Genomic DNA, 100,881 nt, shown 5'->3' with positions numbered 1-100,881 from the left:
CATTGGTGCCGCTGAAGCCGAAACTGCTGATGCCGGCGATACGCGGCCGTTCGCCGCGCGGCCAGGCTTGCGGCTCGTGCAGGACACGCAACGGCTTGTCGGCCCAGGCAAAGCGCGCGGTCGGATTGTCGCAATGCAGATGGCGCGGCAGGCTGTCATGCCGGAGCGCCAACACCAGCTTGATGATTCCGGCCACCCCGGCGGCGGCTTCCAAATGCCCGACATTGGTCTTGACCGAGCCCAAATACAACGGATTCGCCGCCGAATGCGAAGCGCTAAAGACGGCGTCCAAAGCGCCCAATTCAATCGGATCGCCCAGCGCCGTGCCGGTGCCGTGGGCCTCAACATAACTGACCGCATCCGGCGTAATGCCCGCATTGACCAACGCCTGCCGAACCACCTGTTCCTGCGAAGGGCCGCTGGGCACGGTCAAACCGCCGCTCGGGCCGTCCTGGTTAACCGCCGAACCGCGCACCACGGCCAGCACCTGATCGCCCGCGGCCAGCGCATCGGATAAGCGTTTCAGCACCAGCATGCCGCAGCCTTCGCCGCGCACATAGCCGTCCGCAGCGCTGTCGAAAGACTTGCAGCGGCCATCGGGCGCCATCATCCGCGCTTTCGAGAAATTAACATTGAGCCCCGGCTCCAGGATCAGGTTCACCCCGCCGGACAAGGCCAGATCGCATTCCTTACGGCGCAGACTCTCGCAGGCCAAATGCAAGGTCACCAACGACGAAGAGCAGGCCGTATCGACACTGAAACTCGGCCCGGTCAGGCCCAGCGCATAGGACAGACGCCCCGCCGCCACGCCCTGCGACGCGCCGGTCCCGACATAAGCGTCGATCTTGTCAAGATAGCCGGGTGCGAACAGCCGCTGCGCATAATCCTGGCCGATAATGCCGACAAACACCCCGGTGGCGCTGCCGTAGACACTGTCGGGCGGGATATTGGCATATTCCAGCGCTTCCCAGGCGACCTCAAGCAGCAGGCGTTGTTGCGGGTCCATCGACACCGCCTCGCGCGGCGAAATGGCGAAAAAGCGCGCATCGAATTGATCGACGCGCTCGATAAAGCCGCCAAAGCGGGTATTCATCTTGCCCGGCGCATCGGGGTCGGCATCGTAATAGGCATCGATGTCCCAGCGCTCCGGCGGCACCTCGGTGATCGCATCGCGACCGTCGTTCAGCAACTGCCAAAAAGCCTCGGGACTGTCCACCCCGCCCGGAAACCGGCAGCCCATGCCGACAATGGCAATGGCTTCGTTTTTTTCCGCATTGCAGGCCTTGAGCCTGGCTTGCAACTCATCGATTTTCAGCAGGGCGCTTTTAATCAAGTTCCGTTGCGCTGGGCCGGTTTCGCTGTTAGTTGTCATAGTGAGCTATTGTTATTCTGCAATGAGACTGAGTTTTTCGGCCAGCAAGTCTTCCAGCTCTTGTTGCGACATTTGATCCAACGCAGCGGCTTTGTCATCGCTGGTCGATGTTGTTGCGGGCGCATTGACCTCTACCGCTTCGAATGAGATAGATACGATCATAGATAAGTGATTGGTCAGTGCTTCGAGGGTGGGGTAATCGAACAACAGGGTTGTGATCAGCGGACAGGTCAGGGCGGCAGACAGGCGGTTCTTCAATTCTACGGCCGTTAATGAGTCCAATCCTAAATCGAACAGGCGTTGGCGCGGAGCGATTGAGCGGTCGCTTGCTGCACCGAGTACCCGGTTGATTTCACCGCAAATCAAGGAGGACAGCAGGGTTCGCCGACGCGCCACTGGAGTTTGCTCAAGTTGCGTGATCCATTGGGCTTGCGATGTTGCTTCCGGTTCAGTAGACGCGCCGGTATCGGACCGTTGCCGTAATAACTCAAACAGCGGCAAGTCGGTTGCGCCGGGGAAGTGGCGCAGGAACTCCGGCCAATGAATATCCATGATGCCTATTTGGGCAGGCGGATTCGGCCACAGCCGATCGAGGGTACGAAAAGCGTCTTCGGCTGACATGGCGTTGATGCCCTGGGACGACAGGCGTAAGCGCTGCCGGTCATCCAGGCGGGCCGCCATGCCCACTTCGGCCCAAGGCCCCCAGTTGATGCTCAGTCCTGCCAGGCCCTCGGCCCGGCGTTGATGCATCAACGCATCAACGAAGCTGTTGGCGGCCACATAAGCGCCTTGAGCCGGAGAACCGGTCAATGACGCCATTGAAGAAAAGCCGATAAAAAAGTCCAGCGGCAGATGCCGACTCAGTTCATGCAGATATTGGAGCCCGACGGTTTTAGACGCCAGCACCCGGCTGAATCGCGGCCAATCGAACTGGGCGAGTACGCCATCGTCCAGCATTCCTGCTGCGTGGACGATGCCGGTCAGAGGCTGTTCTGCCGATGCCGTCGCAATAAGGGCTTGTAGCTGTTCGGCATCGGTAATATCCGTCAGACGGACGCGGATGCTCGCCCCCGATTGTTCCAGCCCGGCAATAACTGCCGCCGCTTCGGGATTAGCGGCGTTACGTCCGCACAGCGTGAGATGCCGTGCGCCGCGTGCCACAAGCTGATTTGCCAACAATAGGCCCAAACCGCCCAAGCCGCCACAGATCAGGTAATGCCCCTCTTGCCGTACCGGGAGATTTTGGGTGTGTTCCGGACGATAACGGATCAGTCTGGCAACAAGACGATTGGAACCTTGCCGGACTATTTGGTTTTCCTGTGTTGGGTTGAGCAGCTCCTGAACCAAGAAGTCGGCATTACTTTCGTCGGTGTCGTCAGGGTCCAGGTCGATGCATTTACAACGCAGTTCGGGATGTTCGAGTGCGATGGTTTTGCCCATTCCCAATAATGGCGCTTGGTCAACGCACACCGACCTCGCTGAGGTTTCAGGCAAATCGATAGGCTGGCCGCCTTGGGTCACCAGGACTAGCGCGGGCACAACGGCCGGTTCTATCCGGCCAAGGGCTTGAACAAGATGAAGAGCGGGTGCGCAGCTTTGGGTAATTGTAAACTCCAGCGCAGCCGGATTATCTTTGTGATTGTTTAGGCTCCATAGATAGACGATGCCCACATAGGTTGTTTGTTTAAAGACCGTTGTTAAAAGCGACAGCATATCCGCTGCCTGCATCGGGTCAATCCGATAGCCCTGCGTTTCCAAACGCTCGAAGCAGGTGCCCGGATAAACGGCCGCAACAGAATGCCCTTGGGCTTTCAGGCGCTTGGCGATTTCTGATCCATGCCCTGCATCATCCATAAAAATCAGCCAGTTTTGCGCTGATCCGGGTAATGCTGTTTGACGGTCGCGGTTAATCCAGTCGAGCCGGTAAAACAGCTGGCCAGGGTCTTTCGCCAGCGTGCGCAATAAGGTATCCGGCGTTGCGGCGCGACCTTCCAAGCCAAGACATTCGGCAATCAATTCGCCCTGTTCGTCCAGCAGTTGAATATCGCCGATTAATTTGTCGGGGAATTCCTCCAGTACGCGGCGGCGAATATGCACCCAGAACTGTTGGCCCTGGGCTGGTCGGACTAAGTTGAAACGCTCTATGGCGAACGGAACCAAAGTCTCATCGTCCTCTAACGCGACAACCGATCCCAACAGACCGTAACAGGAGTCGATCAGGCCCGGATGTAGCAGGTAGCCGTCAACGGCGAGGGTCTGCCCATCGCTACTCGGCAGGCGGAGGCGGCCGATGGCTTCTGACCGGCCGAGTCGGACCGATTCTAGCCATTGATTGCTATCGCCCAATTCAATGTGACGGCGCCGGTGGGCTTCATACACGGATTGGCCCGGTATTTCGGTGTCGAAGCGATGCCACAATTCCGGTGGGGAGGACAGCGGGTGAGTTGATTGATGGGCTGAATGCGGCAGAACCCGAAGATTGCCGCCGGCATGCAAGGTCCCTTCTGTCGTTGTGCTATCGGCCTCTAAGCTGACCAGTCGGAACGATGCTGTGCCATCGCCTAGCGGTTTGAGGGCTAAATGGACGGATCGCGTGGCTCCGTCGGCTATCGCCAGCGCTTGATGAAACATCAGCTCCGCAAGCTGAATCGTGCCTTCGCCGAACGCCTGCTTGGCTGCGCCTAGAATCATGGAGGTCAGACAGGCTCCCGATACCACGGTTTTGCCGAAGATATGGTGGTCTCTTAGTACCGGCAATTCCGCTTCGCCAAAACGCGTTTCGAACAGGATCGATTCCAGCAGCGGAGAACGGATCATACGATCCAGCAGCGGATGAGCCAAGCTGGAGGACGACGGCTTGTGAATAATTTTTTGCTGTGCCGGCGCTTCAACCCAGAAGCGCTTGCGTTGGAACGGATAAGTCGGCACGCTGGCCCAGCGGCAGGCTTGATTGGCATACACGGCGCTCCAGTTCACCGCCGCACCTTGCACATACAGCCCTGCCATGGTGCGGGATAGTTGTTGTTGCTCGGGAACATTCTGCCGCAGGCTGGGCAGCCATGTGCCGCCCCCGGGTAGGCAACGGCGACCTAAGCCCAGCAGGGTAGCGTGGGGGCCGATTTCTACAAATAGCCGGATTCCCGCGTTTTTGAGTGTTGCCATGCCCGCCGAAAAGTCGACGGGGCGTTGTATATGTTCCAGCCAGTATTCGGCGCAGGCAATGTTTTCGCCGATGGTCATGCCGGTAATGTTGGAGATCAGTTTAATGCGCGGCGGGGAGAAAACCACGCGTCGGGCGACGCGCTCGAAGTCGGCCAGCATGCCTTCCATTCGCTGGGAATGGAAGGCATGGGAAACCGCCAGAACCGAGGTTTGGATGCCTTCGCCATCCAGTGTGGCGCAAACGGCACGCACGGCATCCTCATCGCCTGAGATGACCAGCTGTTCGGGACCGTTGTATGCAGCAATACTAATCCGTCCTTGGTAGGGGGCTATTGCGCTGTTGATAAGGCTTTCCGAAGCGAAAACAGCCGCCATGCCGCCCCCTGCCGGCAGCGCCTGCATCAGACGGCCGCGCTCGGCTATCAGCGTTAAGCCGTCTTCCAGGCTGAATACGCCGGCCGCATAGGCCGCGACATATTCGCCGACGCTGTGCCCCATTAACACCGACGGCGATATTCCCCATGAGCTCCACAGTTCGTACAAGGCGTATTCCAGCGCAAACAGCGCGGGCTGGGCATAGGCTGTCCGGTTTAGGACCTCGGCTTCGGTGTTAAACAGCAGGTCGGGCAAAGAGCGGTTCAACAGGGGTTGCAGCACAGCATCGCAACGGTCGATGGCTTGTTTGAAAACCGTTTGACTTTGATACAGCGCGTGGCCCATGCCTGGGTATTGCGAGCCTTGGCCGGTAAACAAAAAGGCTATGTCCGGGGCGCCTTCTTCGTTGTGTCCTGTGACGAGATCACTGTTTTCTTGGCCTTGTTGTATAAAGTCCGCCAGTTTGCGTCGCATCTCGGCCGGGCTGCGGCCAGCCACGGACAGGCGCCAGGGCCAGTGATGACGACCGACGGCCGCCGAATAACACAAGTCGGCCAAGTCTGCCGATGCGTTTTCCGTTTCGTCTTGGGGCAAGACTTTCAGATAGTCGGCAATCAGTGTCTGTAATGCGGCTTCGTCTCGCGCCGATAAGTTCAGCAGATGTACATCCTGCTGTTGTTCGCCGGTTTGCGGTTCCGCTTGGGGGGCTTCCGCGACGATGACATGGGCGTTGGTGCCGCTGAAGCCGAAAGAGCTGAGGCCCGCAATGCGAGGTCGGGCTGAGCGTCGCCAGGCCGATTTTTCGGTGAGTACCCGCAACGGCAGGTTATTCCAGTCGATATGCGGATTGGGGCGATGAAAATGGATATTCTGCGGCAGCTCTTCATGGGCTAAGGACAGCAGGATTTTTATCAGGCCTGCCATTCCCGCCGCCGGTTCCAGATGGCCGATATTGGTTTTTACCGCCCCTAGCCGCAAGGGGTCCTGTCGACCCGATCCCAGCACTGCACCCAGGGCTTCGACTTCGATAGGGTCGCCGAGAATCGTGCCGGTGCCGTGCGCTTCAACGTAATCCACTGCTGCGGGCTGGAGCCCTGCATCTGCCAAGGCTTCGCGGATAACGGCCTGTTGCGCATTACCGTTGGGCGCGGCCAAGCCATTGGTTTTGCCGTCCTGGTTAATCGCCGAGCCTTTTACCAGCGCAAGAATGCGGTTGCCGTCGCGGACCGCGTCTTTAAGACGTTTGAGCACGACCATGCCGCAGCCTTCGCCGCGCGCATAACCGTTGGCGGAGGCGTCGAAAGTTTTGCATTTGCCGTCGGGCGAGATGGCCTGAAGTTTGGAAAAACAAATATGCAGTTCGGGGGACAGCATAAGATTGACCCCGCCCGCCAGCGCCAAGTCCGATTCCCCGCTCTGGAGGCTTCGGCAGGCTAAGTGCAGAGCGACCAGCGATGAAGAACAGGCGGTATCCAAAGCCATGCAAGGGCCTTGCAGTCCCAGAATATAGGACAGCCGACCCACGGCGGTGCTGAAAGTAGAGCCGGTAATCGCATAAGCATCGATGTTCTCCGGCTGTCCCGAATGGCGGTGGCTGCGGGCATAATCGTCGCTGGACATGCCGACATAGACCCCGGTTCTGCTGTTTTTCAGCGTGCTTGGAACCAGACAGGCGTGTTCCAAGGCCTCCCAGCCGATTTCCAGCAGCAGTCGATGTTGCGGGTCCATGGCGCGCGCTTCTTTGGGCGATATGCCGAAGAAATCTGCGTCGAAACCATCGACAGGAGTGCTCAGGAAGCCGCCTCGAGTGGTGTACATTTTGCCCGGCGCTTGCAGATCTGCGGCGTAGTAGTCCTCAGCCGTCCAGCGATTCGACGGGACTTCGGTGACGGCGTCAATGCCGCCCTGCAACAGTTGCCAAAACTGTTCCGGGTTGTTGGCCCCGCCGGGAAAGCGGCAGGCCATACCGATGATGGCAACGGGCTCTTTGTTTTTAAGCGAGGCGTTTTCTTCCAGCAGTTGCCGAATGGTCATCGAAGCTTTTTGTAAAGCTTGTCTAAAGGCCTCTTCGCGGCCTTGCGGTTCTCCTTGCGCCATTTTTTCCTGATCAGACATGCCGACTGCCCCGGTTTATAGGATATGTAAAAAAATTCTCTAATGCTGGCAACGGTAATTCTTCACATTGCCAATGCGTCAGTCCCGGCCCTACGGCTAAGGCCGCCGGTACATTCAATATGGGGAGAGGATAGACGCGATAAGTGCTATAGGCCTGCAATTTTGCCGGCCACCGTAAAACCGTTCCATCTCGTGCAATTTCCAGTTCCTGCAAGTCCATTTGTAATCCTTTGCCGCTGGCTTTTAATAGGGCTTCTTTGTACGTCCAGATTCGGTAGAACTCCGTCCGTTGTTCTTCTTGGGTCATGGCTAAGCAGGCGTTGCGCTCTTGTTCCGAGAAACATAAATTAATCAGCGCGGCAAGGTCGGTCAACGGACGGTCGATTTCAACATCGACGCCGATTTCGACGTAGCGGGATACGGCAAGCAGCGCAATATGATTGCTGTGCGCCATATTAAACTTCCAGTCTGTCTCCGCCCCAGCCAAGTACGGCTTGCCGTAAGGGCCATAGATAAACTCCAGGCTTTCCGGCGCCTTATCGCAACAAGCGCCTAAAACCAGACGCAATACTCCGCGTCCGCCAATGAACCGCTGTTGCAACAGCGGGGTGGCAAAAGCGTAGGCGCGTTTGCGCTCATCAGCGGACAGAATGGCTTCCAGATGTCGGGTAAAGCCGGTTAGCTCATCCAAATTGATCTGCCAAACACGAATTTTATCCGTTTCCGGTGCGGGCAACAAATCTCCGGCTTCAGTATAAGTCGGTAAGCCCGAACGTTTCGGAAAAAGCGGTGTTTCCTTTTGCAATGCTGTTACCCGGTAATGATTTCAAGATGCCCTTGTCCACTCAGCGTTGCCAGATCAATGTCGGCTATACAGCGGACTTTTGTGTAATTGAGGGTTAAGCCTCCAATCAGGCGAACTTTACCGGTTTGGCTTTCAAAATCGGCCTGGCTAAGATCGCTCTCGTTCTGATCGAGTTTGATTCCAAGCTCGGTTCCGCCCTGAGTTTGAGGGAAGTGAAGATGCACGAATCCCCGGTCAAGACACACCTGAAGGGCGGCAACGGTCTTCTCGGGACGAAGGCCCAGCTCTATAGGGTGGGAGCCGTTAGCCAGCCGCTCGACCAAGTCGTCCTCGCTGCCTGCTTCGGTTAATAAAGCTTCAGTCGGCGGTTGCGGATTTTGCGCGGCATCCTCCATTTGGCGACGCAGGCTGAGCGGCCGCATGTCCTGCCATATTGTCTCAATATGCGCCAGACATTCGGCTTTAAGGCCGCTGTATCCGACATCTTTCCAACCTAACGGGTTTTCGCGATCGGCAGGCCAGATGGAATATTGCTCTTCATGATTCACTACAACTTTGTAGAGGGTTTTGTCTTCCTGTTCATCGTGCTGCATGTGTGTCTCTTTAATGGTTGAGATGTTAGGGCGTGAGTATCATGGGTGTCTTTGCCGGTTACGCAAAACCTGTAAAACGCACTTAAAGCGGTCCAATCTGCGCCGATGCTTTGGCGATTGCTTGCATCAGTGCGTCGGCATCTGAACGTAGAAAGAAATGTCCGCCCGGAAAAACATGCAGGTTGGCGGCCTGGGTGGTATGCTCATTCCAGGCTTCAATTTCTTCAGGCGAAACTTCTGTGTCTTGGCGACCGGCATACAATTGTAACGGACAATTCAGCGATGCATCGGGCACATAGCGGTAAGAGTCGCACAATGTCAGGTCTGCCCGCAGTGTCGGCAGTAAGAAATCGAGCAGTTCCTGATGTTCGAGGATCTCGTCCGGGAAGCCGCCGAAACGGCGGAGTTTTTCGATGAATTCTTCGTCAGGTAGTGCGTGCATCGGAGTTCGACGTGGCGGCAGATGCGCGGCACGGTGAGCGGAAAGAAACAGCATAAGCGGCAAAGGCGCGTTTTGCCGTTGCAGAATTTTGGTCAGCTCGAACGCCAGCAAGGCGCCCATGCTGTGACCGAACAAAGCGAACGGTTTATCGGCATACAATTGGATCTGGTTGGCGAGAATCTCGGCCAGCGGCAGGACATCGGTATGCGCCGGTTCACGGAAGCGATTTTCTCGCCCCGGCAACTGTATCGGGCAAACCTCAATAGCGGGAGACAGCGCTCTTCCCCACGCTCTGAAGATCGAAGCGCCGCCTCCGGCAAACGGTAAACAAAACAGTCGTAAAGGTGCCGCTGGATTAGGTGTTGGGCAGGTTATCCAGTCGTTAAACTTTATAGCCCCGTGAACTTTCGCTGCGTCGGCGGATGGTTGTTGGGGGGTAAAAGGTGAATCTAAGTTTTCTGATCTCATGCGTTCAGGTCCTGTTCGTCAAGGAGCTTGTCCAGGTCTGCCAGCAGCGCGTGGGCGGAAGAGCTGGCGGAATCATCATGCTGCGCAGGTTGCGCGGCAGCCGCAGACGGTTCAATTGAGCCGAGCGCTTTATCCATCAGTACCTCTATGTAGTCCATAATGTCGTTTACGGTAGGGTAGTTAAATGCCAGACTCACCGGCAAAGCTTGCCGCAAGTTGTTGCCGAGCACATTACGCATCTGCACGGCCATCAGGGAGTCCAAGCCCTGGTCGGCCAAAGGCTTGGCTGGATCCAAGAGCACCGATTCGTGAATGCCCAGTGTCCGTCGTACTGTGTCGTGTACCAGAGCGCCGAGCAGCTGCTTGCGTTTTTCCGGCGATGCTTGTTGGAGTTCATGCAATATTTCCGGCGTAGCGCCGCCGTCCATCGTTGCCGATGGAGCGGTCTTGCTCAGTTCCCCGAAGAAATTGCGCGGCGTACTCAGTTGGGCGAGATATTTCTGCCAGTCCCAGTCAATAACGCTGATTTGTGCGATGTTAGCGGCCAGGATTTTTTCCAGCGCCGCTATCCCGACCTCAGGTTTGATGCCGGTGAAGCCCAATCGGCCCATGTGATCGGCAATGGCGGTGTCGGATACGGCGATACCTACGCTGTCCCACGGTCCCCAGTTAATGCTGACGGCAGGTAAACCTTGCTGTCTCCGGTAATGGGCTAAACCGTCCAGGAAAGCATTGGCGGCGGCATAATTGCCTTGTCCCTGATTGCCCAATACTGACGCGGCAGATGAGAACAAGACGAAGAAATCCAAGGGCAGCGCTTGGCTGAGTTGGTGAAGATGCCAAGCGCCGTGGATTTTTGCGGGTAATGCGCGCTTAAAGTGCTCCCAGGTTTGCTCTGCGAGCATCCCATCGTCAATGATGCCGGCGCAGTGCATTATGCCGCGCAGCTCGGGTAGAGTGGCGTTGATTGTGTGGAATACCTGGGCCAGCGCTTCGCGGTCGGCGACGTCTGCTTGCATCAACAGCACCTGGGCTCCGGCCAGTTCCATACGATTTACCGCTTCCAAGGCTTCTTTCGAAGCTTTACTACGGCTGGTCAAAACCAGGTGTCTGGCACCCTGCGCCACCATCCATGCGGCGGTGCTAAGTCCTAAGCCGCCGGTGCCGCCGGTAATCAGGTAGCTGGCATCGGCCCGTATTGATGGTTGTTGGTCGGTTGTGGGGACTTGTTGCCGGGTTAAACGGGCAACGTGCCGCGTACCTTGCCGCCAAGCGATTCTGGATTCGTCATCGGCCGTTTGCAGGCTTGCCAGTAAGTCATCGGCATCGGCTGTCGCTGGATCCAGGTCTACCAGGGTACAAGCCAGTTCCGGGTGTTCCAGCGCCACGGCCAAACCCAGGCCCCATAACGGCGCTTGCTGTATTTGTGGACTGAAGGTTTCGTTGCCTACGGTTTGTCCGCCGCGGCTGACCAACCATAAGCGGGTTCCGCCTAACCCGTTGGCATGAACCAGCGCCTGAACCAGGTGCAGCACGCTGGCGCAAGCGAGGCTTTGGGTGTGTGCCAGCCATTGGCTATCCTCAACCGTGGTTTCGTCCCGGCTCCATAAATGCACGATGCCTTGGAACCGGCCTGTCGTTCCCACGCTATCTTGTAACAGCCGCGCAAAACCATCAGCTTGATCAGGATCGACGCAATAATGATCTTGCTCGACGATGCCATAGGCCGAACCCGGCGTGACCAGCACGCAACGCGCGCCCTGAGCTCTTAACTGTTGCGCCAATTGCCCGGCTGTTCCCTGACTGTCCGCAAAAATCAACCACTGTCCCTGAATATGGGCTGACGGACTGTGCGATGTTGCCGCGAGCGGCAGCCAATCGTAGCCGAACAGCAGGGTATCGGCCCGGTTCGGCAGATAGCGCTGGATTGCCTTGAGACTGGCGGCTCGCGCTTCCAGTCCGATGAATTCGATCAGCACCTGTCCCGCTGAGTCGCACAGCGTCGCATCGGCTATCACCCGTTTGGCGGCATCAGCGGGACGCAATACCAAATGTCCCCACATCGGGGTATTGTCCAAGGCTTGGAATACGCGTATTTCCTCAATGCCGAACGGCAGCCAAGTTTCGTCTTCCGCCAGGATGCCGGTGGCTAACAGCAAGCCGAAGCAAGCGTCCAACAGCCCCGGATGCAATTGCTTGGCGTCCAGGCCTCCCAGAGATTCCGGGGTACGCAGGCGGCAGATAGTTTCCCTGTCACCGCGTTTTATGGATTCGATCCAGCGATAGCTAGGCCCCAGGTGGATATGACGATCGGCTTGGGCTTGGAAAAACGCCTCGGTAGAGAGGGTTTCGCCGCAACGCTCCCAAAGGGTTTGGAAAGATTTGTCGGCCGAGCGGACAACGGCTTGCTCAAACGATCCTTCGGCGTGGGTGGCGACGCCGGGTTGCTCAGGCGTAGCGGTGGCGGCAAAGCTGATCAGTTGGACAGTAGCGTTGCTGTCTGCTGTCGGCGTCAGTACCACCTGCACGGTACGGGTTTGTCCGTCGGGAATAATAAGCGGCTCGGGAAAATAGACATCTTTCAGCACATAAGCGCTTTTGCCGAAGGTTTCCGCAGCGGCGCTCAGCAGCATGGCAACGTGGCAGGCACCGGACACGACGATTTCATCGTAAACCCGGTGATCCTGCAAAAAGGGCAGGGCCTCTGCGCTAAAGCGATTTTCATAGATCGTCGCTTGCAAGGTCGGCAGTTGCAGCTTGTTGCCGAGTAAAGGCCGGGCGTTGCCGTTGCCGCGAACCGCAGTTGTTACCGTGGCGGGCCGATCCAGCCAGTGCCGTTGGCGCTGGAATGGGTAGGTCGGCAGCGGCAAGCGGCGGCGTTGATAGGGCTGATCGAAGCCTTTCCAGTCTACCGGACCGCAAACCGACAATTGGCCCAGACTGTTAAGCAGCGTCTGCCAATCGGCTTCTCCCTGTCTTAAGCTCGGCAGCCAGATACCTTGGTCTGTTGCAACGCAGCGCGCGCCCATACCCAGCAAGGTCGGTTTCGGGCCGATCTCGATAAAGATTTCGCAGCCGTGTTGGACCAGTGCCTGCATACCCGCCATGAATTTTACCGGCTGGCGGATATGGCGACGCCAATAGGCGGGCGTGGTGATTTCGTCGGATGCCAGTGTGCCGGTGAGGTTGGAAACCAGCGGAATTTGCGGCGGTGTATAGGTAATGCGTCCTGCGACGCGGGCGAAATCGGCCAGCATGGGTTCCATCAATGGAGAATGGAAGGCATGCGAGGTGTTAAGCGCCTGAGTTTTATACCCGCCTTCGTGCAAGCGGGCGAGAATGTCGGCTAGTGCTTGTTTTCGGCCTGAAATGACAATGCTTTCGGGGCCGTTTTCGGCGGCGATAGCTACGTCGTTTGCATAGGCGGTCAGCAGCGGGCGTACCTGTGCTTCAGTGGCAAAGACCACCCACATTTCGCCGTCTGTCGGCAACGCCTGCATCAAGCGGGCGCGCTCCACGACCAGTTTTAGGCCGTCTTCCAGGCTGAATACGCCGGCAATACAAGCTGCGACATATTCGCCCAAGCTGTGGCCGATGACGATGGAGGGCTCAATGCCCCAGGATTTCCACAGTTCTGCCAGGGCGTATTCCAATGCGAACAATGCCGGTTGGGCATAGGCGGTTTCATCCAGCTTTGCCGAACTGCCGTCTGCCGGATAGAGCACCTCCAGTAATGGCAGATCCAGCAGGGGTTGTAAAATTTCGGCGCAACGGTCGAGTTGTTGACGAAATACCGGCTGGCTGTCGTACAACTGGCGGCCCATACCCGGATATTGGGAGCCTTGGCCGGTAAACAGGAAGGCGATCTTTGGACGCCCTTGGGGGCTCATTTGTCCGCGTATGACGCTGTCGGGATGTTGTCCGGCAGCGACGCTTTGCAAGTCTTCGCGCAACTGTGCGGCCGATTCGACCGGTACAGCCAAGCGATGCTCGAACGGCCTGCGCCCTGTGTTGGCGGTAAAACAGACATCCGCCAAGGACGCTTGGGGGTTGTTAGTGAAAAACTTTGCATAGCGACCGGCCAGTTCGAGCAAGGCCGGTTCGGTGCGCGCGGTCAGCGTCAGCAGGTGTTGCGGGCGCTCCAGGTCGTTGGTGATGGACGCCGAGAGTGGCGCTTCTTCTAAAATGATATGGGCGTTAGTGCCGCCGATACCCAGCGAATTCACCCCGGCGCGTAGCGGCGTGCCGCTGGTTTTCCAGGGGGTCAGGCGGGTGTTGACATAGAATGGACTGTTCTCGAAATCAATCGCCGGGTTGGGTTTGTTAAAGTGCAGGGTCGGCGGGATCAGCTTGTGCTGTAACGCCAGCACGGTCTTGATGAAACCTACCGTTCCCGACGTGATTTGCAAATGGCCGACGTTGGTTTTAACCGAACCGAGGGCGCAAAAGCCCTTAGCTTCGGTTTGGGCGCGGAAAGCCTGGGTCAACGCGTTTACTTCAATGGGATCGCCCATTTCCGTACCGGTGCCATGCGCTTCGACGAAACCGATGGTGTCCGGCGCTATGCCGGACATCGCGAGAGCTTCCGCCGCAACCGCAGCTTGCCCTTCGCTGCTGGGCGCCATATAGCCTACTTTCACGCCGCCGTCATTGTTGACGGCGGAACCTTTGACCACGGCGTAGATATGGTCGCCATCGCGGATCGCATCGTCCAGCCTTTTCAGCAACACAGCGCCGACGCCGCTGCCGAAGACCGTGCCTTTGGCTTCGGCATCGAACGAACGGCAATGCCCGTCGGGTGAAACGATCATGCCGGTTTGGAACAGGTGGCCGGACTGCTGCGGTACTTGCACCGCCGCGCCGCCGGAGAGAAACAGGTCGGCTTCGCCATTGAGCAGCGACTGGCAGGCCATGTGGATCGTCACCAAGCCGGTGGAGCAGGCAGTCTGCACGTTTACGCTGGGGCCGGTGAGATTGAGTTTGTACGAAACCCGCGTCGTCAAATAGTCCTTGTCGTTAGCGACCATCAGCAGAAATCCGCCCATGGAATCCAGCGTGGCGACGTCCAAATCGTCCTGGATATCCAGGGTGTCGCGGTTGGGGTAGACATTGTTGAGCAAGTAAGTGTTCATGCTCGCCCCGGCATAAACGCCCGCTACGCCTTCGTAGGCGATGGGATCGTAACCGGCGTTTTCGAAAGCCTCCCAGGCACATTCCAGGAACAAGCGGTGTTGCGGGTCCATTAACTCGGCATCGCGGGCGGTGTAGCCGAAGAAGCCCGCATCGAAGCCTTCCACATCGGACAGCAGCGGGCTGGCTTTGACATAGTCGGGATGGCGCACTACCGAGGGCTTGATGCCGGTGGCGGTAATGTCCTGCTCGTCGAAGAAGGTGACCGATTCGACGCCCTCGGCCAGATTGCGCCAGAAGGTTTCCAAATCGTCAGCCCCTGGAAAACGGCAGGACATGCCGATGACGGCAATGTCAGTGCTGCTCTGGGTGGATTTGTAGTTGCTGCGGGCTTCTGCTCGCTCCCGGCCTTTTTGCGACGGCGTTTCCCTGAGGCCTTCGTCGGCCAGCAGTTCCACGAGTGCGCTGATCGTCGGGTATTTGAACAGGTCGACCAAGGTGATCTGCGGGCCGAAAATCTCCACTAAGCGATCATGAGCCTGCACCAGCAACAGCGAGTGTCCGCCCAATTCAAAGAAATTGTCGTGGATGCCGACTTGCGGGATTTCCAGCACATCCTGCCAGATTTTCGCGATTTGGACTTCGATTTCAGATCCGGGGGACTGCTGTTGCGCCGTTTCTTGCGTGTTGCCCAAGGTCAGTTTAGACAGCCGGTTGCGGTCAATTTCACCACCCACGGTCAGCGGCATTTCCGGCAGGTACTGCAAAAGGTTGCCGGGGCGGCAGCCGGGATGGCGACCCAGCGGATCTTCAGCAAACAGCGCTTCATAGAAAGGATGCTGCTTGTACTGCTGCTTGTAATGGTAAGACGTGCAGGTGAAAGGAATGCTCTCGCCGTTGCAACGCAGGAATTGACCGCTGACCACGAAGTCGGGATTAAGCCCGTTTTCGCACAGACTGCGGCTAACCGTTGCGATAATGCGGTCGCCGGGCTTGGCTTCGATGCCGGGGTGGAATACCGGCAGGTAGACGGGCAACCAACTGTACTCGTGCTCAATAATGTCGATGACTTCGCCTTCGATGGTATGAAGGTTCAGCCAGACCAGGAAGCCGTCGAGGCGTGATTCCTGATCGATGATCAACTCGATTTGGTGCTGTTCCTCCAGCGGCGTGATGCGGTTGAAGTCCAGGTCTTCGAAAATATCGGCGTTGGACAGCAGGTTGTTGCGCGGGAAATTCTTGATGCACAGCCGCAGGTCGAAGGGATAACCCACCTCGGCAAAAATTTTGCCGGTATAGGAGCTGGGCACTTGATAAAAACCCGGATGTGGCAGCAAGCCGTCGGGAAAGCGCGCCGCAGCGATTTTGGTAATGCTGCGGCCGGGGATCATGATGCCGCCGGGGCGGAGGAAACGATGGGCGTTGTTGATCAGCGCCGTAGCGCCCTCGCAGCCGCCTATCGGACCGACGATTTCCGAAACGCAGACATCGGCCAGTTCGGGGATTTCGACCTTGGTCGCATCGCCGTGGATGATGGTGATTTTATCGTCCAGCCCCAGGTGTTGAATGTATGCCACCGCTTGCGCGAAAGCCTCGTCGCCCATTTCGATAGCGTAGACCTTGCGCGCACCCGCTTCCAGCGCCAGCCTGGCCAGGATGGCTTCTTTGCCTGTGCCGATGTCGAGGACGATTTTGCCGGGAACCGTGCGTTGCAGCGCGATGCGGTAGCTGTCGTTACGGCGTTCATCGTTGGCCAGAGCGTAATAAATGAGGTCGTCGTAGACGAAATACTCGGCCACCGAAGGCCAGAGCTCAAGCTGCTCGGCGCCTGCGCTTTCCGGTTCGCGTAGCTGTATGTAGTCGCACGGAACTATCGATCCGTAGCGGTCGGTCAGCGGTTCCGGGTTTAACCGGGCCGGAGTCATCAATTGACGTGCTGTGAAATAAACGGCAGTTTTGCCGAGTTGCGGCGGGCCGATGTGGGTCTGTGCGCGGACAGCCGGGCTGTCGCCGTCCAGACCGATCAGTACCTGCTCTTCGTCAAGTTGCAGAGCGACGAGGATAGCATTGATGCTTCGGCGCACCGAGCTGCCGACGGGTGTTTGCGCGTCCAGCGCCGATGCTGTGTCTAGGCTGTCCCAGTCGGACAAGCCGATGCTGTAGAAACGCGGGCCGCCAAGAGATGAGGTAGCCAAGGCTTCCCGAGAGGCGATGCCGGTTTCAGGAGAACACTGGCCGGGAGCGCTGAGGAAGCCGCTTGTCGATGACAGGGAAATAAAGAATTTTCCTTGGAATTGCTCAAGGATTCGGTAGAGAGCGTTCGCGCCGATTAATTCAGGAACCGACTTGGGGGCCTGCGTTTCTTCCAGAAGCGGATGTTCGGGCAAAGCGGCGGCAAGGTGAATGACTCCGTCCAGCTTATTATCCCACTGAGCCAGCGCAGCAATCAGGGCTTGCTGTAATTCTTCCTGATTCAGGGCGGCAACGGCAAGATAAACGCATTCGCCGGACAATTGCCGCAGCCGCTGGTAGTGGGCAGGGCGGGCGTCTTTGTCGTCCGCCGCCGCTTGCGATTGCAGCGGGGTTTCGCCAAGCAGTATCAGGCGGGAATTGAAGCGGCTGAGCAGGTATTCCGCCAATTGCGGCCCGATTCCCTCGAGTCCGCCGTTGATGACGTAGACTTCTTGATGCTGGAAAGGCAGCACGGAAGGGGATTCCTTCGTGACGGTAGCGACATCAATCTGCTGCAAGCCTGCGACCCAGCGTTGTTGTCCGCGATAGGCGATTTCTCTATCGACGGATATCCCCAGCAGCTCACTGACGATAGCCGGAGCATAGGCGGACGGGGTATATGCGGGGCAATCCAGGTGCAGGCAGCGCAGCAGGGGCTGGTCTTGTTCGATGGCGTGCAAAAGTCCTGGAAGAGCGGCTTTCGCGGAGGCAATGCCCTTATGCTTGTGGCTGGAAACCGCCAGTAGCCGGAGCGGGGCGTCGAGGTCGAGCGCTGATAGCGCCTGGGCCAGAAGCAATACGCTGTCGGCTTCTTTCTGCTCTGTGTCATAGCTGAACAGGTGCAGGACGGAACCGAGCCGGATATCCGATGCCTTAAGCCATTCCACCAGCTGATGATAGTGCTGCGGTTCATTCGGACGGATGGATAACTCCATCGCGCCGAGTTGAGCGAAAGATTCGCCGGGTTTGACGAGTATGCATTGGATGCCGGCCGTATCTAATTCGGAGGCAACCTGCAAGCCGAGGCCAAGCCGGTCGAGGAAAATAACGCAGACATCGTCGTCAACGCGGGGAATATGCACTAGCTCCTTGCGACGCCAGATCTTTTTGTGGAACCGATCCGGCAGGGTTTGTTCGTTCGCCGTCAACAAATCCAGATGCTCAAGGATTTCCTGGAATGCGCCTTGCTGGAATTGCTCAATGAGCTTTTTATGCTGGATCTTGCCGATGCCGGTTTTAGGTATCGCATCGCGATCGAGCGGAATCAGGTAATCGGCTTTAATGCCCAGACGCTTGGTTAGCTGCGACTGGATGGTTTTTAACAGTTTAAGCAGGACGGCATCGTTGTTTTCGTAAGCCGCGTGGAAGAAAACCGCCAGTTTCAGTCCTTCGCTGCTTTCCTGCCGCACCGCGCAAGCTGCGGTAAACGACGCGGCGATTCCGGCGATTTGTTCAACCACTGCCTCGATTTCATTATTGTAGAAATTCGCCCCATTGATGATGATGCCTGCACCGGCTCGCCCGGTGAGCACCAGTTCTCCGCCGGAGATAAAGCCGGCATCGCCGGTATCGAACCAGCCGTCGGCAAGGAACACCTTGTTTGCTTCAGGATTATGGTAATAGCCGGGCGTCAGTACATCGCCTTTGAGTTGAAGGCGACCGATGGTTTCTTCCGGTAGTACGCGCTGTTCGTCATCGGCGATGCGCATCGAAACACCGGGGATGACCGGGCCGAGACTGGCGAAAGAGACGCACAGTTCGTCATCCGGATCGACCCGGCGGATTGCGCCGCTCAGGGAATTCCGGTCGATATGATGGAAACCAAGGGACTGGCCTGTTGCCGGTTGATGGTAGGTTACGCCCGAGCAGACTTCCGCCATGCCGAAAGCGGCCAGTAGTGTTGACGGTTGTAGGCCATAGCATGCCAGGCTTTCCAGGAACTCTCGGGTGGTCGTGCGTGTGATGGCTTCACCGGCGATCAACAGCGTTTTAACGCAGGACAAATCCCAGTCCTGTTGCGGCTCGCTGTTGAGGGCGTTTGTCACCAGCGCGTAAGCGAAATTAGGCGACCAGCTGTGGCAGGCGCGATGCCGGTGCATGAGTTCCAGCCAACGTAGCGGGCGCGCCAGGATATATTCTTTAGGGGCGTAGACCAGTTTACAGCCCAGATCGAGGTAGCGTAGATGCCACTCGGAAATACTGCCGATATGGTCGAAAGGCAGCCAGTTAAAGATCACATCGTCGGCCGTATGTTGACACAGTATATTGGTGCCGCGGGCGCGTGCCAGAAGGTTGCGGTGGGTTAGCGCAACCGCTTTGGGTATCCCGGTGCTGCCGGATGACAGCGTGTAAAAGGCGATGTCATCGGGCGCTGCGCTGTGGATATGCATATCCGCAGGATTGTCGCGTAGCGCTTCGATGGCAACCCAGCGGGCGTCGGCGAAACACGGCGCCTGTGATGAGGTTCGTATGGATGTGCTGCGGCTGTTGTTAGTGAAGATAAGAGGCTGGTCGAACAGGTTCCAGATCTGCTGGAGTTGTTCCACCGCCCGGCTTTCTATGTCATAACTCAGCGGGACGGGAACGATGACCGGCTCGAAGCCGCCGAGTAGGCAGCCCCAGAAAGCGGGCAGAATATCGTCGTTGCGTTCAAGCTGGAAAACGACCTTGTCGCCGGGCTTGAGGCCTTCGTATCGCAAGCCGCCGAGTATCCGGCGCGCTTCCGTCAGCAGGGAGCCGTAGCTTTCAGCGCGCTCGTTGCCGTCGCTGTCGACATAGATGATGGGCGTGCCGGGTTCGGCTGAACACAGAACTTGCTGGAGAACCTGGGCGGCACCGTCGCGTTGCGGCAAAGGCTGTCCGTGGCAAATGGCGTCGGGTGCCGGTTCGTTGCCGCGAGCCGATGGGAGCGGGGTTTCTGCATGAGGCAGTGCTGCGTTTGGAATTTGATTGCGTAGCAGCTTGCCGACATGTATATATTTTGGCGAGTCCGGCCAGTACCCTGAAATGCAGGCAACCCGCTCAATATTGGGCAAAGTTGCGATACGACCGGCGCATTCCGCCGCAGATTCTTCTGCGAGAACCGGCACATCTGCGAGTGCGGACTCGTCGACCGTACCGTCATCGTTGAGGGGCAGATAGGCAACGGCTACGAACCAAGCGATTTGTCCTTCGGACAAGGCTTGCAGCCTGAGTTGGGCCTGTTCGAATCTATGCGGTTCCGTTGTCACGATGTAGGCGACTTGCTCTACCTCGCCATGCTGTGTTTTCCGCTCAAGGACAAAGTATTCCTCGACCGCTGGATCGTTCACTAGTGCCGTTACCATGGTGTCCATGTCTATATCTATATTGGTTTTTGTATAGAAGGGCCAGTCATTGGCCCATCCTTTTCCTTAGTTCAATGCGGGTAGTACCCATTCTGCATTGGTTACGAAAAACTTTTCCGCATGATTCTGACCAAGCCGGTCGATATGATCGACAAACTCCTGGATAGGCCGGGTGCCGCCTTCCGGGTGGGGGAAGTCGCTGTTATAGCAGTAGCATTCTTCGAATCCGTAACGTTCGATGTAATCTGCAACCGGCTCAAAGCGGTATGGCGTAACGCGTACGTTGCGTTGGATATATTCGGAAGGTTTCATAGACAATGCGCCCGACAGGCGTCCTCTGTAAATGGAGGCAACTTGATCCAGGTGAGTGGCCATCGGCGCCAGCCAAAACGCGCCTAATTCAATCACGGCAAAGCGAAGCCTTGGGAAACGTTCAAAGACGCCGCCGAGAACGAGTGTGGAAAGAAAATTCTGTGGAGAGTAATACATGGAAGAAAACATATAGGTATTAACCTGCTCGCCTTCCGATGACATATCCATGGGTTGAAAACAGAGGTGGTCGACGCCCTTGCTCCAGGAATCGCTCGCCATAAAGCCGTGTTCGCCGCCTGCATGAAGAATGGCGGTCGCGTCGGCTTCCTGGATCAGATGCCATAGTTTATCCATTTTTGCATCGGCGGGCGAAGCGTCGCCGGGCGGAACCGAACTGGCCAAAACAAAAGCGCGTCCGCCTGCTTTAAGAACCCGCTTTGCTTCCGCTATGGCAACGTCGATGTTATGCGTATTCAATATGGCGACTGAGCGGAGTCGGTTGGGGTTTTGCTTGCCGAAATCGATGATAAAGTCATTCCAGTGACGCATGGTGGCAATACCCAGCTCGTTATTGGCAAATGCCGCGCCTTGAATGCCGGGGTCTGAGAAGATGAAAGACCGGTTAACGCCCATATAATCCAGGGTTTTCAAACGGCCGCCGGAACTGAAAGCACCGGGTGCCGCCGAGCCTTTTGTACGCCATACGGTTTCTTCGGTATATTCTTGAGATTCTTCGCCCACCAACTTGGCTATTTTGGCCGCTTCTTCCTTGGGAGCTTTGTCCAGCATTTGGTTGTACATGTCGGCGAAGTATTTACCTACTTCTCCGGCGGCCATCTCATAGTTATTTGGAGACGGTTGGATGTGCGTATCAAGGTCGTTCAGGCGCCCGTGGAATTGGCTCATGTCCAGCATCGGTCTGTCCTCTCGTTATTATTGTGGTAATGGAAATGTCATTAAAAAATCTCTGCCCATCTTGCTCGACTCAGGCCATGGGCGCCTCAGCAGCGTACGTAGACTAACAGAGATGCGGATGTTTGAATAGGTGTTTTTACGTAGTTTAATCACCTCGCGCCAAAGACAGCGCAAGGTGTAAACGCTGTGCAAGCCGGCGAACATGGGGCTGGGTAACCATGGTCAGGTGGTCGCCCGGAATATACTCCATTACCGGCACTCCTTTACTGCATTGTCGCCAGCCCCAGGTTTCATCGTTTTTCAGGTATTCCGGCATCCCATCCAGGAAATCGGCCAGCGGCTCGCGGGCGCGGAATAACGCTATGTTGACAGGACAATCGGGGTCTGGACGATAATGAATTCGCGCCTGGGTTTTGTATACTTCGATGAAGCCGCGGATTTCAGTGGAAGCGGTGCCTTGCTCGGTAACGCCCCGAGTACTCAGTCGGCTGGCTAACAGATCGATTTGTTCGCTCCATGGAAGATCGACGAGTTCCTCGTAGCTTAACGACAGGGGTTTTTCGTACAAATGCCCTAACGTATCGGCAACAGCGACTAACCAGCGGCTGTCGTCCCAGCCGCCGATAGCCGAGAGGTCTCTTTCCGAGGGCGCGCCGGTATCCAGAATGGTCACCAGCGCAACTTCGTGCCCGGCTTTCTGTAATTGTTGCGCCATTTCCAACGCGACCCAACTGCCGAAAGAATGCCCACCCAGATAATAAGGTCCTTGAGCCTGAACTTTTTGCAGCGCGCCGATATTCAGGGCGGCAATGTCCTCTATCCGTGTCAGCGGCGGGGTGAATCCATCCAGTCCCAGCGCTTGCAGTCCGTAGAAGGGGCGGTCGTATTCTGCCAAACACCGCGCTAATTCATTAAAATACAGCACGCTGCCGCCGGTGCCGGGAACGCAGAAAAAAGGCGGGAGCGAACCTTTGGATTGAATGACGACCAGCGGCGAGAAGGTAAGTGTTTCTTCCGGCCGATCCAACGCCTCGGCTATCTGGTGAATGGTCGGCTTATCCAAAAGCGAGGTCAGGGGCAGTTGCCTGCCGAATTTTTCTTTTATTCCGCTGATTAAGCGGATAGCAAGCATCGAATCGCCGCCTAATTCGAAAAAGTCATCGTAAATGCCGACATCGGCAAATCCCAACAGATCCTGCCAAAGCTCCGCCAGTTGGTTTTCGCTGTTGCTGGTTGGCGCAGCATAGGCGCTGGACAGTTCAGGGCGCGTGTATAGGCTATCCGACGCCGGTTTTTCCAGCCGCTTTTCAAGGCCAACCCATTGTTTGAATCGCGTTTGCAAATCGCCGGTGGCGATGATGATTCTGCCGGAAAAAACTTGGGAGATAACCCGTCGAAAGGCTTCCACGGACTCTTTTGGTTGCATGGACAACGCTTCCGATGCAGGCGTGTCGGCAAACAGCCAGGCATCCCAATTGGTCGATAGCCAGGGCGTGCCGCCGGCACGGTTTTGCCTGACGGCGAAAGCGTCAACGAAAAGGTTGGCGGCACTATAGGCGGCAAATCCCACCCCGCCCAATACGGCTGCGGTCGAGGAAATCAGCAGGCAGAAATCCAGGTGTTGTTCGCGTAATAGTTTTTCCAAGACATACAAACCGTGAATTTTAGGGCCGAATTGAACTTGCGATTCGCGTCTGCCGATGTCGGTGAATGCGCTGACGAAAGAGGCATCGTTCAGCCTGCCCGCCGCATGGATAACGCCGTGCAATGCGCCGAACTGGTCATGGGCCTGGGCTAGCGCAGCCTGCATAGACTTTTCGTCGGCGACATCGGCTTGAATCAGCAGCACTTTCGCGCCCAAGGTTTCCAAGTGTTGAATGGCGCGAATTTTAACACTGAGTTCGTCGTCGGCGGGGTGGCTTTGCAGCCAGTCATCCCATTGGGAACGGGCCGGAAAGAATGAACGGCCAAGCAGTATCAGCCGCGCCTGAGCGGTTTCGGCCAGGAATTTGGCGAGTAACAGGCCGACATTGCCGAGGCCCCCGGTGATCAGGTAGACCCCATGTCGGCGAAGCTGCCGGACGCTGTCGGCTGCGGCGCTAAGCGGTACACGCTCAAAGCCGGGAACCAGCCGTCGGCTGCCTCGGTAAGCGACCCATGGATCGCTAGCCCCATTCTCCAATTCCGCCAGCAGCAGGTTAACCAAATCGGCTGTACCGTTAGCGTTTGCCACAGGAAGCACAACATCAAGGCAACGGCAAGTTATGCGCGGCATTTCCTGGGGCATGACCAAACATGGGCCGAGTAGCGTCGTTTTTTCCGGGATGCTTTCTCCGAGTCCGTTCACATCGTGCAGATGATTGGAAATGACGGTGATGCTGGTTTTGCCGCTTTGCGATTGTTTAGCCAGGGCGCGTCCCAAAAATAACAGGCTGTAATAGCCGTTTTGCTGCGCCTGTTCAAAAACTTCCGGCCCCGATGTATCGGTGGCGCTAAGGCTCCAGAAATGCAGGATTTTATGAACAGGCCGGTCGCCGATCGACTGGATCACGGTTGCATAGTCGTCGGGCGAAACGGGATTGATACGATAGTCGGCCCCGTTTTGTTCATAAGCTTCACCTTGGCAAACCGTAATGACATCCTGTCCCGCTTGTTGCAGCTTGGCGATGAATTGCCGACTGAGGGCGGACTCATCGCTAAACACCAGCCAAAGCGACTGCTCGGTGAAATCGTCGTTGTGCAATGCACGGGGCGTCAGTGTCGGTTTCCAACCGGGCAGATAAAACCACTCATCCAGCGGGCGCTTTTTCTGCAGATTTTGCATAAGGGGTAGAGCATCCCCGGCGGGCGCGTCGATCCAATAGCGCTGCCTTTCAAAAGGATAAACGGGCAGCGGGATACGGCCGAGTTGTTCGTGGGCGTAATAAGCGGGCCAATCGATACTAACTCCGGCACACCATAATCGTCCCAGGCTATCCAGCATGTTCTGCGTTTCTGCTGTATTGGGCTGTTGCAGCGACGTGAACACGCAACGGGTATTCCCGGCCAATGGATGGCGTCGAGCCAGGTTGCTTAAAATGGTGCCGGGGCCGACTTCCAATAGCACCCGATCCGGTTCGGATAACAGCGTACCGATGCCTGCTTCGAAATTGACCGCCAAGCGTAAATGCCGTGCCCAATAGCCCGGATCGGTCGCTTGTTCGGAGCTTATCCAAGTGCCGGTCAGGTTGGAAATAAAGGGCAGTCGCGGCGGTTTCAGCACCAATGAGTCTAAAGCTTCGGCGAAAGCGGCTACTGCCGGTTCCATCATGCTTGAGTGGAAAGCGTGCGAGGTGTGCAATCGGCGGCAAGCGATGCCGCTGTTTGACAGCCGGATCTCCAGCGCCTCGATCGCCGGGAACGGCCCGGAGACTACGCAGGCTTCGGCCGCGTTAATCGCCGCCAAGGACAGATCGTCCCCCAGTAAAGCCGGTATTTTATCGACCGGCAGGGAAACGGCCAGCATGGCGCCCTGCGGCTGTTCCCAGATCGCACGGCCTCTGCGGGCGACCAAGATCAGGGCGGTGTCCAGGTCGAATACATCGGCTAAACAGGCGGCCACGTATTCTCCCAGGCTGTGTCCGATCATTGCGCCGGGCTTTACGCCCCATGACATCCAAAGTCTGGCTAACGCATATTCGGTAACGAACAAGGCCGGTTGGGTCAGCCAGGTTTGTTCCAATTGGATCGCGGCTTGCTCCGCGTTATCCGCTGCGGGATAGAGGATGTGCCGCAGATCCAGCCCCAACTCGTCGATTAGCCGTTCGGCGCAGTAATCGATGTGTTCGCGAAACACCGGTTCGGTGCGGTAAAGATCGGCACCCATAGCGACATATTGGCTGCCTTGGCCCGGAAACAGGAAGGCGACGCTGCGGTCTTCCGTTTGGGTCTTGGGGATATGCCCCAACCTGTAGCGCTCAGGGGTCTGGAGCGCAGTGACCGCATCTTGCCGGTCGCGGCAAACCACGGCAATGCGGTGGGCGAACTGCCGACGCCCCAGGCCTAGCGTATAAGCCGCATCGGCCAGGTTAAGGTCAGCGTGTTCTTGCAAATGAGCGACCAGACTGGTCCGCAGGTTGTCTACGGCGTTATGGCTGCGGGCCGAAAGAACCAGCACCTGCCAGGGTCGGGCCGATAATGAGGCCGAAGGTTCGGGCGCTTCTTCGACGATCAAATGGGCATTGGTGCCGCCGATGCCGAACGAACTGACGCCTGCGCGCCGGGGTGCGCCATTGCTGGGCCAGTCGCGCAGCCGGTCATTGACGTAAAACGGGCTGTTTTCGAAATCGATTTCCGGGTTGGGCCGTTCAAAATGAAGCGTCGGCGGAATTTGCCGGTGTTGGAGGGCGAGCACGGTTTTGCAAAGACCGGCGACTCCCGCTGCGGCATCCAAATGGCCGATGTTGGTTTTTACCGCACCCAGCGCACAAAACCGGTTTTTGTCGGTTCCCGCACGAAACGCTTGGGTGAGCGCGGCGATTTCGATCAGGTCGCCCAAATGCGTACCGGTGCCGTGGGTTTCGATATAGGAAATGCTGTCCGGGGCCACTTTGGCCCGCGCTTGGGCATTGGCGACGACTTCCGCCTGGCCTTCGACGCCGGGAGCGGTATAACCGATTTTAAGCGCGCCATCGTTATTGATGGCCGACGCTTTAATGACCGCATGAATCGTGTCGCGGTCGGCCAAGGCCGCATGCAGCGGCTTCAACAGCACAATCCCTAGGCCGCTGCCCCAGGTGGTGCCGTTGGCGCCCGCGTCGAAAGCGCGGCAGCGGCCGTCGGGCGAGTTAATCATGCCCTCCTGATGCACATAGCCGGATTTTTGCGGAATCTTTAAACCCACGCCGCCCGCCAAGGCCATGTCGCACTCGCCGTCCAGCAGGCTGCGGCAAGCCATGTGGATGGCAACCAGCGAGGTGGAACAGGCGGTCTGGACGCTGACGCTCGGGCCTGTTAAATCCAGCGCATAAGAGACGCGAGTGGATAAAAAGTCCTTGTCGCTCCCGAGCATGACTTGATAAATGGAGTGGGCGTCGCTGGTGTATAAATGGGGCATCAAATTGCGGAGCAAATAGCCGTTATGGCTGCAACCGGCAAAAACGCCGATGGCGGTATCGCGGGTGTACGCACCGTAACCGGCATGTTCCAGCGTATGCCACGCATTTTCCAAAAACAGCCGGTGTTGGGGATCGATGATTTCGGCTTCGGTCGGCGTATAGCCGAAGAAAGCCGCATCGAAACCGGCGACATCGGACAGCATGCCGTTGGCGCGCACGTAATTGGGCAGGGCGATTAATTCGGCTTCGATGCCGGAATCGAGCAGTTCCTCGTCGGTGAAAAAGCGGATCGATTCGCGCCCTTCACGCAGGTTGTCCCAGAAAGTCTCTAAATCGTCCGCGCCCGGAAAGCGGCCGGTCAAGCCGATGATGGCGATTTCGTCGCTGGAATCGGCGTTGCGTGACGTATTGGCCCTGATGCGGATCGGAGTCGGTATTTCGTCTTGAGCGAGCCGGGCTGCGAGGCTGCGGATGGTCGGGTGCTGAAACAAGGTAATCAGCGCAAACGGTTCGCTGACCTGCTTGCGTAAAGACTCATAGACGCGGGTGAGCAGTAGCGAGTGGCCGCCCAGATCGAAAAAATTATCGTCGATGCCGACGTGTTCCAGCCGTAACGCCTGCCGCCAAATTTCGGCAATGCTGTTTTCCAGTTCGTTGCGCGGTGCGGCAAAGCCCGCGTTCAATTCCGGCCGGGCCAAGTCCGGGGCAGGCAGCGCGTTGCGGTTGACCTTGCCGTTGGGCGTTAGCGGCATCGCGTCCAGAAAGACAAACGCAGCGGGCAGCATATAGTCTGGAAGGCCTGTTTTCAGGCGGGTGCGCAGTTCATCGGTGCTGGGAGCCGGTTCTATCGTGGCCAGCAAATAGGCGACCAGACGTTTGTCGCCGGGTAGGTCTTCGCGCGCCAGGACGATGGCTTGTTTGATGCCCGGTTGTTGGCGTAGCGCTGCTTCGATGTCGCCCAGCTCAATGCGATAGCCGCGGATTTTGACCTGATGGTCGATGCGGCCCAAAAAGTCGATGGTCCCGTCGGCCAAGCGACGGGCGAGGTCGCCGGTGCGGTACAGGCGCGCTCCGGCCCGGTCTGAAAACGCGTCGGGCCGATAGCTGTCGGCGGTCAGGTCGGGCCGGTAGAGGTAGCCGCGCGCCAGGCCGTCGCCGCCGATGTGCAGTTCGCCGGCAACGCCTATCGGCAGCGGGTGATTGTATTTGTCCAGAATGTAGATCTGGGTGTTTTGTATCGGGCGGCCAATCGCTTCGACGCCCTCTTTGCTTGGATCGGCTGATACCACTTCGCGAGCCGACGACCAAATTGTGGTTTCGGTGGGGCCGTAAAGATTCCACAGGCGTACGCCTTTTTGCAGCAGTTGCCTGGCCAGATCCACCGGCAGGGCTTCGCCGCCGCACAGCACACAGAACGGTGTGCGCGGCTGCCAATCCGATTCGAGCAATACCCGCCAAGTGGCCGGGGTGGCCTGCATATGGGTAATGCGATGGCTTTGCAGGGTCGCTTGCAATTGCCTGCCGTCCAGCGCGGTTTCGCGGTCGGCCAATACCAAATGCGCGCCGCTAATCAGCGGCAGATAGATTTCCAGTGCGGCAATATCGAACGATATGGTGGTTACCGCCAGCAGTGCGTTCTGCTCGCTTAGGCCGGGTTCGCGCTGCATCGAGACGAGGAAGTTCAGCAGCGCCCGATGCTGGATTTGAACGCCTTTGGGCCTGCCGGTAGAACCGGAGGTAAAAATCACGTAGGCGGCGTTTGATCCGGCGGGCGGCACCGGGCCGTGCGGGTTTTGCTGCGCCAAGTCCGCCAACATTTCCCGGTCGCGGTCCAGACAAATCACTCGTGCGCCGCTTGCCGGTAGAGCGGCTTCCAGCCGTTCCTGCGTAAGCAACAGCAAGGGACGCGCATCGTCGAGAACACAGGCTAGTCGTTCCGGCGGATAGCCGGGATCCAGCGGAATATAAGCGCCGCCCGCCCGCATGATGCCCAACAGGCCGACGACCATGTCCACGGAGCGTTCCACGCACAGGGCGACCAGCACTTCGGGGCCGACTCCCAGCATCTGTAACGCGGAGGCCAGCTGCCGGACGCGTCGATACAATTGCCGGTAGCTGAGCGACTGATCGGCAAAACTCAGTGCAATACGGTCCGGCGTTGCCTGCGCTTGCGCCTCGAACAAGTCGAGAAAACTGTGCGCAGCAGGGTAACTTTGTGCGGTGGCGTTGGCGGCATACAAGATTTGTTGGCGTTCCCGCTCATCCAATAATGGCAATTCGCCTAGGCAAGCAGCCTGTTCGGCAACCATGCCCTCCAGCAGCATGCGGTAATGGTTCATCATGCGCACGATGGTGGCCTCATCGAACAGGTCGGGATTGTAATTCCACACCGTCAACAGTTCTGTAGCGGTTTCCTCCACGGATAGGCTCAGGTCGAATTTGGCCGCCACCGCTTCCTGTTCCACCGGACAGAGACTCAGGCCGGGCATGACGATCGCATCCATCGAGGTATTTTGCAGATCGAACGACACTTGGAACAGCGGCGCGTAGCTGAGACTGCGCGGCGGTTTTAACTCCTCGACCAGTTGTTCGAAGGGCACGTCCTGGTGTTCATAAGCCTCCAAGCAGGTGTTTCGTACTTTTGCCAGCAGTTCCTGCGCGGACGGATTGCCCGACAGGTCCAGGCGCAGCGCGAGGGTATTGATGAATAAGCCGATCAGCGGCTCAATATCGGTATGGTTGCGATTGGCGACCGGGGTACCGATAACGATGTCTTCCTGGCCGCTGTAGCGGGACAGCAGCAGCGCGAAACCGGACAACAGGGTCATAAACAAGGTGCCGCCCGTCGTTTGGCTCAGGGTTTGCAGACGTTTGCTTAAATCGGCGTCCAGCTTAGCGTTCAGGCTGCGGCCATGATAGGTTTGGATCGGCGGCCTGGGCCGGTCGGTCGGCAACGCCAGCAGTTCCGGCGCACCGGACAACTGCTGGCGCCAATAATCGAGCAGTTGGTCAAGGACCTTGCCTTGCAAGCGTTGGCGTTGCCAGTGGGCATAATCGGCGTACTGGATAGACAGCTCCGGCAGCGGCGACGGTAAGCCGTTGCTGAATGCCTCGTAGAGGGCGGCCAATTCACGGAGGAAAATACCTAAGGACCAGCCGTCGGAAACGATGTGGTGCATGGTCAGTAGAAACAGCTGCGAGCTATCGGTCCATTGCACCAGGGTGGCATGCACCAGCGGATCGTTGGCGAGATCGAAACAGCGCCGGGCTTCCTGCTGAATCCAGCGTTGTTCTTCTCCAGTCCCTGACTCTTTTGCCGCGACGACAGTCAGCGGGCATTCCGCCGTTTCGCGAATGCGGATGACGGCTTGTTCGTCCTCTATCTTGAAGTTGGCTCGCAGCGCCTCATGCCGCCGGATGATTTCGCTCAGGGCCTTTTCCAGCGCCGCCACGCCCAGCGTCCCTTCCAGGCGCATGGCGAGGGGCATGTTATAGGTCGCCGAAGGGCCTTCTAGTTGCTCCAGAAACCACAAGCGTTGTTGGCCGAAGGACAGCGGCAAAAGCTGATTGCGCGGGGCGGCGGGGATGCTGTTTTGTTGGGATGCGGTTGACGCTTCCGCTTGATGCAGATAGCGCAGGATGTCGGCTTTGTGCGCGGATAATTCTGCGGCCAGTTCTGCGTTCATAACCCCTTTGGGCGCACGGCAACCTAATTGGTCGCCGTCCAGCCAGAGTTTGATATTTAATTCGCGCAGCCGGGACATCAGTGCATCAATGGATTTCACAGTCTAAATTCCTCTTCGTCATCCTGTAACGTGGTTTCAGGGGCCGCGCCTTGCTGTGCCGCCCATAAGGTGGTGTCGATATAGTCGGCCAATTGCTCTATGGTTGGTTTTTGAAACAGCACCGGCAGCGGCACGCTGAGTTGAAACGCCTGCGCGATGCGGGTAACCAGCTTTGCCGCCAGCAGCGAATGCCCGCCCAGATCGAAGAAATCGTCGTCGGCGCTGACCCGTTCCACGGACAAAACCTCGGCCATCAGTTCGGCCAGCTTTGCACCGGTCGGCGTGCTGGGCGCTGTGTACGCGGCTCGTTGTTGACGGTTGGGCGCGGGCAGGGCGGCGCGATCCAGCTTGCCGTTCGGCGTGAGCGGGAAGCTGTCCGGGAACAGCCAGTCGGAAGGCACCATGTAGGCCGGCAACTGCTCCCGTAACGCGGTGCGCAAGGTGTCCGCGTCCAAGGTAGCGCCGGGTTCCGCCAGTACGTAGGCGATCAGCCGCTTATCGTCGGCTCCCGCTTCCCAGACGCTCACCACCGCCTGTTTTACCTCGGCATGCTGGTTGAGCAACGCTTCGATTTCGCCCAGTTCAATGCGGAAGCCCCGAATTTTTATCTGATGGTCGATACGGCCCAGACAGCTCAGGTTGCCGTCCTCGCGGTAACGGACCTGGTCGCCGGTGCGGTACACGCGGCTGCCCGGCTGGTTACCGAAAGGATCGGGGATGAACTTTTCCGCGGTCAAGCCGGGACGGCCGAAATAACCTTGCGCCAGTCCGTCGCCGCCGATCAGCAGTTCGCCGGGTACGCCTATCGGCGTCAGCCGGTAACCGCGATCCACTATGTACAGGCGGGTGTTGTCGATCGGGCGGCCGATCGACTCGTGCGCTTCGCCGTGGTTTTGTCCTGAGACCGGATGGGCCGACGACCAGATGGTGGTTTCGGTCGGACCGTACAGATTCCACACTTCGACGCCGGTCTGGCGCATGCGGCTAGCCAAATCCTGCGGGAAGCCTTCGCCGCCGCACAATGCCCGCTGTAAGGGCGCGCCTTGCCAACCGGCTTCCAGTAATAAACGCCAAGTGATGGGCGTGGCCTGCATCAGCGTAGCGCCAACCCGCTGCATCTCCGTCAATAGGCTGTAGCCGTCTGTGGCGGTTTCGCGGCTGACCAAGGCCAACTTGGCGCCGACCAGCAGCGGCAAATACAACTCCAGGCCCGCAATATCGAAGGATATGGTGGTCACGCCCAGCAGAATATCGCTCTCGGTCAAGCCCGGCTTTTCCGCCATCGCCATCAGGAAATTGACTAACGCCCCTTGGCTAATCTGCACGCCCTTGGGCTTGCCGGTGGAGCCGGAGGTATAGATCACATAGGCTAAGTGTTCCGGCCCGGACAGGCGAACCGGGTTGGCTTCGCTGAAACCTGCCGCATCCCCGCCGTTTTCGTCCAGGCAGACCCGTTGCGCGCCGGTCTCAGGCAAAGTCGCCAGCAAATTCTGTTGGGTGAGGATGACAGGCACCTGGCCGTCTTCCAGCATAAAGGCCAGCCGTTGCGCCGGATAACCGGGGTCCAGCGGCACATAAGCGCCGCCGGCTTTTTGGATGCCCAACAGCCCGACCAGCATGTTCAGCGAGCGTTCCATGCACAGCGCGACCAATACGCCGGGCCCAACGCCTAGCGCACGGAGCCGGTGCGCGACTTGGTTGGCCCGCCGGTTCAGCCGGTCATAGCTGAGCTGTTGGTCGGCAAACATCGCCGCTATGCTGAACGGTGTGCGCCGGACTTGAGCCTCAAACAGTTCGGCTAAAGTCATGTCGTGTTCGGGGCGTTTTATCCGGGTTTGGTTTAAGTCGAGCAACAGCTTTCTGCGCTCTTCTACACCGATCAAGCAGTCCGACCACTGTGCAATGGTTTGCTGCGGCGCGGCAACCAAGCCGGTCAACAGGTTGCCGAGATGCTCCAATATGCGCGCGACGCTGCCCTCGTCGAAACGAGCGTTGTCGTAAGCTATTTTGAGTGGGATATGCGTGGCATTAGCCGCGGTTAAGGTGAGCGGGAAATTGGTTTGTTCCTGAATCTGCAAATCAGCAATGGCGAGCAGTTCGGCCTGCTCTTCCAAAGACGCGTCCATCGGATAGTTTTCAAACACGACGATGCTTTCAAACAACGGCTGGCGCGCCGGTATTTCGCTGCACGCATGGATATTCACCAACGGCGTATAGGCGTAACCGTCGCGGGTCAGTTGCGCATCGCGCAGCTCCGTGAAATAGGCGAGCAACGATTGCGCGGGGTCCAGCTGGATGCGCACCGGCAAGGTGTTGATGAACAAGCCGACCATCGCGTCGACATCGGCAATTTGCGGCGGACGGCCCGAGACGGTCGCGCCGAACAACACATCGCTGATGCCGCTGTAAGCGCTTAATAAAACGCCCCAAGCGCCCTGGATCAATACGCCCAGCGTCAGGCTGTGGCTTTGCGCGAGCTGTTGCAGCGCCCGGCTGGTGTCGGCATCCAATTCCAATGCGCATTCCCGGTAGACGGCGGTTTCCGCTATGGCGACCGGGCTGGGGGTATGATCCACGCCAAAGCCGGTCGGAGCGCTGAAACCTTGCAAGGTTTCACGCCAGAAGGCTTCCGCCTGCGCCAAATCCTGCTGTTGCAACCAGGCGATATAATCCCGGTACGGACGAGGGACGGCAAGGTCAGCGTCGCGGCCATTAACGAACGCGCTGTAAAAATGCAGCACTTCCCGCATCAGGATCGGCAGGCACCAGCCGTCGGTCAGCAGGTGGTGATGGCTCCAGAGGAATTGCCAGCTGTTTTCTTCCAGCCGAGCCAAAGTGCAGCGCATCAGCGGCGCTTCGTCCATACGGAAACCTTGGGCGCGGTCCGCCCGTAGCAATTCCTCCCAGTTTGCCTGTTGCCGGGCGGCGGACTGGCCGCGCCAATCCAGCTCTTGCCAGGGCAGATCGACCCGGCCGATCACCACTTGCAGCGGGTCCGCGCTGCCTTCGGCCAGTATTGCTGTGCGCAAACTCGGATGGCGATCCAGCACCCGTTGCCAAGCCTGACGAAATGCGGCGGGTTGAAACACACCGGTCATGTTGCCGGTCATCTGGATGATGTAAGCCCCGGAACCATCGTCGTACAGGCTGTGGAACAGCATGCCCTGTTGCATCGGCGACAGCGGATAGGCATCCTCGACGTTGGTGCGCCACTGCCCGAACAACCGGTTTAACAGCGGATCGTCCACGGCGGCCAGCGGAAAGTCGGATGCGGTGTAGCCGCCCGCTTCCTCACTGCGGCAGTGCCGGATGATGGCTTCCAGCTCGGCAAAGTAGCTCTCGGCCAAGCGCTCAACGGTGTGCCGGTTATGCAAGCGCTTGCTGTAAGTCCAGGTCAATTGCAAGCGGCCTTCGTTCAAGATGCCGTTGATTTCCAGCACAAAACGCCGTTGGCCGATTTGGCTTTGGTCAGAACCGGTGGGTTCCGATGCCTCGCCTAACAAGACCGAGCTGCCGGCATTTTGATCGAAGCGGCCTAGATAGTTAAAGCTGACTTCCGCATCGCTATCCGCAGCCAGCGCGGCGCGAATGTCGGCGTCCTGGTTCAGATAACGCAGTATGCCGAAGCCTATGCCGTGCTTGGGGATGCTGCGCAAGGTTTCTTTGACCCGTTTTAGCGAAGCGCCTATCCCTTCGCCCGCTTGATAACGCAACACCAGCGGGAAGCCGCTGGTAAACCAGCCGACGGTGCGGGACAAGTCCACATCGTCGAACAATTCCTCGCGGCCGTGGCCTTCCATCACAATACGCAGGCCGGTGTCGCCGGTCCAGGCGCTAAAGGTGCGTAGCAGTGCGGTCAGCAGCGCATCGTTGATTTGGCTGCGGTAGGCTTGCGGCGTTTCCAGCAGCAGCGCCTGGGTTAATTCAGCCGATAAGGCCAGCGTGACATGCTCGACGGTATCCAGGGTGTTGCAGCTTGGGTCGGCGTTGGTGTCCAGCGGTAGCCGCCGGGTCGGCGTGGTGGATTGTTCCCGCCAATAAGCCAGTTCGGCGATAGCCTGTTCGGAATCGGCATAGGCCTTGAGTCGTTCGCTCCAATAGGGGAAAGCGGTGGTTTTGGCGGGCAGCGCAACCGGTTCGGCGCGGCCCAATTGGTTCAGGGCGGTGTCGAGATCGCTGAGTAGAATGCGCCAGGAAACTCCGTCCACGACCAGATGGTGAATAATCAGCAGCAAGCGGTCCGCTTGGCCGTCGCCCATGCGGTAAAAAATCACCCGTAACAGCGGCCCCTCGGATAGATCCAGGCTGGTTTGCTGTTGCAACGCATCCGCCGAGAGCGCGGCGGCGCGTTGTTCGGCCGGGAGAGCGGAATAATCATGGATGCTGAAAGGCAAAAAAGCGCCGTTGTCGGCAATTTCGGCTCGAACTTGCCCTTCTTGCCAATGGAAGCGGGCGCGCAGCATGTCGTGATGCATGACCAGTGCGTGTACGGCGCGCTCCAGGTGCTCCGGGTTAAGTCCTGCGACCAGCTTGAGCAGGACGGATTGATTGAAATACTGCGGTTCCGGCGACGCACCTTCGAAGAACCAGGTCTGAATCGGCGTCAGCGTCACCGGTCCGCTCAGCGTTCCCTGCTCGGCATGAACCGCTTGCCGTTCCGGGGCCACCCGCGCCAGTTCGGCAACGGTTTGGTGCTGGAACAGTTGTTTGACGGTCAGGCCGATACCGGCCCGATTCGCGCGGCTGACGATCTGGATGCTCAGGATCGAATCGCCGCCCAAGCTAAAGAAATTGTCCTGAACGCCCACCTGCGCCAAGCCCAATACGTCCTGCCAGATGGTGGCGAGCAGCGTTTCGGTCGGCGTGCGCGGGGCCAGGTAGGACGACTCGCGGCTGTCGCGTTCCGGAGCGGGTAAGGCCCGTTGATCGAGCTTGCCGTTTGCGGTGAGCGGCAGGCTGTCGAGAAACACGAAGGCCGAAGGTATCATGTAATCGGACAGTTTGGTTTGCAGATAAGCGCGCAAGGTTTCGCTGTCGCCGACGCTGCCCGGCTGGGCAACCAAGTAAGCCACCAAGCGTTTGCTGCTGCCTTGGGCGTTTACCACGACCGCCGCTTCGTTGATGCTGCTATGGTCTTTAAGCGCCGCCTCGATTTCGCCGAGCTCGATCCTGAAACCGCGGATTTTCACTTGCTGGTCGATGCGGCCCTGGAATTCGATATTGCCGTCGCTACGATAACGGGCGACATCGCCGGTGCGGTACAACCGAGCGCCCGGCGCCGCTGCAAAAGGATCGGGCATGAATTTTTCGCCGGTCAAGGCCGGATGGCGAAGGTAGCCGCGACTGACCTGTTCGCCGCCGATGTACAACTCGCCGGGGACGCCAACCGGCACCGGATTGAGCTGTTCGTCGAGCAGGTAAAGACGGCTGTGGGCGGTGGGTTTGCCGATCGGAATAATATTGTGTTGCGCGTCGTTTTCCACATGGAAAGCGCTGCTCCAGATGGTCGTTTCGGTCGGTCCGTATTCGTTGAACAAAGCCGCTTGAGGCGCCATTGCGCTGTGGCGCGAGGCCAGTTCAACGGGCATTTGCTCGCCGCCGACAATCACTACGCGAAGGTTTGGCAGTTGCGCCGTTGTCGCCAAGTCCAGCAAGGGCGCGTACAGCAGCGGCAGCAGGATCAGGTGGGAAACCTGGGTTTGGGCGATACGATCCAGCAATTGCCGGGGGTCTTGGGCCAGGCTGCGCGGTTCAAGGAACAGGCAGCCGCCTTGGCACAGGCTCCAGAAAATGCCGCCGCCGGCAATATCGAAAGCAAACGGTTGCAGCAGCAGCAAGCCGGTGAAAGGCGCATTGTAGTGTTTCAGCCGAGCCTGTATCGAATGGGCCAGATTGCCGTGGCTCACCTGTACGCCCTTGGGCTGACCGGTAGAGCCGGAGGTATAGATGATATAGGCCAGGTTGTCGGGATGCGTTTCCCCATTGGGATTCGTTTCCGGCGCGGCGTTACCCAGCAGTTCGTCGATGCTCAATACCCGCGTTCCGCAATCGGCTATGGCGTCGGTCAGTTCAGCGCGGGTCAAAATCAGAGGAGCTTGGCTTTCTTCCAGGATAAAGGCCAAGCGCTCCGACGGCGTCTCCGGCAGCAGCGGCAGATAGGCGCCGCCCGCTTTGAGGATGCCCAGCAAGCCGATGATCATCTCGAACGACGGTTCCAGGCACAGACCGACCGGTACATCCGGGCCTATGCCCAGGGTACGCAGTTGGTGAGCCAGCCGGTTGGCCAGCCGGTTTAATGTAGCGTAACTGAGGGTCGCCCCGGCATGGGCCAAGGCGATTTTATCGGGCGTTTGCGCCGCCTGCGCTTCGAAGACTTGCTGAATGGTAAGTGGCGTCGTCAGGCCGAAAGACGCATTCCAGTCGAACACAATTTGCCGCTGTTCGGCGTCATCCAACAGCGGCAAGGCCATGACCGGACTGTCCGGCGCTGCGGCCATACCGGCCAGCAAACGGCGGTAATGGGCGATGAAGCGCAAGATGGTTGTTTCGTCGAACAGGTCGGTGTTGTATTCGATAACGCCGCGCAGTTCCCCGGCCACTTCTTCAATCGAGAGCGTCAGGTCGAATTTGGCCGCAGGCGAGGCGGAATCGAGCATTTCCAAACGCAGGTCTTCCACGGCCATATCCGGCGCCGGGGCGTTTTGCAGCACGAACATCACCTGGAACAGCGGCGCGTGGCTCAGGTTGCGTTCCGGTTGGAGTTCTTCGACGATGTATTCGAAAGGCACATCCTGATGCGCGTAAGCGGCCAACGCGGTTTGCCTGATCCGGCTCAATAGCTCGCGGGTGCTGGGATTGCCCGATAAATCCAGCCGCAACGGCAGGGTGTTGACGAAGAAACCGATCAGCCGTTCCAGTTCGGTACGGTTGCGATTGGCGATCGGCGAGCCGATGACCAAGTCGGTGGTGCGGGCGTAGCGGGCCAGCAACACGCCGTAGCCGCCCAGCAGTGTCATGAACAGCGTGGCCTCGGCGGATCGTCCCAGTTGCTTGAGTTGATTCGCGAGCCCGGCTTCAATGCTAAACGACTGACTGCGGCCACGGTAGCGTTGCACCGGCGGACGGGGCCGGTCGGTCGGTAAATCCAGCAGGGCGGGCGCTTCGGCCAAGTGTTTGGCCCAGTAGCTTAACTGGGTTAAGAGCAGTGTCCCGGACAGCCATTGCCGTTGCCAGTGAGCGTAATCGGCGTATTGGATCGGCAATTCGGGCAAGGGCGAAGGCTGATTTAAACCGAAGGCGCGGTACAAATCCGCCACTTCTTGCAGCAGCAGGCCCATCGACCATTCATCGGAAATGATATGGTGCAGGGTCATCAGCAGCAGGTGGCTGGTTTCGTCCAGGCGCAGCAGCGTGACGCGCAGCAGCGGCTCGTGAGCAAGGGCGAAAGGCCGTTCGTTTTCGCTGGCCAGCCAATGTTGTATTTCCTGTTCGCGCAGGGATTCGGACAACTGCTCCAGCGACACTTGGCGGAACAGGAAGGGTTCCGGCGGCACGATAATCTGCATCGGGTGGCCGTCGCATTCGTCAAAGCGGGTGCGCAATACTTCGTGACGGCGCACGATTTCGCTGAAGGTGCGCTCCAGCACGGTAACGTTCAGCTTGCCGGTCATGCGCGCCGCGCCGGAAATATGATAAGTAACGCTGGCGCCTTCGAGTTTATCGAGAAACCATAGCCGTTGCTGGGCAAAGGATAATGGCGCGGCGGCCCGTTCTTCCGCAGACAGTGCTTGAATCGGTGCAGACACGGGTTGCGCATTGGCTGCGTCGGCAAGCAGGCGTTCGCTTAACAGCGCTACGGTGGGCGCATCGAACAGGGCCTGGATAGGCAGCTCGACCGAAAAAGCATCGCGGATTTTGGAGATAACCTGCACCGCCAACAGGGAATGCCCGCCCAAGTTGAAAAAATTGTCGTTGGCGCCGATGCGCTCGACTTCCAAGACTTCGGACCAGATAGCGGCCACGCGCTGTTCGTCGCTATTGCGCGGCGCCACGTAGTCTTCTTTGAGTCCGGTCATGTCGGGAGCGGGGAGGGCGCGGCGGTCGATTTTACCGTTCGGAGTCAAGGGCAGCTTATCCAAACAAACGATGGCCGAGGGTACCATGTAGGCGGGCAAGCGGTCTTCTAGGACGCGACGCAGTTCTGCCGCCAGCAGTCGTGTACGAGAGTTCCTGCCCGGATCGTTAATGTATTGTTCCAGCCGATCTGCCGGGACGTTGCCCGGAAAGGCGATGCCGCGACCGGCGTTACGGTTGTTATGGCGGTAAAAAACCGCGTCAAAGCGCCGTTGCGGTTCATCTTCGGCCCAACCGAGAGCGACCGTATAGTCAAGCGATTCGCCGAGCTTGCATAGTGCATCAGGATCGACGCCCAGCGGCGGCTCATGCTGCAACTGCGCGCGCATTTCGCCGACTGTGCCGGGACTGGAACCGCTACGCAGCCATTCCAGTATCCGCGCATCCTCTGAAAGACGCCGGTTCGGCAGGTTTTTGACGAGCAGGGTTTCGGGCTGTGCGGATAATTTTTCCCGCAAGTCTTCCAAGTTTAAGGCGTCTTTTCCTGCATCCAGGCTTTGCGTATCGAGGCTAGGCGCAGGCGTTACAGCACCAATACGCAGCACCGCATCGTAGCGGAACTTAATCATTTCATTGGCAGCTGTTCCGGGTTTCAGGAAAAACTCAACGGCGCTGATGCGCGGCAGCCGGGTTTGCAGCGCGGAAAAGAAACGCGGGTCCAGCAGCAGTTCTTCTTCGCGTTCGGTTTGGCCCGCCACGCGGCGGCTCAATTCCTCGCAGGTGCAGGCGGCATCGGCTTGATGGAATTGCACCGAGGCGTGCTGAAGCTCCAGTAACGGCAGGGTGCGTAAATCGCCGAGAAACAGGCGGCCGCCGTCGCTGATCGAGTTGACCGCTCCTTCCAGCACCGTCAGCAGATAATCCAGGCCGGGAAAATACTGGATAACCGAATTGATGATGATCGTATCGAAGCTTTGCGCTTCATCCGGGGAAAACCGGTCCGCTTCCCGCCGAAGCAGTTGTATCCCGCTTAAGCCCCAGATTTGGTTTTTTTGGTGCAGGCGTTCCAGCACTGCCGCGGAAAAATCCACGCCAACATAAGCTTGCACCTTGGGTGCAATACGCGACAGCAATAAGCCGGTGCCGCAGCCGATTTCCATGACACGGGAAGGTTGCAAGGCCAGAATGCGCGCGACCGTGCCGTCCACCCAGGCCTGCATTTCCGAGTCGGGGATCGGTTTGCCGGTGTAACTGCTTAGCCAGCCGCTGGTGTCGAAATCATCCACGACAGCGGGTTGCGCGGTGCGATAGGTTTGATCCCAAACCGTTTGCCATTTTTCAATCAGGACATCGCCTAAGGTTGTATCGGGGGCTTCTTCTTGCCAGTCGGGATCGGCCTCCACGTAAGCCAGCAACTGTTGCTGATCGGCGCGGTCTTCCCGGCATACCGCTACCGCATTGCGCACCGCCGGATGGCGGCTGAGTACCGCTTCGATTTCGCCCAGCTCAATGCGGAAACCGCGAATCTTGACTTGGTGATCGACCCGGCCCAAAAAGGCGATTTGGCCGCTGTTGAGAAAACGTACCAAGTCCCCGGTTTTGTAAACCCGAGCGCCGGGCGTGGCGGCGAAAGGATCGGGCAGAAAACGTTCGGCGGTCATCGCCGCTTGGCCCAGATAACCGCGGCTTAGCCCGTCTCCGCCGATGTGCAGTTCGCCGGGAATGCCAACCGGGACAGGATGGAAAAAGCTATCCACTATGTAAGTCTGGGTGTTGGCAATCGGTCGACCGATCGAGGCGCTGGCGCTCTTGCCGATTTCGCCGCCGTCTTGTTGCGGCAGCACCCGGCTGGCTGTCGACCAGACGGTGGTTTCGGTCGGCCCGTACAGGTTCCATACCTCTGCGCCGGTGTTCAAAAGCTGGTCGGCGAGCTCCCCGGTCAGGGCTTCGCCACCGCAGAAAATCCGGCGTAGCGGTAGCGCGCCGCGCCCGTCGGTGGCGAACAACAGCCGCCAAGTCGCCGGAGTGGCCTGCATGACCGTCGCTTGCGAGCTGTTGATTGCCTCCAGCAGCGCAAAGCCATCCGCTGCCGTTTCCCGTGATACCAGAGCGATGCGCGCTCCGATGATCAGCGGCAAATACAGCTCCAACGTGGCAATGTCGAAAGAAATAGTCGTGACCGCCAGCAGGGTTTCATCAGCGCTGAGGCCGGGTTGTTTGCTCATGCTCAGCAAGAAATTGAGCAAGGCCCGGTGGGAAATCTGCACGCCTTTGGGCTGGCCGGTGGAGCCGGAGGTGTAGATCACATAGGCCAAGCTGTCAGTGCATGCCGGGCCGGTGGTAATGGGGTGGCGCGTTGCGGCAATGGCGGGCCAATCGCTGTCCAGGAAAACCAGGCGGGCAGCGCAAGCGGGCAGGGCCGATGCAGCGGTTTGCTGCGTCAATAACAGCGAAAGGCCGGAACTGGCGATCATCGCGTTCAGGCGGTCTTTCGGATAGGCCGGGTCTAGCGGTACATAAGCTGCCCCGGTCTTCATAATGCCCAGCAAACCCACCACCATATCCATGGAGCGCTCAACACACAGACCGATCAGGGTTTCCGTCGTTGCGCCCAGCTTGCACAGGTAGCCGGCCAGCAGATCGGCCCGTGCATTCAATTGGCCGTAGCTCAGTTGTTCGCCTTCCCACAGCAACGCGATGCGATCGGGGTGTTGCCGGGCCTGTTGCTCGAACAAACGGTAGACTGTTTGTTCGAGCGGATAGTCGTGTCGGGTGACGTTCCAGTCTAGCAGCAGTTGTTGGCGTCCGGTTTGATCCAGCAGCGGAAGTTGCGCCACCGGACAATCGGGATGAGTGGCGATGCCGGTCAGCAGCGTGCGGAAGTGGGCGACGAAGCGCTCGATAGTGGCCGCATCGAACAGGTCGGTGTTGTATTCGAATTCTCCCAGCAATGCTCCGTTCTGCTCCTCCAGTTTGAGGGTCATGTCGAACATCGACGAGGCCGCCGCTTGGGGGATGGTGGACATGCGCAAGTCGCCGATATGCAGGTCGGCTGTTTGTTCGTTCTGGTTTTGCAGAATGAACATGACCTGGAATAACGTGGAGAAGCTCAAGTTGCGCTCAGGTTTAATGGCTTCGACCAAACGCTCGAACGGTACATCCTGATGGCGGTAGGCTTCCAGACAGGTGTGACGCACTTGAGCCAGTAACTCATGCCCGGTGAGGCTGTCTGTAAATTCAGTACGCAGCACCAGCGTATTGACGAAAAAGCCCATCAGGGGTTCCAGCTCTTTACGATTACGGTTGGCGATCGGCGAACCGACTACCACAGTTTCTTGGCGGCTGTAACGGGCCAGCAGCGCGGCGAAACCGGCTTGCAGGGTCATGAACAAGGTGGCGCCGGCGGCTTGGCTCAGGGCTTTAAGCTGCGTCAGTAACTCGGTCTCAAGGGTAAAATAGCGGGTGCTGCCGGTAAAAGTTTGTATCGGCGGGCGCGGCCGATCCGTAGGCAGTTCCAGCAGAGCCGGAATGCCGGACAGTTGTTTTTGCCAGTAGGCGATTTGGTTGTCCAATCGTGGGCCGCTTAACCATTCGCGCTGCCAGCAGGCGAAGTCGGCGTATTGGATGGGCAGCGGAGTCAGCGGCGAGGGCTTATCCTCAGAGAACGCCTCGTATAAGGCCAAGACTTCGCGCAGCAGTACATTGCCGTTCGACCAGCCGTCGGAAACGATGTGGTGGATGTTGATCAGCAGGATGTGTCGATCAGCCGCCAGACGGACCAGGCTCAGGCGTAGCAGCCGGTCCTGGGCCAGATCGAAAGGGCGTCTCGCTTCCTGCTCCGCCAACCGGTCGAATGCGCTTTCCCGCTGCGCCTCAGGCAGGTTTTGCAAGTCAACGACTGGAATGCGGCAATCAATCTCGGCATGGATAAGCTGTACCGGGCGGCTATTTTGTTGGATGAAATTAGTTCGCAACACTTCATGGCGGCGGACGATTTCCTGGAAGACAGCTTCGAAAGCGGACAGATCAAGGCGGCCATCCAAACGGACGGCGTTAGGCATGTTGTAAGTGGCGCTAGGTCCTTCCAGCTGGTCTAAGAACCACAAGCGCTGTTGAGCAAAAGACAGCGGGGGATGCGCTTCGCCGGCAGACCGGGGGGGGATCGGTTCTTCCTTCAGGCCGATGGAGCCGGTAGCTTTTTGTGCCTTTTGTAAAAGAGCCTGCTTTGCGGGCGATAGGGATGCAAAGCGGGCAACAACTTCCTTCATGTGTGTTTTCCAGATAACTCAAAATCCAATAAATCCAACAGCAGATCGGCGCAGCCCTATAGAGCAAGCTCAGGGGCATGTAGCGTAACGCGAATTTTATGGGGAAACAATACATTTTGGAGTTTAGAGATCATCGCCTAACAGCGTTTTTAACTTACATTATGCGAGAGGGGGCCAGCTCAATCCTCTACGTTATGAAGAATGCCGCGCACATTTGGGTGCCAAGCTACGAAAGGGGATAGGGTTTAACTCTGTGACGAGAGTTGAGGCGATACTCACACGGACGAGTGTGTTGCACGGCCGTGGACGGCTCTGTCTACCCACTGGTCGCCACTGAATTGAGCCGACCGGACGATTTGCGGATGATGCGCAAGTGATTCGGAATTTGTGTGTGTGGCGATTGGCAGTCGTTGCGACTTTTTTTAGAAAGGGGACAGAATTAGGATAATTTTTATTTCAGGCATAAAAAAAGCACTTGGTTTTAACCTAAGCGCTTGATTTGTATGGTGGCGATAGGTGGACTTGAACCACCGACCCCGGGGTTATGAATCCCGTGCTCTAACCAGCTGAGCTACATCGCCATTTAAACAGGTCTTTTAAAGAGCGGGAATTATAAGTACCCGCTCTTACTTTGTCAAACGTTGAATCTGAAATGCACTACGTCGCCGTCTTTAACGATGTAGTCTTTGCCTTCAAGCCGCCATTTACCGGCGTCTTTGGCGCCCTGTTCGCCTTTATAGTCGATGAAATCCTGGTAGGCAATGACTTCGGCGCGAATAAAGCCTTTTTCAAAGTCGCTGTGAATGACACCGGCTGCCTGGGGCGCGGTCGCTCCGACCGGAATAGTCCAGGCCCTGACTTCTTTTACTCCGGCAGTAAAATAAGTCGCGAGGTTCAGCAGTTTATATCCGGCTCTAACAACACGATTTAAGCCGGGTTCTTCCAAGCCGAGATCGTCCAGGAATTCTTTCTTTTCTTCCTCGTCCAGCTGAGCTATTTCCGCTTCTATGGCTGCGCAGATCGGTACGACCATGGCGCCTTCTTTTTCGGCCAGCGCTTGCACTTTATCCAGCAATGGATTGTTTTCGAAACCGTCATCCTGCACATTGGCAATGTACATGGCCGGTTTGAGCGTCATCAGGCACAGGTCCCTGATCAGGGCTTTTTCATCCTCGGTTAACGGCAGGGTTCGCGCAGGTTCGCCCGAATCCAGTTGCTTGAAAACCTTTTCCAGCACATCTTTTTTGGCCTGTTCGTCTTTGTTGCCGGTTCTGGCCGCCTTGCTCGCACGCAGCAAGGCTTTTTCAACGGAAGCCATATCGGCCAAGGCCAATTCCGTGTTAATGACTTCGATGTCGGAGAGTGGATCGATTTTTCCGGCGACATGGATGACGTTATCATCCTGAAAGCAGCGCACCACATGGGCAATGGCATCCGTCTCGCGAATATTGGCTAAAAACTGGTTGCCCAAGCCCTCGCCTTTCGATGCGCCTGCAACGAGTCCTGCGATGTCTACAAATTCAATCGTGGTAGGCAACATGCGCTCGGGTTTTACGATTTCCGCCAGCTTGTCCATTCGGCTGTCAGGCACGGGAACTACGCCTACATTGGGGTCGATAGTGCAGAAGGGGTAATTTTCGGCCGCGATTTTCGCACGGGTTAATGCATTAAATAAGGTCGATTTTCCAACATTGGGTAAGCCAACGATTCCACAATACAGCGCCATAGAGTTCTCTGAGATTTTAAATAAGAAGTGAGTGCAGCAAGATAACTAGCCGAAACAAAGCGGAGATTATACAAGCTATGGCTTTAATCTAAAAAACTAAAACAAGTAAGCGACGGAGAGTTTGGATGGAATCTCGTGCAATCCATGTTAGCCGTGCGCTCTTGCCGTTATATTTTTTCTTCATGATCTTCACGCTGTTCGTGGTAAATAATCGAACAAATGGCTAAACTACAGCCTTGCTCACACGCGAAGACAAATATTCCATGTTAAAACAAACGCCGCTTTACAATCTGCATCTTGAGCTGGGCGCCAGGATGGTGCCGTTTGCCGGCTACCTTATGCCGGTGCAATACGGTAATGGTACGCTGCATGAACATCTGCACTGCCGCAGCCACGCAGGTTTCTTCGACATTTCGCACATGGGGCAGTGCCTGATTCTCGGCGATGACGCGGTTCCTGAACTTGGGCAACTGATACCCAGCGACATTTCAGGGCTTAAATCCGGCGATCAGAAATACACGGTATTAACCAACAGCGATGGCGGGATTATGGACGACATCATCATTACCCGTATCGATACGGGTTTGATGATTGTTGTGAATGCTGCCTGCAAAGACAAAGACTTTAAGCATCTGTATAGCCATTTAGGGGGGCGGTGTTGTTTTAATGAACTGACCAGTCAGGCTTTATTTGCTTTGCAAGGTCCTGCCGCCGCATCGATCATGGAAAAGTTTTCGGCACAAGCCGCCGAACTTTCCTTTATGCAAGCCTGTGGAACAAACATCAAGGGCATAAAATGCAACGTCAGCCGTAGCGGCTATACCGGCGAAGACGGTTTTGAAATCTCGGTAGGCCATCATTATGCGGAACAACTCGCCCGTCTGTTGCTGGCCGAAGACGATGTAGAACCCATAGGTTTGGCGGCCAGGGATACCTTGCGCCTGGAAGCGGGCCTATGCCTGTACGGCCATGAACTTAATGAGTCGATTACGCCGGTAGAGGCAGGTCTCCAGTGGCTGATTAAAAAAGCCGATAATAACTTCCCCGGAGCCGAAAAAATTCTGGCTCAGTTGCAACACGGATCGGAAAAAATCCGCGTCGGGTTGCTGATCGATAGCAAAATACCGGTGCGGGAAGGCAGTGTAATTTGTAACAGTGAAGGTATCGCCGTAGGCTATGTGACCAGCGGCAGTTTTTCTCCCTGCCTGGACCAGCCGATTGCTATGGCGATGCTTGATCCGTATACCGTTGACTTGGGTAGTCCGCTATACACCATGGTTCGCGACCACCGGATTACAGTCACCCTGACTCCATTGCCTTTTATCCCTCATCGCTACTATAGATAGATAGGCGAAGGGCGAAGGGCGCAAGGCGAAAAAACCAGACTCCGGCAGAGTGGCGGGCCGGTCTTGACCTTTGGACGTATATTTTTTTCCGCGTTTTTCGTGGACAATAGCTTTTCCCTGAATTCTATTTTTCTAACGCTGAGTGGTTACCCATCATGACTACATCTCGCCCTGGTTTAGCTCAACTGGAAATGCGCGGTAATTTCATCAACCGCCACATCGGCCCCAATCCGCAGCAGACCCAAGACATGCTGACAGAGCTGGGCATCAGCGAACTGGAAGATATTATCGAGCTGGCCATTCCGGCCAATATCCTGAATCATGAACCGTTAAAACTGACCGAAACGGTCAGCGAACGCGCCGTGATCAAGCATCTGCGCAAAATGCGCGAACGCAATAAAGTGTTCACCTCAATGATCGGCATGGGTTATTACGACACCATCATGCCTGCGGTGATCAAGCGCAATGTGCTGGAAAATCCCGCCTGGTATACGGCTTACACGCCTTATCAGGCCGAAGTCAGCCAGGGGCGGCTGGAAGCGCTGCTCACTTTTCAGCAGGTCATTATCGATTTGACCGGCATGGCGCTTGCCAACGCCTCGTTGCTGGATGAGGCCACCGCGGCGGCGGAAGCGATGACTATGTCGCGGCGTTTGTCCAAAAGCACAGCCAACAGCATAGTCGTGGATCAGGACTGTCACCCGCAGACCATCGCGGTGATCAAGACCCGCGCCCGTTCGTTGGGTTACGAGGTTATCGTCGCCGATCCTTTCCACGATCTGGAGCAATACGATTTTTTTGCGCTGCTGGTGCAATATCCGGGCGGTAAAGGCGAAATAAAAGACCTGACCGCAGTCACCGCCATCGCCCAGGCCAAATCGGCGCTGGTCACGGTCGCGGCGGATTTGCTGGCGCTGGTGCTGCTGAAACCGCCTGCCGAATTCGGCGTCGATATCGTGGTCGGCAACTCCCAGCGTTTTGGCGTGCCGATGGGTTACGGCGGCCCGCATGCCGCGTATTTTGCGACCAAAGACGACTACAAACGCTCGGTTCCCGGTCGCATTATCGGCGTCTCCAAAGACAGTCACGGCCAGCTTGCGTTGCGCATGGCGCTGCAAACCCGAGAGCAACATATCCGCCGGGACAAGGCCACCAGCAATATCTGTACATCCCAAGTGCTGCTTGCGGTGATCGCCGGATTTTACGCGGTCTATCATGGAGCGGAAGGCTTGCGCCTGATCGCAGGTCGGGTGCATCGTTACACGCAAATCCTGGCCGCAGGCATTACCCAACTGGGCCATCAAGTGTTGAGCGATTGTTATTTCGACACCTTGGTGGTCAGCACCCCGAACCGGGCGAAACGCATCGCCGCCCAGGCCACGGAAGCCAATATCAATTTGCGTGTGATTGATGCGGATCATATCGGCATATCATTGGACGAAACCACGACGCGGGAAAACTTAAGGGATGTCTGGCAGGTTTTTGCCTCCGCCACCGCCGATCTCCCCGACATCAACGGCTTGGATGCGACAGTGGGCGAATGCATCCCGGAAGCCTTGTTGCGCAATGATCGAATCCTGCAACATCCGGTGTTCGACCGCTACCATTCCGAAACCGAAATGATGCGCTATATGCGCCGCTTGGCCCGGCGCGACATAGCGCTGGACCGATCGATGATACCGCTGGGTTCCTGCACCATGAAGCTGAACGCCGCGACGGAAATGCAGACTATTTCCTATTATGAATTTAACGCGCTGCACCCGTTCGCGCCGCTGTACCAGACTCACGGTTACCAACAGATGTTTGCCGAGCTGGAAGACATGTTATGCGACCTGACCGGCTTCGATGCTTTCTCCCTGCAACCCAATGCCGGTTCCCAAGGCGAGTACACCGGTCTGTTGGTGATCCGCAAATACCATGAAGTCAGGGGCCAGGCGCAGCGCAACATCTGCCTGATACCCGCTTCCGCGCACGGCACCAATCCGGCCAGTGCTACGATGGCCGGGCTTAAAGTCGTGGTGGTCGCCTGCGATGACAACGGTAACGTCAGCCTGGATGATTTGCGCGCCAAAGTGGTTGAATATCAACACACCTTGGCCGCATTGATGATCACCTATCCGTCCACGCATGGCGTGTTCGAACAGGCGTTTCGGGAAATCTGCGACCTGATCCACCAGCACGGCGGACAGGTTTACCTGGACGGCGCCAACTTTAATGCGCTGGTAGGCTTGAGCCGTCCCGGCAAAATCGGCGCCGATGTCGCCCATCTTAATCTGCATAAAACCTTCTGCATTCCGCATGGCGGCGGAGGTCCCGGCGTCGGCCCGATAGGCGTGGGCGCGCATTTGGCACCGTTCCTGCCCGACCATCCGGTTGTTGAAGGGGTCAACCCGGCCAAAGGCGAGCACGGCACTATCGGCGCGGTGTCCGCCGCACCGTGGGGATCGGCCAGCATCTACACTATTTCCTGGGCGTATATCGCGATGATGGGCGCAGCCGGTTTAAAACGCGCGACATTGACCGCGATCCTGAACGCCAATTACATCGCCAAACGTTTAGCGCCGTATTACCCGATTTTATATACCGGCAAAAACGGCTGGGTCGCGCATGAATGCATTATCGATTGCCATACCTTTAAAAAGACCTGCAATGTCACCGTCGAAGACATTGCCAAACGCCTGATCGACTATGGTTTTCATGCGCCCACCGTGTCATTCCCGGTCGCCGACACCTTGATGATAGAGCCTACCGAAAGCGAAGACAAAGCCGAGATTGACCGTTTTTGTGCAGCGTTAATCGCTATCCGTGAGGAAATCAAGGCCATAGAAACCGGCGCTGCCGATGCTGAAAACAACTTGCTGCATAATGCGCCGCATACTCATCGCTTATTGTTGGAGGAATGGAATCTTCCCTATTCAAAACAACAGGCGTTTTTTCCTAATAACGACCAGCATGATGATAAATACTGGCCGCCGGTCGGCCGTATCGACAATGTTTATGGCGACCGGCATGTGTTTTGCAGCTGTCCGCCGGTGATGGAGGACTGATTTAAACGCGGTCCACGAAAAGCACGAAAGGCACGAAAAATGGATCAAGATAAGCTTCGTGTATTACTGGAGTACAAGGCTGGCCTTGTACTTGTAAATCATTCAAAGCCAGCTTTGCCTACATGGACAGATATTTGCTCCTGCAATATCTGCATTCACCACATCCCTGTGGATTATGTAGGTAAGGGGCGTGAGCACGACTGCATGGATGCAGGAGGTAGAGCAACGCAGGAGCAGTTGCCGAGGAGCGGGAGCTTTGAACTCCGAAATTTTTAAGACTTTTTCGTGCTTTTCGTGGACAAAGGCTTTTTTAGTTATTACACCCGCAATGGCGTAACTTTTCCAGTCATCCGGTAATTTTTATAATCTTCCACAACCTGGGCATGGTCGAATGCCAGCACGGCGGGAAGATTATCAAAGGTAAAAAGGCCGAAATTTTTTGCATCATCCGCGGCCCGCGGCATGCCGGTGGCCTCGGCAATATAGACGGCGGTGACGGTATGATTGCGGGAGTCGCGTTCGGGATTGGAGTAGATGCCCAGCAAAGCGGTCAGGGTAATATCCAGGCAGGTTTCTTCCTTGGCTTCGCGAATCGCCGCATGTTCAACGGTTTCGCCAACATCGACAAAACCGCCCGGCACTGCCCAGCCGTAAGGCGGATAGGCGCGTTCGATCAGCACAAACGGCCGGTCGGGTTGGTCGATCAGTTCGATTAAAATATCGGCTGCCAACAAAGGGGTGACGGGTTTCGGCATGTTATCTCCTGAAAACGGGTGTAAGGGGTTAAAATCTTAAGCTGAACGAATCGCCGATAAAATATACCACAGGAACTCTTAAGGGCGTTTTTTCGCCACGAACGATTACACCGGAATGATCTGTTTAATCTTAACGTATCAAAGAATCCATGAACTGTCCTAAATGCCTGAATGAGCTGCATGTACAAAGTGAAATTTGTCCTCATTGCGGCATCGTATTCGAGAAGTATCTGAAATATCATCCTGAACAGTCGGCTCGACAGGATGTTCAGCCGCCCATTGTGACGCTTTATGAAGACGATGAAGCCCAGCCGCTGACGCAATTTCTGTTTCACGAGACGCAACAAACCACGTTGGCTGATTTTATAGGCAGGGCGATTATTTTGGCGGGTCTCGTTATTTGGAGCTGGCAGCTTATAAGCCCATCTATCGAAAGCAATGCGGTTGGAAACTCTTTTTTGCATCTGGTCAATCTGCCTTTTCATGAGGCGGGACATATTATTTTCAGGCCGTTCGGCACATTTATTACTTCATTAGGCGGAACGCTGGGACAGCTGTTAATGCCGTCGATTTGCACGGGCGTGTTATTGGTCAAAACTCGCGATCCGTTCGGCGCATCGGTCGCGTTATGGTGGGTCGGCGAAAATTTTCTGGATATTGCGCCGTATATGAACGATGCGCGAGCAGGGCAGTTACCGCTATTGGGCGGTAATTTCGGTCATTCGGCACCCTATGGTTTTCACGATTGGCAGTATCTTTTGACCGAGTCCGGTCTTTTGCAATACGACCATTCCCTGGCTAAGGCGGTCTTTGCGATCGGTTCCGTAATTATGGTGCTGTCGTTGCTATGGGGTGGACTTTTGCTGGTTAAACGATATAAGGACATAAATCGTCCATGCTGAGCCCCTTCGACAAGCTCATGACAGGTTCTCCTGAGCTTGTCGAATGGGGGCTTAGCGCGAATTAGTCCGGATACCTGATCGATAACCGTGGGAAATATAAAATTTCCGGCAGGGGTATAAGATCATTAATGAAACCTTTCTTCCAGTGAACTGCTGTTCGGCGCTTCACAATACATGACCATCGTTATCAGTTCGGCGACATTTTCAGCCTGCATTTTTTCCATGATGCTTGCCCTGTGTACGTCTACGGTGCGATTGCTGATATTGAGTATTTTTGCGGATTCCTTATTGGAGTGACTTTTGACGATCAGTCCCAGCACTTCTTTTTCCCTTGTTGTTAAATGATCGATGCGGTCCTGTATGCGGCGTTTTTTGACAAATTCTTCCCTGAACGTAATATCTTTTTTAATGGCTTCATTGATTCGTTCCAGCAACACCTCGTTATTAAACGGTTTTTCCAGAAAATCGACAGCCCCGGATCGGAATGCTTTTGCCGAGTCGGCAATATCGGCATGACCGCTGATAAATATGATGGGAATATTTATCCCTCTGTTCAATAATTCGCTCTGAAGTTCGTGGCCGGTCATTAACGGCATTCTAACGTCCAAGAGCAGGCATCCCGGCTGATCAGGCGTATAGTTATTCAAAAATGCCTCAGCGGATTCAAAACTCTTGACCGCCTGTCCCGTCGATTCAATCAAGAGAGTCAGTGAGTCACGTATTGCGAATTCATCGTCAACTAAATAAACGAGCGGTGTTGAGTTGTTAATGCTCATCAGATTTTCTCCGTATGGGTAGAATAAAATAAAAAGTGGTGCCTTTTCCAGATTGGCTATTGAAATGCAACGTACCCTCATGGGCTTCGATAAGTGAGCGACTGATGGATAGTCCCATGCCCATGCCGTCCGCTTTGGTGGTGTAAAAAGGGGTCAATATCCTTTGTTGTTGGTCTGTGTCGAGTCCCGGTCCGTTGTCCTTCACCCGGACCTGTATGCTGTTATTGAGTGTCAATCGGCTATGAATAGCTAATTGGCGTTGTTGTTTTGCGGGTAATGTTTTTAATGCGTCAATACTGTTTCGGAGCAGGTTGATGATGACCTGCTCAATTTGTACATGGTCGACATAGATGGGCGGCAAATTGCTTTCCAGCTCAAATGTCAGCTTTATGCAGTTTTGTTTAAGGTCGGCGATACACAGGCTGACAGCCTCATGAATCAAGCTATTAATTTCGGCGGTTGATCGATGTTTTGCATGGGATTTGACGAACTCCCTCATGCGATGAATGATCCGGCCCGCTCTTAACGCCTGCTGCTGGGTTTTGTACAGCACCTCTGTGAGATTTACCAGGTCGGGATTTTCAGCGTTAATAAGGTTTAAACTGACTTGCGTATAGCTGGAAATCGCAGACAGCGGTTGATTGACTTCATGGGCAATGCCTGACGCCATTTCACCCATCAGCCCAAGGCGAGTGACATGGGCGAGTTCGTTCAGATGCTCCTTGTCTTGCTGTTCCCGGTGTTTGCGTATACTCACATCACGCACAATATGAGTGAAATAGTGTGCATTGTCGACTGAAAACTCCGCGATGGACAGGTCCAAAGGCACCGCAAAGCCGTTTTTGTGAATGCCTTCAACTTCCTGAATTTGACCGATATGTTTGACTGAATGAGGCTCGCTGCAATCATTCATTTCTCTTGGCGATGACGGTATGAGTTTGTTAATGCTGCAACCAATCAGCTCTTCCGGTTTATACCCGAAAATGGTTTCCACTGCGGCATTAGCGGATACGATGATATTGGACATGTTAATCGTGATAATGCCCTCTACGGATGCATTAAAAATGGAATTGAGTTTGGCTTCCCGTTCCAGTAGTTGGTGTTTGGAGCGGCGGAGTTCTTCAACTTTTTTCATTAAGCTCAAATTACTTACAATCAGTTCGCTGGTCTGTCTGCGAACTTTTTCTTCCAGTTTTTCATTAAGGTAGGCGATGGTTTCTTGCGCTTGCTTACGCTCGGTGATGTTATTAATGGTCAGGCATATTTGTAACGCGTTTTTATCGTTGTAAACGACTCTTGCGTAGCATTCGATATACGTTAATATTTTGCTTTTATCGCCTGATTGCGAGGCATCCGTGCAAAGTTGAAAGTACTTGCATTCTGGATGAGTGGGCGAGTCCTCTGCATCTTTGGTTGTGGCGTTAAGGGCTTGGCCGGTTTTTTGGGCTAAAAGGCGATGGATAAACAAGTAATAATTATCCTGATCGGAAGGGTGGATAAATTTCCCCAATCGCTTGTTGATCAGCTCTTCTTTTGGATCACCCAGCAAGGCTGCGGCCGTCATATTGGCTTTCTGGATGATCCCCGCGTCATTTAACGTCAGGTGACCTACAGGAGATGAATCATAAAGTTGCGCGTAGGTATCGCGGGATGCAGCCAATTCCTGATGTGCCCTGTTTAATTCCTCGTTCTGCATTTTCAGTTCTATTTGATGAACCTGAAACTCAAACAGCAGTTTTTGAATGTCGTCAGTAGACATGCGGGCAATATCGGCCCCCGAGTGTTGGAGCATGATTTCCGCGCGTTTGCGGATGGCTTCGCGATGCTTATCGAGTAAAGCTTCTGCTTTGTAGTCAAGACTCTCGGTATTCAGATGCCCATCAGGTGACTTGCTCATAAACCAGTATCCGTTTCTGCAGGTTGGCTAAATAAGATGATTCCCAAGAATAAACACGCCATTCTCCTTCAGAATTAGTATCTTATTTTGTTAAGTTTTTTCAGTAATATGTCAGGTTTTACGGAATTAGTCTTTTGTTTTGTGAGTCTATTCTTACATTTTAGACAAAAAAATCCAATTTGTAAGCTAGCTTGACAGCTTTCTCATCAATCAAAACGGCTTGTAAAAAAACACTGGAATCTGTTGGCATTCGGTAGCCAACGGTAACTAAATCAACTGTTTTATAAATCATGCGGATAGGTATAAGTAATTGTTTTTAATTTATATTTTTTAAGCGTCAACAAGTCCCAGTATGAGCTGTCTATTTTTAAAAACTCATCAATAATGTACGGTATTAATGGGTGGAAATACATAAGCAAAACTACTTAGGTATGCGTACGAATTTTGCAGTTATTTTCTTTGCTATAAGATTTAGCCATAAATTAATGGAGTGGCCTGCAGGTGCCTATTAATCCACACCTGGTAACCGTCGTTAGGCTGTTTTTAAGCTAACGGGAGCGTTATGAGGGGGGCCGGGCTCTCGTTAATTCTTATGAGTCCAATGTTAGAAAGTCCGGAGAGTGATATGGCAACGACTAATTTAGACGATGATATGCAACAGTTGGGTACAAACTGGCAATATAAAATTTCCGGCACTGATATTGAGCTGAAGGAAAAGCAATTTATGAATGATGAGGTTGAATATTACAAAGAAGTGAAAACCAAATCAAAGAAAAACGCCCATGCAGAAGATAAGAAACCCAGATTTTTTCGTTGAAGTGTAAGTAAGGTTGCGAAGTGGATTGCTTTTTGCAAAAAAAGTAAGCCTGAATAGCCGGCGGCTCAGACCGCCTGTAGTATTTGTGATAAATCACTGTGTGTTTTCGGATGGTTTTAGTCGGGGTAGCTTTTTCCTTTGGCTAAGCGCAGGCTCCTGGAACGGTTCTACGGTATATTTTTTATTGAGGGTTACCTGAGTACTTTTTAAAAAAATTACTTAATTCTTGGAAATTACCCAATCAAATGCTGGATAGATTTGTCATCCAAAGGAGTAGAAATGCAATGTTCGAAAAACTTAAGGAAGATTTTGGCGCCTTTACTTCGTTTTTTTTTATGATGCCTCAATTAACGACTCGCAGTCTGGCCATCGATACCTTGCGGGTGAGTGAGGCCAAATATCGCAGCTTATTTGAAAATATCGACCAGAGTGTTATTTATCTGGATGCGACGGGTATTGTGATGGCTGTCAATCATGCCGCTGAGCATCTTCTTGGACTTCCTCGCGACGTCATTATAGGACGTAAGTTTGTTGATTCTTGCTTTCAGGCGATCAAGGAAGACGGTTCGGTTTTTCCGGAGGAACAACAGCCTTCAATGTTGGCTTTGCGTACGGGCAAACCCGTGGAAGGTGTGGTCATGGGGCTGTTTAATTCGGAGCGGCAAAACTATTTCTGGGTTGTCGTTAATTCAGTGCCCGAATTCAGGGCAGGCGAGCGTCAGCCTCATCAGGTATTAATGACATTGACCGATATTACCCTGCAAAAGCAGTCCGAAGGCAAGTTGAGTATGGCTTCGGTGATTTTTAACAATATTGGGGAGGGCATATTCGTTACCGACAAAGACAAAAAAATAATTTCGGTTAACGAGGCGTTTACCACAATAACCGGTTTTACCCAGCAGGAGGTTTACGGGAAGAACGCTCATTTTTTACACTCAAAGAAAAATAGCATAAAAATTGACGACGAATTAAGCAATCTTACCGGGACTGTAAACAGCTGGCAGGGCGAGGTATGGCGTCGTCATAAAAACACTATGGATTTTCCCTCATGGACTACCGTTAGCGAGGTAAAGGATTCAAGCGGCGAGGTAGCCCACTATGTCCATGTGTTTATGGATATAACGCATTTTAAGAAAGCCCAGGATCATCTGGGTTTTTTGGCCTACCATGATCCATTGACCCGGTTGCCAAACCGATTGTTGTTGAAGGATCGTATTGATCATTCCTTGCAAAATGCACTGCGGGAGGGTTCGCAGGCTGCCGTATTGTTTCTTGATCTTGATCGCTTTAAGGGCATTAATGATACTTACGGTCATGCGGTCGGCGATGGATTGTTAAGGGAAGTCGCAAAACGCATAAAAAACCTGGTCAGAAAAGAAGACACTGTCTCACGTTATGCCGGGGATGAGTTTGTGGTGTTTATGGAAAATATTCCCGATGCTAAAAATCCCGCCAAGCTCGCACAAAAGCTGATCGAGACCTTTAACGCCCCCGTTTATATCAAAGGATACCGCTTAAAAATATCGACCAGTGTGGGTATAAGCCTGTTTCCGCAGGATGGACGTGATACGGATACTTTAATTAAGAATGCCGATGCGGCTATGTATCGAGCCAAGAAAGAAGGGCGGAATAACTTTCAGTATTATAGCCTGGAGTTAACCACGGAAGCGTTTGAGAAAATGTCGATGGAATACGCGTTACGCCAGTCCATAGAGCGACATGAATTGATTTTGTATTACCAGCCGCAGGTTTGTCTTAAAACCGGAAAATTGGTAGGCGTTGAGTCCTTGGTGCGTTGGATGCATCCGGAGCTGGGATTGATGTCACCCAAGCAGTTTATATACATAGCCGAGGAAAGCGGGTTTATCGTAGCGCTCGGCGAATGGGTATTGCAAAACGCCTGTATGCAGATGAGGCGGTGGCTGGATGAGGGTTTGCAAGTCAATAAAATGGTCGTCAACGTGTCTGCAATTCAGTTTTTACGCTCCGATTTTATTGCTACGGTTGAGCGGATATTACGATCGACCGGGCTTGAGCCGTCTTCTCTTGAGCTGGAACTTACCGGTAACGGTTTTATGGATAATTCCGAACAAACCATAAAAGCGCTCAATCAGTTGGTTGCATTGGGAATAGATTTAACGATTGATGATTTTGGCGTGGGCTGTTTTTCGTTTAACAACTTAAAACGTATTCCTGTGAAAAAATTGAAAATTAATAGCTCATTTGTCGTTGATGTACTCAATAACGCCAATGATGAAGACATTGCCCGTGCGGTAATAGCCTTGGGTCATGGTTTGCATTTACGGGTTATTGCGATGGGGATTGAGTCGACAGCCCAGCAACGCCGATTGATGGATTTAGGTTGCGATGAAGGACAGGGGCATTTATACAGTTCTCCGGTATTGCCTTGGTCAAATGTCTTTCGAACATTGATAAGCGAGTAATGTCTTTCAGGGTTTAACAGGCTCATGACGCTATAAAAAAGACAGAGGTATTTATATAGCTTATTATCGACTCATTTTTAATGTTAGAATCAATACGTATTTATACCAATTGTTCCGCTATCTCTTTGTACATAGAATGAAGATACGGGGGATATTCCTTCGGAGCGCGCGGGGGGTGAGATTGTGGCCGATTTTAATTCAGTGCAAAAGTCAAATAAGAGGGTTATTGATAGGGAAGAACTTCAAAAAATGATTGCAGAACGCGCTTACTGCAAAGCTGAAAAAAGGGGGTTTGTGGTTGGGCATGAAATGGAAGACTGGCTGGAGGCCGAGTCAGAAATTAAAAATCAATACTTCTATTGGTTTCAGGACGTCGAATAATTTCTCAGATCACAATGATATTGACTTAAAGCTAGGGTATTTAATTATGAAACGAAACAAGATAATCGAGGTACTCGACCTGGATAAATTAACAGAGCATAAACAACGTGTTGCTTTTCATGAAGCGGGACATGCGGCGGGCATTCATTTAAATAACAAAGCCAGAAAGCTGCCGCCGGTTTTTTTTAAGATTATTTTTAAGGATATGGGCGGCGTGACCGACGCCGATGTCATGGCTTACCAGACAACCCATGACGATTGTATTGCACGAGTGGAAGGAGGCCGGTTAATCGAATCGTTGCCGCCCTCTATTGATAGCCTGGTGCGTGAATTAACCAAACACAATGACGCAATGATGCAATTGGTAAAGGATTACACGACGGCTTTTGAGGCGGATATTATTAATCTGCTGATCGGGCCTCTGGCTGAAGCCAAGCATGTCGCCGAAACTGATGATGAGCTATTCAATCATCAATTAGTTAATCTGAAAGCTTTAAAAAACTATGGCGGCAGTTCAGATCTTGCCTTGGCTAACGAGTATTTACAAAGCTTCTCTACCGATAAACAACAAAGAGATGAAAAATTGGATGAGTTGTTCAGCATCGCATTTGACTTTGTAAATAACGATGCAAACTGGGCGGCAATCACTCAACTGGCTGAATATATTCGTGGCGGAAGTAAAAACATTATTGACTGTGAAGAGATTGTTTCAATGCTTGATCAGTCTGTCGATCATTTTCAAAATCGGAGAAGCGTAGCAAGGCATCATCACAATGGGTGATTCAAAGAACACTATTTTTAAAACGGCGCTCACATTGTTGGGTAATTTCTTCATCTACCTGAAAAAATTATTGATGACTGGTTTAAATTATTTATCCAAACGGGGGCCGGAGAAGGAGCTCAATAAACCGTCGGATCAAAGTAGCGCCGGTTCCAAACAAAGAAAGTTTTTTTTCTTTGTGATGTTATTCATCCTGCTGCTGACTTTTATTAATAGTGTTCAGGAAGTGCAGCGCGATGAAATCCCCTACAGCCAGTTTATTAAGCTGGTCAAAGAGGCAAAAATCGACAAGGCGGTGGTAACCGAGCGGTATATTACCGGCGTTATCAAGTCTGACGATCCGAAACAGCCGGCCAAAAATTTCATGACGATTCCGCTGTGGCAAAATGATCTTGCCCAAATGATGGAGCAGAACAAAGTTGATTTTGTGGTCAGAAGCAGCGAGAACTGGCTAACCAATCTGTTTTTCAACTGGATCATCCCGATGCTAATCCTGGTGCTTATCTGGTCATGGGTTATGCGTCGCACTGCGGCCGGTGGCGCGCAGTCTTTTCTTAATTTGGGTAACAAAATTCACATACATCAGGACACCCAGGCCAAGATTACCTTTGATGATGTGGCCGGTGCCGATAGCGCCAAACAGGAACTTAACGAGTCCATCGATTTTCTAAGAACACCGGAAAAATTCCAGAAATTAGGCGGACGCATGCCCAAAGGTGTGTTGATCGTGGGGCCGCCCGGAACCGGAAAAACCCTGCTGGCGCGCGCTGTTTCAGGGGAAGCGCAGGTGCCGTTCTTTAACATCAGCGGATCTGAATTTATTGAGCTGTTTGTCGGCGTGGGCGCTGCCAGAGTGCGTGAACTGTTTGAACAGGCGCGGAATCAAGCGCCCTGCATCATATTTATTGATGAACTCGACGCCATTGGCCGCACCCGTGGCGGTCCGGTGATGATCGGCGGTCATGACGAGCGCGAACAGACCTTGAACCAGCTGCTGACCGAAATGGACGGTTTTGATCCCTCGGTCGGGGTAGTCGTGATGGCGGCAACCAATCGCCCTGAAGTGCTTGATAAAGCGCTGTTGCGCTCCGGGCGTTTCGACCGCCAGATTGTGGTTGATAAGCCGGATTTGCGGGATCGTATCGAGATTCTTAAATTGCATACCAAAGGACTGACGCTGGCTGAAGACATCGACCTGTCCATCGTCGCCAAGCGTACGCCGGGCTTGGTGGGTGCGGACCTTGCCAATATAGCCAATGAGGCGGCGATTATGGCGACGCGGGTCGGTCACGATAAGGTCGAAAGAGAAGACTTCGAGTCGGCGATCGACCGGATATTGGCCGGGCCGGAAAAGAAGAACCGGGTTTTAAACCCCGAGGAAAAGCGCCGGGTAGCTTTCCACGAAGCAGGACACGCGATGGTCGCCGAGCATGTGCCGACCGGACAACCGGTGCATAAAATCTCCATCATTCCGCGCGGCGTATCGGCATTGGGCTTTACCTTGCAATTGCCGGTAGAGGAAAAGTTCTTATCGACCGAAGATGAACTTAAAGATCAATTGGCCATTTTGCTGGGCGGACGCATATCCGAAGAGATCGTCTTGGGAAGCATCTCAACCGGCGCCCAGAATGACCTGGAAAAAGCCAGCGAGATTGCCCGCAGCATGGTCTGTAATTTGGGCATGAGCAAAAAAATGGGGCCGTTGACGTACGGCAAACGCCAGCAACTCCAGTTTTTGGAAACAGAAGTTTCAGAGTATCGCAATTACAGCGATGAGACAGCCCGGCTTATCGATACCGAGATAATGGCGCTGGTCGAAGAAGCTGAAACACGTGCGCGTGAAATCATCACCGCAAACAGGCCTGCATTGGAAAAACTGGCTAATTTGCTACAAGAGAAAGAAGTGATTAGCAGGGACGAAATGCTTGAGTTGCTTGGGCGTTGAGAGGGATTTTTTCTTTATCTCGTTCCCACGCGCCGCGTTCATCTTTACACAAGTCTGTGGGAAGACCGTCATTCCGGCAGGGATTGCCGGACCCGTTAGAGCGCGTAGCGAATCCAGACTACATGGACGTATTTAAGCTCGCCATCCATGGCGTTGGATACTCGCTTCCCGGCAGGTATGACGGGTTATGCTAGTTCCCAAGCTCCAGCTTGGGAACTAGCGCTCACTAAAATCCTTAACTTAATGACCGTGGCGCGCCGCGAGTTGAGGATCAACTATGCTCCAAGATACAAAGCACACAAACACAGGACGCAACGCGTCCCATAATGCATTCCTACGTAGCCCGCGGGAGCGAGGAAACAGGTTTATTCAGGCCTACAGGGAATTGGTTTCAGGTGGCTGTTGTCGATCGACCGTAGACAGTTTAAGTAACGCCAGCCACGCTTCCGGGCTATTTAATGCTTTAAATCGTTTTACTTTTGACATCTCAAAAGCTTTAAATTCTTTTTTCTTTTGTGATCGATCCTGAATTATCACCTGACGGTATCACCTTTGCTCTTGAGTTGAGCAATCAAAGCCATAAAAATAAAAAGGTGCAGCCTTTTTGTTGTCTCGTTTCCACGCGCTGCGTGGGAATACAGTCATGTACCCAACTACAATAGGTCATATAAATACAGGACGCAGCGCGTCCTATACTACATTCCCCCGCAGCGCGTGGGAACGAGAATCGTCGCGTGGGAGCGAAGAAAATTTGCCGATGGTAAGATATTAATCCCGTATGCCGCGCCGAGTGCCGTACCGGAGCTTCCGGCGGGAATAGGCGTAGGCCGGAATAAGACCATCCAAGCGCGTAGCGCGAGGTGGCGTTTCCGGCGAATTGGGGAGGCGTTTGTCGGAAACACCGGTTTTCGCAGCCGCTCGAACCGGCTTATTCCGGCCTACGGGACTGCCATTAAGTTAAGTGCAGTCCATTGAAAACGATGCTTTTACGCTTATGCAAATTGAACAAAGTTCTCGATTAACATTTGTTTGTTACATATTTTTCTTAACTTAATAGCAGTGACGTAGCACGTGGGAACGAGGAATGTTGTTGCTCAGCCGGGTCTACTGTATAAGCTATACCGAGCTAGATAATTTCTTGTTACACATTGTAATTCGAGGCTAAGATGTTTGAACGAAGATATGAAAAACTTGCTCCGATATCAGTTTTTGTCAGAAGGATGGCAGCGTCTGTTGCGATGGCAGGCATCTTGATTGCAGTTGCTTTATCTATTGGTGTCATAGGCTATCATTGGATAGCAGGATTTGATTGGGTTGATTCTCTTTTAGAGGCGTCTATGATTCTCGGGGGAATGGGGCCTGTCAATTCGCTTGCTACGACTGGAGCAAAAATGTTTGCTTCTGGGTATGCGCTTTTTAGCGGGCTGGTATTTATAGCGATAATGGGCATCGTACTCGCCCCTGCAACTCATCGAATGCTGCATAAATTTCATATTGATGAAGATGATCTGAAATAGCGATGCCCAAAATCGCTGAACCTGATAATCTCCTGAAAAGGCGGATTCACGTCGATAAAGCGGAAGTTGCATTTCCACATTGGCAATAATTTTAAATTCTTAAGGAGCGCCCTTATGGCAGATCTCAAATCGTCCCCCGTTTGGGATGCAGGTACCCGTTGGTTTCATTGGATTAATGTGCTGTGTGTTCTTGCGCTTATGGGTGTCGGTCTGGTTATCCTAAATGCTAGCAGTCTTGACGTCTCGAATGCAGGAAAGATAAAAATCAAGACAATCCACGCGTGGATCGGCTATGTGTTTTGCATCAACCTGATTTGGCGCTTTATTTGGGCCTTTTTAGGTAATCGCTACGCGAAGTTGAGGGCAGTGCTTCCGGGCGGCAAGGGATACTTTCATGCATTGCGCAACTATGTCGTCGCATTTTTCTCCGGCCACCCTGAGCAGTATATCGGGCACAATCCGGCAGGACGCTTGGGAGCCGCCGTGCTGTTTCTCCTGATCACCCTTCAGGCAGTCACGGGGTTGGTGCTGGCGGGCACCGATTTATTTCTCCCGCCTTTCGGGCATTGGATAGCGCAGTGGGTGGCCGCACCGGGTATCGCGCCCGATACGTTAGTCCCCTATGCACCGGCCATGTATGATGAAACTGTTTACCAGAGCATGCGTGCTTTTCGCAAGCCTATTGCCGTAATACATTTGTATAGCTTTTATTTTCTGGTTGCGGCCGTTGTATTGCACGTTGCAGCGGTCATAATTACTGATATGCGCGAAGGTGGCAGCATCATTTCTGCAATGTTCACAGGCCGCAAGACCCTTAGTGGACATCCAATAGATGAAGAATCCAGCAGCCATGACTGAGATTTTCGGAGATAAACACCAATAACGCTGAATCATGGGGGCATGATTAAAAAGCTTGGGCATTCGCGAAGCTAGAGCTTTTTCTTCCGGGTTCCCAATCTCCAGATTGGGAACCCGCGTAAAATACAGGACGCATCGCGTCCCATACCGCATTCCCACGCAGCGCGTGGGAATGCGGAAACAGGTGTTTGATCAACGCGAGGTGCCAGTCGGCAGTTTCACATCCCTGTGTTCTGGATTCGCTACGCGCTCTAACGGGTCCGGCAATCCCTGCCGGAATGACGTGCTTTAAAATACTTGTGTATAACAATTAGCGCAGTGCGTGGGAACGAGAAAGACCTGCCCCCGGATTTGCTATTTCTTATGTGGCGTCCGAGGTATCCTCTTCGCCGTCCACGGCAACGACGAGCAAACCCTCCTGCCGGATCATGGCTTTAAAGCCTTTCATCACTGGCCGGGAGATAGCCGTTTCGGCCAGCAGGCGTTTTTCGTAGATAATGTTTTTCGTTGCTTCATCGGGATGCTCACGGGCTTGCGCAATCAACAGGTGGAGTGCCGTATTCAGCAGATGGCCGGGTTGTGTCTTCACTTCGTCGTAAAGCAGTTCCATTACCCGCTTTTCCTCTGACCGCATTTTGCATTTGCCGTCGAGAATTTTCAGCATTACGGCGGTAGCGCAATCCACATGGATCGGCGCTAGGGGATGTGTCAGCGCCCAGTGGGCTACGTTATCTTTGGTCATACACTCTCCTCGTCGGTTTTTTGCCTATAGTTCACTTTTTTCGGTCGCCCGATGCATCATACAGCCTCATCCCATATGCCGCGCCGAGTGTACCGGAGCTTTCGGAGGGAATAGGCGTAGGCCGGAATAAGACCATCCAAGCGCGTAGCGCGAGGTGGTGTTGCCGGCGAATTTGGATGATGTTTGCCGGAAACACCGGTTTTCGCTGCCGCTCGAACCGGCTTATTCCGGCCTACGGGACTGCCATTAAGTTAAGGGTTTTAGTGAGCGCTAGTTCCCAAGCTCCAGCTTGGGAATTCAGTGCGGGAAGCTCCAGCTTCCCGTCTCACGAAGCTGGAGCTTCGTCAACTGGGTTCCCAAGCTGGAGCTTGGGAACCAGCGTAAACATTTCCTGTATTGCCTCGTTCGAAGCGTTTATGTTGCTTAAGTGAAGCGCTTGGCATCGCACAAACGTTAGGAGCGGGGTTGCAAACCCCACCCCGCTTGGGAGCTTAGCTATTCCAAATCATGGGGCAGGTTCTTCCATGAGATACCAAACCCGCAAGCTCTGATCTCTTGCTGCAATAGAGAGATTTTTGTCAGCGGTAACGAGAATGGTTGCTGAGTCGTTATACAACGGTGAAAAGTAGCCGTCCTTGATACTGAGAATTTGAAAACAATCTGATAGATCTAGCGAGGTTAATTCAACAAGACTTTTTGCCTTCGCGAACGTCATTGGTTCTGTAAACTCGATATCCTTAACTTTGCGAGAAGATGCACCAAACCAGATGGATAGGCGATACGCAGCACTCAAATATTCGTCTTTGGTGAGCTGATTCTTGTATAGCCACTTGCCCTTGAGCACATTAAGAGCTTCGTAGAAACAGAATGGTGTTGTGTACTTAGTGGACTCTGAATTGAAGTACGGACGAACAATTTCTGTGCCGGGCTCCTGAGAGAACACCTTGACCAAGGCTGATGCATCAAAAAGGCTTGCTCGACAATCACCCACACTTACTCTCCCCACAATTCAAACAAGTCATACACCCATCCATCAAAACCATAGCCTTAGTGCTGCACTTATTACAAAGCACGGCCTTTTCAGGAAACGCCTGTCCCTCCGACTCCCCATGCTGGGCTTCAAACTCCTTGCGCTTTTCATCAAGAAAATTCTTTTGGTGATCGGTCATTTTTTCCGGTTTGATCATGCCGATGTGTTTCAAATGCGATTCGATCGCGTAGCCGATTTCGGCGACCAGCGACGGCATGAACACGCCGCCTTTTTTGAAGTAGCCGCCGTGCGGGTCGAATACCGCTTTCATTTCTTCGACCAGGAAGCAGGCGTCGCCGCCTTTGCGGAATACCGCCGAGATTAGACGGGTCAGCGCCAACACCCACTGGAAATGCTCCATGTTTTTGGAGTTGATGAAGATTTCGTATGGCCGACGCTCTTCGTGGGCGGTTCCGGCATTCAGGATCATGTCGTTGATGGTGATGTACAGCGCATGCTCCGACTGCGGCGTTTTGATCTTGTAAGTGGAACCGAGCAGCACTTCCGGGCGCGCGAGGTTTTCGTTCATGCTTTCCAGCGATGGCTGTTCCGGCTCTTGCTTGACCGGTTCGACATCGTCTTTGGTCAGGACTTTGTAGCCGACGATTTTTTTGGTGATTTTATGTGTCATGTCTGTAGTCTCGATCATTGTTGCTGAGCCTTGTTCTGAAGGCAGCACTTTTGTACTGATGTTTTGCGTCATGTCTTCGTGCGCCATCAGAATTTTCCGTAGTAGCCTTCTTTCAAGGCATCGAACAGGTTAGCGGCGCTGTGGATTTCGCCATCGTATTCCACGTCTTCGTTGCCTTTGAATTCCACCACGTGGCCGTCTTCCAGCGTGAACTGGTAGGTGGTGTTTTCAAGATCCGATTCCTTAACCAATACGCCCTGAAAGACTTCGGGATTAAAACGGAACGTGGTGCAGCCTTTCAGGCCTTTGTCGTAGGCATACTCGTAAATAGACTTGAAGTCTTCATAAGGATAATCGGTCGGCACGTTGGCGGTTTTGGAGATCGACGAATCGATCCATTTTTGCGCCGCCGCCTGAATATCGACATGCTGTTTTGGCGTCACGTCATCGGCCGCTATGAAATAATCCGGCAATTTTTGTTCAGGATCATCGCTGTAAGGCATGGCGTCGGCATTGACCATTTCGCGGTAAGCCAACAGCTCAAAGGAAAACACGTCTATTTTTTCCTTGGATTTTTTACCGGCGCGGATCACGTTACGCGAGTAATGGTGCGCAAAGCTCGGCTCTATGCCGTTGCTGGCGTTATTGGCCAGTGACAGGGAAATGGTGCCGGTCGGTGCGATAGAACTGTGATGGGTAAAGCGGGCGCCGGTTTCAATCAGCTCCGCCACCAGCTCGGGTTCTTCCTGGGCCACTTGCTGCATATAGCGGCTGTATTTGGTATGCAGCAGCTTTCCGGGCACACGGTCGCCGACTTTATAACCGTCGGCAATCATTTCCGGGCGTTTATGCAGCATTTCGCCGGTGACGCTAAACATTTGCTCCATGATCGGCGCCGGGCCTTTTTCTTTGGCCAGCGCCAGTCCCGCTTTCCAGCCTTCCACGGCCAGTACCTTGGTCACTTCTTCGGTAAATTCCAGCGACTGTGCATCGCCGTATTTCATGCCCATCATAGTGACGGTTGAGCCGAGCCCCAGATAACCCATGCCGTGGCGACGCTTGGTCAGGATTTCTTCACGTTGCTGCGCCAGGGGCAGGCCGTTGATTTCAACCACGTTGTCCAGCATGCGGGTGAAAATCTTGATGGCTTTGCGGTAATTGTCCCAGTCGAAATGCGCGTCGTTGGTGAACGGTTTTTTGACGAAGCGGGTCAGGTTGATTGAGCCTAGAAGGCAAGAACCGTAAGGCGGCAACGGTTGTTCGCCGCAAGGATTGGTCGCACGAATCTTCTCGCAAAACCAGTTGTTGTTCATCTCGTTGACTTTGTCGATCAGGATGAATCCCGGTTCGGCATAGTCGTAAGTCGAGCTCATGATGATGTCCCACAGGCGGCGCGCGGGCATGGTTTTGCTGATTTTGCAGGCGACCATGCCGTCGTCGTTAAGGATATAGCCGTCGATGTAGGGCAGGTCGCGCCAGATGATGAGTTTGTCGTCGGTCAAATCCAGGTTATCCAGTTTGACTTCTTTTTCGGTGACCGGAAATGACAGCGACCAAGGCTTGTCGTTTTTTACCGCTTCAACGAACTCGGAAGTGATCAGCAGCGACAGGTTAAACTGGCGCAGGCGTCCGTCTTCGCGTTTGGCGCGGATAAATTCGACGACATCGGGATGGCCGACATCGAAAGTCGCCATTTGCGCGCCGCGTCTGCCGCCTGCGGACGACACGGTAAAACACATCTTGTCGTAGATGTCCATGAACGACAGCGGGCCGGAAGTATACGCGCCCGCACCGGAAACATAAGCGTTTTTAGGGCGCAAGGTCGAGAATTCATAACCGATACCGCAACCGGCTTTCAGGGTGAGTCCGGCTTCATGCACCTTGCCCAGAATATCGTCCATGGAATCGGCGATGGTGCCGGATACGGTGCAGTTAATCGTCGACGTGGCCGGTTTGTGTTCCAGCGCGCCGGCATTGGAGGTAATCCGTCCTGCCGGAATAGCGCCTTGGCGCAAGGCCCACAGGAAATCTTTGTAGCATTGCTCCTGTTTGGTTTTGCCCTTTTCTACGGCGGAAATGGCTTTGGCCACCCGTTGATAGGTTTCATCGATGGTGCCGTCAATAGCGATGCCATCTTTGGTTTTTAAACGATATTTCGTATCCCAAATATCCATCGAAGCGTCCTGAAACGGAATTTCAGTCACGGTGCTTGGAATGACATGTAGCTTTGCCGACATTGAGTGGTCCCTGTTGGTTGGTGTATGAATAAGCGAATTTGAAAATCAGCCGATTAAGGTTGGTGATCGATATATAGTGTCAATTTTTATAAAGAGGAACAATATATAGTGTTTTTATGAAAAAATAAAACCTATTTTATAAATCGTCACACTATCAAACAGTTGCCTATTCAACCAGGAAAGCGCCGCTTTGATGTTGCCACATGGCGTGGTATTTGCCTTGTTTAGCCAGCAATTGCGGATGCGTGCCTTGTTCTATGATTTTGCCTTTTTCCAGTACGATAATCCGGTCCATGCTTAAAATGGTAGAAAGGCGATGGGCAATCACCAGCGTCGTTTTATTTTTAATCAACTCGAAAATAGCGGTTTGGAGCTGTTGTTCGGTGATTGAATCCAGCGCGCTGGTGGCCTCATCCAGAACCACAATCGGCGCATTTTCCAGAAAGGCGCGGGCAATGGCGATGCGTTGTCTTTCGCCGCCGGAAAGCTTGACGCCGCGCTCGCCGACCAGCGTGTCGAATTGGTCGGGCAAATCCTTGATAAACTCAAGGCAGTGGGATTTTGCGGCGACATCAAGCAACTGCGCTTCCGAAACATCCGCGCCCAGCGTGATATTGTCCCGTATCGAGCGATGAAACAGATCCGGTTGCTGCGGCACCATGGATATTTGTTGGCGCAACGAACTCAGCGTAAAGGCTTTTGCGTCCAGGCCGTCAAAGCTGATGCTGCCTGTTTGGGGATCGAGAAAGCGGAATAACAGTTTGGTCAACGACGATTTGCCGGAGCCGGATTGGCCTACCAGTGCGACTTTTTCACCGGCTTTGATGTGCAGGGAGAAGTTCTCAAACAGTTGGGTTTGACGCGAGTTTTCTTCATTATAGGTAAAACAGATATTGTTAAAGTCGATGGCGCCGTGGGTGATGGTCAGTGCTTGGGCATTGGCGGGATCGACTTCGACATCTTCCTGTCTGAACACATCGGCCATTTCGGAGGCATCGGCCAAGGCGGTGAAAAAGTTCCTGAAATTGCGCCCGAACTCCCATAAACGCTGGATTAGCATGATCATGATCGATTGAAACAAAACAAACTCGCCGACCTGAAAATTGCCGGCTTTCCAGTTTTGGATCATCAAATAAACCATCAGCAATTCAATGCCGAAGGTCATCAAGCCTTGTACTGCGAAGGAAAAAAACATTAATATCCAGGCGATTTTTTTCTTTCGGTAAACAAAATCCGATGCCTGATTGATCCGCGCCTGTTCGATGGCTTCCATGGCAAAGCTTTTGACGACGAAAATATTGCTGACCGCATCCGAATACGCGCCGCCGACTGTTGAGTCGGCTTGGGCTACAGCCTTATCAAAACGCAGTTTCCATACCGAGTAGACGATATTCCAGGTCACAAAGAGCGTGACCCAGATCAGGAAATAGCAGGCGAATTTGGGCTGTTGCTGATAGAAAATCGCAAATGCAATGCCTATCGCCACAATGTTCATGAAAAACTGGAACAGAAACCAGTCCATAATAATTTCAAAAGAACGCGAGAAGCGGTTGGCCTGCTTGATTAGGCTGCCGGAAAAACTGTTTTCGAAAAAGACGTATTTTTGTTTTTTAAGCACATCGAAACAGCGCTTTTCCAGCAGATTAACGCCGCCGCCATCGAGTGGAATAATAGCGATTTCAAGCAACCGCCATGACAGCCAGATGCCCGCATAAATAATTGCGACCTGTTTCAGGTTGTCCAGCATTAGTGTCAGCGTTGTATCCGAATAAGGCGCGGCCAGTCCGTTGGCGATGCTTTTGTAGTAAACCGGCGCCGATAAATCCAGGGTCATGGCGGAAGCCAATGCGAATAAGGCCAGCAGGAAAAACCATTTTTTCTGCCATACGACTCGGCTGTATTCTTTAAAGATGATGTTCATTAATTGTTTTTTGTAATGACTTAGCGGGGATTAATTTTATAAGAGAACACGGATACCAGACACGGATTAGACTCGTTCGTTGATTTTATCAGTCTAATCCGTGAATTACTGGGTGATGGCTGGGAATGTTTACACTGTCGTAGGGCGTGCCCGATCAAAACAGGTAATCTGTGTGTACAGGGAGTTATTAAACGATCACTTATTAGCCCGATGCTCAATAATATCGTCAACCACGGCCGGATCGGCCAGCGTGGAGGTATCGCCCAGGCTGCCGATTTCATTGGACGCCACTTTACGCAAAATACGCCGCATGATTTTACCGGAACGGGTTTTGGGTAGTCCCGGCGCCCATTGGATAATATCCGGGTGGGCAATCGGGCCGATTTCTTTCTTGACCAGCTCGATCAGTTCCTGGCGCAGTTCCTCGGAAGGCTCGATGCCGACATTCAAAGTCACGTAGGCGTAGATGCCTTGTCCCTTAATATCATGCGGATAGCCGACCACCGCCGCTTCGGCGACATGTTCATGCAGCACCAGCGCGCTTTCGATTTCCGCCGTGCCCATCCGGTGACCGGAGACATTGATTACATCGTCAACCCGCCCGGTAATCCAGAAATAGCCGTCTTCATCGCGGCGCGCGCCGTCGCCGGTAAAATAATAGCCGGGGTAGTTTTTGAAATAGGTGTCGATAAAACGCTGATGGTCGCCGAAAACGGAACGGGCTTGTCCCGGCCAGGATCGGCTGATGACTAAAATACCTTCGGCAGCGCCCTCCCTGACTCGGCCTTCGTTGTCCATGATCTCTGGCTTGATGCCGAAGAAGGGCAGGGTGGCGGAACCGGGTTTTAAGGTGATTGCGCCGGGCAGCGGGGTGATCAAGATGCCGCCGGTTTCGGTTTGCCACCAGGTGTCGACGACCGGGCAGCGACCGTCGCCGACCACATGGTAATACCATTCCCAGGCTTCCGGGTTGATCGGTTCGCCGACGCTGCCGAGTATCCTTAAGCTGCGCAGCGAGCAGCGTTCGACAAATTCATCGCCCTGCGCCATCAATGCGCGGATCGCGGTCGGCGCGGTGTAGAAGATGTTGACCTGATGTTTGTCGATTACCTGCCAAAAGCGACTGGCATCAGGATACGTCGGTACGCCTTCAAACATCAAGGTGGTGGCGCCGTTGCATAACGGGCCGTAGATCATGTAGGAATGGCCGGTGACCCAGCCTATATCGGCGGTACACCAGTAAATGTCGCCATCGCGGTAGTCGAACACGTATTTGTGGGTCATGGCCGTGTACAACAGATAACCGCCGGTCGTGTGCAAAACCCCTTTGGGTTTGCCGGTGGAACCTGAGGTGTACAGGATAAACAGCGGGTCTTCAGCATCCATGGTTTCGGCCGGGCATTCCGATGATGCGGTTGCCATTGCGTCGTGATACCAGACATCGCGTTGTTCGTGCCAGTCTACGGCATTGCCGGTGTTTTTGATGACGATGACTTTTTCAAGATTCGGGCAGGCGGCGGCGGCTTCATCGGCATTAGCTTTGATGGGGACGATCTTGCCGCCACGGTGGCCTTCGTCGGCGCAGACCAGAAACCGGCAATCGGCATCCAGAATCCGGTCTTTTAACGCTTCGGCGGAAAAACCGCCGAACACGATTGAATGCACCGCTCCGATGCGGGTGCAGGCGAGCATCACCGCAGCCGCCTCGCTAATCATCGGCAGGTAGATGCAAACGCGGTCGCCTTTGTTGACGCCTTGCGTTTTTAAGACATTGGCAAACTTGCAGACTTGTTCGTGCAATTGCCGGTAAGTGATTTTTTTGTCCTGCGCCGGGTTGTCGCCTTCCCAGATAATGGCGACTTGATCGGCGCGGGTGGCAAGATGGCGATCCAGGCAATTGACGCTGACATTGAGTTTTCCGCCTTCAAACCAGCGGATATGGCCGGTCTTGAAATCGCAGTCCATGACCTTATCCCAAGGCTTGCTCCAGTCCAGGAACTGTTCGGCCTGTTCAGCCCAGAAAGCTTCCGGTTCGGCGATGGAGCGCTGATACAGGGCTTTATAAGATTCAGCGGTAATGTGTGCATTGGCCGCTATGTCCGGTTTTATGTCATAAATTTTAACGTCTGACATGGGTTAATCCTTGGGTTCGGTTGAAAAATGTATAAAGCCTCTATCCTGCATAGGATAAATGCCATTTCGGCTTATATACAATGTTTTAACATTGTGCGGCTAGAAAGCATCGGTGTTTAAAGTTGAAAAACATTGTGCCGCTTCCGTAAAATCAGCACTTCTGTGGAAAGCCGGTGCATACGGATAGTGGTCTATTTTTTCAAGTATAGCTATCCAGAACTATTTTATCCCTGCTACTATCAGGCTTAGCGAGTGATGCAGCCCGGAAGTTTTCTGGAAAGTACCTTAACATTCATCAAAGAGGGAGTTTATGAACAAACGATTACTATGCGCCGCATTACTGTGGCTACCGGTTTTTGCCAGCAGTGCCGCCCCGACTAAGGTGTCGGAGCATGTGTTGGGGAACGGGTTGAAAGTGCTGGTCAAGGAGGATCACCGGTCTCCGATTGCGGTGTCCCAGGTCTGGTACAAGGTGGGTTCAAGTTATGAACCGGGCGGTATTACCGGCATTTCGCACATGCTGGAACACATGATGTTTAAAGGCACCGACAAGCATGCCGCCGGTGAGTTCTCCCGCATCGTCGCCGAAAACGGCGGCGAGGAGAATGCCTTTACCGGCACAGATTACACGGCCTATTTCCAGACGATGGAAGCTTCCAGGCTGGCGGTCAGCTTTGAACTGGAAGCCGACAGAATGCGTAATCTGCATCTGTTACCCGAAGAGTTGAAAAAAGAGCTGCAAGTGGTGACCGAAGAGCGAAGGATGCGCACGGACGATAATCCGCAGGCAAAAATGCAGGAACATTTTAATGCGATGGCTTACACCAACAGTCCGTATAAAAATCCCGTGATCGGCTGGCCTTCGGATATTGAAAATTACAAGGTTGAAGATCTTCAGGCCTGGTATCAGCGTTGGTATGCGCCCAATAATGCGACGCTGGTGGTAGTAGGCGATGTGGAACCCAAAGCCGTGTTTGCGCTGGCGGAAAAATACTTTGCACCGCTTAAGCCCAGCGATCTTAAACCGCTAAAACCGCAGTCTGAGGTCGAACAGCAGGGTGTTCGGAAGATGACCATCAAATTACCGGCAAAACTGCCTTATCTGGTCATGGGCTATAAGGTTCCGGTCTTGAAAGCAGCCGAACATGAATGGGAAGCCTATGCGCTGGAAGTATTGGCCGGTGTGTTGGACGGCGGCAGCAGCGCAAGATTGGAATCGGGATTGGTGCGCGGCAAGCAAATAGCCGTTTCAGTCGGAGCCAGTTACAGCCTGACTTCAAGATTGCCGGAATTGTTTACGCTGGAAGCGACGCCCGCCGAAGGCAAAACGGTCTGGAATCTGGAAAGCGCATTGAAGGATGAGATTACCAAGTTGCAAATCAGCCTGGTCGATAAGGATGAATTGCAGCGCATTAAGGCGCAGGTTCTAGCCAAAGCGGTTTACGAGCGGGATTCCGGTTTTTATCAGGCCATGCAGTTGGGTATGCTGGAAACCGTCGGCCTGAGTTGGAAAGTAGCCGATGAGTATGTCGAGAAAGTCAATCAGGTTACCGCCGAACAGGTGCGTGATGTGGCGCGCAAATATTTAATCGAAGATAAATTGAGCGTCGCTTATCTGGAGCCCTTGCCGATCACCGGCAATATCACCGAGACCAAGACAACAAAAGGAGTTAGATAATGCGTATTCGTCTGTTAAGTTTTATGTTGCTGGCCGGTTTTTTTTGCACCCCGGCGCAGGCCGCTGCAAAAATCGAACACTGGCAAACGGCGCAGGGCAGCCGGGTTTATTATGTGCATACCGAGGGCCTGCCGATGGTGGATATACAGGTCGCTTTCGACGCGGGCAGCGCGCGTGACGGCTACCAGTTCGGCCTGTCTGCATTGACGTCTGGATTGCTCGATACCGGGGCAGGGCAGTGGAATGCCGATCAAATCGCCCAACGCTTTGAAAGCGTCGGTGCGCAATTCGGCTCCAGTATTTCCATCGATATGGCTTCCGTTTCGTTGCGCACCTTAACGGATAAACCGTTATTCGATAAGGCGCTGGAGACCATGCAAGTCATTTTGACTAATCCAAGCTTTAATGAAGCCGATTTTCAACGGGAAAAAAGCCGGACTTTGGCAGGATTAAAGCAACAGGAAGAATCGCCTGCCGAGCTGGCCAGCATTGCCTACTATAAGGCCTTGTACGGCGAGCATCCATACGGCCATCCGACTTCCGGCGAGATCGTCACAGTGTCCGGGTTTGAGGCGGCAGATTTGCGCAGCTTCTATCAGAAATATTATGTCGCTGCTAACGCGATGGTGGTGATTGTCGGCGACTTGTCCAGGCAACAGGCGGAGCACACCGCCGAGACTTTGGTCTCCGGCTTGCCGGTAGGCCAGAAGCCGGAACCCTTGCCGGAAGTGGTCATGCCGGTGAAAGCAGGCAAGCAGCATATTGAATTTCCTTCAACACAAACTCATGTCCTGGTCGGGATGCCCGGCACCTACCGTAAAGATCCCGATTACTTTACGCTGTATGTCGGCAACCATATTCTGGGCGGCGGCGGATTGGTGTCCAAGCTCTTTGAAGAAGTCAGGGAGAAACGCGGATTGGCCTATGGCGCGAGCAGTTCGTTTGCGCCGATGTTCAGGAAAGGGCCGTTTACGGTCAGCCTGCAAACCCGTAACGATCAAACCGGTAAAGCGCTGGAAGTGTTGAATAAAACCTTGGCCGATTTTATTGCGCAAGGGCCTACGGAGGCAGAGCTGATTGCCGCCAAGAAAAACATCACCGGCGGTTTTGCGATGCGGTTCGATACCAATAAAAAACTGGCCAGTTACGTGTCGATGATCGGCTTTTATGAAATGCCGCTGGATTATCTGGATACCTTCCAGCAAAACGTCGAGAAGGTGACGACCGCATCAATAAAAGACGCCTTCAAACGCCGTGTTGACCCTCGGTTAATGCAAACCATCACTCTGGGCGGGAGCGACAAGAAGAGTGAAAAATAAGCTCAGAATTATCGGTGGGGACTGGCGCAGTCGGCAGTTAAGTTTTGTCGATGCGCCGGGATTAAGGCCCACGCCCGCCAGAGTCAGGGAAACTTTGTTCAACTGGTTGCAGTATGAAATTTTCGGCAAACAGTGTCTGGATTTGTATGCGGGTAGCGGGGCTTTGGGTTTTGAAGCCGCTTCCCGAGGGGCAAAGTCGGTCGTTCAGGTGGAAAGCAATGCCCTGGCCTGCCGCAGTTTAAAGGACAATGCCATTGCGCTGTCCGCCGATGACCGGATAAAAGTTGTGCAAAGTGATGTTTTACGCTATCTGGAGGGAGAGGCTACAGCCTTTGATGTGGCGTTTCTCGATCCGCCATTCGGCCTGAACCTGGTGATTCAAACCTGTAGGCTGCTGGAAGACAACGGCTGGCTGGCTAAACATGCCAAGATTTATGTTGAAACGGAACGGCATTTCGATTTTTCCGGAATGCCCGAAAACTGGCGGCAGCTGAAAAGCAAAAGTGCGGGCGAAGTCGGCTATCATTTATTCGAGCGGATTGAATGATGTCAGGTTATGATTACACGGAGTTATTTCTTCTTTAAGTTTGTCAGTTCGGCCCTAATATTATTTAAATAAGTATTTTAAACTTGTTTCTTAGTATAGAATTGCCGATTTTTTTGAAAATCACACACTATGCAAACCACTGCAATTTATCCGGGTACCTTTGATCCCATTACCAATGGACATTTGGATCTGATTGCCAGAGCGTCCAGGCTTTATCACAAGGTGGTTGTCGCCGTGGCGGTGAACAGGGGCAAAACCCCGTTGTTTTCCCTGGATGAGCGGGTGGATTTGGTTAGGGCGGTTACTTCGGATTTTTCCAATGTGGAGGTGATCGGCTTTGATAACTTGCTGGTTGAGTGCGCAAAACAGCAGGGAGCCAATGTGATTTTGCGAGGGTTGAGAGCGGTATCCGATTTTGAATACGAGTTTCAGCTGGCTGGAATGAACCGGCGTCTGGCGCCGGAATTGGAGACCGTGTTTTTAACCCCGGCCGAACAATATGAATTTATTTCTTCGAGCATGATCCGTGAAATTGCACAGTTGAACGGCGACGTGTCCTGTTTTGTTCCTGATATTGTTCATCAATGTTTAATTAATAAATTCAGGTCCGAGTAAAGTATGGCCCTGGTTATTAATGAAGATAAATGCGCCCGCTGCGGCGTTTGCGAGCCCGAGTGTCCGAATGAGGCTATTTTTCAGACTGAGGATGCTTATGTTATAAATCCCGCCTTGTGTACCGAATGCAAGGAACGATATGGCGAACCCTTATGTGAAGCGGTTTGCCCCAATGAGGGTATCCATGGAGTCAAAGACAGTTTGTATAAGAAGTGTTTGAGTTTATTTGGTTGAGCAAGATTAATTGCTCATCCGTGTTGTAGTGTGTAGGAGTTTGTATGGCCCTTATTATTAATGAAGAATGCATCAATTGTGATGTTTGCGAGCCGGAATGCCCGAATGGTGCGATTTCTCAAGGCGATGATATTTATATCATTAATCCTGACTTATGTACCGAGTGCATAGGCCATCATGATCTGCCGCAATGCATGGAAGTTTGTCCGGTCGATTGCATCGATAAAGATGCCAAGCATGTTGAGGACAAGGAAAGTCTGTATCAGAAGTATTTGAAATTGATAGCCTAGTTTGAATTAAAAAATGGAACGCGGATGGCGCGGATAATTATGATTAAGTAAGATTTTTCTTGAATTATCTGTGCTCATCATAGTCATCTGCGTTCTATTAAATACCTTTCGTTCAAGTTGATGCATACGGCGTTAACCAATTCAAACTTTCAAGCGTAGTTCCAACCGGTTTGTATTCCGCCCCGATCCATCCCGAATAACCCGATTTCTCAATGACTGAAAACATCCGGTTAAAATCAGTTCGCCCCGTACCGGGTTGTCCACGTCCGGGGCAATCGGCAAACTGGATATGGCCGATTTTATCGGCATGTTCAGCAATAAACTTCTCGGATTTTTCACCCATCATTTGCATGTGATAAATATCGTACTGCATAAACAGTTCGGGGCGGTTAAGCTCGGCTAACACGCTGAGCATTTGCGATTCGCTATGGACGATAAATCCCGGCATATCGTGAGTATTGACTGCTTCAAACACTGTTTTGATACCCAACGGCGAAAAGGCCTCAATGGCGAAACACAGGTTTTCCTTAAAGGTTTTCAGATAGTGCTCCAGGCGGCTTTTATCCAGACAGCGCCCCGGCAAGACATTGATTGCTTCCGGCTTTAACAGCTCGGCGTAGTCGACGGTCTGAGCGACGGCCAGCCTGAACTGATTGCATTTTTCAGGTACGCAGGCAAGCCCTTCGCCGCCTTGCAACAAATCGGCGGCGTCTACATTAAACAAAACCAGTTTTAAGTCGTATTCGTCCAGCTTGCCTTTTATGGCGGCTGCGCTTAACTCGTAAGGAAACTGAATTTCAACGGCGTTAAACCCGGCTTGCTTGGCGGCGCTGAAGCGATCGATAAGCGCTACTTCGGTAAACAGCAGGCTCAGATTGGCGGTAAAGTTAAGCATCGGTTTTTGTGTAGAGTTTGATTAAAGTGGCGGGGTCGTGTTCCAGGTAACCGTGGCTGCCGTGCAGTTGCATCAGCTGCGCGGCCAGGGCGGACATGGGGACGGCGTTGCCTTGTTTAACGGACAAATCGACCGCCATGTTCAAATCCTTCAGCAGGGTTTTAACCCTCCACTTGATTGGCTCGAAGGTTTCGGTCGCCATTTCAGCGCCGGAGATTTGCAAGGGTTTGGAGTCGGCAAAACCGCCAGCCAGCGCGGCGGGTATTTGCTTTGCATCAACACCGGCCTGTTTGGCCAGCGCCATCATTTCGGCGATTACCAGCACATTGCAACTGACTATCATCTGGTTGCAGATCTTGGTGATCTGGCCGCTGCCCACTTCGCCCATGTGGGTTAATTGTTTGTACAGCGGAGCCAGAACGAGCCGGGCAACTGCGATATTTTCCGCACTGCCGCCCGCCATAATCGCCAGATTGCCTTGCTCTGCACCGGCAACGCCGCCGGAAACCGGCGCATCGACCCAGCCCATGGTGCATTTTTCATGCAGCAGCGATGCCAGTTGCCGGGTGTTTTCCGGGTGGATGCTGGATAAGTCAATCAGCAACTTGCCTTCGGTGCCGTTTGTCGCAATCTCATTGCGAACAATCGAGTCTACGACCGCCGTATCGGCCAAGCACAGGATAATCACCTCGGAGGCTCGGACTAATTCGGCCACGGAACTACAGGCTGTTGCGCCTGCATCGATAACCGGCTGGAGCTTTTCGGGGCTGCGGTTCCAGACATTGACGCTAAAGCCTGCATCCAGCAAGCGCAAAGTCATCGGCTTGCCCATCAGGCCGATACCGATGAAACCGAGGGTGGGTTTTTTATCTGACATGGTTTTTAATTTATCACGGGTTAATAAATGCCATACGGCGTTCGGCCAGCCAAATTCCCGTAGCGGGCGGCTTTAAGTGCAGATTTTACGATATAATGGCGCTTGATGGTGGCTTAGCTCACTTAAATATAAACCCTTGCTGCGTTTCGTCGGCAAGTTTAATCGAGAGGAAGTTGGCGTGGCAAAGGCTAGTGATTTAAAAAGAGGCATGGTGGTTGAAATAAACGGCATACCGCATGCGGTTAAGCAGGTTGACGCTAAAAGTCCATCGTCCCGTGGTGCGTCAACCTTGTATAAAATCCGTTTTACCAATCTTAAAACCGGCCAAAAACTGGATGAGTCTTTAAAAGGGGATGATTTCTTTAAGGATGCCGATTTGGTGCGCGCCAAAGTGCAGTTTTCTTATGTAGATGGAGATAGTTATATCTTCATGAATATGGAAGATTACACCCAGTACACTTTAAGCAGCGATGATTTGGAAGACCAAATCGACTATTTGACCGAAGGGCTTGAAGGCATAGTGGCCTTGTTGGTGGACGATGCGGTACTGGGTATTGAATTGCCGAGTTCCGTGGTGATGGCGATAGTGGAGACCGCTCCGGCTATTAAAGGAGCGACGGCGTCAGGGCGTACCAAAACGGCCAGATTGACCACCGGGCTGGAGGTTCAGGTGCCCGAATATCTGGAGACTGATGAGTTGATTAAGATCAATACCGAAACAAAAAAATTCATGTCTCGCGCTTGAGTCATGTCTGTTCGTTTAAGCGTTGCTCAAGGCGAATTTGAATTAAACCGGCTGCCAAAACGACCGCGAGAATTGTTGCGCGCCTGGGACGCGGCGGATGAATATCTGCTCGATACGCTTGCAGAGCAGCTAAAGCTACCGGATAGTTCGACTAGGCTCACCACAGGTGCTGCGCGGGTTTTGATAGTGAATGACAGTTTCGGCGCTTTGGCTGTGGCGTTGAGCGCTTTCCGGCCTTATGCCATATCGGATTCCTTTTTGTCGCAGCAGGCCACGCGGCTCAATCTTGCCGCAAACGGCTTGCCTGAACACAGCGTCAGTTTACTGAACAGTCTTGAAATGCCGGAGGGTGTATTTGATTGGGTGCTGATTAAGGTGCCCAAGACCCTGGCCTTGTTGGAAGACCAATTGATACACTTGCATCCGCATTTAACCGCTTCAACCCAGGTTATTGTTGCGGGCATGATCAAAACCCTGCCGTCCTCGGTTTGGAAGTTGCTGGAACGGTTGGTCGGGCCGACGACGACCTCGCTGGCAAAAAAAAAGGCGCGGCTGATTTTTGCATCGCCCGATGCCGCACTGGCTGTGCCGCCCAGTCCTTATCCGGTTTGTTACCGGCTTGAAAATACCGAATACCTGATCAGCAACCACGCCAATGTATTTTCGCGCGACAGTCTCGACATTGGTACGCGCTTTTTTCTCCAGTATCTTCCGGCTCGGCAGGATGCCTGCGACATTATCGACTTGGGATGCGGTAACGGTCTGGTCGGATTAATCGCCGCCGAACGTTGTCCTGCGGCGACCGTGCATTTTGTCGATGAGTCTTTTATGGCGGTAGCATCGGCCAAGGATAACTTTCAGCGTGCTTTTGGAGAGCAACGTGAGGCGAGTTTTCGGGTCGGCGACGGATTAATGGGGGTTGAGTCAGAGTCGGCCGACCTGATTCTTTGCAATCCGCCGTTTCACCAGCAAAATACGGTAGGCGACCAAATTGCCGTCAGTTTATTCAAGCAGTCGCGCAGAGTATTGCGTAAAGGCGGCGAGTTGTGGGTGATCGGCAATCGGCATCTGGATTATCACAGCTACCTTGATCGTTTTTTTGGTGCGCATTCGGTCATCGCAGCCAACTCGAAATTCGTTATCGTGAAGGCGGTGTTGGCGGGCTAATTTGCTGAGCAGGTGTAAAAAAATCAGGCAAAAAAAACTCCCGGTGCGGTTTAGCGCCGGGAGTGAGAAGTCAAACAGGAGAGATGCTGTTTGAGGTAGGATACCAAGAGGTGGAAAAAAACTTTAGCCGAGCAATCTGCGGCTCAAAACTATATTGCTGAATATTGCGGCCGTTGCAAACGTGATTGTTGAAACAATGAATTCGCCGGAAAGAAAGCCTAAAATACCAACGACAAACATCAGCCCTATTAAAATATCTCTTTGAAAATCAGTCATTTTAAAGCTCCTATGCTATTTTGTGGGTAAGAAGTAATCAACGTTGGGTATACTATACATACGTACATATTGGTTGACAATATCAGTAGTTATTAATTAATAGTTTCTTTTATGGAAACAATTGGTTTTTAGAATTTACTTCTTTCATCTTTAAATGCGGAAAAGCCAGTCTAAAACTGGGTAACTAATGGCGTACAAGGCTTGACCGCGGTTTTTCTGTTTACTCGAAATAACGGACAGTTATGAATAGGATATGATTGCACGGGACTATACAGAGAGTCTGTCTGGCTATAATTCCGGTTCAGGCCTTTCGTCTAACGGAAGAGCAGGGTGCGAGGTCCGGATTCGGCCGCTATGATAAACGCAGAATTCCATAGCGTCCTCCCGAATGGTGTGATTGACAAAGACGCGCCAAGCCGATGCTGACTCAATCAGCGCATGCAGAAAGGTTGGGAGTGTTTGTTACAACAGGGTATGCAATATTTTAATGATAGGGATAAGGTATTCCCGCTGATGCAAGGATTTGGCGGGAAACCTTATTCCAGCGCCGGCTGGGCTTTGATTGACTCAAAATAATCAATTAGTGCATTGTTTTATATGGAAAATCTTTAAGATAATGTAGCTGCTTTTTAAGTGCGTGACTCATCTACGTTATTCGATTAATGCCAACAAATCCCGTTCCAGTAAGGCGCTGCTGCCAAGGTTGAGTTCAACCAATCGACGTAATTCGGAAATGCTGTCTATATCGATATGCTCACATTTAAAGCCGACCTTATTGCCTACAACATGCGTTGCAGTGAGTTCCATTTTTATTTGGACCTGTTCGGACAATCGTAATGCGAGGGTGTAGAGTTTTTCCGGATCTTCTTCCCAGGGAAGTTCAAAACGTAATAAACAGCCTTTTAAGGATAGGTCAACGATTTCGCAGTGCCATGTCTTTTCTTCACAGCTTAAAATAGCTTCTGCCGTGTAGAGAATGCGGTGAAAATGGCGGTTATCGTTGTTTTCTGTTGGATGCATGGATTTAATTCAAAAAGAATTGCAGGGATGTGTTGTCAATAACCAGCACATCATTCGTGTTTAATTTTAATGACTTATCGTTTAAGGGTTCATTGTTTACCGTTATCGTGCCGCTATTTTCCAATACGGAAACGAAATAACCCTCTCTTCTCTTCGATATTACGATAATGCCGTTTCCGTCATGACCCAGCCGCGTCATGGCTTTTTTTAATTGCAGAATCTTGCCAATATTGCTGCCGTTCATAATTTGCAAATTAGCGGCAGGAATGCGTAATTCACTGTCAATTTCCTGATTAAGCGATTTTACGTCTTCGTCAATGAGGCTATTGAAGGCGGGAGATTCTATAAATTCTGCGGTATTGAAAATGATGTCATGCTTTCCCATTGATATGGTGTCGTTGTTATTGAGATTGCAAGTTTTGGTTTTTTTGCCGTTGACGATTAACGGAAATTCATCATTGAGTTGCTTGATAGTGCAGTCATCTGCACGAATAATGATGACGGCGTGAGCCGGGGCGACTGCCAGGCTGTCAATGGTTAAATCATTGGTTTCATCGCGTCCGATATGCACAATACCGTGTTCAAACAGGCCCGAATGGATAGCTTTATCTTTAAAAAAAACAGTGAGTTTTGCCATTGGATTGGTAGCGCATCTTTAAACGAACCTTGATTATAGACGGTATTATTTTAGTTGTTCAAGAAATTGACTGTAACTGGGATAAAGGCTTATTTCCTCGGCAGGAATTTGACCAGTTTAACGCTATTTTCATCCCGTTTTATGATCTCCAAAAGGTATTCATGCAATCTGATACTGGTTCCGGTTTCGGGTATGGTTTCCATAAACTCGATGATAAGCCCGTTGAGTGTCTTTGGGCCCTCCGTAGGAAACGACCATTGAGTAACGCGGTTTAATTCCCTGATGGTAATATTGGCGTCAACCAGGTAGCTGCCGTCGCTTTGCGTTCTTACGGCGACATCGTCGGTGATCAGTTCACCTACGATTTCCTGTAGTAAATCGTCCAGTGTAACCAAGCCCTGCACGTCGCCATATTCATCGACGACCAGGCCTATGCGGATTTTTTCATGTTTAAAGCGATGCATTTGGTTATGCACCGGGGTGCTCTCCGGTATGAACGATGGCTTGTCCAGGAGGTTTATGATGGTTTGCTTGTCAAAATCTTCCTGGTTAAGCAGTGCGAGTATTTTCCGTAAATGTATAAAACCAATAATTCTGTCGATGCTGGTTTTGTAGACGGGTAATCGGGTATGCGGACTGGTTTTTATTCGGGTAATGATGTCTTCAACCGGCAACTCGAGGTCTACGCCGATAATTTCATTACGTGGAGTCATGATATCTTCAACAGTCGCTGATTCGAGATCCAGTATGCCCATCAGCATTTTTTGGTAGCGTGTAGGCATCAAGCTTTCGGCGTCGCTAATAATGCTTTTTAATTCGTCTTTATTGAGTGCGTTATGGCGGTTTTTTTTGATATCGACACCGACTATGCGGAGTAACAGATTAACAAATAAATTGACGAACCAAACGATGGGATACAAGATTTTCAGTAAGAGGGTGTAAATCCAGGCGGCCGGGAAGGCAAGCGGCTCCGGTTTGATTGCGGCCAGTGTCTTGGGGGTTACTTCCGAGCAAATAAGCATTACGATAGTCAAAATTCCGGCGGCGATAGCGACGCTGGATTCTTCATCGGCGTAGAGTTTAATGGCGATGACGGTTGCTATCGAGGATGCGAAATTATTAACAAAGTTATTACACAGTAAAATCAAGCCAAGCAAGCGCTCCGGCCTTTGCAGTAAGTGATGTGCTTTGATGGCGCCGGAATGATTCAGTTTAACCAGATGCCTTAAACGATAACGGTTTAGTGTCATCAAGGCCGTTTCCGAGCCGGAGAAAAAAGCGGAAAGAATAAGCATGGCGGCAAGTATGCCAAACAGCATGCTAATGGGTATATCGTTCAAAGAAGGTGTACTCTAGGGTTGTGGAAACAACCCTAGTGTCTATGATGAGAAATTTTTGTCAAGCCTGGATAGGGATTGCGGGTTGATTTATTTGTGCAAATCACATTAAAAAGGCCTTAGAACAGTATGAAATAAAAAGAATTTTGACATAGTGATAATTCGATGCTTAACTTTGCCAAATAGCTAAATAATTAAAAATAATTATTTTTAAGGCCATGCTGAGTGATGAGCCGCAGTTATTGTTGCGGAAAGTGTAAGGCTAAATCCAAATGGCCTCAATGTGAGTGATGAGTGTAAAAATATGGCGTTGCCGCGTATTTTGTTAATTGACGACAATCAAATAAGAGTCCAGCAACTGGAGACGGTTTTTCAGTTTATGGAGTACAAGACAGAAACGGCTGGTTCAGCGGATTATGCATCTTGTTTTAACGAAACGGATCAGTTGTGTGGAATTTTTGTCGGTGATGGCATTGATAAGCAGGCCACTGTGGTCAGTAATATTGTGGAACGGGCAAATAAAATCCCTGTCATTTTATTGATTAACAAGGGAACGGCGCTCCAGGTTTCGACCGCAATTACTAATAGTGTGTTTCAAGTGCTGGAATGGCCGGCTACGCACCCCGTTTTGAAACCGATACTCGATAAGCTGTTTGTATCCGGTCCGCAAACGACTTTTACGGTGCGTGAAGCGTCCGATCGTCGTTCATCTTCAGCTGATCGACTAAAAGGCAAGAGTCAGGCTATTATCGGTATTCGTAAGCTGATTGATCAGGTTGCAGAATCGGATGCGACGGTTTTAATTCTGGGCGAGTCGGGAACAGGAAAAGAAGTGGTTGCTCGCGCTTTGCATGATGCCTCATTCCGAAAAGACAAGCCGTTTGTGCCGATAAATTGCGGCGCGATTCCGGGCGAATTGCTGGAAAGCGAACTGTTTGGTCACGAGAAAGGCGCGTTTACCGGTGCTTTAAGCGCTAGGCAAGGCCGCTTTGAAATGGCGGAAGGCGGAACGCTGTTTCTGGATGAAATTGGCGACATGCCCTTGGCTATGCAGGTTAAGTTATTGCGTGTATTGCAGGAACGTACCTTTGAACGCGTAGGCAGCAACAAAACCATACATTGCGATGTGCGGGTTATTGCCGCAACGCACCGGTATCTTGAAAACGAGATTAAAGAAAATCGGTTTCGGGAGGATCTGTTTTATCGCTTGAATGTTTTTCCTATTGAAATACCGGCCTTAAAGGACAGGGCTGAAGATCTCCCGCTGTTAGTGAATGATCTTATCGCTCGCATGGAGGCTTCCAATCGGGGGTCGGTACGACTGACTAATGCGGCATTGGCTGTACTGATGCAGCATGAATGGCCGGGGAACGTCAGAGAATTGGCAAATTTGATTGAAAGACTGGCTATTATTAACCCCAAAGGACTGGTCGATGCGGCTGATTTGCCGGAAAAATTTCAGCACTATAAAATTTCTGAAGAAATTATTGATGATATCGAAGCGGTTGATATAGAAGATGAGGAGCAGTCCGAGCAAATTGAAGTCGTCGGTGCTTTTGAGGGGACATTGAGTTCTTTAGCTCAATTGCCGGAGCAGGGCATAGATTTGAAAGAATATTTGAATGTTTTAGAAGTCGATTTGATACGTCAGGCATTAAACGAATGCAGCGGGGTGGTGGCGCATGCGGCCAAGCGGTTGAATATGCGGCGCACAACATTGGTTGAAAAATTACGCAAATATGATTTACAGCGTTAAAGACAAGGCGTCATTTTTTTGTCAGCTAACTCTAAGGTGTTGAAAGTATATTGATTAATGTTTGGTCTGATTTTTGCTTTATTTTGTTAAAGCAAGTTTAAGTTGTAGCAAACCAGAGCGATCAGACATGAATACCCATAACACTCAGAAAAAGCAGAAAACCGAACAGCTCACCGATGCGTTCCGTATTTTTAATGAGCTATCCCAGAATTTATCTGTTTCTTATCAAGGACTGGAAGAGCAGGTTGCCAAGCTGCACGGTGAACTTGCCTTTGCCCATAGTGAGCGACTCAAGACCCTTGAGGAAAAAGAAAAGCTTGCCAGTCGCCTGGAAAAAATACTGGCAGCGCTTCCCGCCGGGGTCATTGTGCTGGATGTGGATGGGAAAGTTGTGGATTGCAATGCGGTAGCGACGGATTTTTTAGGTGAACCGCTGGTTGGTCTGGATTGGCTCGACGTTGTCGCCCGCAGCCTGATTCCCGTCTTTGGCAACCCTCATGAGCGCCAATTGAGTAATGGTAAGCGGGTGAATATGACCGTCAGCAGGGATCTTGTCTGTAGCGATTCCGCAGACACCGGGCAAATTATTCTGCTATCGGATGTCAGTGAAATGCGCAATCTGCAAGATATGTTGAATCAGCAAAAGCAGTTATCGGCAATGGGGGAAATGGTGGCGAGCATGGCGCATCAGGTCAGGACGCCGCTGGCGACGGCAATACTTTATGCCTCGCAAATGAGTAACCCGGCGCTGGATGAAGAAAAGCGGCAGCGGTTTTCACAAAAAATTCTTGAACGTCTGCAATATTTGGAAAGACAGGTTAACGATATGTTGATTTTTGCCAAAGACGGTCGCCTGGCGATGGAGACTTTTTCATTGGCCGAATTATTAAGCCACCTCAGGGAAGCGGTAAAAGAATATACCGGCAGCGGCAGGATTGATTTACAGATTATTAATGACGTACAAAATGACGCAATGCTGGGTAATGAAAATGCCTTGCGCGGTGCGCTGCTTAATTTATTGAATAATGCGGTCGATGCTCTGGGACAGGTTGGATGTGTACAAATTTCGGTGACGCAGCTTGATGCTTGCAATCTACGCGTTGTGGTTAAAGATGACGGTCCGGGTATTGCCAAAGAGCTGTGTCAGCGGGTTTTTGAGCCGTTTTTTACCACCAAAAGTTACGGTACCGGCTTGGGTTTGGCAGTCGTCGACAGTGTAGTGAAAGCGCATGGCGGTCATGTGTCTGTTGAGTCGGTTTTGGGGCAGGGTACTGTTTTTACATTAGTCCTTCCCTGTATAAATCAGGCATATAGTTTGTTACCTGGCGGTTTTTCCGGTAAAAATCACCATCAAATGGAGATGAAACATGAAACAGTATGATGTGTTGGTTGTTGAGGATGACCTGTCATTATGCGAAGCGCTTTGCGACACTCTGGAGATAAGTGGTTATCGTGTGATTTCGGCGCGTAACGGTACTGAAGCATTAATCAAGCTGGAGCTTGGCCACTTTAAACTGGTCGTTAGCGATGTGCAGATGCCGGTTATGGACGGCTTTCAATTGTTGAAAAATATGCAGCATAAGTATTCGGAAACACCGGTGCTGCTGATGACGGCTTTCGGAACCATTCCCAAGGCAGTCGAGGCCATGCAGGCCGGGGCTTCCGATTATCTTATCAAGCCATTTGACGCACAGGCGCTGGTGAGCAAGGTGGCGGATTATGTGGTAGCCAATCCGTCGGCGGCTAATACCGCGGATAATGAGCGAGTCGTGCAAGACGAAAGTATGAAAAAACTCTATGCGTTGACGGCCAAAGTCGCCAAAACCGATGTTACCGTGTTGTTGCAGGGCGAAAGCGGAACCGGTAAAGAGGTTATTGCCCGCTATATTCATCAGAATTCAACGTACCAGCATGGTCCATTTGTCGCAGTGAATTGCGCCGCTATTCCTGAAAACATGTTGGAAGCAATGTTGTTCGGTTATGAGAAAGGCGCCTACACCGGAGCGGTTCAGGCCATGCCCGGAAAATTCGAACAAGCGCAGGGCGGAACTTTATTGCTGGACGAAATAGCTGAAATGGATTTAGGTTTACAGGCGAAATTATTGCGGGTATTGCAGGAAAAGGAAGTCGAGCGTTTGGGCAGTCATAAAAAAATCAAACTGAATGTCAGAATTTTGGCGGCCACCAATCAGAAGTTAAAAGAACAGATGGAGCAAGGGCGGTTTCGTGAGGATTTGTATTATCGTCTCAATGTATTCCCTATCAATATTCCACCGTTACGCAATAGACCTGGCGACATTTTGCCGCTGGCACAGGAATTGATGCAGCGCCATCGGCTGGAAGGCAAAAAATTGCCTGAATTTGATAATGAGGCCGTTGAAAAAATGTCCGCTTACAGCTGGCCGGGCAATGTCCGGGAGCTGGATAATGTGGTGCAACGCGCTCTTATTTTGCGGACTGGCGACAAGATTACGGTTGATGATTTGGTGTTTGAGGATGCGGGATCGATGATGAACATGATTGATAAAAGTTCTTCGGTCGAGACTGTAGAAGGCGTGCGAGACTCGTACCGGATTGATATTAAAGATGAAAGGCAGGATGTTGGCGGGTTGGGCGAAGGGGTTCGCTCTGCCGAAGAAAGCATTATTTTGCAGACCTTGCAGATGGAGAATGGCAGCCGCAAGATAACTGCTGAAAAGTTGGGCATCAGTCCCAGAACACTCCGATATAAGATGGCGAGGATGAAAGATTCGGGTGTTATTATTTCATGCTAACATGTGGCATTAAAAATGCTCTAAACTCTATATTATTAAGAATGTAAGAGGAAAACCCCATGAGTGAGATGAATGTAAATCAAGTTTTGGCTCAGATGCGGGCAATGTCACTTGAAGCCGGCGGCGGTAAAGTGCAAGAGACGGGCGGTGGCGCTGATTTTGCTGCAATGCTAAAGCAGACCATAGGCACTGTTAATGATACCCAGCAAACTGCCGGAAAAATGACGGAGGCTTTTGAATCGGGCGATACCAATGTAAGTCTCGCAGAGGTTATGGTGGCTTCGCAGAAAGCTAGTGTTTCATTTCAGGCAATGCTACAGGTCAGAAATAAATTAGTTGAAGCCTATCAAGATGTCATGAATATGCCAATGTAGTGCGGCACACTGTAATTAAAAAATGAGCGAACAGAGCGGTAATAGTCTAATTGAAGCAAATCGCCAGCATGATCCAACGGCAAAAAACACGGGTCATCTTGATGGCGAAGCATCTCATATTTTTTCGACCAAGGTCGAAGCGCATCCTGCTATTAAAGGCTTGGCCGGGTTGACCATAGCGCGTCAGATCGGCTTGATGCTGGGTCTGGCTTTGAGTGTCGCTATTGGTGTTGCTATTGTTCTATGGTCCCAGGAACCCTCCTACGGACGCTTGTATTCCGAAATCGGTGAAAGCGACGTATCTGAAATTCTTGAAATTCTCAATAAGGAAAATATCAAGTATAAAGTCGAAACCGGTTCCGGGGCTATTATGGTGCCGATGGATCAGGTGAGTGCTGTAAAGCTTAAACTAGCCGCGCAAGGATTGCCCAAAAGTAATAGTCTGGGATATGAGTTGCTGGATAAAGAGCAGGGTTTCGGTGCCAGCAAAGGTGTCGAAACGGTGCGCTTCCAGCGAGCCTTGGAAGGCGAGATTGCCCGAACTATTATGTCCATCCAGAATGTAAAAACGGCCCGAGTATTGTTAGCCATCCCCGCTCAGTCGGTGTTTGTGCGGGAACGTAAGAAACCCAGCGCTTCCGTCATCGTCAATTTATATCAAGGCAGATCGCTGGATAAAGGCCAAGTTGAATCGATTATTCATTTAGTAGCATCCAGTGTTCCACAATTGGAAGCAGAGCAAGTGACGGTTGTCGATCAAAAAGGTCAGTTGTTAAATAGCAATGACTCATCGGTAGCGGGTAATTTGACCTCCAAGCAATTTGAATATAAGAAAAATATTGAAGAACATTTGATGGGGCGAATTGAAAATATTTTGTCGCCATTGGTGGGGAGCGATGGGATGCGCGTGCAAATTTCAGCGGATGTGGATTTCACCGAGACTGATAGAACCCAGGAAATGTTTAATCCTGATTTGCCGGCTTTAAGAAGCGAACAAACATCGGAAGAGCAAAGCACGCAGTCTGCCATTCAAGGCGTTCCCGGCGCGTTATCAAATCAACCTACTCCGGCAGGTGCGGCTCCGGACCCGGCAGCAGCACCTGCTGCGCCGGGTTCGTCCGCAACAACTGCGGCAGCTGCGCCGACTTCGACTGCAACGCCCGGTTCAGCTGCAAAAAATGCAACCCGGAATTACGAGCTGGATAAAACCATTACCCATACCCGGTTGGCTACAGGGGCATTGCGCCGATTGTCTGTGGCCGTGGTTGTTGATGATCGGCATGTGCCCCAGAGCGATGGCACAGTTAAAGGGCAGTCTTATTCTCAGGAAGATATTAATCGTTTTAGTGATCTGGTAAAGCAGGCGGTAGGTTTTGATAGTAGCCGGGGAGACCAGGTTACCGTCACGAATGTGACTTTCAAAATAGACGAACTTATTGAGGCATTGCCTGCAATACCGGTTTGGGAGCAGGGCTGGTTTCTTGATCTTATGAAACAGGTTGCCGCTGTGTTGGCCGTATTATTCCTGCTTTTCGGGGTCTTGCGACCGACTATGCGCAGTCTTGTCGGTCGGGACATAGAAGAGAAAAAAGCCTTGGCTTTGGCTGAGGCGCAAGAAAAGGCAATCGCGATAGGAGGATCCGTTCGTTTTAATGATCAAGGTGCGCCTGTTGCTGTACCGGCAGGTCAACAAAATGTAAGTTTTGCGAAGCCCAATGAAATGGAAATGCAGGATCTGCTACTTTTGGATGTGCCCCAGAGTTATGAACATCGCTTGGAATATGTGAAGCGATTGGTTGATGATGATTCGAAAGTAGTCGCGCAAGTTATTAAATCATGGATTAAAAAAGATGGCTAAGGCAGAAAAACAGCTAACCCAAATTGATCGTGCCGCTGTATTGTTGCTGGCGCTGGGAATGGAGAGGGCTGCGCTCGTTCTAAAGCACATGTCCCCCAGAGAAGTGCAGGTTTTAGGCATCACCATGGCAAGCGTGGGGGAGATTTCCATCGAGATGATGGATGAAGTGGTTGAGGAGTTTATTGTCGCGGTAAAAAGGCAGACGGCCCTGGGGATGGATACCGATGAGTATATCCGCACCGTATTGATCAGCGCTTTGGGCGCGGACAAAGCAAACAGTATCCTTGATCGAATTTTACAGGGTGGTAACACTAAGGGTATCGAGCAGCTGAAATGGATGGATACCCGGTCGATTGCCGACATGATTCGTTTGGAGCATCCCCAGATTGTCGCGACTATTATGTCTTTGATGGATAGTGAGCAGGCGGCTGACGTGATGATGTTCTTGCCCGAAAGTATGCGTTCCGATTTGATGATGAGAATTGCAACGATGAAAGGCATTCAGCCGTCCGCTCTGCGTGAGTTGGATCAAATCATGGAAAAACAACTAACCGGCTCTGATAATGTTAAATCGACAAATATCGGCGGTGTTGATGCAGTGGCAAATATTTTAAATTTCCTGGATGGCGGCGCTGCAGATTTAGTGATGTCGGGAATTGCCGAACACCGATCTGAACTGGCTCAGGAAATTCAGGAGAAAATGTTCACCTTTGAAGACCTTACTACGATTGACGAAAGAGGTATGCAAACCTTGTTGCGCGAAGTTTCAACCGGACAGTTGCTACTGGCGTTGCGCGGTGTAGGGAGCGAGCTCAAGGAAAAAATATTCAGCAATATGTCCAAACGGGCGGCAGAAATGCTGCGCGATGACTTAGAGGCCTCCCCGCCCGCCAAGTTAAGCGAAGTGGAATTGGCGCAGAAAGACATATTGGCTATTGCCAAGAAATTAGCGGATGCAGGCGAGATACAAATGGGAGTCGGTGGTGATGAACTCATCTAAGACGCCCCGATTCACAGCATCGGAACTGGAATCGTTAAGATTATGGAGTATGCCGGATGTTTCCGGCGCGGATGCCAGGGAATCGGAGACGGTGGAGCTTGAGGAAGAGCTGACGCCGATTTTAACGGTTGATGAAATTGAAGCCATGCAAAAGCAGGCGTATGACGAAGCATTTGCTCAAGGTAAAATGCATGGTTTTCAGCAAGGCTTTGACGAGGGATCAAAAAAAGGCTATGAGGAGAATGTACACTTGCTGCAAAGCCAGGCGGCAACCCTGGGCAGTCTTCTGGAATCTTTAAGTGAGCCGTTTAAACGCCTTGATGAAGAGGTGGAAAAAGAGCTGGTTAAACTGGCGATAGGTATTGCAACGCAACTGATACGTCGTGAAATCAAGTTGGATCCGGGGCAAATCATTGGCGTTGTTCGGGAGGCAATCAATGTTTTGCCGCTGGCATCGCAAAAGATTAGTTTGAGTTTACAGCCTGAAGATGCCGAGTTGGTGCGTTCTACACTAGCGCTGGATGAGATGTCGCCAAGCTGGGGCATTGTTGAGGATCCGTTAATTACCCGTGGAGGCTGCAAGGTTGATACCGAGATTTCCCATATTGACGCGACTGTAGAGCATCGATTGGCTGCTGTTATCGCAACCCTACTGGGCGGTGAGAGGGAGAACGACTTTAAGGGGGATAGAGTCGCGCAGGGAGCGGTTGCAGACGACTCCAAGGATGGAGTAGGTAGAGCAACGCATGGAGCAGTTGCCGAGGATAAAGGTTTGTGATTCCTGATGCGGATCGGTCACAGATTTGGCTGGCTAAACTAAAACCTTATTCCGAAAGATTGGCAGAAGTACCTGAGCTTGTTGTCGAGGGTAAGCTTTCCCGTATGGTAGGGCTCACGCTGGAAGCAGTGGGTTGTCGCGCAGCTATCGGTTCCCGCTGCCGAATTGAGACTAAAAGCGGCAGAATGATCGAAGCGGAAGTCGTGGGATTTTCCGATGCACGCATTTTTTTGATGCCGACTGCTGAAGTTCATGGGCTTGAACCGGATTGCCGGGTCATTCCCTTGGGCAAAAATAGCTTGGCTAGAGTGGGTTTCGGTTTGCTGGGCCGCGTGCTTGATGGTGCAGGCAATGCAATTGATGACAAAGGTCCGCTCAAAACGGATGCACAAATTTCGCTCAACGGCGTGCCGATCAATCCGCTGTCAAGAAGGCCTATACGAGAGCCGCTTGATGTCGGTGTTAGGGCGATAAATTCGATACTCAGCGTGGGCCGTGGACAGCGCATGGGTTTGTTTGCCGGCACCGGTGTCGGCAAAAGTGTGCTGCTAGGCATGATGACCAAATTTACCACGGCGGATGTTGTTGTTGTCGGGCTGATTGGCGAGCGGGGACGAGAAGTTAATGAGTTCGTGCTGAAGACCTTGGGTGAAGAGGGGCTTAAAAGAGCGGTGGTGGTGGTTTCGCCGGCGGATTGCCCGCCTTTGATGCGGGTTCATGCGGCATTATTGTCAACCAGCATTGCCGAGTATTTTCGTGATCAGGGGCTTGATGTTTTGTTGTTGATGGATTCATTAACGCGATTTGCACAGGCGCATCGTGAAATTGCCCTGTCCATCGACGAACCGCCTGCCACCAAGGGCTATCCGCCTTCGGTCTTTGCCAAATTACCGCATTTGGTGGAGCGTGCCGGTAATGCCGATCACGGCGGCGGCTCTATAACCGCGTTCTATACTGTTCTGGCCGAGGGCGATGACACTAATGATCCTATTGCCGATGCGGCCAGAGGGGTGCTAGATGGACACGTCATATTGTCCAGAAGCTTGGCTGAATCGGGACATTTTCCTGCCATCGACATAGAGGCGTCAATCAGTCGGGTTATGCCGGATATTATTGATGCCGGTCATTTGCAAATGGCGCGGGAGTTAAGGCGATTGTATTCACTTTATCAACAAAACCGCGATTTAATCAGTGTCGGCGCTTATCAGCCGGGGTCGGACCCTAGGATCGACAAGGCTATTGAAAGAAATCCGGCAATTTTAGATTTTTTGCAGCAGGATATGGATGAGCCGGTTGATATAAACCGGAGTTTACAAGAGCTGGCAACATTACTGGGCGTAAACAGGGCTGTCGCCGGCTAATATTCAAGTTTCCTCGGGATACCAAAGGACATAAGTGAAAAAATCGCAACGTATTAAAACGATTGTAGAAATTAAAGCGAATCAGGAAAAAAACGCTTTGGAAGTGCTGGGCGGCATTCAGAGACAACTCCAGAGCATGCAGGCGCAAGTTGAAGGTTTAAGAAACTATCGGAAAGAGTATCAGGACAGATTTGACCAGTTGGGTGCTAAAGGTGTCAATGTTGCCCAGCTGCTGGAGTTTAGATCGTTTATTGATAAGCTTGATAAGGCGATAATGGGTCAGGAACAAATACTGAGTTCAATTGAAGCTGAAGTAATCGCCAAAAGAAAAATATGGGAAGAGCTGCATCATAAAACCCAAAGCTTGCAGAAGGTTTGCGATTCAGCTTTGGTGGTAGAAATGAAGCAAGAGGCTAAGCGAGAGCAGCAAGAGCAGGATGAGCGGGCATCCCGGATAGGCCGAAATAACTCAAGTGGCATGGGAAATGCTTAGTACTGTGTGGGATCCTTGGAGAATTGAGTATGAATATCGAAAGTGCAAATTTATCATCTTTGGCGCCAAGTAGCAGTGGTACTGTTGAAAGTGTGTCTCCGCCTTCGATTGATGGCGGTGTTATTTCCGAAGGTTTCTCGGGCGCATTAATGGCGCAGGTTGAGTTGCTGAGTAATATAAAAGCGGGCGATTCGTTGCCGTTACAGACACCGGATGTTGCTGGTTTACAAGGTGTCATTGTTACCGGTTTGCCGGCAACCGCAACCAAAGTTGATACGCAAGATTTTGCCGCTTTATTAGGCAATGATTTGCCGCCGTCATACAAAACAAAAGACGATGTTGATCATGAGGCCGCTTTGGCTGCGGTAACTGACACATTAAAATACATTACCATGGGTACGACTGCTGGAGAAAAGGCTGCTGCGGTTGAGCAAAACATGAAAGATGTGATTGCAATGTCTGCTCCGGCTGAGCAAGGCATGGGAAATGTGGTTGCATCGGCTGTTCCGGCTGAGCAAAACATGAAAAATGTCGTTGCGGCGGCTGTTCCGGTCGAGCCAAACGCGATAGATGTGGTCGCCGAGCCTGAGCAACGCGTGAAAGATGTTGCAATGGATGTTCCTGTTCAAATGGTTTTGGAGCAGCGAGATGATAAACCTGATAAAAGGCAGGATCAAGGCGATGCTCAAATAGCGGTTGTTGAAAATAATAGCGAAGCTGAAGGGGTGTTGGCGGTAGCTATTACCCTTCCTCCGGTAATGCAAGCCGAGCAAGCAAAAACAGCCAATAATTTGACGCCTGCAGATGCAATTAAAGAGGGTGGCTTGCCGTCTTTTACAAGTCCATTGGCTGGGGATGCTAAGTCGAATCAATCGGCGAAAGCTCCCGAGAATGCGCTACAAAGTGAAACGGTTTTCCGCCAGCCGGTTCAGGATAAGCAGGGTTTTAATTTAAATTACGTTGAGAATTCAGGGCAAACTGAAAAGACCGGGCGGGTTGATCCGCAGGTTTTAAGTGTGGAGGGGGAGAAGGCTTTGCCTCGGGTTGGAGCAGATATAACTCAGCTTAATAGGCCTGTTGTTGACAATAAATCAGATGTTCCTGCAATGACCAAGCCGCTATCGCATCCGGAATGGAATAAGGATCTGGGGGAGCGGATTGTGTGGATGAACAGCAGAGCAATACCGTCAGCAGAAATCAGGATGAATCCACCTCATCTGGGGCCTATATCGGTTCGCGTTAATGTTTCCGATGATCAGGCAACTATTGTGTTTACAGCGCAGCATGCGGCTGTAAGAGAAACGCTTGAGGCTTCAATTCCCAAGTTGCGAGAAATGATGAGCGCCCAGCATCTCAATTTGGCGGAAGTGAATATTTCCCAAGGTTCTGCGTCGGATCAGGGCCGTTCGCAATCGCAAAATTTTGCGCAAACAGCTGAGGGTCGGGGGCAGGGCGCGCCGACTGTCGCTGTCGATGAAATTGACGATGTGGAGCAGGAAATCGCAAACGGGCAGGCTGTGGTCAGCAAGGGCTTGTTGAGTATTTACGCGTAGGCTAACCGCGTCGAGTTTTAATATGGCGCTTACTGTGCCGAAATAGTTAACTGTTTTGTCTGGATTGATGCTGGCTATGACGCTGTTTCTGAACGTCATACTTTTCAATAGCTAAAAAACCATCTATAATGCGCGGTTCTTAGGGGCTGTCTGGCTCCTCCTTGCTTTACCATCTTTATAAGACAGAGGTGGAAGGCTTAACCGAAAGGAAAAAACATGCGACATTATGAAATTGTCTTTTTAGTCCATCCTGACCAGAGTTCTCAGGTACCAGCGATGATTGAACGTTATAAATCAACCATCGAAACCGCATCCGGTAAAATTCATCGTTTGGAAGACTGGGGTCGTAGACATCTGGCTTATCCAATTAATAAAATTCATAAAGCGCATTATGTGCTGATGAATGTTGAGTGCGATCAGGCTACCTTGGAAGAGTTGGAAAGCGGCTTTCGTTTTAATGATGCCATTTTGCGTAGTATGACTTTATTGCAAAAAGCAGCTATTACTGAAGCATCTATCATTGCCACATCAACAGCTGAAGAAAATAAAGCGGCTGAATCAAGAGCTAAAGATGCGGCGGCCAGAGAAGCGGTGGCAGCGGCAGGCGCCGATGACGACGTTGATCTGGATGATATCGACGAAGACTTTGATGCTGATACCAGCGCTTCTGAATAAAACTTTTAACACTTGGATTTACGAGAATTATTATGGCACGTAACATTAGACGCAAAAAATTCTGCCGATTCAGTGCAGAAGGTGGAACACAGATTGATTATAAGGATCTGGATTTGTTGAGCGATTACATTACTGAAACAGGTAAAATTGTTCCCAGTCGCATTACAGGAACCAGCGCCAAGTATCAAAGGCAGTTAGGCGTTGCAATTAAACGCGCTCGTTTTATCGCATTGTTGCCTTTCTGCGACGCTCACAAATAATATACTGGACGATCAGTGGGCTTTTTAGCTGAGTACATTATGCGGGGGAGGATGCAGGCCATGATAGTGGCTTCCACTCTCGCATTAGTGTCGCTGATCATGCCCCCGGTGAGTATAGTAAGTTCAGCCTCTGTTGCTCTCGTCACTTTAAGGCGGGGGGCTATTGAGGGCTTAATCGTTTTGGCATGTTCAACTGCAGTAGCAGGGGTATTGGGGTTTTTCCTATTAGGTAATTATCAGTTTGTATTGCTTTATGGGGTGGTGTTGTGGGTTCCGGTCTGGTTGATTTCAATCATATTAAGGGAAGGGCGGTATTTATCTCTGGCCGTTGAAGTTGCGGTGTTGATTGGTGTTCTGGGGGTAGTCGGTTTTTATCTCTATAATGCCGAGTTAGCAACGATGTGGAAGAATATACTTTCGCAAATGGTGCCTCCGAATGCCCCTGTTGAAGATATTCAGCATACATTGACTTTGCTTTCCCATTACATGACTGGAATAGTTGCCGCTGCGTCAGTGTTTGGTCTGCTGTTTGGCCTGTTTCTGGGGCGATGGTGGCAGGCGTTGCTCTATAATCCCGGTGGCTTCAGGCAAGAATTTTTGTCATTGAATACGCACCCAAGGTTGGCAATAGGCAGTATTGTAGTGGTAGTTATTGCATCATTAAGTTCCGGTGTGATTTCTGAGGTATCGTGGAATATCGCTATTTTGCTGTTTGTGCTGTACACATTTATCGGAACGGCAGTATTGCATACCGTATTTGCCGCGATGAAAATGGGGCGATTTATAGTGCCGATGTTTTATGTGACATTGTTTTTGATACCCCATGCCATGCTGCCTGTTGCTTTAGTTGGGCTGAGTGATGCGTGGATGAACTTACGAAATAAAATTTCGAATCAACAAACGCCTTAATGGCGTAAAAAAATAGCCGGATAAAATCCGATAATGAGGTAATAAAAGATGGAAGTTATTCTTCTTGAAAAGATAGCAAATTTGGGTAACCTGGGCGATAAAGTCGTCATTAAATCAGGTTATGGCAGAAACTATCTTGTTCCGTACGGTAAGGCTGTTGCTGCAACAGCTACTAAAATTGCTGAATTTGAAGCGCGTCGCGCAGAACTTGAGAAAGCGGCAGCTGAAAAGCTGAGTGCAGCTCAAGCGCGTGCCAATGCATTGGGTAAGCTGCAAGTTGTTATTACTCATAAGGCTGGCGATGAAGGTAAGTTGTTCGGTTCAATAGGTACGCAAAATATTGCTGACGCTATTACCGAAGCAGGCGTTTCAGTTGAAAAGCATGAAATTCGCCTGCCTCAAGGTGTTATTCGTCAAATCGGCGAATATCAGATCGACATTAATTGCCATACCGATGTCGTTGTAAAGATGCCTATTAAAATTGCTGCTGAAGCCTAATAATTTAGGTACAAGGTAAAAAGGTAAGAGGTTGAAGGGGGTGAGTAAAATCCTCCCTGAAACCTTAACTTTTTGGCTATGCGAGCTTTTTACTCCTGCCTTTTTTATCTATTAATCCCTTTCATATTGCTTCGCCTGATCTGGCGAAGCATCAAAGCGCCCGCATATCGACACAGATGGAGCGAGCGATTCGCCCTCTATAGTAAAGAATTCCCCCGGAATGTTATTTGGTTTCATGCGGTTTCCGTGGGAGAAGTCGAAGCTTTATTTCCGCTAGCCAAGAAAATACAGCGGCAGTACCCCGACGCAACGTTATTAATTACGACCACAACGCCTACAGGGTCGGCTCGGGTTAAAGCGGTAATGCAAGAAAGCGTGGAACATGTCTATTTGCCGTATGACATACCCTGTGCAGTCGGTCGGTTTATACGGTGTTTTAAGCCTAGAATAGCCGTCATCATGGAAACTGAGATTTGGCCTAATCTTTTTGCCTGTTGCGGTAAAAATGAAATTCCTTTGTACATTATCAATGCCCGCTTATCGGAAAAATCGGCAAGTGGCTATCAAAAAATTCCAGCTCTTATTTACCCGGCTTTGGCTCATGTCAAATTGATTGCAGCGCAAACCCAGGATGATGCCAACCGGTTTGCCACTATTGGTGCGAAAACCGAAACAGTCAAAACGCTAGGCAATATAAAATTTGATGTTGAGGTTTCCAGTGAAATTATTGGGCAAGGTTTGCAGCTAAAAGCCGATTTGTTTGGCGGTCGGTTTGTTTGGCTGATTGCCAGTACCCACAAAGATGAAGAGGCAATATTCCTTGAAATCTATAAAAAAATAAAGCAGAACATTCCTGAATTATTGCTGGTTATAGTGCCAAGACACCCTGAACGTTTTGGTGAGGTAAAAAAACTGTGTGAACAGAATCAGTTGGCTGTGGTGATGCGTACATCCGGCGAAATTTGTCATCAGTATGCTGATGTTTATCTGGCCGATACTATGGGTGAGTTAAAGGTGCTTTATGCGTCCTCCGATGTGGCGTTTGTCGGCGGCAGCATGGTGCCCGTTGGGGGGCATAATATACTTGAGGCTGCCGCCGTCGGAACTCCGGTTTTGTTTGGCCCGTACATGGCGAATTTTAAGGAAATAGCCGAAGGAGTGTTGCGGCGAGATGCCGCAATACAATGTCAGGGTGAAAGCGAGATAATCAATGCGATTGTTGCCCTATATGCGGATTCTGCATATAGGCAATCGTTAGCTGAAAAGGGTAAGGCTTTTGTCCAGCAGAACCAAGGTGCCGCCGCTAGGATTTTTGACATGCTTAGCCAGGATATTTGATTTTAGTTCATGTCTCCCCTCTTGATTGCTCATGCGTCATGTTGTGTCGGCATAAGGCTTATATATTGCACCCGGCTCGATCAATCGCTCTGCATAATGTCGCGGAAAAGCATTGCCCAATACAGATAAACCTTTATTGGTAATGGAAGTCGATTTGATTGATAAGGCGCTGCAATGCCGTATCAAGCCGGTATGAGGCTTGCTTTATTTCACAGCCAACACGGTTTACTTGCTTGGAGTGCTTGAGGGGAATGGTTATGTTGTTGACTATTTCCAGGCAGGCAAGGAGTATGCTTTTATCCGGCAGGACAATGTTACAGTCTGTATGCAGGCCGCCAATAATTGTAGGCTGCTGATTTTCAAATTGATTGATATAGGATAAACCGGTAACACTAATATCGGTTACGTTAAAATATTCGGCTTGATTTTTATACTGAATTTTAACGGGGATGTTGATGGGTACTTTTACTCGGCGAGCATCTCTTCGTTGCACCCACTCCATGCTTTGGGGGAGGGGCGCTTTTAGGTTGAATGTGGCATCGATGTCGTGCCCATTAAAGTCGCTTAATATAAAGTTAACGGCTATGCCCTCAAAATTAGCAGAGACCGCCACGGTGCTTTGCATGAGTAAGTCTTTATTAAATCGTTCGTTTTGGAATCCACCCAGAAAAATATGATCGCCTTCTATACAGGTAATTGTCGTTAAAAGTGTGCTTGTTGCGAATTTTCCAGGAACTTTTATGGATAGCAAGACATTTTTGCTGAGCAGGTGGTTTAATTTTTTTCTGATGTCGCCCTGATTGGCAATAGTGTAGTTATTATATGTGTTGCCTATAATTGTGGGTTCAGGGATGCATTTGTAATGCGGTTCGGCATGATTGGTTTGATATGTCAGCATTGTGTTCCCCGTCATATATTTGATAAAGTGAATTGCTGTCATTATCTATGCAATAATTTAGCCATAAATATATTTAATATTTATTTCAGTTGCTTATTGATCTTATGGTTCTGTCTCGGTGTTGTAAAAGGCTTGTTTTGTAACTTGAGCGGCAATATGCTGCCTATTGGATATGCTGGGTATGGATAAAAACGGCAATGCGGCATTGAGATTTTGGCCGGTAATAGTGTGTGGGTTATACATTGGTTATTTCGATATTAAGTATGATTGAAGCTGATTTGTATTGAGGGGTATTTTTCGGCTGCATTGCTCATTATGCCAGTGCATAAGGTCGGCAAAAAAAACCTCCCAGCACCTTGTGTGGACGGCAGGGAGGTAATAAGTTAAGCGGCGTATGATGAGTAGAGGCCGCTTACAGACTCAGCACTAGGAGGGGGCTGATCATCTTGAGTTTGGCGGTTTTGTGTTATAACGTATTCTAAACAATTATAATAATAAACAAACATATAGGGATTATCTGCGTATTGTTACGCAGAATTAAATATTTTGCGGCTTCGTCGGTTGGCTCATGTAGCGTGGGTCTCGGTGTTCGGAGTTGTTACCGGGTTGTGCTATTACGATTATTCAAACCGTCGCGATGGCGTGGATTCAAGTGGAGTTCTGTTAAAGCGTTCAGTTGCGGTTCGTTATAATGTCGTTGACTTAATCTGTGTGCGATAAGCATGCTTCTTTATACCGTGAATATCTTCGAGGTTAGGCTTTTATTGCTATGCAGGCAAAGCTTCTATTTCGAGAGTTCTTGCTCTTTTTACAAAATTTTACTATAGCTGACTACATTGAAGAGACGTTACACCATGAATGAAATAAAAGATAAATCAGTTCAAGCCTTTATTGATGAATTGGCCAGCAAGGCGCCCACGCCTGGCGGTGGTAGCACGGCAGCGGTAATGGGAGCGCAAGCCGCCGCTTTAATCAGTATGGTTTGCAATTTGACCATAGGTAAACCTAAGTACGCTGAAGTTGAAGTTGAAATGCAGTCATTACTGGAAAAGTCAGAAGCATTGCGTGAAACGCTGACAGGTATGATCAAAGCCGACGTCGAAGTCTTTGATCGATTAATGGCGACCTATGGTTTACCAAAAGATTCTGATGAAGAAAAGGCAGTGCGTGGCGAAGCTATTCAATCAGCACTAAAGGAAGCCACAGTGGTTCCTTTGGCATGCGCAAACGCTTGTGCAGAAGCTATTGCATTGAGCAGAATTGCCGCAGAAAAAGGTAATATAGGGGTGATTAGTGATGCAGGTGTTGCGGTCATGGCGGCTTACGGCGCACTAAAAAGTGCAGCGTTAAATGTTTACATTAATGCAGGAGGGCTTAAAGACAAAGCCTTTGCCGATGCGAAATTAGCGGAGCTGGAAACGATTTTGAATGGCGCTGATGCGGCCGCAGAAGAAGTTTATCAAATCGTTAAAGCCAAGTTATAAGTATTAAAGATTATTGGGACTGCTCTTATCTTGCCGATAAAAGGCCGAGGTTAGTCAAGTTTTGGGTGCTTAAGGTTCATTGTTAATAATGTGGTAAGGATATGGCTAACTATTACTTCCCGAAATCGAGTTGGCATACCGAAACCAGTTAAGTGATAATTACTGGAAAATTCACACTGAAAAAAGTTATAGAGTGACAGCATACCCAAAGGACATTGAACTAAAAATGCAACGGTTGTTTGCGAGGCTGTCAGAAAAAGATAAGCGAAGTTATGCGGCGATTGAGTCAGTCAAGTTAGGGCATGGTGGCATTGAATATGTGTCCGGTCTGTTTGGCATTGATCCCAAAACGGTGCGACGTGGATTGTCCGAATTGGATGTAGCGGAGGATCCCGCACCCAACCGGATCCGAAAAAAAGGGGCGGACGGAAAGGCATAAACGGGCAAAGTGAGTCGCTGGAAAGCAACTTTCTCAAACTGCTTGGCGAATTCACAGCGGGCGATCCGATGCGTGAAGGCGTGTTATGGACGAACTTGTCGCGGAGCGAGATCAGCCGACGACTGGCTGAAATGGGGTCGCCAGCGAGTCGGCACACGGTTCGCAAGCTATTGAAAAAGCACGGCTTAGGACAGCGTAAAGCGCGTAAGAAAAAGTCGCTGGGCAATCACCCTGACCGAGATGCGCAGTTTCAAAATATTGCCAAACTCAAGGCGGCGTATCAGAATGCAGGTGATCCGGTCATCAGCATGGACACCAAGAAGAAAGAGTTGCTCGGAAATTTTGCCCGCGAAGGCCACACCTATACGCAGACTCAGGTGGATACGCTGGACCATGATTTTCCCAGTGCCGGCGAAGGCAAAGTGATTCCGCATGGCCTTT

The 100,881-nt window shown here is 52.3% G+C and carries 63 protein-coding genes, 1 tRNA gene and 1 pseudogene; 36 read left to right on the top strand and 29 right to left on the bottom strand.

What is annotated here, in order from left to right; genetic code table 11:
- The 11 genes from METTU_RS16335 to ychF form a co-directional block, all read right to left on the bottom strand.
- A partial coding sequence (locus tag METTU_RS16335; RefSeq protein WP_006892898.1) for a type I polyketide synthase occupies positions 1 to 1,372 on the bottom strand: 1,372 nt, incomplete at its 3' end.
- Between the two features lie 12 nt (positions 1,373 to 1,384).
- Positions 1,385 to 7,024, bottom strand: coding sequence for a type I polyketide synthase (locus METTU_RS16330; RefSeq protein ID WP_006892897.1), 5,640 nt, complete (start codon positions 7,022 to 7,024; stop codon positions 1,385 to 1,387).
- Complete coding sequence (locus METTU_RS16325) at positions 7,017 to 7,829, bottom strand: 4'-phosphopantetheinyl transferase family protein (RefSeq protein WP_006892896.1); 813 nt, start codon at positions 7,827 to 7,829, stop codon at positions 7,017 to 7,019. The genes METTU_RS16330 and METTU_RS16325 overlap by 8 nt, the downstream gene beginning before the upstream one ends.
- Before the next feature lie 5 nt (positions 7,830 to 7,834).
- Positions 7,835 to 8,422 carry an MbtH family NRPS accessory protein gene (locus METTU_RS25100; protein WP_006892895.1) on the bottom strand — a complete coding sequence of 196 codons (588 nt, stop codon included), beginning with the start codon at positions 8,420 to 8,422 and terminating at the stop codon, positions 7,835 to 7,837.
- Positions 8,423 to 8,504: 82 nt separating this feature from the next.
- On the bottom strand, positions 8,505 to 9,332 hold the full coding sequence (locus tag METTU_RS16310) for a thioesterase II family protein (protein WP_006892894.1): 828 nt from the start codon (positions 9,330 to 9,332) through the stop codon (positions 8,505 to 8,507).
- Positions 9,329 to 20,029: a type I polyketide synthase gene (locus METTU_RS21900; protein ID WP_006892893.1), complete on the bottom strand. Its 10,701-nt coding sequence runs from the start codon at positions 20,027 to 20,029 to the stop codon at positions 9,329 to 9,331. The genes METTU_RS16310 and METTU_RS21900 overlap by 4 nt, the downstream gene beginning before the upstream one ends.
- 57 nt (positions 20,030 to 20,086) lie before the next feature.
- On the bottom strand, positions 20,087 to 21,238 hold the full coding sequence (locus METTU_RS16300) for an amidohydrolase family protein (protein WP_169624957.1): 1,152 nt from the start codon (positions 21,236 to 21,238) through the stop codon (positions 20,087 to 20,089).
- 154 nt (positions 21,239 to 21,392) lie between these two features.
- Positions 21,393 to 30,128 carry a hybrid non-ribosomal peptide synthetase/type I polyketide synthase gene (locus tag METTU_RS16295; RefSeq protein ID WP_006892891.1) on the bottom strand — a complete coding sequence of 2,912 codons (8,736 nt, stop codon included), beginning with the start codon at positions 30,126 to 30,128 and terminating at the stop codon, positions 21,393 to 21,395.
- Positions 30,125 to 42,469 carry a non-ribosomal peptide synthetase gene (locus METTU_RS16290; protein ID WP_006892889.1) on the bottom strand — a complete coding sequence of 4,115 codons (12,345 nt, stop codon included), beginning with the start codon at positions 42,467 to 42,469 and terminating at the stop codon, positions 30,125 to 30,127. Before METTU_RS16290 ends, METTU_RS16295 begins: the two co-directional genes overlap by 4 nt.
- Before the next feature lie 504 nt (positions 42,470 to 42,973).
- Positions 42,974 to 43,050: transfer RNA gene (locus tag METTU_RS16285), tRNA-Met, on the bottom strand.
- 53 nt (positions 43,051 to 43,103) lie between these two features.
- On the bottom strand, positions 43,104 to 44,195 hold the full coding sequence (gene ychF / locus METTU_RS16280) for a redox-regulated ATPase YchF (protein ID WP_006892888.1): 1,092 nt from the start codon (positions 44,193 to 44,195) through the stop codon (positions 43,104 to 43,106).
- Positions 44,196 to 44,431: 236 nt separating this feature from the next.
- On the opposite strand from ychF, the gene gcvT reads away from it, so the two are divergent.
- Together gcvT and gcvP are read left to right on the top strand one after the other, a co-directional pair.
- On the top strand, positions 44,432 to 45,541 hold the full coding sequence (gcvT, locus tag METTU_RS16275) for a glycine cleavage system aminomethyltransferase GcvT (protein ID WP_302050596.1): 1,110 nt from the start codon (positions 44,432 to 44,434) through the stop codon (positions 45,539 to 45,541).
- Positions 45,542 to 45,696: 155 nt separating this feature from the next.
- A complete protein-coding gene (gene gcvP, locus METTU_RS16270) occupies positions 45,697 to 48,588 on the top strand; it encodes an aminomethyl-transferring glycine dehydrogenase (RefSeq protein WP_006892886.1) in 2,892 nt (963 codons plus the stop codon).
- Positions 48,589 to 48,905: 317 nt separating this feature from the next.
- Here the strand turns inward: gcvP and METTU_RS16265 are convergent, their stop codons facing one another.
- Positions 48,906 to 49,343, bottom strand: a complete 438-nt coding sequence (locus METTU_RS16265; RefSeq protein ID WP_006892884.1) for an NUDIX domain-containing protein — start codon at positions 49,341 to 49,343, stop codon at positions 48,906 to 48,908.
- A 149-nt stretch (positions 49,344 to 49,492) separates the two neighbouring features.
- On the opposite strand from METTU_RS16265, the gene METTU_RS16260 reads away from it, so the two are divergent.
- The gene (locus tag METTU_RS16260) at positions 49,493 to 50,245 is read left to right on the top strand and encodes a zinc ribbon domain-containing protein (RefSeq protein ID WP_006892883.1); all 753 of its coding nucleotides are present in this window, start codon (positions 49,493 to 49,495) and stop codon (positions 50,243 to 50,245) included.
- Positions 50,246 to 50,370: 125 nt separating this feature from the next.
- Here the strand turns inward: METTU_RS16260 and METTU_RS16255 are convergent, their stop codons facing one another.
- From METTU_RS16255 to METTU_RS24865, 3 genes are all read right to left on the bottom strand, one after another.
- Positions 50,371 to 51,021, bottom strand: a complete 651-nt coding sequence (locus METTU_RS16255; protein WP_006892882.1) for a response regulator transcription factor — start codon at positions 51,019 to 51,021, stop codon at positions 50,371 to 50,373.
- Positions 51,011 to 52,918: a PAS domain-containing sensor histidine kinase gene (locus tag METTU_RS22670; RefSeq protein WP_006892881.1), complete on the bottom strand. Its 1,908-nt coding sequence runs from the start codon at positions 52,916 to 52,918 to the stop codon at positions 51,011 to 51,013. Before METTU_RS22670 ends, METTU_RS16255 begins: the two co-directional genes overlap by 11 nt.
- A gap of 160 nt (positions 52,919 to 53,078) precedes the next feature.
- Positions 53,079 to 53,210, bottom strand: a complete 132-nt coding sequence (locus tag METTU_RS24865; RefSeq protein WP_302050595.1) for a hypothetical protein — start codon at positions 53,208 to 53,210, stop codon at positions 53,079 to 53,081.
- A 333-nt stretch (positions 53,211 to 53,543) separates the two neighbouring features.
- Between METTU_RS24865 and METTU_RS16245 the strand changes: the two genes are divergently transcribed.
- The 7 genes from METTU_RS16245 (at position 53,544) to METTU_RS16215 (ending at position 61,661) form a co-directional block, all read left to right on the top strand.
- Positions 53,544 to 53,735 (top strand): hypothetical protein, encoded by a 192-nt coding sequence (locus METTU_RS16245; protein ID WP_040580926.1) that lies wholly within the window; start codon positions 53,544 to 53,546, stop codon positions 53,733 to 53,735.
- A 284-nt stretch (positions 53,736 to 54,019) separates the two neighbouring features.
- Entirely contained in the window at positions 54,020 to 56,179 is a 2,160-nt protein-coding gene (locus METTU_RS16240; RefSeq protein WP_006892878.1) for a sensor domain-containing protein, read from the top strand.
- Positions 56,180 to 56,362: 183 nt separating this feature from the next.
- The gene (locus METTU_RS16235; protein ID WP_254258018.1) at positions 56,363 to 56,560 is read left to right on the top strand and encodes a DUF2934 domain-containing protein; all 198 of its coding nucleotides are present in this window, start codon (positions 56,363 to 56,365) and stop codon (positions 56,558 to 56,560) included.
- Positions 56,561 to 56,606: 46 nt separating this feature from the next.
- Entirely contained in the window at positions 56,607 to 57,341 is a 735-nt protein-coding gene (locus tag METTU_RS16230) for a hypothetical protein (RefSeq protein WP_006892876.1), read from the top strand.
- 73 nt (positions 57,342 to 57,414) lie between these two features.
- Entirely contained in the window at positions 57,415 to 59,286 is a 1,872-nt protein-coding gene (ftsH, locus tag METTU_RS16225; protein ID WP_254258084.1) for an ATP-dependent zinc metalloprotease FtsH, read from the top strand.
- Between the two features lie 1,166 nt (positions 59,287 to 60,452).
- The gene (locus METTU_RS16220) at positions 60,453 to 60,803 is read left to right on the top strand and encodes a hypothetical protein (protein ID WP_006892874.1); all 351 of its coding nucleotides are present in this window, start codon (positions 60,453 to 60,455) and stop codon (positions 60,801 to 60,803) included.
- Positions 60,804 to 60,917: 114 nt separating this feature from the next.
- Positions 60,918 to 61,661, top strand: a complete 744-nt coding sequence (locus METTU_RS16215; RefSeq protein WP_006892873.1) for a cytochrome b/b6 domain-containing protein — start codon at positions 60,918 to 60,920, stop codon at positions 61,659 to 61,661.
- A 361-nt stretch (positions 61,662 to 62,022) separates the two neighbouring features.
- On the opposite strand, the gene METTU_RS16210 is transcribed toward METTU_RS16215, so the two are convergent.
- The 6 genes from METTU_RS16210 to acs form a co-directional block, all read right to left on the bottom strand.
- Entirely contained in the window at positions 62,023 to 62,403 is a 381-nt protein-coding gene (locus METTU_RS16210; RefSeq protein WP_006892872.1) for a hypothetical protein, read from the bottom strand.
- A gap of 505 nt (positions 62,404 to 62,908) precedes the next feature.
- A complete protein-coding gene (locus METTU_RS16205) occupies positions 62,909 to 63,394 on the bottom strand; it encodes a type II toxin-antitoxin system VapC family toxin (protein ID WP_006892871.1) in 486 nt (161 codons plus the stop codon).
- A complete protein-coding gene (locus METTU_RS16200) occupies positions 63,387 to 64,064 on the bottom strand; it encodes a TSCPD domain-containing protein (protein WP_027149341.1) in 678 nt (225 codons plus the stop codon). The genes METTU_RS16205 and METTU_RS16200 overlap by 8 nt, the downstream gene beginning before the upstream one ends.
- Before the next feature lie 86 nt (positions 64,065 to 64,150).
- Positions 64,151 to 66,301, bottom strand: coding sequence for an adenosylcobalamin-dependent ribonucleoside-diphosphate reductase (locus tag METTU_RS16195; protein WP_006892869.1), 2,151 nt, complete (start codon positions 66,299 to 66,301; stop codon positions 64,151 to 64,153).
- Between the two features lie 166 nt (positions 66,302 to 66,467).
- The gene (locus METTU_RS16190; RefSeq protein WP_006892868.1) at positions 66,468 to 68,222 is read right to left on the bottom strand and encodes an ABC transporter ATP-binding protein; all 1,755 of its coding nucleotides are present in this window, start codon (positions 68,220 to 68,222) and stop codon (positions 66,468 to 66,470) included.
- A gap of 195 nt (positions 68,223 to 68,417) precedes the next feature.
- Entirely contained in the window at positions 68,418 to 70,355 is a 1,938-nt protein-coding gene (acs, locus tag METTU_RS16185; RefSeq protein WP_006892867.1) for an acetate--CoA ligase, read from the bottom strand.
- Positions 70,356 to 70,665: 310 nt separating this feature from the next.
- Here acs and METTU_RS16180 point away from each other — a divergent pair, with 310 nt between their 5' ends.
- The 6 genes from METTU_RS16180 (at position 70,666) to METTU_RS16160 (ending at position 75,038) form a co-directional block, all read left to right on the top strand.
- Entirely contained in the window at positions 70,666 to 72,033 is a 1,368-nt protein-coding gene (locus METTU_RS16180; RefSeq protein ID WP_006892866.1) for a M16 family metallopeptidase, read from the top strand.
- The gene (locus METTU_RS16175) at positions 72,033 to 73,352 is read left to right on the top strand and encodes a M16 family metallopeptidase (protein WP_006892865.1); all 1,320 of its coding nucleotides are present in this window, start codon (positions 72,033 to 72,035) and stop codon (positions 73,350 to 73,352) included. The genes METTU_RS16180 and METTU_RS16175 overlap by 1 nt, the downstream gene beginning before the upstream one ends.
- Positions 73,342 to 73,899 (top strand): 16S rRNA (guanine(966)-N(2))-methyltransferase RsmD, encoded by a 558-nt coding sequence (rsmD, locus tag METTU_RS16170; RefSeq protein ID WP_006892864.1) that lies wholly within the window; start codon positions 73,342 to 73,344, stop codon positions 73,897 to 73,899. The genes METTU_RS16175 and rsmD overlap by 11 nt, the downstream gene beginning before the upstream one ends.
- Positions 73,900 to 74,028: 129 nt before the next feature.
- Positions 74,029 to 74,514 carry a pantetheine-phosphate adenylyltransferase gene (coaD, locus tag METTU_RS16165; RefSeq protein ID WP_006892863.1) on the top strand — a complete coding sequence of 162 codons (486 nt, stop codon included), beginning with the start codon at positions 74,029 to 74,031 and terminating at the stop codon, positions 74,512 to 74,514.
- Between the two features lie 3 nt (positions 74,515 to 74,517).
- A complete protein-coding gene (locus METTU_RS22665; RefSeq protein WP_006892862.1) occupies positions 74,518 to 74,748 on the top strand; it encodes a 4Fe-4S binding protein in 231 nt (76 codons plus the stop codon).
- A gap of 44 nt (positions 74,749 to 74,792) precedes the next feature.
- The gene (locus tag METTU_RS16160) at positions 74,793 to 75,038 is read left to right on the top strand and encodes a YfhL family 4Fe-4S dicluster ferredoxin (protein WP_006892861.1); all 246 of its coding nucleotides are present in this window, start codon (positions 74,793 to 74,795) and stop codon (positions 75,036 to 75,038) included.
- A gap of 112 nt (positions 75,039 to 75,150) precedes the next feature.
- Here METTU_RS16160 and METTU_RS16155 read toward each other — a convergent pair whose 3' ends face one another.
- Both METTU_RS16155 and METTU_RS16150 read right to left on the bottom strand, forming a co-directional pair.
- Entirely contained in the window at positions 75,151 to 75,933 is a 783-nt protein-coding gene (locus tag METTU_RS16155) for a hydroxypyruvate isomerase family protein (protein ID WP_006892860.1), read from the bottom strand.
- Positions 75,926 to 76,816 (bottom strand): annotated as a pseudogene (locus tag METTU_RS16150) (NAD(P)-dependent oxidoreductase); the annotation flags it as partial. The gene METTU_RS16155 and the pseudogene METTU_RS16150, both read right to left, overlap by 8 nt.
- A gap of 172 nt (positions 76,817 to 76,988) precedes the next feature.
- Here METTU_RS16150 and efpL point away from each other — a divergent pair.
- Both efpL and METTU_RS16140 read left to right on the top strand, forming a co-directional pair.
- Complete coding sequence (gene efpL / locus METTU_RS16145) at positions 76,989 to 77,555, top strand: elongation factor P-like protein EfpL (RefSeq protein ID WP_006892858.1); 567 nt, start codon at positions 76,989 to 76,991, stop codon at positions 77,553 to 77,555.
- Between the two features lie 3 nt (positions 77,556 to 77,558).
- Positions 77,559 to 78,722: a methyltransferase gene (locus tag METTU_RS16140; RefSeq protein WP_006892857.1), complete on the top strand. Its 1,164-nt coding sequence runs from the start codon at positions 77,559 to 77,561 to the stop codon at positions 78,720 to 78,722.
- A gap of 123 nt (positions 78,723 to 78,845) precedes the next feature.
- On the opposite strand, the gene METTU_RS23740 is transcribed toward METTU_RS16140, so the two are convergent.
- The 4 genes from METTU_RS23740 to METTU_RS16125 all read right to left on the bottom strand — a co-directional run bounded on the left by METTU_RS23740 (position 78,846) and on the right by METTU_RS16125 (position 81,995).
- Entirely contained in the window at positions 78,846 to 78,998 is a 153-nt protein-coding gene (locus METTU_RS23740; RefSeq protein WP_006892856.1) for a hypothetical protein, read from the bottom strand.
- A gap of 651 nt (positions 78,999 to 79,649) precedes the next feature.
- Positions 79,650 to 80,018, bottom strand: coding sequence for a PilZ domain-containing protein (locus METTU_RS16135; protein WP_006892855.1), 369 nt, complete (start codon positions 80,016 to 80,018; stop codon positions 79,650 to 79,652).
- Positions 80,019 to 80,022: 4 nt separating this feature from the next.
- Entirely contained in the window at positions 80,023 to 80,655 is a 633-nt protein-coding gene (locus tag METTU_RS16130; RefSeq protein ID WP_006892854.1) for an FHA domain-containing protein, read from the bottom strand.
- A gap of 89 nt (positions 80,656 to 80,744) precedes the next feature.
- Positions 80,745 to 81,995 (bottom strand): HlyC/CorC family transporter, encoded by a 1,251-nt coding sequence (locus METTU_RS16125; RefSeq protein ID WP_006892853.1) that lies wholly within the window; start codon positions 81,993 to 81,995, stop codon positions 80,745 to 80,747.
- A gap of 301 nt (positions 81,996 to 82,296) precedes the next feature.
- On the opposite strand from METTU_RS16125, the gene METTU_RS16120 reads away from it, so the two are divergent.
- The 15 genes from METTU_RS16120 to waaA all read left to right on the top strand — a co-directional run bounded on the left by METTU_RS16120 (position 82,297) and on the right by waaA (position 97,619).
- Positions 82,297 to 83,748, top strand: a complete 1,452-nt coding sequence (locus METTU_RS16120) for a sigma-54 dependent transcriptional regulator (protein ID WP_006892852.1) — start codon at positions 82,297 to 82,299, stop codon at positions 83,746 to 83,748.
- A 127-nt stretch (positions 83,749 to 83,875) separates the two neighbouring features.
- Complete coding sequence (locus METTU_RS16115) at positions 83,876 to 85,129, top strand: sensor histidine kinase (RefSeq protein ID WP_006892851.1); 1,254 nt, start codon at positions 83,876 to 83,878, stop codon at positions 85,127 to 85,129.
- Positions 85,116 to 86,522 (top strand): sigma-54-dependent transcriptional regulator, encoded by a 1,407-nt coding sequence (locus METTU_RS16110; RefSeq protein WP_006892850.1) that lies wholly within the window; start codon positions 85,116 to 85,118, stop codon positions 86,520 to 86,522. Before METTU_RS16115 ends, METTU_RS16110 begins: the two co-directional genes overlap by 14 nt.
- 59 nt (positions 86,523 to 86,581) lie before the next feature.
- Positions 86,582 to 86,896, top strand: coding sequence for a flagellar hook-basal body complex protein FliE (fliE, locus tag METTU_RS16105; RefSeq protein WP_006892849.1), 315 nt, complete (start codon positions 86,582 to 86,584; stop codon positions 86,894 to 86,896).
- Positions 86,897 to 86,918: 22 nt separating this feature from the next.
- The gene (gene fliF, locus METTU_RS16100; protein WP_006892846.1) at positions 86,919 to 88,754 is read left to right on the top strand and encodes a flagellar basal-body MS-ring/collar protein FliF; all 1,836 of its coding nucleotides are present in this window, start codon (positions 86,919 to 86,921) and stop codon (positions 88,752 to 88,754) included.
- The gene (gene fliG, locus METTU_RS16095) at positions 88,747 to 89,754 is read left to right on the top strand and encodes a flagellar motor switch protein FliG (RefSeq protein WP_006892845.1); all 1,008 of its coding nucleotides are present in this window, start codon (positions 88,747 to 88,749) and stop codon (positions 89,752 to 89,754) included. The genes fliF and fliG overlap by 8 nt, the downstream gene beginning before the upstream one ends.
- Positions 89,741 to 90,532, top strand: a complete 792-nt coding sequence (locus METTU_RS16090; protein ID WP_006892844.1) for a flagellar assembly protein FliH — start codon at positions 89,741 to 89,743, stop codon at positions 90,530 to 90,532. The genes fliG and METTU_RS16090 overlap by 14 nt, the downstream gene beginning before the upstream one ends.
- Positions 90,529 to 91,893: a flagellar protein export ATPase FliI gene (gene fliI / locus METTU_RS16085; protein WP_006892842.1), complete on the top strand. Its 1,365-nt coding sequence runs from the start codon at positions 90,529 to 90,531 to the stop codon at positions 91,891 to 91,893. Before METTU_RS16090 ends, fliI begins: the two co-directional genes overlap by 4 nt.
- A gap of 34 nt (positions 91,894 to 91,927) precedes the next feature.
- Positions 91,928 to 92,386: a flagellar export protein FliJ gene (fliJ, locus tag METTU_RS16080; protein ID WP_006892840.1), complete on the top strand. Its 459-nt coding sequence runs from the start codon at positions 91,928 to 91,930 to the stop codon at positions 92,384 to 92,386.
- Positions 92,387 to 92,415: 29 nt separating this feature from the next.
- Entirely contained in the window at positions 92,416 to 93,939 is a 1,524-nt protein-coding gene (locus METTU_RS21895) for a flagellar hook-length control protein FliK (RefSeq protein ID WP_006892839.1), read from the top strand.
- A 216-nt stretch (positions 93,940 to 94,155) separates the two neighbouring features.
- On the top strand, positions 94,156 to 94,614 hold the full coding sequence (gene rpsF, locus METTU_RS16070) for a 30S ribosomal protein S6 (protein ID WP_006892838.1): 459 nt from the start codon (positions 94,156 to 94,158) through the stop codon (positions 94,612 to 94,614).
- Between the two features lie 32 nt (positions 94,615 to 94,646).
- Positions 94,647 to 94,874 (top strand): 30S ribosomal protein S18, encoded by a 228-nt coding sequence (rpsR, locus tag METTU_RS16065; RefSeq protein WP_006892837.1) that lies wholly within the window; start codon positions 94,647 to 94,649, stop codon positions 94,872 to 94,874.
- A gap of 60 nt (positions 94,875 to 94,934) precedes the next feature.
- Positions 94,935 to 95,783, top strand: a complete 849-nt coding sequence (locus tag METTU_RS16060) for a hypothetical protein (protein WP_006892836.1) — start codon at positions 94,935 to 94,937, stop codon at positions 95,781 to 95,783.
- Between the two features lie 48 nt (positions 95,784 to 95,831).
- Complete coding sequence (rplI, locus tag METTU_RS16055; RefSeq protein ID WP_006892835.1) at positions 95,832 to 96,281, top strand: 50S ribosomal protein L9; 450 nt, start codon at positions 95,832 to 95,834, stop codon at positions 96,279 to 96,281.
- A 78-nt stretch (positions 96,282 to 96,359) separates the two neighbouring features.
- A complete protein-coding gene (waaA, locus tag METTU_RS16050) occupies positions 96,360 to 97,619 on the top strand; it encodes a lipid IV(A) 3-deoxy-D-manno-octulosonic acid transferase (protein WP_006892834.1) in 1,260 nt (419 codons plus the stop codon).
- 133 nt (positions 97,620 to 97,752) lie between these two features.
- Here the strand turns inward: waaA and METTU_RS16045 are convergent, their stop codons facing one another.
- A complete protein-coding gene (locus METTU_RS16045; RefSeq protein WP_006892832.1) occupies positions 97,753 to 98,517 on the bottom strand; it encodes a flagellar regulator YcgR PilZN domain-containing protein in 765 nt (254 codons plus the stop codon).
- A gap of 102 nt (positions 98,518 to 98,619) precedes the next feature.
- Positions 98,620 to 98,760 carry a hypothetical protein gene (locus METTU_RS23735; RefSeq protein ID WP_169624955.1) on the bottom strand — a complete coding sequence of 47 codons (141 nt, stop codon included), beginning with the start codon at positions 98,758 to 98,760 and terminating at the stop codon, positions 98,620 to 98,622.
- A 611-nt stretch (positions 98,761 to 99,371) separates the two neighbouring features.
- On the opposite strand from METTU_RS23735, the gene fchA reads away from it, so the two are divergent.
- From fchA to METTU_RS16030, 3 genes are all read left to right on the top strand, one after another.
- Positions 99,372 to 100,001, top strand: coding sequence for a methenyltetrahydrofolate cyclohydrolase (gene fchA, locus METTU_RS16040; protein WP_006892831.1), 630 nt, complete (start codon positions 99,372 to 99,374; stop codon positions 99,999 to 100,001).
- Between the two features lie 226 nt (positions 100,002 to 100,227).
- Positions 100,228 to 100,440 (top strand): hypothetical protein, encoded by a 213-nt coding sequence (locus METTU_RS24090; protein ID WP_040579624.1) that lies wholly within the window; start codon positions 100,228 to 100,230, stop codon positions 100,438 to 100,440.
- A 68-nt stretch (positions 100,441 to 100,508) separates the two neighbouring features.
- A partial coding sequence (locus METTU_RS16030) for an ISAzo13-like element transposase-related protein (RefSeq protein WP_436969952.1) occupies positions 100,509 to 100,881 on the top strand: 373 nt, incomplete at its 3' end.

This window comes from Methylobacter tundripaludum SV96, assembly GCF_000190755.2.
In the GTDB taxonomy this organism is placed as follows: Bacteria; Pseudomonadota; Gammaproteobacteria; order Methylococcales; family Methylomonadaceae; genus Methylobacter_A; species Methylobacter_A tundripaludum.
Note: the sequence above shows the minus strand (reverse complement) of the source record. Positions and strands in the feature narration are given on the sequence as shown.

Bases quoted from the DNA above. Each gene is read 5' to 3' on its own strand.
- METTU_RS16330 (WP_006892897.1), bottom strand. From the start codon at position 7,024: ATGTCTGATCAGGAAAAAATGGCGCAAGGAGAACCGCAAGGCCGCGAA.
- METTU_RS25100 (WP_006892895.1), bottom strand. From the start codon at position 8,422: ATGCAGCACGATGAACAGGAAGACAAAACCCTCTACAAAGTTGTAGTG.
- METTU_RS16310 (WP_006892894.1), bottom strand. From the start codon at position 9,332: ATGAGATCAGAAAACTTAGATTCACCTTTTACCCCCCAACAACCATCC.
- METTU_RS21900 (WP_006892893.1), bottom strand. From the start codon at position 20,029: ATGGACACCATGGTAACGGCACTAGTGAACGATCCAGCGGTCGAGGAA.
- METTU_RS16300 (WP_169624957.1), bottom strand. From the start codon at position 21,238: ATGAGCCAATTCCACGGGCGCCTGAACGACCTTGATACGCACATCCAA.
- METTU_RS16290 (WP_006892889.1), bottom strand. From the start codon at position 42,469: ATGAAGGAAGTTGTTGCCCGCTTTGCATCCCTATCGCCCGCAAAGCAG.
- ychF (WP_006892888.1), bottom strand. From the start codon at position 44,195: ATGGCGCTGTATTGTGGAATCGTTGGCTTACCCAATGTTGGAAAATCG.
- gcvP (WP_006892886.1), top strand. From the start codon at position 45,697: ATGACTACATCTCGCCCTGGTTTAGCTCAACTGGAAATGCGCGGTAAT.
- METTU_RS16265 (WP_006892884.1), bottom strand. From the start codon at position 49,343: ATGCCGAAACCCGTCACCCCTTTGTTGGCAGCCGATATTTTAATCGAA.
- METTU_RS16260 (WP_006892883.1), top strand. From the start codon at position 49,493: ATGAACTGTCCTAAATGCCTGAATGAGCTGCATGTACAAAGTGAAATT.
- METTU_RS16255 (WP_006892882.1), bottom strand. From the start codon at position 51,021: ATGAGCATTAACAACTCAACACCGCTCGTTTATTTAGTTGACGATGAA.
- METTU_RS22670 (WP_006892881.1), bottom strand. From the start codon at position 52,918: ATGAGCAAGTCACCTGATGGGCATCTGAATACCGAGAGTCTTGACTAC.
- METTU_RS24865 (WP_302050595.1), bottom strand. From the start codon at position 53,210: ATGATTTATAAAACAGTTGATTTAGTTACCGTTGGCTACCGAATGCCA.
- METTU_RS16245 (WP_040580926.1), top strand. From the start codon at position 53,544: ATGGCAACGACTAATTTAGACGATGATATGCAACAGTTGGGTACAAAC.
- METTU_RS16240 (WP_006892878.1), top strand. From the start codon at position 54,020: ATGTTCGAAAAACTTAAGGAAGATTTTGGCGCCTTTACTTCGTTTTTT.
- METTU_RS16230 (WP_006892876.1), top strand. From the start codon at position 56,607: ATGAAACGAAACAAGATAATCGAGGTACTCGACCTGGATAAATTAACA.
- ftsH (WP_254258084.1), top strand. From the start codon at position 57,415: ATGACTGGTTTAAATTATTTATCCAAACGGGGGCCGGAGAAGGAGCTC.
- METTU_RS16220 (WP_006892874.1), top strand. From the start codon at position 60,453: ATGTTTGAACGAAGATATGAAAAACTTGCTCCGATATCAGTTTTTGTC.
- METTU_RS16215 (WP_006892873.1), top strand. From the start codon at position 60,918: ATGGCAGATCTCAAATCGTCCCCCGTTTGGGATGCAGGTACCCGTTGG.
- METTU_RS16210 (WP_006892872.1), bottom strand. From the start codon at position 62,403: ATGACCAAAGATAACGTAGCCCACTGGGCGCTGACACATCCCCTAGCG.
- METTU_RS16200 (WP_027149341.1), bottom strand. From the start codon at position 64,064: ATGACACATAAAATCACCAAAAAAATCGTCGGCTACAAAGTCCTGACC.
- METTU_RS16195 (WP_006892869.1), bottom strand. From the start codon at position 66,301: ATGTCGGCAAAGCTACATGTCATTCCAAGCACCGTGACTGAAATTCCG.
- METTU_RS16190 (WP_006892868.1), bottom strand. From the start codon at position 68,222: ATGAACATCATCTTTAAAGAATACAGCCGAGTCGTATGGCAGAAAAAA.
- acs (WP_006892867.1), bottom strand. From the start codon at position 70,355: ATGTCAGACGTTAAAATTTATGACATAAAACCGGACATAGCGGCCAAT.
- METTU_RS16180 (WP_006892866.1), top strand. From the start codon at position 70,666: ATGAACAAACGATTACTATGCGCCGCATTACTGTGGCTACCGGTTTTT.
- METTU_RS16175 (WP_006892865.1), top strand. From the start codon at position 72,033: ATGCGTATTCGTCTGTTAAGTTTTATGTTGCTGGCCGGTTTTTTTTGC.
- coaD (WP_006892863.1), top strand. From the start codon at position 74,029: ATGCAAACCACTGCAATTTATCCGGGTACCTTTGATCCCATTACCAAT.
- METTU_RS22665 (WP_006892862.1), top strand. From the start codon at position 74,518: ATGGCCCTGGTTATTAATGAAGATAAATGCGCCCGCTGCGGCGTTTGC.
- METTU_RS16160 (WP_006892861.1), top strand. From the start codon at position 74,793: ATGGCCCTTATTATTAATGAAGAATGCATCAATTGTGATGTTTGCGAG.
- METTU_RS16155 (WP_006892860.1), bottom strand. From the start codon at position 75,933: ATGCTTAACTTTACCGCCAATCTGAGCCTGCTGTTTACCGAAGTAGCG.
- METTU_RS16140 (WP_006892857.1), top strand. From the start codon at position 77,559: ATGTCTGTTCGTTTAAGCGTTGCTCAAGGCGAATTTGAATTAAACCGG.
- METTU_RS23740 (WP_006892856.1), bottom strand. From the start codon at position 78,998: ATGACTGATTTTCAAAGAGATATTTTAATAGGGCTGATGTTTGTCGTT.
- METTU_RS16135 (WP_006892855.1), bottom strand. From the start codon at position 80,018: ATGCATCCAACAGAAAACAACGATAACCGCCATTTTCACCGCATTCTC.
- METTU_RS16130 (WP_006892854.1), bottom strand. From the start codon at position 80,655: ATGGCAAAACTCACTGTTTTTTTTAAAGATAAAGCTATCCATTCGGGC.
- METTU_RS16120 (WP_006892852.1), top strand. From the start codon at position 82,297: ATGGCGTTGCCGCGTATTTTGTTAATTGACGACAATCAAATAAGAGTC.
- METTU_RS16115 (WP_006892851.1), top strand. From the start codon at position 83,876: ATGAATACCCATAACACTCAGAAAAAGCAGAAAACCGAACAGCTCACC.
- METTU_RS16110 (WP_006892850.1), top strand. From the start codon at position 85,116: ATGAAACAGTATGATGTGTTGGTTGTTGAGGATGACCTGTCATTATGC.
- fliE (WP_006892849.1), top strand. From the start codon at position 86,582: ATGAGTGAGATGAATGTAAATCAAGTTTTGGCTCAGATGCGGGCAATG.
- fliF (WP_006892846.1), top strand. From the start codon at position 86,919: ATGAGCGAACAGAGCGGTAATAGTCTAATTGAAGCAAATCGCCAGCAT.
- fliG (WP_006892845.1), top strand. From the start codon at position 88,747: ATGGCTAAGGCAGAAAAACAGCTAACCCAAATTGATCGTGCCGCTGTA.
- METTU_RS16090 (WP_006892844.1), top strand. From the start codon at position 89,741: ATGAACTCATCTAAGACGCCCCGATTCACAGCATCGGAACTGGAATCG.
- METTU_RS21895 (WP_006892839.1), top strand. From the start codon at position 92,416: ATGAATATCGAAAGTGCAAATTTATCATCTTTGGCGCCAAGTAGCAGT.
- rpsF (WP_006892838.1), top strand. From the start codon at position 94,156: ATGCGACATTATGAAATTGTCTTTTTAGTCCATCCTGACCAGAGTTCT.
- rpsR (WP_006892837.1), top strand. From the start codon at position 94,647: ATGGCACGTAACATTAGACGCAAAAAATTCTGCCGATTCAGTGCAGAA.
- METTU_RS16060 (WP_006892836.1), top strand. From the start codon at position 94,935: ATGATAGTGGCTTCCACTCTCGCATTAGTGTCGCTGATCATGCCCCCG.
- rplI (WP_006892835.1), top strand. From the start codon at position 95,832: ATGGAAGTTATTCTTCTTGAAAAGATAGCAAATTTGGGTAACCTGGGC.
- waaA (WP_006892834.1), top strand. From the start codon at position 96,360: ATGCGAGCTTTTTACTCCTGCCTTTTTTATCTATTAATCCCTTTCATA.
- METTU_RS16045 (WP_006892832.1), bottom strand. From the start codon at position 98,517: ATGCTGACATATCAAACCAATCATGCCGAACCGCATTACAAATGCATC.
- METTU_RS23735 (WP_169624955.1), bottom strand. From the start codon at position 98,760: ATGTATAACCCACACACTATTACCGGCCAAAATCTCAATGCCGCATTG.
- fchA (WP_006892831.1), top strand. From the start codon at position 99,372: ATGAATGAAATAAAAGATAAATCAGTTCAAGCCTTTATTGATGAATTG.
- METTU_RS24090 (WP_040579624.1), top strand. From the start codon at position 100,228: ATGCAACGGTTGTTTGCGAGGCTGTCAGAAAAAGATAAGCGAAGTTAT.